This window comes from Chungangia koreensis, from assembly GCF_042651785.1.
Classification (GTDB): Bacteria; Bacillota; Bacilli; order Bacillales_A; family Planococcaceae; genus Chungangia; species Chungangia koreensis.
On the sequence record NZ_JBHSEC010000019.1, the window covers coordinates 173014 to 288356 of the forward strand.

115 protein-coding genes, 1 tRNA gene and 2 riboswitches (2 of these 118 only partly in view) are annotated in these 115343 nt (G+C 42.9%); of the genes, 35 read left to right on the top strand and 81 right to left on the bottom strand.

Annotated elements, in window-relative coordinates; all coding sequences use genetic code 11:
* The 5 genes from ACFOZY_RS09970 to ACFOZY_RS09990 all read right to left on the bottom strand — a co-directional run.
* A protein-coding gene (locus tag ACFOZY_RS09970; protein ID WP_378154921.1) for a hypothetical protein crosses the window boundary here: on the bottom strand, positions 1-482 show its start. Its footprint begins 1630 nt before the window's first position; the window shows 482 of its 2112 coding nt (coding positions 1-482); its start codon is at positions 480-482; its stop codon lies off the left edge, out of view.
* A 108-nt stretch (positions 483-590) separates the two neighbouring features.
* On the bottom strand, positions 591-1658 hold the full coding sequence (locus tag ACFOZY_RS09975) for a hypothetical protein (protein WP_378154924.1): 1068 nt from the start codon (positions 1656-1658) through the stop codon (positions 591-593).
* Between the two features lie 71 nt (positions 1659-1729).
* Complete coding sequence (locus ACFOZY_RS09980) at positions 1730-2365, bottom strand: YczE/YyaS/YitT family protein (RefSeq protein ID WP_378154926.1); 636 nt, start codon at positions 2363-2365, stop codon at positions 1730-1732.
* 74 nt (positions 2366-2439) lie between these two features.
* A complete protein-coding gene (gene ybaK, locus ACFOZY_RS09985; RefSeq protein WP_378154928.1) occupies positions 2440-2937 on the bottom strand; it encodes a Cys-tRNA(Pro) deacylase in 498 nt (165 codons plus the stop codon).
* A gap of 14 nt (positions 2938-2951) precedes the next feature.
* Positions 2952-3500: a hypothetical protein gene (locus ACFOZY_RS09990; RefSeq protein ID WP_378154930.1), complete on the bottom strand. Its 549-nt coding sequence runs from the start codon at positions 3498-3500 to the stop codon at positions 2952-2954.
* A gap of 152 nt (positions 3501-3652) precedes the next feature.
* On the opposite strand from ACFOZY_RS09990, the gene ACFOZY_RS09995 reads away from it, so the two are divergent.
* Entirely contained in the window at positions 3653-4042 is a 390-nt protein-coding gene (locus ACFOZY_RS09995; protein WP_378154932.1) for a DUF302 domain-containing protein, read from the top strand.
* A gap of 40 nt (positions 4043-4082) precedes the next feature.
* On the opposite strand, the gene ACFOZY_RS10000 is transcribed toward ACFOZY_RS09995, so the two are convergent.
* The 9 genes from ACFOZY_RS10000 to ACFOZY_RS10040 form a co-directional block, all read right to left on the bottom strand.
* A complete protein-coding gene (locus tag ACFOZY_RS10000) occupies positions 4083-4859 on the bottom strand; it encodes a sulfite exporter TauE/SafE family protein (protein WP_378154934.1) in 777 nt (258 codons plus the stop codon).
* Between the two features lie 69 nt (positions 4860-4928).
* Positions 4929-6056: an MBL fold metallo-hydrolase gene (locus tag ACFOZY_RS10005; RefSeq protein WP_378154936.1), complete on the bottom strand. Its 1128-nt coding sequence runs from the start codon at positions 6054-6056 to the stop codon at positions 4929-4931.
* A gap of 45 nt (positions 6057-6101) precedes the next feature.
* The gene (locus tag ACFOZY_RS10010) at positions 6102-6497 is read right to left on the bottom strand and encodes a DsrE/DsrF/DrsH-like family protein (protein WP_378154938.1); all 396 of its coding nucleotides are present in this window, start codon (positions 6495-6497) and stop codon (positions 6102-6104) included.
* A gap of 15 nt (positions 6498-6512) precedes the next feature.
* On the bottom strand, positions 6513-7094 hold the full coding sequence (locus ACFOZY_RS10015) for a sulfurtransferase TusA family protein (protein ID WP_378154940.1): 582 nt from the start codon (positions 7092-7094) through the stop codon (positions 6513-6515).
* A 54-nt stretch (positions 7095-7148) separates the two neighbouring features.
* Positions 7149-7445 carry a rhodanese-like domain-containing protein gene (locus tag ACFOZY_RS10020; protein ID WP_378154942.1) on the bottom strand — a complete coding sequence of 99 codons (297 nt, stop codon included), beginning with the start codon at positions 7443-7445 and terminating at the stop codon, positions 7149-7151.
* Between the two features lie 12 nt (positions 7446-7457).
* Complete coding sequence (locus ACFOZY_RS10025) at positions 7458-7760, bottom strand: rhodanese-like domain-containing protein (protein WP_378156127.1); 303 nt, start codon at positions 7758-7760, stop codon at positions 7458-7460.
* 102 nt (positions 7761-7862) lie between these two features.
* Positions 7863-8090 (bottom strand): sulfurtransferase TusA family protein, encoded by a 228-nt coding sequence (locus ACFOZY_RS10030; RefSeq protein WP_378154944.1) that lies wholly within the window; start codon positions 8088-8090, stop codon positions 7863-7865.
* Positions 8091-8173: 83 nt separating this feature from the next.
* Positions 8174-8434, bottom strand: coding sequence for a metal-sensitive transcriptional regulator (locus ACFOZY_RS10035; protein WP_378154946.1), 261 nt, complete (start codon positions 8432-8434; stop codon positions 8174-8176).
* Between the two features lie 127 nt (positions 8435-8561).
* Positions 8562-10442, bottom strand: a complete 1881-nt coding sequence (locus tag ACFOZY_RS10040; protein WP_378154948.1) for a M28 family metallopeptidase — start codon at positions 10440-10442, stop codon at positions 8562-8564.
* A 334-nt stretch (positions 10443-10776) separates the two neighbouring features.
* Between ACFOZY_RS10040 and ACFOZY_RS10045 the strand changes: the two genes are divergently transcribed.
* The 4 genes from ACFOZY_RS10045 (at position 10777) to ACFOZY_RS10060 (ending at position 16005) form a co-directional block, all read left to right on the top strand.
* Positions 10777-12963 (top strand): DNA topoisomerase III, encoded by a 2187-nt coding sequence (locus tag ACFOZY_RS10045; RefSeq protein ID WP_378154949.1) that lies wholly within the window; start codon positions 10777-10779, stop codon positions 12961-12963.
* A gap of 132 nt (positions 12964-13095) precedes the next feature.
* Positions 13096-14175: a PseG/SpsG family protein gene (locus tag ACFOZY_RS10050; RefSeq protein WP_378154951.1), complete on the top strand. Its 1080-nt coding sequence runs from the start codon at positions 13096-13098 to the stop codon at positions 14173-14175.
* A 50-nt stretch (positions 14176-14225) separates the two neighbouring features.
* Complete coding sequence (locus ACFOZY_RS10055) at positions 14226-14408, top strand: SE1832 family protein (RefSeq protein ID WP_378154953.1); 183 nt, start codon at positions 14226-14228, stop codon at positions 14406-14408.
* A 34-nt stretch (positions 14409-14442) separates the two neighbouring features.
* Entirely contained in the window at positions 14443-16005 is a 1563-nt protein-coding gene (locus tag ACFOZY_RS10060) for an ABC-F family ATP-binding cassette domain-containing protein (RefSeq protein WP_378154956.1), read from the top strand.
* Between the two features lie 58 nt (positions 16006-16063).
* Here ACFOZY_RS10060 and ACFOZY_RS10065 read toward each other — a convergent pair whose 3' ends face one another.
* Positions 16064-17515, bottom strand: a complete 1452-nt coding sequence (locus ACFOZY_RS10065) for a phospholipase D family protein (RefSeq protein ID WP_378154958.1) — start codon at positions 17513-17515, stop codon at positions 16064-16066.
* Positions 17516-17624: 109 nt separating this feature from the next.
* Here ACFOZY_RS10065 and ACFOZY_RS10070 point away from each other — a divergent pair, with 109 nt between their 5' ends.
* On the top strand, positions 17625-17816 hold the full coding sequence (locus ACFOZY_RS10070) for a hypothetical protein (protein ID WP_378154960.1): 192 nt from the start codon (positions 17625-17627) through the stop codon (positions 17814-17816).
* A 54-nt stretch (positions 17817-17870) separates the two neighbouring features.
* Here ACFOZY_RS10070 and ACFOZY_RS10075 read toward each other — a convergent pair whose 3' ends face one another.
* Entirely contained in the window at positions 17871-18419 is a 549-nt protein-coding gene (locus ACFOZY_RS10075) for an RNA polymerase sigma factor (RefSeq protein WP_378154962.1), read from the bottom strand.
* A gap of 195 nt (positions 18420-18614) precedes the next feature.
* Between ACFOZY_RS10075 and ACFOZY_RS10080 the strand changes: the two genes are divergently transcribed.
* The gene (locus ACFOZY_RS10080) at positions 18615-19235 is read left to right on the top strand and encodes a Type 1 glutamine amidotransferase-like domain-containing protein (RefSeq protein WP_378154965.1); all 621 of its coding nucleotides are present in this window, start codon (positions 18615-18617) and stop codon (positions 19233-19235) included.
* A gap of 39 nt (positions 19236-19274) precedes the next feature.
* Here ACFOZY_RS10080 and ACFOZY_RS10085 read toward each other — a convergent pair whose 3' ends face one another.
* Positions 19275-20534, bottom strand: a complete 1260-nt coding sequence (locus tag ACFOZY_RS10085; RefSeq protein WP_378154967.1) for a hemolysin family protein — start codon at positions 20532-20534, stop codon at positions 19275-19277.
* A 168-nt stretch (positions 20535-20702) separates the two neighbouring features.
* On the opposite strand from ACFOZY_RS10085, the gene ACFOZY_RS10090 reads away from it, so the two are divergent.
* The gene (locus ACFOZY_RS10090; protein ID WP_378154969.1) at positions 20703-22103 is read left to right on the top strand and encodes a dipeptidase; all 1401 of its coding nucleotides are present in this window, start codon (positions 20703-20705) and stop codon (positions 22101-22103) included.
* Positions 22104-22153: 50 nt separating this feature from the next.
* Here the strand turns inward: ACFOZY_RS10090 and ACFOZY_RS10095 are convergent, their stop codons facing one another.
* On the bottom strand, positions 22154-22729 hold the full coding sequence (locus tag ACFOZY_RS10095) for a nitroreductase family protein (RefSeq protein ID WP_378154972.1): 576 nt from the start codon (positions 22727-22729) through the stop codon (positions 22154-22156).
* Positions 22730-22887: 158 nt separating this feature from the next.
* Here ACFOZY_RS10095 and ACFOZY_RS10100 point away from each other — a divergent pair, with 158 nt between their 5' ends.
* Together ACFOZY_RS10100 and ACFOZY_RS10105 are read left to right on the top strand one after the other, a co-directional pair.
* Positions 22888-23448 carry a glycerol-3-phosphate acyltransferase gene (locus ACFOZY_RS10100; protein ID WP_378154974.1) on the top strand — a complete coding sequence of 187 codons (561 nt, stop codon included), beginning with the start codon at positions 22888-22890 and terminating at the stop codon, positions 23446-23448.
* A 108-nt stretch (positions 23449-23556) separates the two neighbouring features.
* Complete coding sequence (locus tag ACFOZY_RS10105; protein WP_378154976.1) at positions 23557-24414, top strand: DegV family protein; 858 nt, start codon at positions 23557-23559, stop codon at positions 24412-24414.
* Positions 24415-24507: 93 nt separating this feature from the next.
* Here ACFOZY_RS10105 and ACFOZY_RS10110 read toward each other — a convergent pair.
* Positions 24508-24580 (bottom strand) — tRNA-Ala (locus ACFOZY_RS10110).
* Positions 24581-24685: 105 nt separating this feature from the next.
* On the opposite strand from ACFOZY_RS10110, the gene ACFOZY_RS10115 reads away from it, so the two are divergent.
* On the top strand, positions 24686-25705 hold the full coding sequence (locus ACFOZY_RS10115) for a DUF2804 domain-containing protein (protein WP_378154978.1): 1020 nt from the start codon (positions 24686-24688) through the stop codon (positions 25703-25705).
* A 48-nt stretch (positions 25706-25753) separates the two neighbouring features.
* On the opposite strand, the gene ACFOZY_RS10120 is transcribed toward ACFOZY_RS10115, so the two are convergent.
* Positions 25754-26479 carry a glycerophosphodiester phosphodiesterase gene (locus ACFOZY_RS10120; RefSeq protein WP_378154980.1) on the bottom strand — a complete coding sequence of 242 codons (726 nt, stop codon included), beginning with the start codon at positions 26477-26479 and terminating at the stop codon, positions 25754-25756.
* Between the two features lie 161 nt (positions 26480-26640).
* Between ACFOZY_RS10120 and helD the strand changes: the two genes are divergently transcribed.
* Both helD and ACFOZY_RS10130 read left to right on the top strand, forming a co-directional pair.
* Positions 26641-28857 carry an RNA polymerase recycling motor HelD gene (helD, locus tag ACFOZY_RS10125; RefSeq protein ID WP_378154983.1) on the top strand — a complete coding sequence of 739 codons (2217 nt, stop codon included), beginning with the start codon at positions 26641-26643 and terminating at the stop codon, positions 28855-28857.
* Between the two features lie 67 nt (positions 28858-28924).
* Positions 28925-29368, top strand: a complete 444-nt coding sequence (locus tag ACFOZY_RS10130; protein WP_378154985.1) for a YusW family protein — start codon at positions 28925-28927, stop codon at positions 29366-29368.
* Positions 29369-29419: 51 nt separating this feature from the next.
* On the opposite strand, the gene ACFOZY_RS10135 is transcribed toward ACFOZY_RS10130, so the two are convergent.
* Complete coding sequence (locus ACFOZY_RS10135; protein WP_378154987.1) at positions 29420-30295, bottom strand: GNAT family N-acetyltransferase; 876 nt, start codon at positions 30293-30295, stop codon at positions 29420-29422.
* 94 nt (positions 30296-30389) lie between these two features.
* Between ACFOZY_RS10135 and ACFOZY_RS10140 the strand changes: the two genes are divergently transcribed.
* Entirely contained in the window at positions 30390-31460 is a 1071-nt protein-coding gene (locus tag ACFOZY_RS10140) for an acyltransferase family protein (protein WP_378154990.1), read from the top strand.
* 92 nt (positions 31461-31552) lie between these two features.
* On the opposite strand, the gene ACFOZY_RS10145 is transcribed toward ACFOZY_RS10140, so the two are convergent.
* The 3 genes from ACFOZY_RS10145 to ACFOZY_RS10155 all read right to left on the bottom strand — a co-directional run bounded on the left by ACFOZY_RS10145 (position 31553) and on the right by ACFOZY_RS10155 (position 36244).
* A complete protein-coding gene (locus ACFOZY_RS10145) occupies positions 31553-33376 on the bottom strand; it encodes an ABC transporter ATP-binding protein (protein ID WP_378154992.1) in 1824 nt (607 codons plus the stop codon).
* Positions 33357-35093 (bottom strand): ABC transporter ATP-binding protein, encoded by a 1737-nt coding sequence (locus ACFOZY_RS10150; protein ID WP_378154994.1) that lies wholly within the window; start codon positions 35091-35093, stop codon positions 33357-33359. Before ACFOZY_RS10150 ends, ACFOZY_RS10145 begins: the two co-directional genes overlap by 20 nt.
* A 200-nt stretch (positions 35094-35293) precedes the next feature.
* The gene (locus ACFOZY_RS10155; RefSeq protein ID WP_378154996.1) at positions 35294-36244 is read right to left on the bottom strand and encodes a DMT family transporter; all 951 of its coding nucleotides are present in this window, start codon (positions 36242-36244) and stop codon (positions 35294-35296) included.
* A gap of 185 nt (positions 36245-36429) precedes the next feature.
* Between ACFOZY_RS10155 and ACFOZY_RS10160 the strand changes: the two genes are divergently transcribed.
* Entirely contained in the window at positions 36430-38457 is a 2028-nt protein-coding gene (locus ACFOZY_RS10160) for an EAL domain-containing protein (protein ID WP_378154998.1), read from the top strand.
* 446 nt (positions 38458-38903) lie between these two features.
* Here the strand turns inward: ACFOZY_RS10160 and ACFOZY_RS10165 are convergent, their stop codons facing one another.
* From ACFOZY_RS10165 to ACFOZY_RS10175, 3 genes are all read right to left on the bottom strand, one after another.
* The gene (locus ACFOZY_RS10165; RefSeq protein ID WP_378155000.1) at positions 38904-39362 is read right to left on the bottom strand and encodes a threonine/serine exporter family protein; all 459 of its coding nucleotides are present in this window, start codon (positions 39360-39362) and stop codon (positions 38904-38906) included.
* 12 nt (positions 39363-39374) lie between these two features.
* Positions 39375-40124 (bottom strand): threonine/serine exporter family protein, encoded by a 750-nt coding sequence (locus tag ACFOZY_RS10170; protein WP_378155002.1) that lies wholly within the window; start codon positions 40122-40124, stop codon positions 39375-39377.
* A gap of 131 nt (positions 40125-40255) precedes the next feature.
* Positions 40256-42184 (bottom strand): beta-propeller domain-containing protein, encoded by a 1929-nt coding sequence (locus tag ACFOZY_RS10175; protein ID WP_378155004.1) that lies wholly within the window; start codon positions 42182-42184, stop codon positions 40256-40258.
* Positions 42185-42382: 198 nt separating this feature from the next.
* Between ACFOZY_RS10175 and ACFOZY_RS10180 the strand changes: the two genes are divergently transcribed.
* Positions 42383-43705, top strand: a complete 1323-nt coding sequence (locus ACFOZY_RS10180) for a short-chain fatty acid transporter (protein WP_378155006.1) — start codon at positions 42383-42385, stop codon at positions 43703-43705.
* A gap of 148 nt (positions 43706-43853) precedes the next feature.
* On the opposite strand, the gene ACFOZY_RS10185 is transcribed toward ACFOZY_RS10180, so the two are convergent.
* From ACFOZY_RS10185 to ACFOZY_RS10200, 4 genes are all read right to left on the bottom strand, one after another.
* Complete coding sequence (locus ACFOZY_RS10185) at positions 43854-44420, bottom strand: hypothetical protein (protein ID WP_378155009.1); 567 nt, start codon at positions 44418-44420, stop codon at positions 43854-43856.
* Entirely contained in the window at positions 44417-46279 is a 1863-nt protein-coding gene (gene abc-f, locus ACFOZY_RS10190) for a ribosomal protection-like ABC-F family protein (protein ID WP_378155011.1), read from the bottom strand. Before abc-f ends, ACFOZY_RS10185 begins: the two co-directional genes overlap by 4 nt.
* A 97-nt stretch (positions 46280-46376) precedes the next feature.
* Positions 46377-46517 (bottom strand): RAxF-45 family protein, encoded by a 141-nt coding sequence (locus ACFOZY_RS10195; RefSeq protein WP_378155013.1) that lies wholly within the window; start codon positions 46515-46517, stop codon positions 46377-46379.
* A gap of 60 nt (positions 46518-46577) precedes the next feature.
* A complete protein-coding gene (locus ACFOZY_RS10200) occupies positions 46578-47327 on the bottom strand; it encodes a hypothetical protein (protein ID WP_378155016.1) in 750 nt (249 codons plus the stop codon).
* Positions 47328-47397: 70 nt separating this feature from the next.
* On the opposite strand from ACFOZY_RS10200, the gene ACFOZY_RS10205 reads away from it, so the two are divergent.
* Positions 47398-47574, top strand: coding sequence for a nitric oxide synthase oxygenase (locus tag ACFOZY_RS10205; RefSeq protein ID WP_378155018.1), 177 nt, complete (start codon positions 47398-47400; stop codon positions 47572-47574).
* 108 nt (positions 47575-47682) lie between these two features.
* Here ACFOZY_RS10205 and ACFOZY_RS10210 read toward each other — a convergent pair whose 3' ends face one another.
* From ACFOZY_RS10210 to ACFOZY_RS10220, 3 genes are read right to left on the bottom strand one after another with little or no spacing between them, the layout of a single operon-like run.
* Positions 47683-48876: an acyl-CoA dehydrogenase family protein gene (locus tag ACFOZY_RS10210; RefSeq protein ID WP_378155021.1), complete on the bottom strand. Its 1194-nt coding sequence runs from the start codon at positions 48874-48876 to the stop codon at positions 47683-47685.
* Between the two features lie 23 nt (positions 48877-48899).
* Positions 48900-50066 (bottom strand): saccharopine dehydrogenase family protein, encoded by a 1167-nt coding sequence (locus tag ACFOZY_RS10215; RefSeq protein WP_378155024.1) that lies wholly within the window; start codon positions 50064-50066, stop codon positions 48900-48902.
* A 24-nt stretch (positions 50067-50090) separates the two neighbouring features.
* Positions 50091-51566: an aldehyde dehydrogenase family protein gene (locus tag ACFOZY_RS10220; protein WP_378155027.1), complete on the bottom strand. Its 1476-nt coding sequence runs from the start codon at positions 51564-51566 to the stop codon at positions 50091-50093.
* 172 nt (positions 51567-51738) lie between these two features.
* Between ACFOZY_RS10220 and ACFOZY_RS10225 the strand changes: the two genes are divergently transcribed.
* A complete protein-coding gene (locus tag ACFOZY_RS10225) occupies positions 51739-52539 on the top strand; it encodes a TIGR00266 family protein (protein ID WP_378155029.1) in 801 nt (266 codons plus the stop codon).
* Positions 52540-53028: 489 nt separating this feature from the next.
* On the opposite strand, the gene ACFOZY_RS10230 is transcribed toward ACFOZY_RS10225, so the two are convergent.
* Positions 53029-54213 (bottom strand): MFS transporter, encoded by a 1185-nt coding sequence (locus ACFOZY_RS10230; RefSeq protein WP_378155031.1) that lies wholly within the window; start codon positions 54211-54213, stop codon positions 53029-53031.
* Between the two features lie 245 nt (positions 54214-54458).
* On the opposite strand from ACFOZY_RS10230, the gene ACFOZY_RS10235 reads away from it, so the two are divergent.
* From ACFOZY_RS10235 to ACFOZY_RS10255, 5 genes are all read left to right on the top strand, one after another.
* Positions 54459-56057, top strand: a complete 1599-nt coding sequence (locus ACFOZY_RS10235) for an ATP-binding protein (protein WP_378155033.1) — start codon at positions 54459-54461, stop codon at positions 56055-56057.
* Positions 56041-56736, top strand: coding sequence for a response regulator (locus tag ACFOZY_RS10240; protein ID WP_378155035.1), 696 nt, complete (start codon positions 56041-56043; stop codon positions 56734-56736). The genes ACFOZY_RS10235 and ACFOZY_RS10240 overlap by 17 nt, the downstream gene beginning before the upstream one ends.
* Positions 56737-56876: 140 nt before the next feature.
* On the top strand, positions 56877-57890 hold the full coding sequence (locus tag ACFOZY_RS10245) for a Bug family tripartite tricarboxylate transporter substrate binding protein (protein WP_378155037.1): 1014 nt from the start codon (positions 56877-56879) through the stop codon (positions 57888-57890).
* Between the two features lie 54 nt (positions 57891-57944).
* Positions 57945-58394 carry a tripartite tricarboxylate transporter TctB family protein gene (locus tag ACFOZY_RS10250; RefSeq protein ID WP_378155039.1) on the top strand — a complete coding sequence of 150 codons (450 nt, stop codon included), beginning with the start codon at positions 57945-57947 and terminating at the stop codon, positions 58392-58394.
* Positions 58395-58412: 18 nt separating this feature from the next.
* Entirely contained in the window at positions 58413-59939 is a 1527-nt protein-coding gene (locus ACFOZY_RS10255) for a tripartite tricarboxylate transporter permease (protein ID WP_378155042.1), read from the top strand.
* Between the two features lie 418 nt (positions 59940-60357).
* Here the strand turns inward: ACFOZY_RS10255 and ACFOZY_RS10260 are convergent, their stop codons facing one another.
* From ACFOZY_RS10260 to ACFOZY_RS10275, 4 genes are all read right to left on the bottom strand, one after another.
* Positions 60358-61314, bottom strand: coding sequence for an NAD(P)-dependent alcohol dehydrogenase (locus ACFOZY_RS10260; protein ID WP_378155044.1), 957 nt, complete (start codon positions 61312-61314; stop codon positions 60358-60360).
* 245 nt (positions 61315-61559) lie between these two features.
* Entirely contained in the window at positions 61560-61739 is a 180-nt protein-coding gene (locus ACFOZY_RS10265) for a DUF3934 family protein (protein ID WP_378155047.1), read from the bottom strand.
* A gap of 131 nt (positions 61740-61870) precedes the next feature.
* Positions 61871-62281 carry a VOC family protein gene (locus ACFOZY_RS10270; protein ID WP_378155050.1) on the bottom strand — a complete coding sequence of 137 codons (411 nt, stop codon included), beginning with the start codon at positions 62279-62281 and terminating at the stop codon, positions 61871-61873.
* A 17-nt stretch (positions 62282-62298) separates the two neighbouring features.
* Positions 62299-63264 carry a 2-hydroxyacid dehydrogenase gene (locus ACFOZY_RS10275; RefSeq protein ID WP_378155052.1) on the bottom strand — a complete coding sequence of 322 codons (966 nt, stop codon included), beginning with the start codon at positions 63262-63264 and terminating at the stop codon, positions 62299-62301.
* 182 nt (positions 63265-63446) lie between these two features.
* Between ACFOZY_RS10275 and ACFOZY_RS10280 the strand changes: the two genes are divergently transcribed.
* Positions 63447-63977, top strand: a complete 531-nt coding sequence (locus tag ACFOZY_RS10280; RefSeq protein ID WP_378155055.1) for a dihydrofolate reductase family protein — start codon at positions 63447-63449, stop codon at positions 63975-63977.
* A 107-nt stretch (positions 63978-64084) separates the two neighbouring features.
* Here ACFOZY_RS10280 and ACFOZY_RS10285 read toward each other — a convergent pair whose 3' ends face one another.
* The 9 genes from ACFOZY_RS10285 to ACFOZY_RS10325 all read right to left on the bottom strand — a co-directional run bounded on the left by ACFOZY_RS10285 (position 64085) and on the right by ACFOZY_RS10325 (position 75640).
* A complete protein-coding gene (locus tag ACFOZY_RS10285; RefSeq protein WP_378155057.1) occupies positions 64085-65125 on the bottom strand; it encodes a ribonucleotide-diphosphate reductase subunit beta in 1041 nt (346 codons plus the stop codon).
* A 12-nt stretch (positions 65126-65137) separates the two neighbouring features.
* Positions 65138-67432 carry a ribonucleoside-diphosphate reductase subunit alpha gene (locus ACFOZY_RS10290; RefSeq protein ID WP_378155059.1) on the bottom strand — a complete coding sequence of 765 codons (2295 nt, stop codon included), beginning with the start codon at positions 67430-67432 and terminating at the stop codon, positions 65138-65140.
* 102 nt (positions 67433-67534) lie between these two features.
* Positions 67535-67713: riboswitch (cobalamin riboswitch) on the bottom strand.
* A 116-nt stretch (positions 67714-67829) separates the two neighbouring features.
* Positions 67830-68654: an undecaprenyl-diphosphate phosphatase gene (locus ACFOZY_RS10295; RefSeq protein ID WP_378155061.1), complete on the bottom strand. Its 825-nt coding sequence runs from the start codon at positions 68652-68654 to the stop codon at positions 67830-67832.
* 13 nt (positions 68655-68667) lie between these two features.
* Entirely contained in the window at positions 68668-69279 is a 612-nt protein-coding gene (locus tag ACFOZY_RS10300) for a DedA family protein (protein WP_378155063.1), read from the bottom strand.
* A gap of 147 nt (positions 69280-69426) precedes the next feature.
* Positions 69427-70680, bottom strand: coding sequence for a DUF4139 domain-containing protein (locus ACFOZY_RS10305; protein WP_378155065.1), 1254 nt, complete (start codon positions 70678-70680; stop codon positions 69427-69429).
* Positions 70681-70809: 129 nt separating this feature from the next.
* Positions 70810-72432: a long-chain fatty acid--CoA ligase gene (locus tag ACFOZY_RS10310; protein WP_378155067.1), complete on the bottom strand. Its 1623-nt coding sequence runs from the start codon at positions 72430-72432 to the stop codon at positions 70810-70812.
* Between the two features lie 124 nt (positions 72433-72556).
* Positions 72557-73699 (bottom strand): acyl-CoA dehydrogenase family protein, encoded by a 1143-nt coding sequence (locus ACFOZY_RS10315; protein WP_378155070.1) that lies wholly within the window; start codon positions 73697-73699, stop codon positions 72557-72559.
* Between the two features lie 11 nt (positions 73700-73710).
* The gene (locus ACFOZY_RS10320) at positions 73711-74481 is read right to left on the bottom strand and encodes an SDR family NAD(P)-dependent oxidoreductase (RefSeq protein ID WP_378155072.1); all 771 of its coding nucleotides are present in this window, start codon (positions 74479-74481) and stop codon (positions 73711-73713) included.
* A gap of 13 nt (positions 74482-74494) precedes the next feature.
* Positions 74495-75640: a thiolase family protein gene (locus ACFOZY_RS10325; protein WP_378155074.1), complete on the bottom strand. Its 1146-nt coding sequence runs from the start codon at positions 75638-75640 to the stop codon at positions 74495-74497.
* Between the two features lie 232 nt (positions 75641-75872).
* On the opposite strand from ACFOZY_RS10325, the gene ACFOZY_RS10330 reads away from it, so the two are divergent.
* The 5 genes from ACFOZY_RS10330 (at position 75873) to ACFOZY_RS10350 (ending at position 79300) form a co-directional block, all read left to right on the top strand.
* Positions 75873-76220 carry a lmo0954 family membrane protein gene (locus ACFOZY_RS10330; RefSeq protein WP_378155076.1) on the top strand — a complete coding sequence of 116 codons (348 nt, stop codon included), beginning with the start codon at positions 75873-75875 and terminating at the stop codon, positions 76218-76220.
* A gap of 12 nt (positions 76221-76232) precedes the next feature.
* Positions 76233-76880 carry a PspA/IM30 family protein gene (locus ACFOZY_RS10335; RefSeq protein ID WP_378155078.1) on the top strand — a complete coding sequence of 216 codons (648 nt, stop codon included), beginning with the start codon at positions 76233-76235 and terminating at the stop codon, positions 76878-76880.
* Between the two features lie 65 nt (positions 76881-76945).
* Entirely contained in the window at positions 76946-77644 is a 699-nt protein-coding gene (gene liaF / locus ACFOZY_RS10340; protein WP_378155080.1) for a cell wall-active antibiotics response protein LiaF, read from the top strand.
* Positions 77641-78693, top strand: coding sequence for a sensor histidine kinase (locus ACFOZY_RS10345; protein WP_378155083.1), 1053 nt, complete (start codon positions 77641-77643; stop codon positions 78691-78693). The genes liaF and ACFOZY_RS10345 overlap by 4 nt, the downstream gene beginning before the upstream one ends.
* A complete protein-coding gene (locus tag ACFOZY_RS10350; protein ID WP_378155085.1) occupies positions 78668-79300 on the top strand; it encodes a response regulator transcription factor in 633 nt (210 codons plus the stop codon). The genes ACFOZY_RS10345 and ACFOZY_RS10350 overlap by 26 nt, the downstream gene beginning before the upstream one ends.
* A 246-nt stretch (positions 79301-79546) precedes the next feature.
* Here the strand turns inward: ACFOZY_RS10350 and ACFOZY_RS10355 are convergent, their stop codons facing one another.
* The 3 genes from ACFOZY_RS10355 to ACFOZY_RS10365 all read right to left on the bottom strand — a co-directional run bounded on the left by ACFOZY_RS10355 (position 79547) and on the right by ACFOZY_RS10365 (position 83104).
* Positions 79547-80014: a DinB family protein gene (locus tag ACFOZY_RS10355; protein ID WP_378155087.1), complete on the bottom strand. Its 468-nt coding sequence runs from the start codon at positions 80012-80014 to the stop codon at positions 79547-79549.
* Between the two features lie 91 nt (positions 80015-80105).
* Positions 80106-82019, bottom strand: a complete 1914-nt coding sequence (locus ACFOZY_RS10360) for a mechanosensitive ion channel (protein ID WP_378155089.1) — start codon at positions 82017-82019, stop codon at positions 80106-80108.
* 74 nt (positions 82020-82093) lie between these two features.
* Positions 82094-83104: a potassium channel family protein gene (locus ACFOZY_RS10365; protein ID WP_378155092.1), complete on the bottom strand. Its 1011-nt coding sequence runs from the start codon at positions 83102-83104 to the stop codon at positions 82094-82096.
* Between the two features lie 129 nt (positions 83105-83233).
* On the opposite strand from ACFOZY_RS10365, the gene ACFOZY_RS10370 reads away from it, so the two are divergent.
* On the top strand, positions 83234-83881 hold the full coding sequence (locus tag ACFOZY_RS10370) for a CPBP family intramembrane glutamic endopeptidase (RefSeq protein ID WP_378155094.1): 648 nt from the start codon (positions 83234-83236) through the stop codon (positions 83879-83881).
* A 45-nt stretch (positions 83882-83926) separates the two neighbouring features.
* On the opposite strand, the gene ACFOZY_RS10375 is transcribed toward ACFOZY_RS10370, so the two are convergent.
* From ACFOZY_RS10375 to ACFOZY_RS10460, 18 genes are all read right to left on the bottom strand, one after another.
* On the bottom strand, positions 83927-86086 hold the full coding sequence (locus ACFOZY_RS10375) for a histidine kinase dimerization/phospho-acceptor domain-containing protein (RefSeq protein ID WP_378155096.1): 2160 nt from the start codon (positions 86084-86086) through the stop codon (positions 83927-83929).
* Between the two features lie 2 nt (positions 86087-86088).
* Positions 86089-86259 carry a hypothetical protein gene (locus ACFOZY_RS10380; protein ID WP_378155098.1) on the bottom strand — a complete coding sequence of 57 codons (171 nt, stop codon included), beginning with the start codon at positions 86257-86259 and terminating at the stop codon, positions 86089-86091.
* Positions 86237-86950 carry a response regulator transcription factor gene (locus ACFOZY_RS10385; protein WP_378155100.1) on the bottom strand — a complete coding sequence of 238 codons (714 nt, stop codon included), beginning with the start codon at positions 86948-86950 and terminating at the stop codon, positions 86237-86239. Before ACFOZY_RS10385 ends, ACFOZY_RS10380 begins: the two co-directional genes overlap by 23 nt.
* 298 nt (positions 86951-87248) lie before the next feature.
* Positions 87249-87920, bottom strand: coding sequence for a pilus assembly protein TadG-related protein (locus ACFOZY_RS10390; RefSeq protein WP_378155102.1), 672 nt, complete (start codon positions 87918-87920; stop codon positions 87249-87251).
* The gene (locus tag ACFOZY_RS10395) at positions 87917-88315 is read right to left on the bottom strand and encodes a hypothetical protein (protein WP_378155104.1); all 399 of its coding nucleotides are present in this window, start codon (positions 88313-88315) and stop codon (positions 87917-87919) included. The genes ACFOZY_RS10390 and ACFOZY_RS10395 overlap by 4 nt, the downstream gene beginning before the upstream one ends.
* Positions 88266-88736: a DUF4234 domain-containing protein gene (locus ACFOZY_RS10400; protein ID WP_378155106.1), complete on the bottom strand. Its 471-nt coding sequence runs from the start codon at positions 88734-88736 to the stop codon at positions 88266-88268. Before ACFOZY_RS10400 ends, ACFOZY_RS10395 begins: the two co-directional genes overlap by 50 nt.
* Positions 88717-89391, bottom strand: a complete 675-nt coding sequence (locus ACFOZY_RS10405; RefSeq protein WP_378155108.1) for a hypothetical protein — start codon at positions 89389-89391, stop codon at positions 88717-88719. Before ACFOZY_RS10405 ends, ACFOZY_RS10400 begins: the two co-directional genes overlap by 20 nt.
* Positions 89388-89735 carry a hypothetical protein gene (locus ACFOZY_RS10410; protein ID WP_378155113.1) on the bottom strand — a complete coding sequence of 116 codons (348 nt, stop codon included), beginning with the start codon at positions 89733-89735 and terminating at the stop codon, positions 89388-89390. The genes ACFOZY_RS10405 and ACFOZY_RS10410 overlap by 4 nt, the downstream gene beginning before the upstream one ends.
* Positions 89732-90331 (bottom strand): hypothetical protein, encoded by a 600-nt coding sequence (locus ACFOZY_RS10415; protein WP_378155115.1) that lies wholly within the window; start codon positions 90329-90331, stop codon positions 89732-89734. The genes ACFOZY_RS10410 and ACFOZY_RS10415 overlap by 4 nt, the downstream gene beginning before the upstream one ends.
* Positions 90332-90379: 48 nt before the next feature.
* On the bottom strand, positions 90380-92092 hold the full coding sequence (locus ACFOZY_RS10420) for an ICP22 family protein (protein ID WP_378155117.1): 1713 nt from the start codon (positions 92090-92092) through the stop codon (positions 90380-90382).
* A gap of 168 nt (positions 92093-92260) precedes the next feature.
* Positions 92261-93667 (bottom strand): vWA domain-containing protein, encoded by a 1407-nt coding sequence (locus tag ACFOZY_RS10425; RefSeq protein ID WP_378155119.1) that lies wholly within the window; start codon positions 93665-93667, stop codon positions 92261-92263.
* A 30-nt stretch (positions 93668-93697) separates the two neighbouring features.
* Positions 93698-93904 carry a hypothetical protein gene (locus tag ACFOZY_RS10430; RefSeq protein ID WP_378155121.1) on the bottom strand — a complete coding sequence of 69 codons (207 nt, stop codon included), beginning with the start codon at positions 93902-93904 and terminating at the stop codon, positions 93698-93700.
* A gap of 25 nt (positions 93905-93929) precedes the next feature.
* Entirely contained in the window at positions 93930-94862 is a 933-nt protein-coding gene (locus ACFOZY_RS10435) for a type II secretion system F family protein (protein ID WP_378155123.1), read from the bottom strand.
* Between the two features lie 4 nt (positions 94863-94866).
* Positions 94867-95793, bottom strand: a complete 927-nt coding sequence (locus tag ACFOZY_RS10440) for a type II secretion system F family protein (RefSeq protein WP_378155125.1) — start codon at positions 95791-95793, stop codon at positions 94867-94869.
* Positions 95790-97139 (bottom strand): CpaF family protein, encoded by a 1350-nt coding sequence (locus ACFOZY_RS10445; RefSeq protein WP_378155127.1) that lies wholly within the window; start codon positions 97137-97139, stop codon positions 95790-95792. The genes ACFOZY_RS10440 and ACFOZY_RS10445 overlap by 4 nt, the downstream gene beginning before the upstream one ends.
* A 12-nt stretch (positions 97140-97151) precedes the next feature.
* Complete coding sequence (locus tag ACFOZY_RS10450) at positions 97152-98312, bottom strand: AAA family ATPase (protein ID WP_378155129.1); 1161 nt, start codon at positions 98310-98312, stop codon at positions 97152-97154.
* Positions 98313-98314: 2 nt separating this feature from the next.
* On the bottom strand, positions 98315-99142 hold the full coding sequence (gene cpaB / locus ACFOZY_RS10455; RefSeq protein ID WP_378155131.1) for a Flp pilus assembly protein CpaB: 828 nt from the start codon (positions 99140-99142) through the stop codon (positions 98315-98317).
* 390 nt (positions 99143-99532) lie between these two features.
* Positions 99533-100399 carry a DMT family transporter gene (locus tag ACFOZY_RS10460; RefSeq protein ID WP_378155133.1) on the bottom strand — a complete coding sequence of 289 codons (867 nt, stop codon included), beginning with the start codon at positions 100397-100399 and terminating at the stop codon, positions 99533-99535.
* A 98-nt stretch (positions 100400-100497) separates the two neighbouring features.
* Here ACFOZY_RS10460 and ACFOZY_RS10465 point away from each other — a divergent pair, with 98 nt between their 5' ends.
* Entirely contained in the window at positions 100498-100728 is a 231-nt protein-coding gene (locus ACFOZY_RS10465) for an excisionase family DNA-binding protein (RefSeq protein WP_378155135.1), read from the top strand.
* 56 nt (positions 100729-100784) lie between these two features.
* Here ACFOZY_RS10465 and ACFOZY_RS10470 read toward each other — a convergent pair whose 3' ends face one another.
* From ACFOZY_RS10470 to ACFOZY_RS10480, 3 genes are read right to left on the bottom strand one after another with little or no spacing between them, the layout of a single operon-like run.
* Positions 100785-101771 carry a homoserine dehydrogenase gene (locus tag ACFOZY_RS10470; RefSeq protein ID WP_378155137.1) on the bottom strand — a complete coding sequence of 329 codons (987 nt, stop codon included), beginning with the start codon at positions 101769-101771 and terminating at the stop codon, positions 100785-100787.
* A complete protein-coding gene (gene metX, locus ACFOZY_RS10475; protein WP_378155139.1) occupies positions 101744-102799 on the bottom strand; it encodes a homoserine O-acetyltransferase MetX in 1056 nt (351 codons plus the stop codon). The genes ACFOZY_RS10470 and metX overlap by 28 nt, the downstream gene beginning before the upstream one ends.
* A gap of 18 nt (positions 102800-102817) precedes the next feature.
* On the bottom strand, positions 102818-104107 hold the full coding sequence (locus ACFOZY_RS10480) for an O-acetylhomoserine aminocarboxypropyltransferase/cysteine synthase family protein (protein WP_378155141.1): 1290 nt from the start codon (positions 104105-104107) through the stop codon (positions 102818-102820).
* 107 nt (positions 104108-104214) lie between these two features.
* Positions 104215-104321: riboswitch (SAM riboswitch) on the bottom strand.
* 143 nt (positions 104322-104464) lie between these two features.
* Here ACFOZY_RS10480 and ACFOZY_RS10485 point away from each other — a divergent pair.
* From ACFOZY_RS10485 to ACFOZY_RS10500, 4 genes are all read left to right on the top strand, one after another.
* Positions 104465-105088: a glycerol-3-phosphate acyltransferase gene (locus ACFOZY_RS10485; protein ID WP_378155145.1), complete on the top strand. Its 624-nt coding sequence runs from the start codon at positions 104465-104467 to the stop codon at positions 105086-105088.
* 100 nt (positions 105089-105188) lie between these two features.
* Complete coding sequence (locus ACFOZY_RS10490) at positions 105189-105416, top strand: DUF2187 family protein (RefSeq protein ID WP_378155148.1); 228 nt, start codon at positions 105189-105191, stop codon at positions 105414-105416.
* A 102-nt stretch (positions 105417-105518) separates the two neighbouring features.
* The gene (gene pepT, locus ACFOZY_RS10495; RefSeq protein WP_378155150.1) at positions 105519-106745 is read left to right on the top strand and encodes a peptidase T; all 1227 of its coding nucleotides are present in this window, start codon (positions 105519-105521) and stop codon (positions 106743-106745) included.
* 15 nt (positions 106746-106760) lie between these two features.
* A complete protein-coding gene (locus ACFOZY_RS10500; RefSeq protein WP_378155152.1) occupies positions 106761-107726 on the top strand; it encodes a DMT family transporter in 966 nt (321 codons plus the stop codon).
* 18 nt (positions 107727-107744) lie between these two features.
* On the opposite strand, the gene ACFOZY_RS10505 is transcribed toward ACFOZY_RS10500, so the two are convergent.
* From ACFOZY_RS10505 to ACFOZY_RS10545, 9 genes are all read right to left on the bottom strand, one after another.
* Positions 107745-108308: a hypothetical protein gene (locus ACFOZY_RS10505; protein ID WP_378155154.1), complete on the bottom strand. Its 564-nt coding sequence runs from the start codon at positions 108306-108308 to the stop codon at positions 107745-107747.
* 107 nt (positions 108309-108415) lie between these two features.
* Complete coding sequence (locus tag ACFOZY_RS10510) at positions 108416-109252, bottom strand: squalene/phytoene synthase family protein (protein ID WP_378155156.1); 837 nt, start codon at positions 109250-109252, stop codon at positions 108416-108418.
* Positions 109253-109388: 136 nt separating this feature from the next.
* Positions 109389-110834 carry a GntP family permease gene (locus ACFOZY_RS10515; protein ID WP_378155158.1) on the bottom strand — a complete coding sequence of 482 codons (1446 nt, stop codon included), beginning with the start codon at positions 110832-110834 and terminating at the stop codon, positions 109389-109391.
* 164 nt (positions 110835-110998) lie between these two features.
* The gene (locus ACFOZY_RS10520) at positions 110999-112081 is read right to left on the bottom strand and encodes an ABC transporter substrate-binding protein (RefSeq protein ID WP_378155160.1); all 1083 of its coding nucleotides are present in this window, start codon (positions 112079-112081) and stop codon (positions 110999-111001) included.
* A gap of 20 nt (positions 112082-112101) precedes the next feature.
* Positions 112102-112878, bottom strand: a complete 777-nt coding sequence (locus ACFOZY_RS10525; RefSeq protein WP_378155162.1) for an ABC transporter ATP-binding protein — start codon at positions 112876-112878, stop codon at positions 112102-112104.
* A 4-nt stretch (positions 112879-112882) separates the two neighbouring features.
* Positions 112883-113704: an ABC transporter permease gene (locus ACFOZY_RS10530; protein WP_378155164.1), complete on the bottom strand. Its 822-nt coding sequence runs from the start codon at positions 113702-113704 to the stop codon at positions 112883-112885.
* A 568-nt stretch (positions 113705-114272) separates the two neighbouring features.
* Positions 114273-114425: a YpzG family protein gene (locus ACFOZY_RS10535; protein WP_378155166.1), complete on the bottom strand. Its 153-nt coding sequence runs from the start codon at positions 114423-114425 to the stop codon at positions 114273-114275.
* 64 nt (positions 114426-114489) lie between these two features.
* Entirely contained in the window at positions 114490-114951 is a 462-nt protein-coding gene (locus ACFOZY_RS10540; RefSeq protein WP_378155169.1) for a YaiI/YqxD family protein, read from the bottom strand.
* A 66-nt stretch (positions 114952-115017) separates the two neighbouring features.
* Positions 115018-115343, bottom strand: partial view of a cation:proton antiporter gene (locus ACFOZY_RS10545; protein ID WP_378155172.1) — the 3' portion only. It continues 952 nt past the right edge of the window; only the last 326 of its 1278 coding nucleotides appear in the window; its start codon lies off the right edge, out of view; its stop codon occupies positions 115018-115020.

A 115343-nucleotide genomic window follows, 5' to 3' on the forward strand; every position in this document is an offset into this window, starting at 1 on the left:
GGATATATGTTGGAATCAAATTCATCACGGAGTTTATCAACTTGTTCTTGTGTTACTACATCAGCCGGTTTCGGGTTATTTGGGCCGTACGCTAAGTCTTTCGCAACCCAAATTTCAACGTTGTCACCTACTGAACGAAGTGTGAAATCTTTGAACTCAAGATTGCGGTTCAAAAATTTCTTTGTGCCGCCATCATAAGTGAAGTTCGGATCAGCAGTTGTTTCATCGCCTGCTTCTTCCTCCCCATCAAACAAGCCTTCTGCCTGCTCCTTCAATTTCTGTTCTGCTTGCTTCAAATACGAATCATCTTGAGAAAGCTGATTCAGGTAACCGTCAATGTCAACACGATCCCCGTATTTTTGTACATCCCAGTTAGCATATGGGGATGCCGCTTCAACTTGAGGTGCTGCTGCGCCAGGTGCAAATAGAGATGCCGACAATGCGCCGACTGACAAAATGGATAACCATTTACTCTTTTTCAATGTTGTGACCCCTCTCATTTCTTTAATTTTTCAGAAAGTAGTTTAATTCTATCATTCTGAAAATTATAGAAAATACGATGAAATCACTATTTTTGGGACTATCGGATTCTATATCTCAAGTAATAGATTATTGACAGTGTCTTGCATTTTTCGTTGTGAAATAGATGAATCCACCCACTTCCTTACCAAATTATAGGAGTCTCCATAGCTATGCATATACCCGCGTGCGTCTAACATTTTTTCGGTGTAGGTATATTTTACCTCTTCGATTTTCTTTTCTGCTTCTTCATCTTTTGCACACAATGACGCAATATCTATAATCTCATCTCCAGTACGTTCAATCTCATATTCATGAGGAGGAGTACTATCGAAAATGGATACCATCAGTTCGGGAATGACAACCAAATCTACACTTCTCGGGTCCAAACCGCACCAGCCGTAAAGAACGTCCAGTCCGCGTCTTTCCGCTTCCTGACCAATTGCTTTCATCATAGTTGACTTACCTGTTCCAGGCAGACCTTTGATGAGAAGTCTTCTATGTGAACCTCTTGTAATGGATGGGACAAAGTCTTTAGCACCACCAACGGTCAGCGAGCCGATCAACCGATTAGAGATCTTCGCTTTTTTATTCAGTCGAAGCGTTCCCATTAAATCTTTTATAATGTCTTCTGTCATTTCTATGTGTTTGTCCCAATTCATTCGGTTAATATTTAATACTTCCCAGTCATCATGAATCTTTTTCGCCTCATTTAATGCGGTTAAAGCTCTTTCTAATGTCTGTTCCGACTTTAATACGTATTCACGAATCAGACCTCCTTGCTCACTCAGTTTCTCTCCTTCATACATATCGTATAATGGAATGACTTTATGGTTGGAGCCGAAATTCGTCGGTTCAATTGACAACGGATGGGAAGCTTGAAGATAAAATACATTGGCCTCTTTTACGTACACAGCGTCAATTGAATCCGGTACAAGGGGGTCCGCGAAACATTCAATGTCGAACCCTTTTTTCACCCATTGAAGTCCGATTTCCTTTAAACCGGATGACAATTCCTTTGTTGGCGGAGTTTTGAAGAAGTACACTTTGGATGCGTCTTTTATCAAATCCTCATATTTATGACGGACACCGCCGCCTGTGTAAGCCATGCCCATGAAATGTGTTATTGTTCCAGTCAACCTAACCACCCCTTCTATTCAATGGTTCAGTTTATGCTTGGAAAATAAAAAAAAGCACGCAAATGCGTACTCTATTCAGCCTTCAATTGGCTATCACCGATATTCTGGCACTTTTCTAATAAGAAACGGAACCGGCTGATTGAATAGTGGACAACCTGCCCTAACAGAATGGCCATGATGATGGTTCCGATTCCCACTGGCCCCCCTAAAACCCACCCTACTATAGCGGCGGCAGCTTCCAACAATGTCCGTACCTTTCGCAATCCCCAGCCCGTTCGCTTCCCTATATAGAGCATGAGGCTGTCACGAGGGCCGGCACCGATTTCAGGTGCGACGTAAAGTCCGATGCCGATTCCCATGATGAGAATCCCGGACACGAACATCACGATATTCCCGGTGATTGAAGAAACGGACGGGAGAATATAAAGATAAATATCAATGAATATCCCGATGACAAATATATTAAGCCACGTCGGTAGTGAGGGCATTTTCTTGGAAAGGAAATAGATGATCACCAATAAACTGGCACTCACGATGATATTCCATGTTCCAATCGTCAAACCGTAGTTCATATATAAGCCAACATGAAGCACATCCCACGGAGCAATCCCTAGTCGATCACCTTTTATTGTCATAGCGATCCCTAAAGCTAAAATTATCATTCCAATACAATAGAATCCCCAACGCCACAGCTGTTCCCTATTCATCCCGCCAGTTCCCTCCTTCCACACGAAAACCCACACCTCTTGAACAGGAATGGGTTCGTCAATAATGTATAGTATCAATCGTTCGATGATTGTGTGAGTTCCGAGTATGTAGCTCTCGTTATTTTCATCAATTCAGCAGGTTGCAACTTCATTTGCAGTCCCTGCTTTCCAGCGCTTACAACGATTGTTTGCAGCTCTTGTGCAGCCGAATGAATGAACGTAGGATATAACTTCTTCATTCCGACAGGGGAACAGCCTCCCCGAATATAACCCGTAGTCGGCAGAAGATCCTTCACATGGAGCATCTCTAACTTTTTTTCTTTTACTGCTTTGGCAGCCTCTTTCAAGTTTAACTCTTCCGCAACGGGAATAACGAATACATACAACTTCCCAGGTCCCGCTGTCGTAACGAGTGTCTTATACACAGTCTCAACAGGCTGACCTGTTTTTTGTGCAACCGTCACCCCATCGATCTGACCGTCGTCCACATTGTATTCCATCAGTTCGTAAGGAATTCCGTTTTGGTCCAATTGACGCACTGCATTCGTTTTTGAAACCTTCTGCTTTGCCATAACTTGTGTACTCCTTATGCAATCCTGAAAAAGCTTGGTTGTTCCGGCTCGAATCCTCGTTTCTTAAACTCTGCCTGATAGGCATATTTACTAACAGCCAATTCATATTGTCGCCGCCTAACCAGCTTCCCGTATTCAGGTTCTGTTGCTGCTTCTCTCGATTGAATTTCAATCTTATTTAAATGATCTACTTCAAGCTCAATTTGCCTCTCCGCTGCACGATCGACTGCTTGCTGAGCCCGAACTTCATTGATCTTAGCTGAGGCACTTGCCGCTGTTCTCAACTCTAAAGCAGTTGGTGGCACGGAAGATAACGACTCTCTCCGGACGTTTTCCAATTCCTGTATCGTTTCTTCATGAGAAGCACCGGGTTTTGCAATCATCAACGGAACCTGGCCAGCCCTGAAAAGCTCACGTTCTTTCTTTCCGGTTAACAAATCTTCCAAATCCGTCAGGGAAGGTTTCCGTGTATTCATATATTCCGTATGTTTGCGATAAGATTGTTCAGCGTTTCGCATTTGGAAGTGTCTTGTATTCCCATAACTAATCTGACTTGATAACACACGTACCGCCTCCCCCTCAATTCTTTCTTTTATTATAATTGTTCTTTTTGAAAATTGGAAACTAATCATTATTAGTCAAACTTGTTAACCTCATTTTTAATGTTTCCTCTTCCGCATATAAGTGAATACTACTTTTGAAAGGGAGTGTGATTATGGATTTTCACTACACAGTTAAAACTTCTAAAACAATCTCAGAAGCAATTTCATCAGTAGAGGAAAATTTAAAGAATAACAAATTCGGCGTTCTATGGCATTTGGACCTTACAGCTAAACTACAGGAAAAAGGCGTAAACAGTTACACAACACCTTATCATATTCTCGAAGTCTGCAATCCCGTTGAAGCTGCCAAGGTGTTGAATGTGAATCCTTTAGTCGGCTATTTCCTGCCATGTAAAATTGCAGTATATGAAGACGAAGGTGAAACAGCCATCGGTTTACCAAAGCCTTCCTCACTTGTCAGCATGTTAGAAAATGAGGAACTAAAACAAATTGCTACTCAAATTGAACAGACATTGATCGGTGTTTTAGATCAAAGTAAATAAGCAAAGACTCCAGTTCAACAAACAAACTGGAGTCTTATTTTTATAGAATGTCTATCCACGTTTTGATCGCAGTACCTAATATAAGTAACGCCAAAATACCTTGAAGGACTTTCGTATTTATTTTACTTCCCGCTTTAGCACCAAGAGGGGCAGCTATAATACTCGCAATAATCATAATGACCGCCGGACCGTAGTCAACTTGTCCCGTCATTATTTTACCCGCAGTACTACCAATTGAAGAAATGAATGTGACAGCTAAGCTTGTAGCAATTGTCATACGTGTCGGGATTTTTAAGACAGTCAGCATAATCGGAACTAAAAGGAATCCTCCGGCAGCTCCTACAATCCCAGAACCAATCCCTACAATTAGTGCAAGAATTGAGGCAAGTGGTTTATTGAAAGCTACCTCATCTAACGGTTGTTCATCGATATTCTTTTTAGGGATGAACATCATAATTGCAGCAATCAAAGCCAATACCCCATAAACAAAGTTCACGGCATCTTCCGGCAACGCTTTAGACCCAAAACTGCCGATGAAGCTTCCGACCAAGATGGCAGCACCCATATAGATGATTAATGATTTATTCAAGTATCCGCCTTTACGATAAGCCCATACTCCAGCAATGGATGCAAAGAGCACTTGAATTGCGCTTATTCCAGATACTTCATGGGCAGTAAATGCAGCAATTCCGAATAGTGGCGGAATATATAACAACATTGGATACTTGATAATGGAACCGCCTACACCAACCATTCCGGAAACGAAGGATCCGATAAAACCAATCAAGAAGATGACCACAATGAAAGCTAAATCCATACCAACTCCCCCTTCTATTATTTTTTTAAAAGTAAATGGGACCATAAGTGGTCCCATTCCAAAGATGCCTTATCTTACCGCACAACGGTTAGGTCCGATTTCCATCTCGCGTTGCTTCTCTTCATCCGGAGAAATTTTCCCCATATTCGTTTGACGGATTTCTTGATACGCATTTGGCTGTGGTGGTAAGTTTTCCGTTACCAACTGTCGGAATTCGGATTCGTCTTCAATTTGTAGACCGTGGTTACGTTTAAATAGGTCACCTAATTTTGCAGCCACACTGCCATCCTCGTTCAATTCTTCCGTAATCATGAAATGGGCTGGGAGAACAACCAACTCTTCAGACAGCTCACGGTATTTGTTGTATAGGCTCTCGCGAAGATCACCTACCCAATCTTCTGCCATTCCTGCCAAGTCTGGACGTCCGATGGAATCGATGAACAAGATGTCGCCAGTCATTAAATATTGATCATCCACAAGGAATGATGTGGACCCAATTGTATGTCCAGGCGTATACAGCGCGTTAATATCAATTTTACTTGCACCGATTTCTACAGAAGTACCATCAACCAACGGGCTGTATTCAAACGTTACTTCTTCCGCATCTTTCGGAGGAAGCCAGTAAGTTGCCCCTGTTTGTTCTGCGATTGTTCTTCCGCCTGAAATATGGTCAGCATGAAGATGCGTATCAAAGACATGCACAATCTTTGCATTCAATGTATTTGCGAAATCTACATATACGTCTGTCATACGTGTTGTATCGATCAAAGCCGCTTCTCCACCTGAAACAACCATATATGATAGGCATCCTTTTCCAATACGAACGAATTGGTACAGTTCTCCTCCGTCTTTTAAATCACTAATCTTCACAGGCTCCAAATGTTCGCTCCAGGCTTTCATACCGCCTTCCAAGTACGCAACATCCAACCCCGCTTCTGAAAGCATTTCTGCCACCATTACGGATGAACCTTCCTTCGCACAAACTACTAATACTTCTTTGTCAGAAGGAAGCTGATCCATAATCTCCTCTACTCCATCAAGCAAGTCAAAGTAAGGGACATTCAAATGGACAATATTCTCTCCTTCAATTTTCCAGTCGGAAAAGTCGCTTTCATTCCGCACATCCAAAATGAACAAGGTTTCTTTATTAAAAACTTTACGAGCCACTTTCTCAGGGCTCCATGGTGTAATTGCCATTCTTACATACCCCCTTAGGTATTAAAATTATTAAAAAAATATAGATTAAAACGTTAGTGCCACATCTGCATCTTTAGCGAAATCAAGGAATGTAACAGCCCCGCCGACTTCAACTCCATCTACAAATGCCTCTTTTTCGAGACCCATAACATCCATTGTCATTTGGCAGCCGATGAATGTAACACCCAAGTCCTGTGCCATTTCAATCAATTCAGGGATAGCAGGCACATTCGCTTTAGAGAATCCTTCTGCAAAATGCTCTTTACCAGCCGGCATCGGAAGTTGTTGACTTGCTTGTTTATGAATCAAATTCAGTCCTTCAAACGTGAAGAATATTTTCACTTCCATATCTGTTGCTGCTGCTGCAGTCGCAATATTAAACACCTTATATGCATCAAACATCTCACCGTTACTTGCAATAATCGCTACTTTTTTACCCATTTTAAATTCCTCCTATTAGTTGTTTTCATTTAGACTTATTGTTTGCCCTGTCCATTTGGACATACCCGGCACAACATTATAAACTTGAGCAAACCCTTTTTCGGCTAACTTTTGTGCGGCCATATCGCTTCGGTTGCCTGTTCGGCAAACGACATAGATGTCCTGATCTTTCTTCAATTCATCCATTCGATCCTCTAATTCTCCAAATGGAATCGAGATGGCATTCGGAATATGGTTAAAGGCATACTCTGCTTCTTCCCGAACGTCAAGGATTGTATATTGGTCAGCACCTTCCACCTTGGAGAGCAACTCTTCGTTACTGACAACTCGTTCGTGCTTTTTCTCACTACCCTCTTCATTGGAAGATTTACGAATGTAATGCTTTAACTGACCGCCTTCTTCAATCGTTCCAATATATTGATGTCCTGAATTTTCAGCCCATGCTTTCAAGTCGGCTTTTGAGCCTTTATCCGTAGCTTGCACTTCCAATACATGACCTTCAGGCATGTTTGTTATTGCCTTTTTTGTCTTCACAATCGGCATAGGACAAGTAAGTCCTTTTGCATCTAATACGTCATTCGCTTTAATCGAATCCATGTATTCTCCTCCTTTTCATTTCAATATCGGGGAGTATGGGAAGAACTGAATAAATTATTCAGTCTTCCCTTCCCACTCCAACATTCCGTCTGTCATGTTGGTAACATTGTAGCCTTGTCCTTCAAGGAACTGTGTAGCACGTCCGCTGCGTCCGCCGGAACGACATACCATAACGTATTCTTTGGACTTATCGAGTTCATTCATACGGAATTCGACAAGACCTAAAGGGATGTTTACCGCTCCAGGAATTTTTCCGGCAGCTACTTCATCCACTTCACGAACATCGATGATATTCAATTCTTTTCCATCATTCAATAAGTTTTCTACTTCTTGTGGTGTAATTTCTTTCATACCAATTCCTCCTTATGATCTCCAGGCGCTCATTCCGCCACGGACATTAGTAACTGATTTAAAACCTGACTTCTTAAGAAGCTTGCTCGCTTGGCTGCTTCTCATACCACTTTGACAAATCACGACCACTTCTTGTTCCTTCGAAAGAGTTTCCGTCTTCTGTGGTAACTGGTTGAGTGGAATATTTTTAAATTCACGGATATGATTCGCTTTATATTCACCTGGTGTCCGGACATCTATGAATTGTTTGTTGTTGTTCTTTAACTCTTTTTTCAAATCTTCTGTTGAGATTTGTTTAATCCCTTTTGCTGGCATGAAGCGTAATGCAACCAGTACAACAATAATCGCAATGATGATATATTCCATCGAAATCTCCATCCCTCTAAACCCCTGGGGGTATTGTTTTGGTTAAAAAAATTATGCTTTTTTAATACGGAACTTTAACACACCATCATTATCCTCGTGGCTCAATAACTCGTGTCCTCCAGATTTAGCCCAGGCAGTCAAATCATTAAGAGCACCTTTATCAGTTGCAAGAACTTCGAGTACCTCTCCAGAGTCCATAAGATCCATCGCTTTTTTCGTTTTAACGATTGGCATCGGACATGTTAAACCTTTAGCATCCAACGTTTTGTTTATTTCCACTTTTATTTCCTCCTTTAGCATTAATTTAATACCCTAAGGGGTATATTAAAGGATAAAAAAAGGAATGTCAACATCCCTGTTTTTTATCTGCTTTTAACTAATAAATTGACTGCTTCTTTTATGATTTCATCTTTATCTGAACCTGTATTCTCGGCTTCTATAACACATTCCACCAAGTTGGAACTAACAATGACACCGACAGTCCGGTCTACGGCAGAGCGAACCGCAGACAACTGAGTTACTACATCTCTGCAATCTTTGCCTTCTTCCATCATCTTCAAAACTCCACGCAGTTGACCTTCCATACGTTTGATGCGATTTTTCATTTGGTCGTTATATTCCATTACTCTACCTCCTGTCCACTGACACTTTATACCCTCATGGGTATTTTGTCAAGTAAGGTCATTTCTACTGTTAATCCACCGAAGAAAAAAGTCCGGAAACCATAAACGGAATCCGGACGCATCTATTTTATTGTTCAATAATCTTTATTGCTTGTTGAAGGTCAAATGTATTTACTAATTTCTCTACCATCTCTCTCTCCATCGGCTTCCTACTTCTATTCTCTGAATCATTATAGCTTTGGGCCATTACAGAATAGGCGTTACTTTCCGATGAAATATTCCGGATGATCCAGTTATACGTATCTTTCTTTTTCCAGTCTTCGAAAAGCAGCCAATCATTATACACATCTTTGTGTTCCGGCAATTCATCAAACTCTTCTGTAACTGTGACTAAGATGTTGTAGTCATTATAAAGGATTCCTAAACTTACCGTGTCTGGCTTCATTTTCTCTTCATCTAATCTAAAGACTTGATTAACTTCATCCTTATTCTTAAAAACCTCTTCATCAAGTTTATAAGTGATTGAAGCCTTATTAATAGAGAAACCATTTTCTGATAAGGAATCTTTCATGTCCTTAATTTCCTCATCAGTCAAATCTTTATTTACTTTAAAGGCAATTTCATTGTTTCCGGTTACCTCAGATTTGAAAAATTTATACTCTCCGAACTTCAGCCCTTCCATTTGCTTGGCAGTTTCTTCAGCCAACAATTGCATCGTCAGTTCCGGATCAATCTTTGGAAAATCAGTTGAATGGTTTTTCAGCACGAATCCCTTAACTATATCAATTGTATGAACAATCGGCTTTACATCAACAACATCCAGTTGATCCGCCTCGCTATAGGCCAGGTCAAAATTCTCTTGTGTGATATTTACTGCCTGATATTGCTCCTCTATGAAGGATTCAAATGATTGGGTCATCGGCTGAAATTGGTCGAACTGTTGGGTTGTAGCTATGTTTAGTTCCTCAGCAAATTTGCTGAGTTCATCTGCTGCTTTCCGACTATTTGTCCCTTTGCCTATAAGTTGAATTTTCCCGCCGTCCTTATAGCCGATGCTATCTAAGTTGATGTCGAGAACCGATTCATAGTTGGACGAAATTTCACTTACAAAAGCTTTGCTTCCAAACAATCCACTTTCTTCTCCGTTAAAAGCAGCAAAAATAATATCCGCATCAAATCCTTGGTTTTCAGACTCTTTTTTCAGTACTTCTGCAAGTTCCAGCATTGCAGCCACACCCGAAGCATTTTGGACACTTCCCCTGAAAATTCGGTTACCCGCTTTTCCCACATGATCAAAGTTGGATGAGATGACAATCGCCTTCTTGCTTTCCTTGCCTGAAATTTTTCCTACAACATTATCAGGATTGAGCGGGCTTTGTTTTCCTGCAAAAATCAGTTGAACCTGTTCAACATTTTGCTCTTCTTCTTTCAAATAGTCATATAACGTTCCTGAAATTTGGAATGTATCGTCACTCATATAATTCAATAAGTATTTTTTAAAGATTTCTGTTTTAATGAACTTAACACGTGGTTTTCCAGTTGGCTTTCCTTCTCCATCGGTCACATAGATCTTTCCTTCACCGTCGCTGAAACTGATTGGTAACTCTACATATTTGTCGGCAATCGGGTTTATTTCCAACCAGTCATCTCCATAAGGAAATTCTTTTTGGGTACCATCTTTCAACATGACAACTAAGCTCTTCTCGACTTCATCCATATTCAGAGTATGCATATTGAAAGGCAACGAATACGTCTCGCCCTTCACCGGCTCCAGACCGATTTTTTTGAACCGTTTTTTAAGTTCCTCACTCGCAAGTCCATTTCCCTTTGTACCTGGAGCTCTTCCTTCTTTTTCATCTGAGGACAACGATGCGATATCTTTTAATATTTTTTCCTCAGTTGACAGTTCTGCTCTTTCTTTCTCATCTGAACTTTCATGATCAGAACAAGCAGCAACTAAAAATAATAGTGAAAACAAAACTAAGATGAACGATAATTTCCCCTTCATAATTCGACCCCCGTGCTCTTTTCTCTTTTTACACGTTCAAACATCACGTTCAGAAGAAAATGCTGTAAGTAAGGTTTTTCTGATCGTTATTAACTCTCCTCCCTGATCCCCTTTGCTTACTTACTGCTTCCCCTGACGCCTAAATTAGACCATCGTTCTTAAAAAAAGTTTCAAATGTGCAGAGGATTTAGAGTCTTTTTCGCTCCAAAATACTTTGTTAAAAGTTGAAATAACTCTCTGTAAACGAATACTACTAATGTTCTTGAATTGATAAAAGATGAACAGGGTGTAATAATTAGGAGATACCCATTTATTTTTGAAAGGCTGATACATTTTGAAAAAAAGCGTTGTAATTGCTGAAAAACCTTCAGTTGCCCGTGATATCGCTCGTGTCTTACATTGCAATAAAAAAGGCAACGGGTTCTTAGAAGGTGAAAAATATATCGTAACTTGGGCTTTAGGACATTTAGTCACTTTGGCTGATCCTGAAAACTATGATCATAAATACAAAACATGGAATCTTGAAGACCTCCCGATGCTTCCCGACCACTTAAAACTGGTCGTCATTAAGCAGACAGGCAAGCAGTTTAATGCAGTGAAAAGCCAGCTTACACGTTCAGATGTCGGAGAAATCATCATCGCTACTGACTCCGCACGTGAAGGTGAACTGGTTGCAAGATGGATCATTGAAAAAGCGAAGGTCAATAAACCGGTCAAACGGCTTTGGATTTCTTCCGTAACGGACAAAGCGATTAAAGAAGGCTTTCAAAATTTAAAGCCCGGAAAAGAATACGAAAATCTGTATCATTCCGCAGTTGCCCGATCGGAAGCTGACTGGTATGTCGGACTGAATGCTACAAGAGCCTTAACGACCCGCTTTAATGCACAGCTTTCAGCCGGCCGTGTCCAAACGCCAACTTTAGCGATCATTGCCCAACGAGATGAAGAGATTAAAAACTTCAAACCGAAAACGTTTTACGGCATAGAGGCGTTAACCGATCAGAATTTGAAGCTGACTTGGCGCGATCGTAAAACAAATGATGTCAGAAGCTTCTCTAAAGAGAAGATTGAACAAATCTTATTGAAATTGGATCAAAAGACTGCCGTCGTCGAATCCGTTGAAAAGAAGCATAAGAAGAATTTCGCACCACAATTATATGACTTAACTGAACTACAGCGTGATGCAAACAAGATGTTCGGCTACTCTGCTAAAGAAACGCTGTCCATCATGCAAAAGCTATATGAGCAGCACAAAGTACTGACGTATCCACGGACTGACTCCAGATATTTATCAAGCGACATTGTCGGGACCCTTCAGGAACGGTTAAAGTCTGTTGCGGTAGGTCCATATCGTCAATCAGCAAATAAGATATTGAATAAACCAATAAAAGCGAATAAAGCATTTGTAGACGACACAAAAGTCTCTGATCACCATGCCATCATTCCGACAGAAGAGATTGTCCTATTAGATAAGTTTTCAGATAAGGAACGTAAAATCTATGATTTAGTCGTGAAACGTTTCTTGGCCGTTCTTTATCCTCCATTTGAGTTTGAGCAGATGACGATTCAAGCTTCTCTTGCAGACGAATTATTTGTTGCAAGAGGAAAAACGATTCTATCTTCAGGCTGGAAAGAGGTCTATGAGAACCGCTTTGAAGAGGATGATGACCAGGAAGATGTGAAGGAGCAAATTCTGCCCCGGATTGAAAAGGGTGACAAACTCTCCATTAAATTGTTAACAGAGACGTCCGGACAAACGAAACCGCCGGCTCGTTTTAATGAAGCCTCTCTTCTGACAGCGATGGAAAACCCGGCAAAGTATATGGAAACAACTGATAAAAAATTAGCGAGTGCCCTAAGTAAAACTGGCGGATTAGGAACAGTAGCGACCCGCGCTGATATTATCGAAAAGCTATTCAATACCTTCTTACTCGAAAAAAGAGGAAAAGACATTCATCTGACGTCAAAAGGTAAACAACTTCTTGAACTTGTTCCGGAAGAGCTTAAATCCCCAGCACTCACTGCAGAATGGGAATTAAAGCTTGAAGAAATCGCAAAGGGCAAACTGAATAAAAACGTCTTTATCGGCGAAATGAAGAATTACGCAAAGTCTATTGTTCTTGAAATTAAAAACAGTGACAAGAAATTCAAACACGACAACATTTCAACGAAAAGCTGCCCCGACTGTGGCAAGCCGATGCTTGAAGTGAATGGCAAAAAGGGTAAAATGCTTGTCTGCCAGGATCGTGAGTGCGGCCACCGGAAGAATGTTGCGAGAGTGACCAATGCACGATGCCCGAATTGCCACAAGAAAATGGAACTGCGCGGTGAAGGGGAAGGACAAATTTTCACATGCAAATGCGGCCACCGTGAGAAGCTTTCCTCCTTCAATGAACGAAAGAAAAAAGGCAATAAAAACGTCTCTAAACGCGACGTCAATAAGTATTTAAAACAGCAGGAAAAGCAAGAAGAGCCTATTAATAATGCATTAGCTGAAGCATTGAAAAACTTAAAATTGTAGTTTCCACCCCCGTTCTTTTAGAATGGGGGCTTTTCAATGCTCACTTCACAATCATGTCCTTCAATATGGCATAGTTCGGCTTCCGAAACCATACGTATTAAAAGAGATGGTTTAGAAAGGAAGCGATAATAAATGAATCGAAACTCCGTTCCCCAACAGGTTGGAAAGAAAAAAGTGGTGTTTTCATGTAAGTATTCAGCTACATCAGGTCTTTACCATGCAGAGCGATCTTTGGCTGCTGCGGACATGCTTTCCGAATGGGATATTCTTTTTTTAATAGACGAGTCATCGAAAGAGATAAAAAATTTAATAGAAGGTAAAGGGTATAAAACGAGATTCGTATCCGGGTCCTCTTCTTTCATTTCCGTCTTAAGGGAAGAATGCCCTGATCTTCTTGTTCGTGACGGTGACCAGACTGATTTGGATGAGGCGAAACTTGTTAGAGAGATTGTCTCAGCCATTATCCATTTGGATGATTTCGGAACTGGTGGGCAAGAAGCGGATTTAGTCCTCCATTCACTGTACCAGGAAAACCGTGAACCATATCCCTCACATTATGTTTCCGGACCTGATAGTTACATAGTTCCTGAAGACTTTGTTGCGTTTAAGCATCAGGGGAAGGAAAAGGAGCTGAGCCCGGTACCACATTTGGTCGTCTATCATGGCTACGAAGATCCTGAAAACTTGACGTACCGTACGCTTCGCCATATCCTGCAGCTACAGATTCCGCTCCGTGTCACGATCCTCTTAGGAGAAGGCTATAAACATTCTAAAGACGATATCCAGATGATGGCGCTCGGCAGAAGGAATACTACGATTGTGAAACCTCCTTATTCCCTTCCAGAGGAATTGGCAAAGGCGGATATTGTCGTCTGTTCCGCCGGATATACACCTTATGAAGTAGCTGTGATTGGGTTGCCGTGCATTGTCATTGCACAAAACGAACAGGAATTGCAGAATGCCTTTCCGAAAGAGGAAAATGGTTTTATTCATTTAGGACTTGGCCGAAAGGTAAAGCAATCACTTCTTCTTAACGCCATCATGGAGATGCTTTTACATGATGCACGTCGTGAACGGGCAGTGAAAAGACAGCTGGCCCTTAATCTATTTAACGGAAAAGAAAAAATTGCTGAAACGATACTATACTATCTCGATTATCCTCCGAGACAATCGAAAGATGCTCTTCAAAAAGTGAAAAATATGCTACAATAAGTGGAAACATATACAGGTGGTTACCTGTTCAACATTAAGGAGTGCACATCATGACAAAAAGTGAACTCGAAGCACAAATCGCAGAACTGAAAAATGATTATATCCGTCTCCAGGGTGATGTAGAGAAATTGGAATCGACTGGACACGAGGCAATGGTGGAAAAAGCTGAGCAGCGCCTTGCCGACATGGAAGAACGGTTATCAGAATTGAACAAGCAGCTCGCGGCGCTGTAAGTGTCGTGAGCTTTCTTTTTGGAGGAAAACAGCAATGAGCATATTAACAGTCGAGAAATTAGGTCACTCCTTCGGTGATCGGACACTATTCAAAGATGTATCATTCCGTCTTGTAGAGGGTGAACATGTTGGGTTGGTCGGTGCAAATGGAGTCGGAAAATCAACAATGATGAATATTTTGACCGGTCAAATCATCCATGATACCGGTAAAGTGGAATGGCTGCCGAACACACATTATGGCTATTTAGATCAGCACACGCAGTTAGCTGCTGGGCGCACGATGCGCGATACTTTGCGTGACGCCTTCTTACCGCTTTATAAGAAAGAAGAAGAATTGAATGAAATTACGGCCAAGATGGCCGAGGCAACACCGGAAGAATTGGAAGATCTTTTAGAGCAAATGGCGGATATCCAAGATGCCCTTGATGCAGGGGATTTCTACACACTCGATATTAAAGTCGAGGAAGTGGCTCGTGGACTTGGTTTGGACGCAATCGGTCTGGAACGGGACGTATCTGCCCTTTCCGGTGGTCAGCGGACTAAGGTTTTATTGGCTAAGCTGTTGCTGGAAAAGCCGAAGGTTCTCCTTTTGGATGAGCCGACGAACTATTTGGATGAAGAACATATTAACTGGCTGTCCAACTATTTAAAGAACTATCCGTATGCATTCCTACTCATTTCCCATGATACGGAATTCATGAACGGTGTTGTAGATGTCATTTTCCATTTGGAATTTTCGAAGCTGTCTCGTTATACAGCTTCCTATGATAAATTCTTGGAGCTTGCTGAGATCAATAAGCGCCAGCACATCGATGCATACGAGAAGCAGCAGGAATTCATTAAAAAACAGGAAGATTTCATAGCGAAGAACAAGGCCCGTTATTCAACGACCGGGCGTGCGAAATCCCGTCAAAAGCAACTTGAACGGATGGACCGGATCGATCGTCCTGAAACAGCGGCGAAACCGCAATTCGGTTTTAAAGAATCACGAGGTTCCAGCCGATTTGTTGTGGAGGCTGAAAACTTGTTAATCGGATATGACAAGCCATTATTGCCTCCGTTGACATTCGAAATTGAACGCGGTGAAAAAATTGCACTTGTCGGCATGAATGGTGTAGGGAAATCGACGTTACTCAAGACCATGTTAGGGAAAATTGACCCTCTTGGCGGTAAAGTGATTCGTGGGGACTTCCTCCACCCTTCCTACTTTGAACAAGAAGTTAAGCCCGGGAACACGACACCAATCGATGAAATCTGGAATTCTTATCCTTCCATGGACCAGCACCAAGTACGAGCTGCCCTTGCCCGCGTCGGCTTGAAGAATGAACATATCTCACGGCCGATGAACCAGTTGAGCGGTGGCGAACAAGCCAAAGTCCGGCTATGTAAGCTTATGATGGAAGAAAGCAACTGGCTCCTCTTTGACGAACCGACGAACCACTTGGACGTTGATGCGAAAGAAGAGTTGAAACGCGCCATGAAAGAATATAAAGGAACGATTGTCCTTGTCAGCCACGAACCTGATTTTTATGATGGTCTTGTGTCTAAAGTTTGGAATGTTGAACAATGGTTCTCGACCGGAGTTGTAGAGGAATAAACGAATCCCCCTGCTGGGCAACTTACCCAGCAAGGGGATTTTTATTTTATCCTAATAATTAAAAGGTTGTGAGCTTTAGCAAAACCTGCATTCCATAAATCCCTCGCTGTATGAATGACATCTCATCTTGATACACTTCGGTATCTAACGTGTACATCGCTCCGTCATTCGTCCACAACCGTTTGAAATAGCCCTCAAGCTCCACGTCAAGATCACTACTATTTGGAGCGATTACTTTCAATTCGGATTCTAAATTGTAATCATCCAGTGAACGCTCTGTTAGATTTGTCGCTCCATTATAGATGACTGATTGCTCCTCGCTTTTTATATAGACGAGTTTCGTATGATATTGCCCGGCAACGGTATTGTACCATCTCACTTGAATGCGGTTCTCTGAGTCTTCCAACAGTTCATTGACGACCGGACGATTCGGCAGCCCGGTTTTTTCATTTCCAAATGCATTGGCATTCGGATCAAGGATCAACTTCACTTCTACTCCCCGCTCCGCAGCCTCAACCAATGCAGACAATATGTCTCTCTTTGCGAGATAAAACATCCCCATCCAAATGGTGTCCCCTTTTTCCGTAGACTCCAAATCAGACAAAAGTGAATTTAATATTTTGCTCTCGGTCAAATATTGAATTTGGTATTCTCCGTCCGCTTCTGGCACATCCACTCTCGGCAAGTCACCGCCTCCAGAAAACTTCATAACAGCCTCTTCTGCTTCTAACATGTCATTTAAAATAGGCCCAGTCACTTTTAAGGCAGCATTGCCATGAAGGCCACTTGCATTATGCGGGTTTGCAGAGGAGATTAAGCCTGCTTTCTCCGTAATGACGACCTTTCGATGATTCGCTTTGATATTAAATAACTTCAAATACGAAGACAGTTTCATATCATCCATTTGACTCGCCATTGCATTTGGAAGCCAGCCATCTTGTTCAAAATCTGTCCATTGGAAGAAAATACGATAAAAACCTGAGTAAATCGGAGTGGAATCCCGTAATCGATCCAGATCTGTGTAAACGACTTGAATTCCTGCGTCCTCCATTTCTTCAAGCCATTCATTTGTATAAGAACCATACCCGGTATTATAAGGATCGGTGATAAATATGATCGGCATATCAGGGTGCTGTTGTTTTTTTAACAGTAAGTGTGCAGTTAACGATTGTACAATATCTGGAAAGTCTATATTTTCATCAGAGTATGGATCGAAGAGAAAAAAATCGAGGACAACAAATTCTTCAGCTTCATCAATCATGGTGTACACTTCATCGAAGATTTCCAGTTCACTCTTCATTCCCGTACCTTTTCGGTCTTCCGCAAAGGTCAAATCGGTGAATAGTTGAACATCATCCGTCCTATGGATTTCACCAGCATAGGAAACTCCCGCCGGCAAAGGTTTATATGTGTGCCATAAAATGACCCCAATATAGAGAAGCATAAATGCACAGAGTGATCCAATCACTATCCTTTTCCTTGTACTCCATTGCTTCATTTTCTTTTTCATGGCGGCTCCTCCAGTCTACTGAATATTTCCCGGATTTTTTCCGTTGCAAACTTTAAGGGAACCTCTCTTCCTATTATTCGTTCCATTCAGTAAGGACGGAGGGATCAACATGGGGTTCTATTATTTCATGCTGTTGTTCATTGGAATCATCATGACGATGGGAGGATTTCTTCTTAAAAGAAGAAACTGGATTGGAAGAGTACTGATTTCTTTCTTTGGTCTCTTAGCAATCGGATTGTCCATCTTTCTATTCCAGCCTGAAAGTTCAGATGTCATTGCTGAATTAATTGGATGGGAATAAAAACGTCAAAAAACCCACTTCCGGTTAAACGAAAGTAGGTTTTCATCATTGTTCTTATGCAGTATGCACATATTCTTCGAGCATGTTGTCGCTTGTCAGTAATTCCTTTAAACGTTGTTTTGCACGGAATAGACGAGATTTAACAGTGCCAATCGATACTTTCATAATTTCAGCGATTTCTACGAGTGAGTACTGGTGAACATAGAAATACAAAACCGTCTTTTGATAGATGGCATCCAACTGACTGATTTTCTCCTGTACGATTTGGGACATATCCTCGAGCTCTAAAATCTGCTCTGCAGACATTGTATCAGCAGGTATCAAATCTAAGATTGGAACTTCCAAAGTATCCGGTTGGATGACTACATGCTTACTGCGACGGACGTTTTTACGGTACCGGTCACGGAATGTGTTCATGCAGATCGTAGTCAGCCATGCTTTTACATGATCTACTTCTTTTACATAGGACTCATAACGGACGACTTTCACCCATACTTCCTGCATGAGATCTTCCGCTTCCACCTGGTTACGTGTCAATTTTAAGCAAAGATGATAGATATATTTATGATATTCGTTATAAATCGTTTCTAATGTTTCATTCATTTTTATACCCTCCAATTTCAACCTCTTGACCTTAGTTTCGCAAATTCCTATCTTTCACTCCATCGCATTCTCTTTCAGATTTCTTACAATGATGTAAGAGTCAAATAGGAGATTTGGTTCACTTTTGGTGCTTTAGAAGGAGAAAAGTTTAATCCGGGCGAATAAAAGAATTAAACGTTTTTGGAGGTTCATATCATGGGAGGAATTATTCTAACATCCACCGGATTCCTTACAGATGAAATTCGTACTGCGTTTTTAAAGACGGCAGGCGCATTCTCCTCAGCCGCCATCATCACATCTGCATCACCTGAAAAAGAACACAACCGTTTTGCGCGTAAAGCCCATTACGATCTTCTCGAGTTAGGTGCTACCTCTGTAACTTTCCTTGATGTCGAATTTGATGATCCATCCTGTCTTTCCGATTGCGATGTGATCTATATAAATGGCGGGAATCCTTTCCGTTTGCTCCATCATTTACGAAAAAGTGGAGCCGAACGTTTACTGAAAGAAGCAGAACCACATCAATCGATTGTTGGCGTTAGTGCAGGTTCAATAGTACTTGGTCCATCACTTGGTATCGTCCAACATTTCACTCCAGAAATGAACACAATTCCATTACATGATTTAACGGGATTGAACATGACAAAAACTACCGTATTTCCTCATTATGACCGTGAAGATCTCTATAGGCATCCGACGGGAGACTCAATCGAGAAACGAATCACACAGTACGAAAGAATTAGTGACTTCCAGGTACATCGGCTTAAGGACTGCGAATACCTCCTTCAAGACCATACAAGGAATACACAAAAATAGAGGCAGTTCCAAAAGCTTCATGCTTTCGGAACGCCTCTATTATTCTTCCACAATTTCAGGTTCTTCTTCACGTATTGTAATTGACACTTTTTTAATACGATTGTGATCCATTTCGTTAACTTCAAAGTATAAATTTTCATGTGTGAACTTCTCGCCCGCCATCGGTACGTGTCCAAGCTGTTCAAAGACAAAACCGCCAATTGTATCGTGCTCGCTGTCGATATGGATTTTCATCATTTCATTTGCCTCTTCGATCCCCATCCGACCACTACACACTAATTTGCCTTCTCTCATTTCAAATACTAACAAATCCTCTTCGATATCTGTTTCGTCTTCAATGTCTTGTCCGATCATTTCTTCAATAATGTCCTCGTTCGTCACAAGTCCAAGTGTTCCGCCGTATTCGTCCAGGACGATCGCCATATGCTTTTTCTTTGCAAGCATTTTCTTGAACACTTTTTCGACACTGACAGACTGGACAACGTATAATGGCTCACGGTCCATCATTTCTTCCAATGTTCGTTTCGGACTCATCGACCACTCGATCAGTTTTTTCGAATAAAAGATTCCGACGATATTATCCATACTTTCTACGTAGACTGGATATCGTGTATAAAAATTATCTAAAATGATATCTCGGACTTCTTCATAGGATGAATCCAGCGGAACACCAATAATCTCGGTCCGATGGGTTTCCAATACATCTGCAACGTCCTTATCTGGAAAATCTAAAATTCCCTTCAACCGAAGCGATTCATCCGCTTCAAACGTTCCCTCAGTAGAAGCGATATCAACGATTGACCGCACGTCCTCTTTTGTAAGAGAAGCAGTCTTCACCTGTCCCTTCGATATAATGCGAATGAAAATATTCGTGAACTGTGCAATCAAGAACGTTAATGGCCTTAGAATTTGGACAATGAGATTAATAGCCGGATAGACGATAAAAGAAATCCGCTCTGCAAATGTAGCAGCAATCGTCTTAGGCAAAACCTCGCCAAAGAGAATAAGGACAATAGTTAAGATAGTCGTCGCTACTCCCACTTCCCATCCTTGTTCGATGGCGATCATCGTCAGGATAGTAGGTAACATAATGTTGACGATATTGTTTCCGATTAATATAGACGTAATCATACGATCAGGTTTATCTACCAGTTTAAGAACTTTGGCAGCCTTTGCATCCCCCTGATCTGCCCGCAGCTGAAGTTTCATTTTGTTTGACGCGGTAAGTGCAGTTTCACTTCCGGAAAAGAACAATGAAAGAGCTAATAATAGGGCTAATAACGCAAATTGTATCAACAATGTACAATTCCCCCAGTTAAATTTCGGTTTGTTACCATTTCCCGTACAAAAAGATAATATAACTATACCATACCATTTTCTTAGCTGTCATAATTGCCACACTACCACTTCATACTCGCTGTGCTATACTATTTCTATTAGCGAACTAATTTGAAAAGAGGGATTCGTTTGAGTGATCTTCATGCATTGGATACGTACTTTTCCGAAAAACGCGAGACACATTTAGAAGAATTAAAAGAATTCTTGAGAATTCCAAGTATCAGCGCACTTTCCGACCATAAATCGGATATGTTGAATGCAGCCAACTGGCTTGCAGATTCGATGAAAAAAGCTGGGCTTGAAAACATCTCAATTGATGAGACAAAGGGGCATCCTGTCGTGTATGCTGACTGGCTGCACGCCGAAGGAAAACCTACGATGCTCATTTATGGGCATTATGATGTCCAACCTGTTGATCCATTACATCTATGGGAGAGCGAGCCTTTTGACCCTCAAGTCCGAAACAACAAACTCTATGCACGCGGAGCGAGTGATGATAAGGGACAAGTGTATATGCATGTAAAAGCGATTGAAGCGTTGTTTGCTACTGAAGGCGAACTCCCGGTCAACGTCAAGTTCTGTATCGAGGGAGAAGAGGAGATAGGCAGCCCTAACCTTCCAGCTTATGTTGAGGATAATAAGGAAAAGTTAGCTGCAGATATCATTGTGATTTCCGATACGGGAATGCAGGGCCCTGGTCAGCCAGCAGTCTGCTACGGTCTTCGTGGATTATGCGGTGTACAAATTGATGTGAAAGGTGCCAAGGGCGACTTGCACTCCGGTTTATACGGCGGCGGGGTCCAAAATGCTATTCACGCTCTTGTGAATTTGCTTGACTCCTTCCGTGACGAAGAAGGGTCGATTACTGTCGAAGGTTTCTATGAAAACGTCCGACCTGTAACAGACGAGGAACGAGAAGCCTACCGTGCATTAGGCTTTGATGAAGAAGCTCTAAAAGAAGAAATTGGCGTGGGTGAATTATTCGGTGAAAAAGGATACTCTCACTTAGAACGCACATGGGTCCGTCCTACTCTTGAAGTAAATGGCGTATTCGGAGGCTTCTCCGGTGAAGGAATTAAAACGGTCCTTCCAGCTGAAGCAGGAGCAAAAATCACATGCCGTCTTGTACCTGACCAAGACCCAGAGGAAATCGTCGAGAAATTAAAATCTCATATTGAAAAACATAAACCAGTTGGCGTTGAAGTGACAGTCACTGAATTTGATAAAGGAAAACCGTTCATTACACCTTTCGATCATCCGGCCATCCAAGCAGCTGGGCGTTCCTATGAAAAGGTCTATAACGTTCCTACCGCTTATACGCGAGGCGGCGGGTCAATTCCGATCGTAGCAGCTTTTGATGAAATTTTGGGTTTGCCTGTCGTATTGATGGGATTCGGTTTATCATCCGAAAACTTCCACGCGCCAAATGAACACTTCCATTTGGAGAATTTCGACAAAGGATTGCGCGTCATCGGTGACTATTTCCATGAAATCGCTGAGTTCCCTGCTGGTGGATTAAAAAAATCATGACTATGAAAAAGAAAAAATCCCGGAGCCTCGTGATGCTTCCGGGATTTTCTTTATTCTTCGCCGAAGAAAGTTGTTTTTTCTTCAATCGGTGTCCGTTCTCTACCTTTTGGTACTACATCGAAGTAACCGAACTGAAGCATACTGATGATCCGTTCACCGGGTTGAACACCCAGCACTTCTCTAATTTTAGGATCCTCAATATAAGCGGGAGTTTTCCAGCAAGAACCGATACCGCGATCCCATGCCAGTAATTGAGCATTCTGGATGAACGCACTTGCCGCAGCATAATCCTCCAGGCGCTCTTTCTGACGAATATCTTCTGGAACGATGACAAAAACGACTGCCCCAGGTCCGAGGAGTTTCTTCATCTGTGTTTCCAAAGCTTGAGGGGACAAATCTTTCCACTTTGACATATTGAAATCCTTAATGACTTCCTGCCATTTAGTCAGACCTTCGCCAACAGCAACAACGAAACGCCACGGTTCCCTATTTTTATGGTTTGGCGCCCAAGCTGCTTCATTAAGAATTTCCATCAAGTCATCTCTGTCAACTGGTTGGCGGTTGAATAACTTGATGGAACGGCGTTGAACAATGGCCTCTCTTACAGATAATGCTTGTTCAATCATCTTTCGACTTCCTTTCATTCTCTCTATGAGTATACAAGAACTTGGAAGTTTGGGCGAGTGATACTATCCCACTAATGTATGTAAAACACTGTATTACCGTGCCTAATCTATTCAAATAATCCAATTTCCTTCATAATACAAATAAAGGAGGCGTGCATATGATTCTTTACTGGTTAATCAGTTATTTAGCCGGAAACTTGATGACCGCCTGGTGGATCGGGAAATGGAAAAAGGTAAACCTCCAACAAGAGAATAGCGGCAATTTAGGGGCAAGAAATGCTGGTGCTGTATTGGGAAAACCTGCGTTTTTCCTAACTTTCTTTGGCGATGCATTAAAAGGGGCTATCATTATTGCAGTCGGCGATGGTATGCATTTTTCAGATTGGATAATCGCAATAGGCGGATTCTTAGTCATTTTTGGCCACCTGTTTCCGTTCTGGCTAAAAGGAAAAGGGGGAAAAGGTATTTCCACGTTCATCGGAGCTGGATTAATTTACGACCCTCTTCTTTTTTCGTTATTTGTAATTGGGGTTGCTGCGACCATTCCATTTTTAAAGAGTGCCACTCTTAGTATGGTTGCCGGCTATATTGTATATAGTGGAGGCATTATAGGTTTCGGCCACTATCCTGCCCTACCTTTCATTGCAGCTATTATATGTATCCTTCTTCTTCACAAGGAGAATCTAAAAGAATCATTGGAAACGTTACGCTCGACCTAAAACTATTCAATTGATAATAATAATTGAACAAATAATAAGAAAAATATTACCAGGTCCTACTACTTCATAGTATAATATAAGAAACTATACAAATAAGGATGTTATGCATTGGAAAAGAAACCATTAGCTTGGGTAGTCGACAGTACTGCTTTTATTACCGACGAATTGAAAAATCACCCGGATGTTTATGTCATTCCACTAAATATTCACTTTGGTGATCAACAGTACCAAGATGGAATTGATCTTACGCCAGAAGAACTGTATCAAAAAATTGAAACAGCAGAAGAGTTCCCGAAAACTTCGCAGCCGGCTGCCGGAGAATTTGCAAAAGTGTTTGAATCCATTAGTGAACGATACGATGCAGCCATTGCCGTCCATTTAACTGCCAAGCTAAGCGGAACACTGGCATCATCCATGGCTGGTGCGGAAATGACCGACTTCCCGGTCCATTTCGTGGACTCCAATTCCCTTTCAGTTGGGATTACGCGTCTTGTAGAGCGTGGGATGGAACTCGCGGAAACCGGTAAATCTCCTGAAGAGATTGCTGAAACTTTAAAAACATACACTTCTAATTTCCGGAACTACATTCTAATCGGTGAACTGGACCAACTTTACAAAGGCGGCCGAATGAGCGGTGTGCAATTCTTCCTTGGCAGCATGTTAAAAATTAAACCGATAGTTCAAATTACTCCGGAAGGCGAGCTCCAGGCCATCGACAAAGTCCGGTCAGAGAAAAAAGCTATGCAGTACTTAGTAGATCGAATTTCGGAGTCATATCAAAATGATGGAATTTCGAAAGTGTATCTCATGCATGGCGGCAGCCAGGATAAAGCCGATGAATTACAAGCATCATTGAAAGAGCAAGTACCATCTTTAGAAGTTGTGACAGGTGACATCAGTTCAACGTTAGGCGTGCACGCGGGACGTGGAACAGTAGCAGCTTTGTGGTTTGTAGAGAAAGATTAATATAGTAATGACTGAATTCCTCTTAGGAACGGTCTTGCCTTTAAAACTTAAAAAACCTTGCCCATCATCAATTGATGGACAAGGTTTTTCTTATGGAGACTATCGGGATCGAACCGACGACCTTCACACTGCCAGCGTGACGCTCTCCCAGCTGAGCTAAGCCCCCAAGCTTTTGTCGAAGCAATCCTATTTTAGGTTGCTCCATTATTTGCTACAATTGAATTATAGCAAGAGAAAGTATTGTTTTCAAGACGGGAAAGGATGTCAATCAATGCAGCATGCTGAACGCGAAATCTTGACGCCTGTGCAGCTTTGCGACCGGAAAGGACAGCTGAATCCAGCTGCCATCGGGTTTGCAAGGAAGCCGATGATCGAGAGTAATCTGTCGGGTAACTTCATGAGGAAAAAGAAGTGGAATTATTGGTGTATATTCGGTGAGGAAATCTTGTTTTCAGTTACGGTCAGCCATTTCGATTATGCAGCTCATTGTTCTGTTTACTTTTTGCACTATGAGACGCAGCGTTTCTTTGAAAAGACGGTCATCGTCCCTGTGGGCCGGAAACTCCATATGCCGGACCAAGTGCACGGGAGTTTACAATTCCATCATGCAGATCTGAACATCCAACTCCTACATATACAAAACGAAACACACATCACCGTATCGGTGCCTAATTTTGACAATGAAATCTTATTAGCTGATTTACATGTCATGCATCCTGAAGAGGATGATACGTTAAATGTTGTCGTCCCTTGGAGTCGTCAATTATTCCAACATACAGCCAAGCACCATTCCATGCCGGTAAAAGGGTTCGTTAAAATCGGTGATAAACGATACGATTTAAAAGAGGACGAAAGCTTTGCTGTACTTGACTTCGGTCGAGGCGTTTGGCCTCGAGAAACAATTTGGAATTGGGGTATGGCCTCCCAAATGGCAGGAAATCATCGCATTGGATTGAATTTAGGCGGAAAATGGACGGATGGCACCGGCATGACTGAAAACGCTGTATTCGTTGACGGGAAGATGACTAAAATTAGTGAAGATGTCATTTTCAACTACGACCGATCAGATTATAAAAAACGATGGACGATCCATACGAAATTCTCGGATACAGTTCAACTAACGTTCTCTCCCTTCTTTGAGCGGGAATCACTCACAAATATCAAACTCGTGAAATCTGAAATGCATCAGCTTGTCGGGTATTTTAACGGCCGGATCCGTTTGGAAGATGGATCCATCCTTCCAATCCAACAGTTGTTAGGTACGATTGAAGACCATCAAGCTAAATGGTAATTTTGCTATTAAAAAGGCACTTCTAAATAAAAGCTGAGCGCAGAACGCTCAGCTTTTTCTATTGATATAGTTATACATTCTTTCTGGATAATCAGTAAATATGGCTTCCACTTTAGTCTTAAGAAGAAGATCCACGTATTGTTCTTCATTGACCGTGAACACCCTTACCACCGCTCCTTTAGCCATTGCTTCTGCTGAAGCAGGTCTTAGTGAAGCGGGTAACGCCATATGGAGAGCATTTGCTGGAATTCGTTGGCCATACTCAAAAGCATCCACGAGCACCTCTACAAACAAGGCACCTGTTTCGATCTGAGGAACAGTCCGTTTAATTGAACGAATGGATACATGATCAAACGATGAAATCACAACTCGATCAGTAAGTCCCATTCTTTCCACTAATGCGACCACCTTGTCCCCCATTCCTTCATACGGAAACACATCTGATTTCAACTCGATATTGATATGATGATGACGTGGCTTAAACACTTCGAGCACTTCTTCAAGAGTCGGTATGAGCTGACCCACAAAATCGGCAGAAAACCAGGAACCCGCATCAAATTGTCTTAACTCACCTAATGTCATATCCTTTACGAATCCACTTCCAGTTGTCGTCCGATCGATCCGTTCATCATGTATTACGACCAATTCCCCGTCCTTTGTCATATGAACATCAAACTCCACTCCGTGTATAGGTAGCGAGGCAGCCTCACGGAATGCAGCGATTGTATTTTCTGGAGCTGTTCCAGAAGAGCCGCGATGCGCATAAATCTTCATTCCATCACCTCTATATAAAATAGTTCAAACTTTTCTATTATTATGACACAACCCTATTGCACCCGTCTCATAGTAATGGTAGAATTCAATTCTGTTTCCATTTCACCGTAACTACATATCACCCTACGCAGGACGCAAATAACCAAATGGAGGAACTGTTCATGCAAAAACATCCTGATTTTGAGTTTGAAATTGAGCGCCTGACCTACACAAAAGACTACATGCAACAATTATTAGAGGAATCCAGACGGGATGTAAAATCCTCGCAGGAAAATATCCGCCAGTCCATGGCCGACTTAGATTACCTCGACTCCAGTTTAAGTTACATCAACATTTTGACGAATGCCCGTTTTTTTGAAATGGCACGATCCCAGAAGGAAGGTCTTGAAGCGATTCAGCAGAAACCTTACTTCGCACGAATCCATTTCCAAAAGGATGGCGAGACTGACGAACTTCTGTATATCGGCAAAACCTCCCTCTTCCATCGGGAAACTCAAGAACCGATCATCGTCGACTGGCGCTCCCCAGTCGCTAACGTCTACTACGATGGACGCTTAGGGGATCTCACCTATCAAGTACGGGAAGAAGAGCATAAAGGCCACCTCTTTTCCAAACGTCAATACAAAATTGAGCACGGCGAGCTGAAAGATATCCGGGATATCGACATGACGACGAATGACGAACTTCTTCAAGAAGCGTTGGCCGGTAAGGCGGATGTAAGGCTTACCGAAATTGTCTCCACTATTCAAGCCGAGCAAAACGCAATTATCCGTGCACACCTCAAACAGCCGATCATCGTTCAAGGTGCTGCAGGGAGCGGAAAAACAACCATTGCTCTGCACCGTATTTCCTACTTCCTTTACACAATGGGTGAACACTTCCCTGCCGAAAAATTAATGATATTAGCACCGAGCAAGCTGTTCATGGATTATATTGCAGATGTTCTCCCTGAGTTAGGGGTCGGTAAGATTTGTCAAACCACATTCGCTGAATATGTCTTGAATGCGACCGGCATTAAGTTGAAACTCGCCGATTCGAATGCCAAACTGTCCATGCTCACTGAAACAAAAATAGATGACCACATAATATGGATTTCACGAATGAAAGGTTCCCTCTCCTATCGCACTATTATGGATCACTATATTCAAAAGATTGAACACCAAATTGCTGATCTGTTTGAGGATGTCTACATTGAGAAGTACCGGGTCATGAAAGGGACGGGTTTGAAAAAACTGTTCCTAGAAGATTTTGCATATATGCCTGTCGAGAAGAGGATTGAACGAATTAAATCAGTCCTTCAAACTCATGTACGCCGCAAAGGGAAAGAACTTACTTTCACCCTCTCCAGAAAATATGAGGAAGCGTTGGACCAAGCCTTGAGCATACGGGATGATGCGAAGAGAAAAGAGTCAGTAACAAAATTCCTGGATGAGCGGGACCGGCGCATGCCGATCATTGAAAAGGCAGCGAAAACCGTTGCCTCTTCCTATATGAAGCGATTTACTAAATCGAATATTAAAAAACTGTACAGACAATGGTTGACTGACCCAAGTTTAGTCTCAGAACTTACACCGAACTGGTCGAAAGAAGAACAACAGACTTTTCTTTCTGCCCACGTAAAAGAGAAATGGGAGATCGAGGATTTGGCAGCTCTTTATTATCTCCACGCAAAACTAAAAGGTGTAAATGATGAGTGGAAAATGCGGGTTGTTTTCATTGATGAAGTACAAGATTATAGTGAGTTCCAACTTGCAGCTTTGAAAGACGGGTTAGAAACAGATATGTTTACGATGGTCGGAGACTTAGCGCAAGGAATCCATAGTTACCGTTCCCTCACATCATGGGAACCAGTAAAGGATTTATTTCCAAGGGCCACTTATACGACACTACAAAAAAGTTATCGGACAACGATTGAGATTATGGAACTGGCCAACCAAGTCCTTGCCCAGATGGAAGAGGAGCTTCCTCTTGTAGAACCGGTTGTCAGACATGGCTTAGAACCACAATTTCATCAAAGCAGTTCATTGGATGCGGATATAATCGGCAGAATCCATTCCGATATTTTAGGAAGGGGCCACCGCTCGGTAGCATTAGTGTGCAAAACTGGAAAAGAGGCAGAACAAATCCACAAGGAACTCAAATCTGCTGGGATTCGTGTCCAGTTGTTAGGTGAGGAATCCGATATCGACCAAGAGTCCTTATTGGTTGTTCCTAGCCATCTTGCCAAAGGGCTTGAATTTGATGCAGTGCTACTAACTGCCTTTGAAGAACCATTCCGAGATCATCCAATTGAACGGAAATTACTATACGTGGCGATGACCCGTCCGATGCACGAACTTCATCTGATCGGACCTTCAAAACAAATGTTTCTGTTATAGCTTGTTTGTTTAAGTCGATACACCCCGGGAAATACTATTCCTATATATCATTAAAGGGGTGACATCTATGAAATACAAACGGGTATCATTAATAGCGCTAATTTTCTTAAGCATCATCCTTTTCGCTGCATGCGGAGGTGGCAACGCAACGAATGTAGATTCCACTACTAACGCAAGCCAAAGTTCTACTTTCAACTATAATTTCCGATCCTTCGATTTGGATATAGATACAGTCGATCAGCGAGACGCTGTAGAAGTATCGTATGAAGAGGAAAAGAATGGCTATGAAGCAGAATATAAAAATAAGATGGCGAATCTGAATTTGAGGAATGAAAAAGCTATGGAGCAATTGGATTCTATATTTTCTTCCTTGAAAATTGATCCTAATAGTACTGATGAAGAAGTAATCCAACGTGTAAGTGAAGCGTTTGGAGGAGTCAATTTCACTGAATTCGAACTTGAAGTAGAATACAAAGACGGCGGTGAAAGAGAATATATCAGCCGTAAATGATCAAAGGGGCTGCTTCCATGAATGAAGCGCCCCTTTTTATGCTTCCGTCTATTATGAGACGGGTAAGCCGGTTTTGTAATAGTCTACTTGAAGTACATTAGAAAACCCAGCTCGTTTATAGATGGATAATGCTTCTTTGTTGTCTATTTCAACATCCAACATTACCTTCTCCTTTTCCTTTCGTCCTGCCTCAAAGCGGCAATGTTTTAATAGAGTTGAGCCGATTCCCTTCCCAGTTTGAGATGGATGAACAGCGAGTGCAGTGATCCAAAGAGAATCTTCTGCCTCTACCGTTGTGACAGTTCCTACAGCCTCTCCCTCCTCAAACACTAACCAAATTGTACGGGAAGCGTCATGACTATTAAAATCTATTAGTGCCATAACTTCTTCCTCTGTATCTCCGAAAGCAGCCATTAAGATTGGCGCTAACTCTTCATACTCCCCATCGTACATGTTAATCTTAAGCCGTTCTGCGGTTTCCTCTCCGTTAAACGCTTCCGCTTCCAAGGTCGTTTCAGAGAATTCATAATGGTAATCCATCTTTTGCATAAATGCCTTTCCGCTTTCTGAATCACTGATCGCTAATCCAAGATTTCCTTCTGCCCCACGCAGTTCCATATTTTCCTTTAGCGTATTAAACAGTTCCATCCCAACCCCCTGCCTTCTGTCAGATGGGGATACTACACAACTCCATTCATACACATGGACTCCAATCATATCGACAGCTGAAATCACGCCCACCAATCGCTCTTCATCATAAGCAACAACGGTAAACCCTTTTGTTTCCGCGGACGTCCATGCCCACTCATTCAGAATCTGACGATATGAGCGGCCATCCGAATGCTCACATTCCTCTATTAATTCCTTCAATTCCTCTAACGTTTCCTGGTCTATCGGAAATGAGATTGCAAAGGTAGAAAGTTCCATGATTATTACACACTCCTTTCATTTAGAATACAAAACTGTTTAAACTACAGCAATTCTGGCAATAAAGAGATAGACTATCAACGGAGGGGTTACTATGACGAAAAAAAGACTTACTTGGGTCGATGCTTTAAAAGGCTTCTTGATGATCCTAGTCGTCGTCGGACATTACCCTGGTGACTTAAGTTTTCCATTAGCCCAATATATATATTGGTTTCATATGCCCGCCTTTTTCCTTCTAAGCGGATTATTCTTTAAACCGGTCTTGGAGAAGGGGCAATTAAAAGGAGCGATTCATAAGCGGTTCATGCAGCTGCTCGTACCCTATCTCTTCTTTGTACTTCTCATAACCGTCATCCGTTACGGTATGGAGATTGGTTCCGGGAATTTCGATTTGTCCTGGTACCTACAGGACTTTTGGACACTTATAGTCGGCGGTCGTTTTGCACGCGGTGCCTATGGGGTCATCTGGTTTGTAACGACACTATTCTTCACATATATTATTTTCCTATTCATGACCAGGTATTTGAACCAGACAAAACAGTTTATCTTACTCGCAGTATTTTATATCCTTGCCCAAGCAGAAGGGTATCTTGCCATGAATATTATTGGCGGTGCACCGGATGAAGCTTCTCAGGTCATTCCGATGTTATGGAATGCGGATGTAGCATTAGTAGCCGTTGTCTATTTTGCAATTGGGTATTACTTAAAAGATTTCTGGATGAGCATTTCCTGGAAATGGCTATCCATCGCATTATCTGTTACGGTCGCGGCGTTTTTCTTGGATTATTACGGGCTCATCGACTATCACTTAAGCTTAAAATTTTTGCGTTATGAACATCCGTTGTTGGATTTAGGGATTCCTGTAGCTATTACGACTGTTTTTGTCGGCTTATTCCAACGAGTTGCAGATTGGAAGGCATTTGCATGGTTATCAAAAGTAGAAAATCATTCGATTTCTATCATGTATTTGCATTTACTCGTCAATATCATGATTTCAGAGTATATGGAATACGGAATTTTCGGTTACTCACTATTCGGGATTTTGGTTCCAATCATTGCATCTATCGCCATTCGGGATGCAGTACCGTACGGGAAACTGCTACTTGGCGGATTCCGTCCGCGTAAGCGCCCGAAGGAACATGGAGATCCTATTACACAATCGTGATAATTGCGGAAATATAATAAGCAGAAACAGGGTTCCCGCGAACCCTGTTTCTTTTTGTAAGGAAGTATTTTGTAGAGCTACGGGAACTCACATCATGAAACTGACTCTTCCACCATTTTGTAATACGTCCCTTTGCGTTTGATAAGCTCTTCCTGGCTGCCGGATTCGATCAATTCTCCTTGCTCCATTACGAAGACGATGTCTGCCTTCCTCACCGTATTAAGACGGTGTGCTATGACGAAGCTTGTTCTGCCTTCCATCAGGCGGTCGAGAGCTTCCTGGATTTTGAGCTCAGTCACGGTGTCGATACTGCTCGTCGCTTCATCCAGCAATAGTAACACTGGATCCGCTACTAAAGCCCGCGCTATTGATAACAGCTGCTTTTGTCCCTGACTGATTTCTCCGCCATCTGCGTTCAGAATCGTATCATATCCTTCCGGGAGCTTCACGATAAAGTCATGAGCATTTGCCCGCTTGGCTGCCTCGACGACTTCTTCATCCGTTGCATCCAGTCGTCCGTAACGGATATTTTCCATCACGGAAACCTCAAACAAGAAAGGATCCTGAAGGACAAACGCCATCTGGCTTCTCAGCGTCTTTCTCGGAAGCTCCTCAATCGGGATTCCGTCTAAGAGGATCTGTCCTTCATTGGCATCATAGAATCTGGCCAGCAACTGCATGATTGTCGTTTTCCCTGCTCCTGTTGCACCAACTAACGCCGCTGTCTGCCCTACTCCGACATGGAAGCTGACGTCACGGATCGTGTACTCTTCGTCTGACTGCTCGTAGTTAAAGGAAACTGAGTCGAAAACGACATCTCCTTTCAACACGGCTTCCCCATTGTTTTTCGCCTCGTCCTTCTCCCCGTCTTCGTCCATGATCTGGAACACTCGCTCGGCTCCTGCAATAGCCGACAGGATGGTATTGAACTGATTCGCCAAATCGTTCAGTGGACGAGTGAATTGCCGGGCATACTCAGAAAAAATCACGATCGTACCAATGGAAAGGTCATAATGTAGAGACAACAATCCGCCGATCCCTGCTACAACCGCAAAACTTCCGTTATTCATCAAGTTCATGACTTTCGGAATAAAACCTGCATACGTCCAAGCCCAGAAACCGACTCGTCGAAGGCGTCCACTTCGTTCCTCGAACTCCTCCATCATCCGATCTTCCTGGGAATAGGCTTTTACGATCCGCTGTCCTGAAACGGTTTCTTCAATCATCCCGTTCAGTTCACCTAATGCCTTTTGCTGTTCTTTGTATAATTTACCTGTCCGCTTTGTAATCCAGCGTATAGCGGTAAACATGATCGGAATCGTTATCATGGTAATTAGTGTCAAAAGCGGGCTAAGAATCAGCATAACAATTACTGTACCGGTCAATGTCAATATACTCGAGAACACTTGGATGAATGATGTATTTAATGTTGAACTCACGTTTTCCATATCGTTCGTCAACCGGCTCATCAGCTCACCGTGCTGTCGCTTATCAAAGAACGTTACGGGCAGTCTTTGAAGATGGCTGAACAAACCAGTCCTCATGCGATAAATCGTTTGTTGAGCAATTCCGACCATCCAGAAGTTCTGGAAGTAGGTTGCAATCGATAATCCAGCGTATATCGCTATTAGCCAAAGTACCGTAGTCCCCATTCCCCCGAAGTCCTTTGGCACCACATGCACATCAATAATCTTGCCGATCATGTAAGGACCTAGTAGAGTTAGGACGGAACTGATGAACACTAAAATCAGAACTGTAATGAGCAGAGCCCGCTGTTCATCGACGAGTTTCCAAATTCGGAGAAGTACCGACTGCCAATCCCGTGCCCGTTCTTTCTTCTGCTCATCCTTGCCGTTCAAGTCTTCTTTTTTTAATACAGGTTCATATCCAAATGGTTTACGAATTGCGCGAAGCATGTCGGTCCACCTCCTCTTCGTTCTGCGATTCGGCGATCTGACGGTAAAGTTCAGAACCCTTCAACAGTGTCTCATGAGTTCCATAGGCGGAAACATGACCGTCCTGAAGCAACAGAATCCGGTCTGCTTCCTTGGCAGTCCTTATTTTCTGTGTAACTACAAGCATCGTCGATTCCTCGTCACCTAATGCATCCCATAACGCAGCTTCGGTTTTCACGTCAAGCGCACTCGTACTGTCATCTAATAATAAGATCGCTGGTTTTCGTACCAGTGCCCGCGCGATGGAGAGCCGCTGTTTTTGTCCCCCTGATAGGTTGACGCCTTTCTGGCCGACTCTTGTCTCATAACCTTTCGGGAAGTTCATAATGGAGTGGTGAATCTGCGCTTTTTTCGCTGATTCAATTAACTCTTCCTCCGTAGCGTCCTTCTTCCCCCAAGCCAAGTTATTTAAAATCGTTCCCGTAAAGAGGACTGATTGTTGTGGAACCAAACCAATCTTTTCACGCAATTGCTTAAGCGGCCATTCCTTTACATCCTTGCCATCCACTAAAACCCTTCCCTCGACCGCTTCAAAGAATCGGGGGATCAGGTTAAGCAGCGTTGACTTCCCTGATCCGGTTGCTCCCATGATCGCGAGCTTCTCTCCGGGCTTCAGACGGAAGGAAATGTCCTTAAGTACATGAGCTTCTGTATTCGGATACGTGAAAGAAACTTGTTCGAACTCTATTTCGCCTGTTCCATGATCTGATAAATTTCGGTTCCACGTATCTTCTATTCCTTTAGCCTTCAAAACCTCTTCCATCCGCTCTGCAGAAGCCTTGGAACGGGAGAATGCCATGATGATAAACGCAAACATGGAAAATGAACCCGTCATACGCATAGCATAGTTGACAATTGCGACAAGCTCACCCACTTGAGCATTACCTGTTTCTATTTGTCCTGCACCAAACCAAAGTACAACTAACAGACTGACGTTGAGCACGAACAGTAGGATCGGCAGAATGGTTTCCATCAAACGCATTGCAGAAACTGTATCAACCTTTAAATTACCTGCAATTTTTCCAAATCGCTTCGACTCATATGTACCACGCAAATAAGCCTTCACGAGCCGTACTGCTTGAAGATTTTCCTGAATGACCCGGTTCAATCGGTCAAGTCTTGCCTGAACTGTAGAGAAGGAGTTGATACCCTTTTTTACCGTAAAGTAAAGAAAGATAAGCAAGAACGGTGCACCGACTGTAAGCCAGATCGCAAGCTTCGCATTGACGATAAATGACATGATGATACTTCCGAATACTAATAACGGAGCTCGCATCATGATACGCAAACACATATATACTGTTTGTTGAACAACTGTTATGTCGCTTGTCATCCGTGTAATTAAGCCTGCAGTCGGGAACTTCGTAAAGGTTTCCATTGTGAAAGACTGCACTTTACGGAATAATGCTTGCCGCAGATCAAAGGAGAAACTATGAGCGACATGGGAAGCGAAGTATGAATTAATCACACCTGACAAAAATGCAAAGATGGCAAGTGCCATCATGACACAGCCCCATACTATTACAACTTGTTGGTTTTGCTGCATGATCCCTTCATCAATGATTTTTGCTATGAGAAGCGGCTGGATTAATTCAACCGCCAGTTCCGTCAGCATGAAGAAAAACGCGATAATGAATGCCCATTTATATGGCTTGATAAATGAAAAGACTGTCTTCATCTTAGATGCCCCCTACAAATCTTTCGTAATCCGAACCTTCTCTGATAGTTCACTATTATTACACATTCAGAAGAAAAGCGGTATCCGTTTGAAACAGAATTGTGGAAATTTTTTGTTTCCAACGGAGGAATACCGTTTCCACCAATATAAAAAGCCCGCCCTCATTAGGCGGACTAAATTTTTTACAAATCAACTAAGAGTTATTTTTGTAAGGAAGAGTCAACTCTGACCTCCGTTGAATCTTCTTCGATAACTTTCTCCTTTTCCCCTCCAGCAATCGACAAATAGGTCACACCAATAAGCATAATCAGGGAGCCTGCCAATTGCCATCCTCCCAATAATTGTCCCAGCCAGACGACGGAAATGATCATCGCTGTCAAGGGCTCGATACTCGACAAAATACTCGTTTCCACTGGCGTAATATATTTCATACTGCTTAAGAATAGAACGAAAGCGAGTGTGCCACACAGGATAATTAGGCAGAAAATCAGAATATCCAGACCCGTGCCGAACGCTTGGAATTCTTCTTTCCAATTGTATGGCCGGACCACTCCCATAAATAACCCGCCTATAACCATTCCCCACGCCACCACTTGGAGCACTCCCCATTCTGCCATCAGGGTTCCAGGGTAAAGCGTATAAAAGGCAAAGGTAAATCCGATGGCCATTCCCCAAACGACTGCTTCAGGACTCACAGCGAGCTGAGACAACACTCCATTCGTCAGTAATAGGAATAATCCGATTAGCGTAACACCAATTCCAAGAACTTGGACGACCGGCGGCCATTTTCTTTTGGCCAGTGAAACATAGAGGATAATGAAGATTGGCGCAAAGAACTGAAAGAGAGTCGCAATCACCGCATTACTAACTTCGATGGAAGCCACAAACGTAAATTGAACGCCCAACATCCCGACAATTGAGAAGATCAGAAGACGTTTTGACCAAAAAGGCTGCTTCCAAATGGCCATTACTCTTTTCCCAGTGATTTTTAAAAATAGTAATAATAACAGTCCGGCAAATAATAGTCGTATAGTAATGAAAAACGGGACAGGAATGGATATTTCCTCCAGCAACCATTCCATCATAGGACCTGTGGCCCCCCAAAGCATAGAACCAACTACAATCATCACAATCCCTTTCACCCGTTTCATTCCAGCACCTCCTACACATATACAAAGTATTATCCTATACTGTAGGCAGAAATTTCTATAAAACTCTCATATTTAATTGACAAATAGGGAAAAGAACTGAAACAGTGAAAAGGAAGGATGAAGTTTGAGAGAGTCTTCTCTATAATGAAACTAAACTTAAAAAGATAAATGGGGTTTGATATCGAATGGACGAATTAAACCGATTATTGGAATCATGTAATTTTACAATGAAATATATACCTCTTCCACTCGTCGTTACAGATAAAAATGGTTCAGTGCTCTTTTGGAGCCGTCAAGCAGAAAAAGCGTTTGGGCATCGTTCCGAGGATATCGTCGGTCAACCTATTCCCATCCAATGGGATGAGTACAGCGGTACATTGAAAATCACTTGGGAAAAAGTGCTTCACAGTGTAGATCCAATCCGTTTCAACCAAACTTCCATCCCTCTAAAAGACGGGACAGTGAAACAGTTCGATCTTATATTGAAGTCTTTTACTATTGAAAATGAACGGTGTGTCATTATCTTACTCGAATCGGCTGAGAAGACTGGAACTCCGGTATCAAGCAACGATGAGCTTTCAAGTCTGACCAAAGGATTGGAACAGCAATTCATGATGGTCTATTTAGATTTAGACGGTCTCATTACATATGCTAATGATTCATTCCTTCAACTAAGCAAATGGACTCCGAAAAGAATCGTAGGGAAAAGTTTCTGGCAGTTGTTTCCGGAAGATGAGGGATCACGTGATACCGCCGATAAAATTTGGAATGTCTTAAGATCGGGTAAAACATGGAATGGCATCATTGAAAAAGCAAAGCGAAAGAGCGGAACATATTGGGCAGAACTTACGGCGATTCCCATTCGGTCCTCATCTGGAGAAAGCTTATATTATATCTTGCTGGAGCAGGATATTACTGAAAAAATGACACTTCAACAAAACTTGGAGGAAATCGCATTCGTTGATCCGATCACAGGATTGATGAATAGTCATCATCTCGAAAAGATTGTAGATGAAATGATTGATGAGCAGCGTCACTTTTCATTTGTGTACCTGTCCATTGACCAGTTTTACACCCTCAAAGATCTCAAGGAAGAAGACTTGGAAAAAGAGCTTTTAGTAGAGTTCAAAAAGCGTCTCAAAATGTTCTTCCAAGATAGTGTCATTGCGAAAGTAAACGTCAATGAATTTGTCATCATTACTCCACTTGGCGATTGGTTTGTTCAAGGGTTCCTAAGTTTCCTGAAACAACATCCGATCTATTTGGACAATGTAGCCCTTCCGATTACAGTCAGTGGAAGTATTTCTAAATTTCCGGATGATCAAAACAGCTTTATCCACCTGATGAAAGCTTCCCATTCAATCGTCCGACAGGTACAGTCAAATGGAGGAGGAGCCATTGCATCCTTATCCAAATCTTCTCATGAATCTTTAAATCGGAAGATTATGATTGAGAAACAATTGATGAAAGCATTGGATCGAAAGGATTTACAGGTTGTCTATCAACCGCAGGTCGATTTGAATACGAATCGCATCGTTTCGGTCGAGGCTTTTGTGCGTTGGCAAGATGAGGTGTTAGGGGTTGTTAGTCCGGAAGAATTGATTCCCGTTGCGGAAGAGAGCGGATTGATCCAAGACATCGGGGCTTTCATGCTGGAACAATCTTGCCAACAGGCAGCCGCTTGGGCGAAGCTGGGCTACGATTTAAAAGTGAGCATCAATTCTTCTGTTCGTGAATTCCGTAATCCGAACATGGTGAAAACGGTAATGGAAACTTTAGATAAATCCAAATGCAAAGCCAACAAGCTAAAGATTGAAATCACCGAAAAGTTTGCGCTGGAAGCTGAAGCCGAGCAATCCATAACAAAACAAATGAACCAACTGAAGAAATTAGGGATTGAATTTGTTCTTGATGACTTTGGTACGGGCTATGCTTCGTTCCGTTACATGCAGTTACTCCCGATCACAGAAGTCAAAATCGATCAAACTTATATCCAATCTTTGACGGGCCAAGTAAAAGTGAAACAGTTAGTCGATGGCATGATCCAGTTTGGCAAATCTATGAATATGCGCATGCTGGCAGAGGGCGTGGAAACAGAGGAACAATACGATATGCTTAAGGGGATGGGCTGTGATGTCATCCAGGGTTATTTAATCAGCAAGCCGATGCTTGCCGAAGAGTTGGAAAAATTGCTTATTACTCATAATAAATAAAGTATTCATGAATAAAAAACACTACAGCACACACTTCAGGCGGTCGACTTCTTCTATGGTGTCGCCGCCTTCCGCTTCATTCCTCTACTAATATTCAAAAATAAACACAAGTTGAATTAGATAGTAGTATCTTTTCAATCCATGCAATAAAGCGAGCTACCTATTTCGTTCTAAATTTTAAGAGTATAAACCAAAGCAGTGCCTGCCACGTAGACTCCTGTGGGAATAGCTTGAGCTGAAGACCCCGCAGGAACGTCAGTGACGTTAGTTATTGAACAAAGGCTAAGTGCGCCGCGTCCTGCGGCAACGCCTTTGTGACCAACTTCCTGTTGGCCTAAGCCCACGGAAAGCGAAGTGGCAGGCACTGCTGACTGTTTTATACATCTTTATTCATTAGAGAATGAATTTGTCTACAGTCTGAAATCTGCCGGCAGAGGCAGATTTTTTTATTGTGATAATTTGGTTCTTCTACTTTTGATTGTCCGGATAATTGACTGGAAAATAACTTCTCCAAATACCAGTCCCATCGCTATGGCCCCAGAGATCATCATTGTTTTAGAGCCGTACGCAATCCCCAGCAAATAGTCGCCCTCTACAAACTTCCTCATCGTATTGTATGCCATTCCTCCTGGAACAAGGGGAATAATTCCAGCAACACTAAAGATAATCATCGGCATTCTAAATCGCTTTGCCTGCCAATGCGCAACTAATGAAACGGCAAAACTGCCTGCAAAAGAAGCTATGACTACGTCTATATGTTCAAAGGACGTGAGTAAGTAGTAAACAAGCCAGCCTGTAGCTCCGACCAGCCCACAGTGGAAGAGCGTCCCTCTGGGTGAATTGAAAATGACACCGAAGGCAGCGGCGGCTAAAAAGCTAAGTATTCCTTGAATGATCCAATCCATTTCAGGGACCTCCTATAATGATAAGATGAGTCCAATGCCAGCTCCGATCGCAAAAGCGGTTAATAACGCTTCTGCCCCTTTTGAAAGGCCAGCGATAAAATTACCGGCCATCAAATCACGAACAGCATTCGTCAGTAATAATCCTGGTACAAGCGGCATGACAGATCCTATAATAATTACATCCAAGTCGGTTCCAAAACCAAGCCCGACACTGAGCATCGCTAAAACCCCAATGAGCATAGATGCTATAAATTCCGAAAAGAATTTCACTTGAGTCTTCTCATGAATGAGGAGTTGTATGGCCAGCCCAGCCCCACCGGCTATAAAAGCCGACGGGAGATCGCCCCATCCCCCGCCGAAAAGGATGAGGAAGCATGCGCTTGCTACAGCTGCAGCAAGTACCTGGACCGATACAGGGAACATATAATTTGTTTTGCTGATGGTTTGCAACTCGGCAAATACTTCATCTAACGTAAGCTCACCGGCAGATAACTTTCTGGATAACAGATTCATAAGAGCAATCTTCTCCAAATCCGTTGTGCGGGAATTAATGCGGATCACCCGCGTCTGTTTTTCATTGCCGGCTGAAAAGAAGATGCCCGTCGGTGTAACATAGCTATTTACGTGCGCCATATTCCGAGTGGAAGCCATCCTTGACATCGTATCTTCAACACGGTACGTCTCTGCCCCACTTTCGATCATCAGTTTCCCCGCAAGCAAACAGCAGTCGATCATTAACTCGTCTTTTTCTTTCTCGGACAATCCATACACCGTCCTTCATTCCGTTCGCAAATATTTTGTACACATCATTATACAGGTAGAGTAAGTCTTTATGGTAATAATTCTAGATGCAAAAATGCCCTAAAGCTTTTATAGCTTCAGGGCATCAGTTCTTATTGAATCGATAATGTATCTAATTGTTTGAAATCACTAAGGTCATAACTATTGATTTCATTCATGGAAATGGAATACAGCACATCTTTTACGTAGATCATCCGTTGAATTTGTTTTTCCCACTCTTCGTATTGTTGGCCTGATTGTTTCTTATTAATGAGATCGCCTTTTAGTTGGATGCCCTTTTCTGGTGTAATTTCATAAATAAGCGCACCTTCTGCCTCAAACTGACCATATGTGAGATTTTCGGTCTCTTCATAAACAATTACTGGGAACCCGTAAAGATTTTTTCCCTTATGCTGGAATAGAGCTTTGTGGTCATGTTGGATTGGTGAATATGTGCCCATACCGCCGATGATTTCGGTATCCTTTTCTTTCGGATTGTTGAAATCAGATACTTCAAATAAGGAAATCTTCATCCCTTTTGTTACAATTCGGGGTTGGCTTACCCCTTTTTCTTTAATCGCTTCTGTCTCATATCCAAAACCGATTAGATGATTTTCATCCAATGGATGTAAGTAGTTACTGAAACCAGGAATTTTTAACTCACCTAATACTTTTGGCTCCGTTGGTTCTGCTACGTCGATTACAAATAGCGGATCCGTTTCCCGGAAGGTCACCATATACGCCTTGTCTCCCATGAATCTGGCAGAATAAATGCGCTCGCCCTGTGCCAGATCTCCAACTGAACCTACTTGTTTCATATTAGCGTCTAAGATGAACAAATGATTCTTGGATGGGTTCTTGTCATCCCACATATTCCCCTCTGTCGTAACAAGGCGGAAATGCCCTTCGTATTCATCCATCGAGAATTGATTCAACAAATACCCTGGAACGATGGCAGACGCTTGATACTCAACGTTTGAGTCATTCAATGCAAACTTGAAGATTTCCGTATCGTTGCTGCCTGGATTCCAGATAGCGATTCTTGCGTCCCCGCCTTCCTTATTTTTCTCATCTTGGCGGAAAACGTTAGCTGTTAAATATAAATTATCCTTCGACATATATATTTGTTGGCTTCCTCCTAAATACCCCTTTGTCTCAACTGTCGCATTTTCTAAATTGTTTAAGTCCACTGTTGTTATTATGCTATAGCTACCTTCGTTCGTATGAGGCAAGATCGATAGAGAATTGTAAGGCATTGGTTCTGGGTTCTCGCCTTTTTTGGAATCATAGACATGTGGCCGAAGTTCTATGTCCGGATGGTCTTCCATAATCCAGAAATTCGGATGCACAGTTGTGATGAAGTATAAAATACCATCTGTCATGCGTGCTCCAATTCGATATCCTTCCGTTCCGATTTCTCTGATCAGTTCAGGTTTTGCTGCATTTGAAATATCGTAAATCTTTGCTTTTGTCATCCCTGAAACAGGCATCATTTTGGCCGTTGCACTATCCGGTGAATAATCAATGGGCGTATAATGATCTCCCAATACGATCAAGCGGTCTTTGAACAAGAAAAGTTCGGTCGGATAAAATTCTTCTTTAAAGCTGATGCTCGCGATTTTTGTCAGCGCCTCAGGATTCTCTACATCAGTGATCGTAACTTTATGGTTGTTAATGAAATACACATACTTACCGTCTGTCTTAACGATATCGGCCTCATCGACGCCTTCCACTTGGTTATTAGTTGTGGAATGGTCTCCGCCCCCATCAGATTTTGCAGACATATCATTTGCTCCGGCGAATGATTCACTTTCTGCAGCTGAATCCTCGGTGGTCACCGCTCTCATTTGTGTGTCCATCCACTTTTTTAAATCCTTGAAGTAAGCTCTTAACTCTGCATCGGACTTAACAGTTTTCAATTCTGTTTTAGCGGCTGTAAATTCCCCCGCCGTTCGAACCTCGACACCTTCCGTCATGAACGAGTAACCGATTACGGTAATTACCACAACTACTGCACCAATTAACCAGACCCATTTTTTCAATCTTCCCATCCTCTCACGTACCTTTTAACGATTAGACATCCCTCGTGCCATTTTAGTTACAAAATTTCAAAAAGTTCTAAATGGTATGTGTAAAATAATATTTTTGTAAAATATTTATGAAACCCCTTACAACTAATATTTGAATATTGTAAACTGATATGGAAGGGTGATGTAAGAGACAGAACGTAAGGGGGAGTAATGTTGAAAACAGTAACACGCTGGTCAAATGCGTTAATGGAACGGTACTTACCGGATCCATATATCTTCGTAGCTATTTTGACTTTCATAGTATTTTTACTCGGGATTGGCTTAACTGAGTCCAGTCCACTTGATATGGTCGTCTATTGGGGTGACGGTTTCTGGGGCTTACTTGCATTCACGATGCAGATGGTAATTGTTCTGGTTGCTGGTCACGTTTTAGCTATCAGCCCATTATTTAAACGCGGGTTGACAGCAATGGCCAAAACAGCAAAAACACCAGTACAGGCAATCGTCTTGGTTTCGGTTGTAGCGCTTATCGCTTGCTGGATCAACTGGGGTTTCGGTTTGGTCATTGGAGCTCTATTTGCGAAAGAAATTGCGAAGCATGTACAAGGTGTCGACTATCGCCTTCTAATTGCTAGTGCTTATTCTGGATTTATCGTATGGCATGGTGGCCTTGGAGGATCGATTCCACTTTCAGTAGCTACTGAAGGGCATCCTTTTGCAGACATAATGGGAGTAGTTCCTACTTCAGATACTATTTTCACTTTTTATAACTTGTTTATCGTCATTGCACTTATTATTACAGTTCCAATTTTGAATGCTTGGATGATGCCGAAAAAAGAGGATCGTGTCGTGATCGACCCTGCTCTTTTAGAAGATGAAGTCGCAGTCACTGCAGATGCTGGACGCGAACTTACTCCAGCAGATAAATTAGAAAACAGCCGAATCCTTACATACTTGGTGAGCGCTCTCGGATTAGGCTATCTGGTTTATCATTTCGCAACAAAAGGATTCGACCTGAACTTGAATATCGTCAACTTGATTTTTGTTGTATTGGGTATTTTATTCCATGGAACGCCAAAAAATTATTTGGCAGCCATCGCTACAGCTGTTAAAGGAGCAGGAGGAATCATCTTCCAATTCCCATTCTATGCGGGAATCATGGGTATGATGGTCACTTCCGGACTTGCAGGTGTCGTGTCTAACTGGTTTGTTACCATTTCAAATGAGCATACGTTCCCACTATTCACATTCTTCGCAGCGGGAATTGTTAACTTCTTCGTTCCTTCCGGCGGTGGTCAATGGGCTGTACAAGCACCAATCATGCTTGAAGCTGCACAATCGCTTGGCGTGGATTATGCAAAAACAGCGATGGCTATTGCTTGGGGTGACGCTTGGACGAATATGATCCAGCCATTCTGGGCATTGCCTGCACTTGCAATTGCAGGACTTCGTGCGAAGGATATCATGGGATACTGTGTATTCGTCTTACTATTAAGTGGAGTAATCATCAGTATTGGATTGTTCTTCTTTTAATTAGAAATATATTGAATCACCCTTCGACGGCCGGATCTGTTCCGGCCGTTTTTATATGGAAATGAAAAGACGAACCCGTTTAGATGGACTAACGGGTTCGCCTTTGAAGTGGATATCTGTTTATGGGCGGATAGCCAAATTGAGGAAATCACACACTAACATTCGCTCCGGTCGTACTACGTATAAAGTGCCTCTTCAACTTTTCATAATCGATTTGCCAAACTGTAGTAGCAAGCTTACACTTAACTTGCTTCATACCAATCCGTTGTGCAAATTGAGCGCCATCTTCTGTGACTGTTTCCATCCAAACACCGCGAATTTCTTTTCCCCAGCTGTCAATCTCCTCAAAGTACGAATTCATCAACAATGACACAACACCTGTATGCCTATTGCTGCTTCTTACTACAATGCACGAAAGAAATAATTGCAACGGCCAATTGGCTTGATCTGGGGATTGGATGTCTTCCGCTTTTAAATCATGGTCATTGAATCCCCCGTGCGATACCGCTTTCGCGACTGATGGTACAACGGGGAATAGATTCATGAATCCAGCAATGTCCCCAGCGGCTTCAACCACTTTAACAGAAAACGGATGCGCTTCATACCAGCGCATCGCCTCTTCTGCCGGCGCGATAAATTCCTCACTGTAAAACATCCGTTCCATCTGTTCCATTTCCAAAAAGTCCTGGAATGTAAGATCTGTTTTCAATCTCATTGTGCTAACCACATTTCATAATACTCATCCAGTTTTTCTTGAAGTGATGAAATTTCCACTAAAATCGTTTCATATCTTTCCCATTCTTTTTCAAGTTCAGCTTCCACTTTTAAGGACGCGATTCGTGATTCAAGCTTAGCGATTTCGGATTCAGATACTGTTGATATCGGATCATCTTTTTCTTTGCTGTCCGATACTTTTTTCTCTTGAACTGTTTCAATCACAGGCAGATGACCGTACAATTCATTCCACTTATTGCGCGCCCAGTCATATGGTCCTTCAAAGGTTGTAAGCGTACCGTTCTCCAGCCAAACCGTCCTTGTAAACAACTTGTTCAAGAAGTAGCGGTCATGCGATACGGCAATAATCGTACCTGAAAAGTCTTCGAGTGCATCCTCCAATACTTCACGCGACTCGATATCCAAGTGGTTGGTCGGTTCGTCCAGCATTAATAGGTTCACGTCCTGGTGCATAAGTTGGGCCAATCGCAAACGCATCCGCTCTCCTCCACTCAAATCGGAAATCCTTTTGAAAACATCAGGGCCGTAGAACATGAATTTCGCCAGGATATGCCGGGCTTCCCCTTCTGCCACACTTACTTCATCCCGAAATACATCAATGAGGCGCGCCTTCGGATTCGTAATAGTAAAGTGTTGTGAGAGGAAACCGATTTTCACACTGCTCCCCAACTTACATTTACCAGAGTCGATCGGCATTTCTCCCAATAACATTTTTAGAATCGTCGACTTACCAGTCCCGTTACGACCGACAATTGCCGCCCGGTCTTTCCACGTAATGAGTAAATCGGCATCTGATAATAGACGTTTTTCTCCGAATGATTTACTCACACCCTCCAAAACAGCGACCTCTTTGCCGCTCCGTGGTGCAGCTTCAAAGGACAATGCCATCTTTTGAGGGTCGATGAGTGGTTTCCGGATTTTCTCCATCCGCTCCAACGCTTTTTCCATACTGCTTGCACGTCGATGTAGTCCTGCATTCGGTGGATTTGCTTCATTCGCCCATTGGCGCAAGCGTTTGATCGTCTCACGCATCTTCTTGATTTTCTTCTGCTGTTCCTCATAGTCCTGGAATTCCCGCATGAGGCGTTCTTCCTTCTCAATCAGGAACTTACTGTAGTTCCCATGATAGAGGTGGAGTTCCCCTTCTTCTAAATCAGCAATCTTCGTAACGACACGGTCAAGGAAATAGCGATCATGCGAGACGATTACGACTGTCCCCGGATAGTCCGTTAAATACGCTTCCAGCCATTCAACAGCAAACAAATCCAAATGGTTCGTCGGCTCATCAAGCAATAGCAAATCCGGTTTCGTTAAAAGCAACTTGCCGAGCATAATTTTCGTCTGCTCGCCGCCGCTTAATGAATTGAAACTTTGTTGAACAAAACTATTCAGTTGCAAGCCGTTAATCACTTTGTCAATCTCAGAGTCCATAATATAGCCATCACGGTTTACGAAATCTTCTTGTAAATCACCGTACTGCCGCAGCAGTTTCTCCATCTCATCGGGACCAGCTGAAGCCATTTTCCCTTCAAGCTCAACCATTCTCTCTTGAATTTTCTTTAACTCGTCAAAGGCGCTCTCCAAGACATCCATTCCGGTCTTCTCCGCATCCATGGAAGGAATCTGAGCTAAGTACCCGATTTTTGTTCCTTTTTTAAAGTGAATCGAACCTACATCCGGTTGTTCAATCCCCGCTATTAAAGTAAATAGTGTCGTCTTCCCGCTTCCGTTCCGTCCGACGACCCCTAATTTGTCACCCGTTTTTATTTCCAATGAAAGATCTTCAAAAATGGTGTTGCCACCAAGCATTTTACTTATATGTTGTATTGTGCAAATCATCAACTTTTCCTCCTGATCGGTTTGCACAGCTCGTTTTAGCATATAAAAAAAGAGACCGCCTTAGCGATCTCCTCCTTTTAAATGTAAGGAATGAATGCTAAACAGCTGTGATTTTCTCATGAAATTGCTTAAAAAAGGACAGACCTATCCCGTTAGTAGAAATTTCATGAGTAATCGCACATGAAATGGAAAGAAAATCCAATAGTGTTTCACGCGCATTCACAGTGTCCAACATCATTCCTCACCTCCGTTCGTTTTATGTAAGATTATTCTAACACGTGTAAAAAGTTTGGGCAATTTAATTATTTGATTGTTTCAATCTAAAATATTCAGTAAGTGGGAGCTTCCTGCCTTCTCGATTCCACTTATGATATTCCGCAAAAACCTTGTTTATATCGTGATTTGCCCAATCTTCCACCAATTCCTTTACCTTCAAATAACTCCGCCAGTAATCGAACATGATGCTCGACAAACTGCCAAAATAAGACTCGCTGCCAAAGTCATCGAGTGAGTGGTTTCCGTATTGATCGTAGAATTCTTGAACTAATGCCGTTTCCACCTGTGTAATTTCATCGAATTCACTTTCATTCAACAACAGCTTACGAGGTAGATAAAAACACATCCCTTCTTCAAACCAGATGCTATTGTTCCGTTCATCCCCGAACTCATCAATAAACCAATCTGAGTGATGCGTAAGCTCGTGAGCAAGGATGACCAGTAATTCACTCTCTAAGTTCTTCTCATAGAATTTGTCGATCTCCGGAAGATCCTTTCCATCCAACTGTTTACTGAAAATACGTTTCCACGCCTCCAAGTCTGGCGTGATATATATGAAATTTTCGTTTGTATAGGCAGGAATCGGAATCTCTGAAAAGACCGAAGTGGCCAATTCCTCCGACGTCCAAATTACGCCTTTCGGCAATTCGGTCAGTGCATAATTTTCTATCAATAATTGCTGATATTCCGTCAATCGATCGGATAGCCGACTAATCAGTTCTTCATGTAGAGCAAATTCCTCCTTCGTTTCAAAAGCCAAGATTTTCCTCATTCTCTTCCACAACTCCATTCTTTTTTCTTTCAAGCTTAGCAGATTTTTTCTTCCCTAACGTCAAACACACTTGCAGTATTCGTACGATAAGTTAATCAAAAATCACCAAAACGAGGCACAGCGTGAAGTCACCGGAAACTGGACTTGGCTCATTCCGCCAATGGCCCCAGCTACCACACTAATCTCCCACAAACCCTATCCGAATAAGAAATTAAAACCATGCTTTAGCCATCAATCAGAACCTTAGAACTTTACATCAATAATCAATCAATCAGAACCTTACACTTTACTTGAATAATCAATAAAACAGCAACAGGAAAATGCCCCGGTAATCTTTATACCGGGGCATTTCAAGTTACTCTTCAAACGGCCATTTCGGCAGCATGTTGTTGAGCGGTTTATCTTCACGATAACCCAATGCATATTCAGCTTGCATAATTGTATGGATCTCACGTGTTCCTTCGTAAATGACCGGTGCTTTGGAATTCCGCAAGAAACGTGCTACTGGATACTCATCGGAATATCCATAAGCGCCATGGATTTGGACGGCATCATCCGCCGCTTGGTTCGCGAAGTCGCAAGCTTGCCATTTGGCAAGGGAGGTTTCACGCGTATTGCGGACTCCTTTATTTTTCAATTCACCCACGCGGTAAACTAAGAGGCGGCTCATTTGAAGACCTGCTTCCATTTTGGCTATCATCTGCTGGACAAGCTGATGACGGCCGATCGGTTGGCCGAATGTCTGGCGTTCATTCGCATATTTGACGCTTTCCTCCAAACAAGCCATTATGAGTCCAGCTGCTCCTGCCGCTACTGTAAAACGACCGTTGTCGAGTGCTGACATGGCAATCTTAAAGCCTTCCCCTTCTTCTCCAAGGCGGTTAGCGGCCGGAACACGCATATTATCAAAGAACAATTCACCTGTGTTCCCTGCACGAATCCCGTATTTTCCTTTGATCGCTTTGGAAGAAAAACCTGGCATTGTCCGTTCCACGATGAAGGCACTGATTCCGTGATGCTTTTTGGATTTATCCGTATAAGCGAAAACGATGAAATGGTCCGCTACATCACAAAGTGATATCCACGTTTTTTGCCCATTCAGGATATAGTCATCGCCGTCTCGGACAGCAGTTGTCGCCATTGCCGCTACATCCGAACCAGCTCCCGGTTCCGTCAAGCCGAATGCCCCTATTTTTTCTCCTAACGCTTGAGGAGTTAAATATTTTTGTTTCTGTTCTTCCGTTCCCCATTGCATCAACGTCATGGAGTTGAGCCCGATATGAACCGAAACGGCTGTACGGAAGGCTGTATCTCCTCGTTCTAATTCCTCACAAACGATGGCCAATGAGTTGTAATCCATTCCGCTGCCACCATATTTTTCAGGAACACAGACACCCATGAGGCCAAGATCTGCAAGCCTCTTCCAAATAATCGGGTCGAATCCGCCTTTTGCATCCCACTCCCCGATATGAGGCAGAATTTCATCGTTCACGAATTGGCGGACCGTTTTCCGGAGAAGTTGCTGCTCTTCGGTAAAATCGAAATTCATTTTCCTATCTCCCTTTAACTCGGTCAAGCCATGACCGAATCCTCAATGATCTTTTCTTTAATTTCTACTCCGCGTGCAGCCATTTCCTTAATATATAAGTCACCTGGAACAATCGTTTCAGGAACGTGTACCCCACGTTTTTGAATAACGCCGTTTCCAATCATCTGCGCAACAACCGAAATCGTATTAGCAGTAGCACGCGCCATAGCTGTTACATTTGTATCCATGTCTTTCAAAGTAATCAAATCGTATTCATACGTCTCTTCTTTTCCGGCTTTCAATCCGGAAACGATGACGCGAAGAACGACTGCGTCCTGTTTATCGCCCAACAACAGTTGAGGAGTCAATACCTCTTTCATCACATCACGGACACGCACTTCTGTTCCGTTCACTGTCACTTTGTTGTCACGCTGAAGCAGGCCCAAGTCGACGAGAAGCTGGAATTTCTCAGCATGCCCTTGGTAACGGACTGTCTTGTACTCAAGCGTTTCAATGTTCGGGAATGTTTTGGTCAGAGTGGATGTACCGCCTGACGTATGGAACGCCTCCAATTCACCGAATCCATCGAAATCAATAGCCTCGATTTCAGATAACGATTCCACTTCTTCCAGTTTTCCATTCCGTAGTACATGGGACGGATCTGTGTAATGATCGAATACCCCTTCAAGGGAGAACACGATATTGTAATTAAACGGTGGTTCTGGTTTGACCGGAATTCCTCCTACGTAAAGTCGAATCGCCTTTACTTCATCAAGCTTGCTTGCTCCGTATCCGGAAAGAATATTAATCATTCCCGGTGCAACGCCCAAGTCCGGAATTAAGGTTACGCCTTTAGCTACCGCTTCATCATGAAGACCTAACACGGCGTCAGTCGCACCGCCGATATGTCCTCCTAAGTCTACGGAATGCACGCCGATCTCGACCGCAGTACGCGCGACCTTCTCATTGAACGTATAGAATAATGCATTGATCACGACGTCCCCTTTGCCCATCACTTCCTTAAGTTGGGCATCGTCGTTTGCATCCAATTTTAGAACTTCAATCTTATCGGAACCCAACCGGTCGACAAATGCGTTAGCCTGGCCGGTATTCATATCACATAGAAAAACCTTTTCCACCTTTTCGCTTTTCACTAAATCCCGAGCAGCTTCTTTCCCCATAAGGCCTGCGCCTAATACTGTCACTTTCATATGAAAATCCCCTTTGTGAGTAGATTATTCCGTGTCGATTTGCGCCCGTTGCAATTTACCGCTGAAGTCTACGTAAACGCTCTTCCATTCTGTGTATACGTCAAGTGCCGCTACGCCAGAGTCACGGTGTCCGTTTCCAGTCCCCTTCGTTCCGCCGAACGGTAAGTGAATCTCTGCTCCTGTTGTACCAGCGTTTACGTATACGATCCCTGTATCAAGGTCACGTTGGGCTTTAAATACCCGATTGACATCACGTGTAAAGATCGAGCTGGATAGGCCATATTTAACACTGTTATTCACTTCGATCGCTTCTTCCAAGCTGCCCACTTCAATTAGTGAGACGACCGGTCCGAAAATCTCCTCTTGTGCGATTCGAGCATTTGCGGGCACATCCGTGAATAACGTCGGCTCGTAATAGCAACCTTTGTCATAAGGAGAATCAGTCATGATCTGCCCACCAGTGAGCAACTTTGCTTCCCCTTGTCCGATTTCCACATAGCTATGGATTTTTTCCAAAGCGGCTTTATTGATGACCGGACCAACTTTAACGGATTCGTCCAAGCCATCCCCGATCGTCAACTGTTTCATCGCTTCTAATAGGCGGGTTTCCAGTTCTGCTTTCACGTCCTTATGAACAATAACCCGGCTGCATGCCGTACATCTTTGACCTGCAGTTCCGAATGCGCTCCAAAGAATTCCTTCTACCGCCAAATTTAAATCTGCATCATCCATGACGATAACTGCGTTCTTCCCACCCATTTCAAGCGAAACTTTCTTTAGGTGGCGGCCGCCCAACTCAGCTACTTTGCTTCCAGTGTCCGTTGAACCTGTAAACGAGATGACTTTAACATCCGGATGTTCAATCATGGCAGTTCCAACTTCTGAACCGGAACCGAATACGATATTCGCAACCCCTGCCGGGAAACCAACCTCATCAAAGATCTTTGCCATTTCATAGGCCAGCATCGGCGTTTCAGTTGCAGGCTTCCAGATGAACGTATTTCCCGCAACGATCGCCGGGAAAGACTTCCACGTTGCGATTGCTACCGGGAAGTTCCAAGGGGTAATTAATCCGACTACCCCAATCGGCGCACGCACACTCATTGCAAATTTATCAGCCAGTTCGGATGGCGTCGTTTCCCCAAATAGGCGGCGGCCTTCCCCTGCCATGTAATACGCCATGTCAATCCCTTCTTGCACTTCACCGCGCGCTTCCTCGATCACTTTTCCCATTTCCTTTGTGAGCACCTGAGCCAAATGCTCTTTTCGTTCTTTCATCACACGTCCAATTTCATATAAGTAGTCCGCCCGTTTCGGTGCAGGAACGAGCGCCCATTTCTTTTGGGCTTCCTTCGCTGCTTTAACAGCAGCTTCCACATCTTCCTTAGTTGATAACTGTACCTGCGCCAGCTCTTCGCCATTTGCAGGATTCAGGACCGCTGCATAGTTAGCGTTTGAAGGCTCTTGCCATGAACCTCCGTAGTAGTTATGTAGTTTCATGCAAACATTCCCCTTTCTGTAATGAAACCGTTTTCACTCTTCTAATTCGACACAGACCTGTTTATTCCTCTAGGAATACGGAAAATTCTGCAAATCTATTAATGAAACTTTCCTGCCCAATTATCGTATGCTTAAGAGGTTAAAAACTTTTCTATTAGGAGGAAAATTTACAATGAACAATCATGAAATTGACTTCAAACTGCATGGAGACGATATGCAATTCGTAGAGGTGGAACTGGATCCAGATGAAACCGTCATCGCAGAAGCGGGAAGTTTAATGATGATGGAGGAAGGAATTTCAATGGAAACCATTTTCGGCGATGGTTCCAGTTCTTCAGGCGGCGGTGGACTGATGGGGAAATTGATGGGTGCTGGTAAACGGTTAATTACAGGTGAAAGTTTGTTCATGACGACCTTTACAAACACAAGCTATGGCAAAAAGCACGTATCGTTCGCCTCCCCTTACCCAGGCAAAATCATTCCAATGGATTTAAGTGAGTATGGCGGCAAAATTGTCTGCCAGAAAGACGCATTTCTTGCTGCAGCGAAAGGTGTTTCAGTAGGTGTTGAATTCCAGCGGAAAATCGGTGCCGGTTTCTTCGGTGGTGAAGGATTCATCATGCAGAAGCTCGAAGGAGACGGTATGGCATTCGTTCACGCTGGCGGTACGATCATTAAGAAAGACCTACAACCAGGTGAAGTGCTTCGTGTAGATACGGGTTGTTTAGTAGCTATGACAAAAGAAGTGGATTACAACATCGAAATGGTAAAGGGTGTGAAGACTGCTCTATTTGGCGGTGAAGGACTGTTCTTCGCAACACTTCGTGGACCTGGATCAGTCTGGATCCAATCATTGCCGTTCAGCCGTTTAGCAAGCCGTGTCTTTGCCGCTGCACCACAAACTCCAGGTGGCGGTTCTCAAGGTGAAGGCAGCATTGCCGGTGGATTATTTGATTTGTTAGGTGGAAAATAAAGTGAATGGGCTGTTTCCAGGGATGTTTCCTTGGAAACAGCTTTTTTGTTGTAATCAGCAAAGGTTTTGCTTCCTTGCCAAAAATGGTTGGAAACTTTGACCGTTTGGTTGGAATCTTTCGCTGTTTGGTTGGAATCTAAACGATTTCGTTGGAAACTTTCACTGTTTGGTTGGAAACTAATCCATTTTCATTGGAAACCTACCAAATTCCTCAAAATAAATAAACGATTCCGTATTGTAAAAGGAATCACATCATTTACCCTGAAAATAACAATAGTTTTTTCTCCAACTCAAAATGGTTGGAAACTTTGACTGTTTGGTTGGAATCTTTCGCTGTTTGGTTGGAAAGTTTCGCTGTTTGGTTGGAATCTAAACGATTTCGTTGGAAACTTTCACTATTTCGTTGGAAACTAATCCATTTTCATTGGAAACCGACCAAATTCCTCAAAATAAAATCCCGATTCCAAATTGGAACCGGGATTTTCCCATTCAAACTAGTTTCCTCATTCTCCATAAGAAGAACAATGTCGGCAAAATTAAAACAGCTGATGTAGCAATGCCCCCGCTGATTGAAGTGTACAATGCAATCAAACCAACTAACGGTCCACCCGCTACTTGCCCTAATGCATCTAATTGTCCGAACATCGACAATGCGGTTGCTCGCCCTTTCGATTCCAATCGTTCATTCGTCATGACGCTCATAAGTGGATAATTGACATTACGCATGGCAGCAATTACCCAGTATAAAAGTACGGCTACGATGAATTGGCCGGTAAAGGCGAAGATTAACATCGAGACCGTCAACACCCCGTTCGTGATAAACAATACAGTAGCATACCGCTTTTTCACACGAAGCTCTACGATTTTCAACACCACTATATTCAGCAAAAATGCCACTGCGTAAAACGCACCGAACCAATAGATCGACTGTTCTTCAGGTAGGTTAAATCCTTCGATAAACTGGGCGCCCCATAACCGGTCGAACCCCTCGCTCGCAAGACCCCATAGAAGTGTGATGAAAGCAATGCTTACTAACACCGTATTCCCTTTTATGTGGGTTACGCCGCCTTTAATCGCCGTCATCATTTGTGTGAGACCAGATACCCCCTCACTTGAAGACGAAACGAACTTTGTTTCCGGCATAATAACAAACGCAATAATTGCTAACAAAATCAGTAATCCGCCGGCAATTAAGATCGTTGCCTGAACCGAAAAGACTGTAGCAAGAAGGACACTCACAAGGATGCCCGTAAATCTACCGAATGAACTGAACTGTGCTCCCTTCAGAAACACTCTGTCCAATCCCTTCCCTTCCAACTCATCAGCAATCCATGCCTGTTCAGCTCCGCTGATAAACGTCCAGCCGAGCCCCCATAGTGCAGATCCAGCGGCAATCGCCCAAAATACAGGGAAGCTTCCTTCCAACAAATGAGCAAAGCCTAATATAGTCATCCCGATGATCAGAGACCGTTTCCGACCGAAGAAGTCAGCGACCAATCCTGTCGGCATTTCAAAAAGCAGGACCGAGACTTCCATGATTGTTCCGATGAGTACCAATTCCAAAGGATTTAAGCCTGCGTTGGAGACATAGTAAATGGCATTCAGTGTAAACACCATTTGAATGATGAATGAGCGTGAGCTTGTTACCAAATAATAAATATTTCTAATAGACAATGTTGTTTCCTCCGATTTAAAAGATTCTTATGAATCAAATCGGAGAATAAGTGAATTATGCCAACATACCCTCCGATTTGAACGTGAGTACCAATGTTGTGCTTTTCATATTCATCTCTCCCTTAAGTAAACTGAATTAAGTATAAGTTTTAACGACTTTGCTGTCACTACATATTTTGTACTGTTGCAAACGTTTTCTATTAAGCGCAAAATATGAAGTAAGATTTATAGAAAGAGTGAAAATTATGCCACTTCAACGAAGAATTTTCATATATGGAGCTGTTTTTGTCTCGATGGTCTCTATCATTATCGGCATTTCCTTTTACTTCACCATGTCAGATGCCATCGAGCAGCAGATCGGAAATCGGGCACTGAATATCGCAGTGACGACTGCCAACCGTCCCGATATTAAAGCAGGTTTTGAAGCAGAAGATCCGCATCAGGCGCTCCAACCGATCGCTGAATCGATACGTAAGGAAGTAGATGCCGAATATGTGGTGATCGGAAACCATGAAGGGATCCGTTATGCACACCCCATACTCGACCGAATCGGCCAAAAAATGGTTGGGGATGACAATGAACGTGCACTTTTAAAAGGAGAGGCCTATGTTTCAAAGGCGGTCGGTTCCTTAGGTCCTGCCCTCCGGGGTAAGTCACCGGTTTTTAATGACGATGGGGAAATTATTGGCGTCATTTCTGTCGGGTTTTTGATGGAGGATATTTCTACAATCTTTTATGAATACACAGACAATATTGCTTTCATCGTTCTGTTGGCCATCGGCTTAGGTATAATCGGTTCCACCATCCTCTCCCGGAATATAAAAAAAGTCATGTTCGGATTGGAACCGAAGGAAATCGCGAATCTCTTTACGGAGCGAAGTGCCTTAATCGAATCAGTTCGTGAAGGAATTATAATGGTGAACGCAGAAGGCACGATTACTATGTTAAACCCTGCGGCTTATGAGGCTCTTTCGTTTCCGGAAAGTAAAACGCTTGTCGGCCGTTCCATTTTAGAGGTTCTGCCGAATTCGCAACTTCCACAAGTGTTGCAAACTGGTGAACGCCATCACGATAGACCAATGATCATACGAGGCAAGAAAACAATCGTTAACCGAATCCCTATTATGGTGAACGATAAAATTGCCGGGGCTGTCTCGAGTTTTCGACTTCAGTCAGATATTGATCAGGTAGCGATGGAGCTTTCGCAGGTAAAAAAATACACGGAAGCTCTTCGCGCTCAAACTCACGAGTATAAAAACTTTCTGTATACGATTTCCGGTTTAATCCAGCTACAGTCTTATGATGAAGCATTGCAGCTCATCCATAGTGAAACAGCAGCACACCAATCGTTGATTCAATTCATCACTAAACGTCTGCAGGACCCTTATTTAGGCGGTATAGTTGTTGGGTTATTTAATCGGGCAAATGAGTTGAATGTACAATTCATCTTAGATGAGGATAGTCACCTGATGAATTTGCCTTCACATTTAGAGAAGAACTTATTTGTCTCGATTATCGGAAATTTAGTCACCAATGCATTTGAAGCAGTTGAAAGCTTACCGGAAGAAGACCGAAAAGTACGGGTGTTCATCTTGGATAACGGAGAAGAAATCTTATTGGAAGTTGAAGATTCAGGTCCTGGTATAGCAGCAGAATCACTTCCTCATTTATTCAAACGAAAATTCTCGACAAAAGAAAAAGGCAGAGGGTTCGGTCTTACAAAAATACATGAAAATGTTCAGGATTTGTCAGGGACTATCTATCTTGAGAAGGGGGATTTAGGCGGCGCCTTATTCATCATCTCGATTCCGAAAGGGGGAATCTTCCATGGAACAGACAATTGAAGTACTAATTGTAGAAGATGATAAACGAATTGCGGAAATCCACAAACGATTCATCGAGAAATTGGACGGTTTCAAAGTGGCGGGAACCGCTCACACTGGGGACGAAGCAAAACTTTGGATTTCGTCACTCAAGCCGGACTTAGTTTTACTCGACGTCTATTTGCCGGATATGCTCGGTACGGATGTTTTAAAGAACATTATGACTGAAAGTCCTGAAACAGATGTGATTTTCATTACTGCAGCGGCTGAAGCCGAGATCGTCAAGAAAGCATTCAAGAGCGGTGTAGCCGATTATATTCTGAAACCTTTGACCTTCGATAAGTTTAAGGAAAGCCTACTTTCTTATAAAAGAAAATGGGATGCTTTAAATAATTCTGACGTTTTAGAGGAGGAATCGATTCAATTCTTGTGGAATAAAGGAAAGACATCCTCTTTTCTACAAGAGGATTCCCTACCGAAAGGTATTGATCCGATTACGACCGATAAAGTATTAAGAAGTCTCCAGTCCGCAGCAAAAGGAGTTACAGCTGAAAAGTTAGGTAGTACTATCGGTGTCAGCCGCTCCACAGCACGGCGTTACTTGGAATACTTAGTAACTGAAAAGAAGGCTCACGCAGAATTGATTTACGGTACAATCGGCCGGCCCGAGCGAAGATACTTTCCAAAAGGAACATCGTGAACAATATGAACAAAATGATTTAAATGGTTTTTAATGAACTTATGATTTAAAACATTGAATCTAAAAAACTTTCTGATAGATTAAAGACAGCGTTATGAAAGCGCTGTCTTTTTAATTATTTCAAAGGGGATGAAAAAATTATGTGGAGAAAGTTAGCAACGATTGCACTTGCAGGGTCTTTGACTTTGGGGTTAGCTGCATGTTCTTCTGATACAGAAAAGGGAGAGGCATCTACAACGTATCCTGAGCGCAATTTGACGATCATCGCTCCATCGGGGGCTGGTGGCGGCTGGGATTTAACAGCTCGTGCAATTGCAAAAACAATGAATGATACAAAATTGATTGAAAAACCGATTCAGGTTGAAAACAAGCCGGGTGGCGGCGGTGCCGTGTTCATGGCTGAATTCGCAACAAAAGAAGCAAAAAATGATTATATGCTTATGGTCAAATCTCCTCCGATTTTGATCAATAACCAAAAGGCGGAAGGAAATAGCCCTTACGGCTACAAAGATACTCGTCCTCTTGCCCAATTAACACGTGATTATGGAGCAATCGTCGTTCAAAAGGATTCCCCATATGAGACTTTAAAAGATGTATTGGACGCTATTAAAGCGGATCCTACAAAAGTGACATTGGCTGGCGGCTCTGCTCCTGGTTCAATGGATCACCTTGTCGGTGTACTTCCGGCATTCGAATATGGAATCGATCCTAAAGCAGTTAAATACGTTTCGTATGATGGCGGCGGTGAAGCAGTTGCTGCACTTTTAGGCGGTAATGCTGACGTTATTGCAACAGACGCTTCTACCATTGCAACGTATGTAAAATCCGGAGATGTCCGAGTGTTGGCCGTTAGCTCCTCTGAACGTCTTGAAGGTGAATTAAGTGAGGTTCCAACCTTCAAAGAAGAAGGAATCGATGCTGAGTTCACAATTTGGCGCGGTTTGTTCGGACCGAAAGACATGTCCGATGCAGCATACAAGTACTGGGATGAAAAGTTGGCTGAAATGGTTGAAACTGACGAATGGAAAGCTGAACTTGAGAAAAACGGCTGGGCAAGTGAATACCGTAGTGGTGATGACTTCACGAAATACTTAGAAGAGCAGGACAAAGTGATTGCTGAATTGCTTGATGCTCTTGGCATGTTAAAGAAATAATTTGGGGCGGGCGGCTCAACAGGGCTGCCCTTTCCATATTGAGGAGGTATAACGATGAGTAAGACGTTTGACCGCTTTGCGGGAATCGCCTTTTTATTGGTTGGTCTTTTATTCGTCATCGAAAGTCAGAAAATCTCTGAAAGTGCTTATGGATCGAATGTGGGACCGAGTATTTTCCCTACTGGATTAGGCATTTTACTAATCTTGCTTAGTGCCCGGCTTATTTATGAAACATTCAAGTACAAAACAGAAGAAGGCATAACAGAAAAAATTCAATACAAAAAATTCCTGATCATCTTTGTCAGTGCAGTCCTTTATGCTTTCTTTTTGGAGAAAATCGGCTATGTCATCACAACATTCGCTTTCCTTCTCATATCGTTTCAGACGATGGAACGTGGGAAGTGGATTAGTTCCTTTGTGATAGCAGCGGCATTTTCATTCGGTATTTATTATTTATTCTCTGAAGTTCTTGGCGGCTCTTTGCCAAGTTTCCCGCTACTCTAAAAAGAAAGGAGTATCCATATGAGTACATTACAATTTTTAGCGGACGGTTTTTCTATCGCTTTCCAATGGCATAATCTATTATTTGCATTTGTCGGTGTCCTAATCGGTACCGCTGTCGGCGTCCTTCCAGGAATTGGCCCGATGAGCGGAGTCGCTTTACTGATTCCCGTTACTGCTACACTTACATCTGGAATGGCTTCAGGTGATGCAGCAGCAAGCTCTATTATCCTCTTAGCAGGAGTTTACTACGGAGCGATGTACGGTGGTTCAACGACCTCTATCCTACTGAATACCCCTGGTGAATCCTCCTCGGTTGTTACTACGCTGGACGGTTATCAAATGGCCCAGCAAGGCCGTGCCGGAGCAGCCTTATCCATTGCTGCAATCGGATCGTTCGTGGCAGGAATCATTGCCCTGATCGGACTTGTCCTTTTAGCCGAGCCACTCTCGAATGTGGCTTTAAAATTCGGTCCTGCCGAGTATTTCTCGCTTATGCTGTTAGGTTTGGCAGCAGTCAGCGGTCTTGCAGGGAACTCGATCACAAAAGCCTTGATCATGACGGTTGTCGGATTGATGCTTGGCACAATTGGTATTGATGCAGTATCAGGTATCGCGCGCTTTACATACGATCAGCCTATCCTATTCGGGGGGCTTGAGTTTTTAACCATTGCTGTCGGTTTGTTTGCTTTAGGTGAAGTATTTAAAACCATTTTCGAGAAAGACGGCGAAGACGGCCACATCGCTAAAATTAACCGTATCCTGCCCACGAAGCAGGATATGAAAGACAGTACGGCACCAATTGTCCGAGGCTCTTTACTTGGATTCTTCATCGGGGTCCTACCAGGTGCAGGTGCAACGCTTGCTTCTTTCTTCTCCTACATTACGGAGAAAAAGATTAATAAAAACGGCAATAAGTTCGGAACTGGCCGTATTGAAGGGGTTGCCGCCCCAGAAGCTGCAAACAATGCCGCTTCCGGCGGTGCGATGATTCCGCTCTTAACACTCGGAATTCCCGGTTCAGGAACGACGGCGATTTTGATGGGTGCCTTAATCATGTACAATATCCAGCCAGGCCCTTTGTTGTTCGATGAGCACCCAGAGGTAGCGTGGGGACTAATCGCCAGTATGTTCATCGGGAACTTGATGCTATTAATCTTGAACATGCCGCTTGTTAGAGTATTTGCGAAAATCATTGATACTCCAAAGAAATATTTGATTCCTATTATTGTCGCGATTTCATTCTTCGGGGTTTACGCGGTTCAATATACAACGTTCGATTTGTACTTACTTCTTGGCTGCGGGATTGCGGGCTACTTCTTGACGAAAAACGATTTCCCGGTTGCGCCGCTCGTACTTGCATTAGTGCTTGGTCCAATGATCGAGAACAATATGCGACGTGCGTTGACGATTTCAAATGGAGATTTCATGATTTTTGCAGAAAGAGGACTTTCCTTGACGTTCTTGATTGCCGCTGCTGCTTGGCTTCTCATTCCACTGTTGTTAAAATTACGCGGTAAAAAAGTAATCATCAACGAAGAAGGTTAATTTTAAAAAACACAAATAGACATTCAATGATCCTTTTCATTGAATGTCTATTTTCGTTTTAAATAAAAAGAAAAAGAGCAGAGTACCCCTCTGCTCAACTAACAACATCTGTAACATGCTACTTTGAAATTATTTTTGCGTGCTGTATCTACTAAATTAGCGATTGCCTGATCCTGACAGGATGAATAAGCGTATTCCTTTTCCAACCTTCTATTTCTAAATTCCGTAAGAAACTCTATTAAATATGCTCCAAATACGATTCCTGCAAGTGTAACCCAAAAGATTAACGCTAATACGTGCATCTCTTTCACCTCCCGGCTGTGGAATTAAATGTTAATTACTATACGTATTATTGTATTCAACAAATCAGACTAAAATCCTTCAGCCCAATTGAGGAAATATAACTCAACGATTTTTTCTAAGAATTAATTCGAAGAATTACCTTTCCCTTTGTGCGTCCACTTTCCACATGTCTATGAGCCTCTACGATTTGCTCCAAAGGATAACACATCTCTATTACTGGTTTTAATTTCTCTTCCTCTATAAGCCTGCTTAAGAAGTCCAAATCCTTAACGTTCGGCTTTGCCAAGTGCAACTTTGCTTTCTTTTGGCCGAATAATGATCCTAATATTAACTGAACAGGGTGATATATGGGGGTAATAGGGTTTTCCGTTATATAGATTCCCTTCTCGGTTAAAGAACCTAAACAGCTAAAAAATGTCCGCTTTGCCACAGCATCCAGTATGATATCGTATTTTTTTCCGTTTTTTGTGAAGTCTTCCTTCATATAGTCAATTACGTAATCTGCCCCTAAGTCTTTTACCCACTGCAAATTAGGAGTGCTACAAACTGCAGTAACTTCAGCTCCGAAATACTTAGCAAGCTGTACTGCAAAATGCCCGACCCCACCGGAAGCTCCATAAATCAAAACCTTTTGTCCTGACTTTATCTGCGCAACATCCCGTAATGCTTGAAGAGCTGTTTGAGCTGCACATGGTATAGCTGCTGCCTGCTCAAAATTCACGTTTTTCGGCATATGAATTAGTCCGTTCTGAGGTGGGCAAACATATTCTGCATGGGACCCAAAGCAACTTCCGAAGACATGATCGCCAACTTTAAATCTTTGTACATTGTTACCAACAGCTTCAACGGTACCAGCCACGTCAATTCCCAATATAGTAGATTTAGGCTTGGTAAGGCCGTTTTCAAATCTCGTAGGTAAATAACCCCTTCTGTAAAGGGTGTCAAATTTATTAATCGAGGCATTATGCACTCTGATTAATACCCTTTCGTCATCCTTCATAGTTGGAATTTCGACCTCTCTCACCATCATAATATCCGGTGAACCATAAGAACTGTAAACAGCTGCTTTCATCTCTCTAACCCCCAAGATTCACATTGATATTCAAAACCTCATTAAAACCCATTCTTTACATCTGTGAATTATAGGTGTTAGATGAGTAAATCTCTTTATCTATATACTTATGGATTTTGTCTTAGATTAATTCTTCAAAATGTCTGAAACTCCTTCCCGTTCTTTAACAGAACTCTTTATCCTTAATCCATATAAAAAAGCGCTAATCCTTTAAGATTAACGCTCTTGTCCGCTTTTTTTCGAATCTACTTCTCCGAAGATTCCTCATTAGTTTGATCATTAGGCTTTGTTCCGGAAGGATGTTTTACGCCTTTACTTTTATAAGGTTTTGCACTCTTGGCCTTTTTTGCTCCGGCTTGCCAACGTGTCCAACCTTTTTTACCTGTCCCTCTTCCGGTTCCGCCCTTTCCTTTAGCTTTACTCATAGCAAAATCTCCAGTCTATGTTCTTTAGTTCTTTTCTTATTATGATCCATTTCTTTCAATTGACACTACCATTCTGACCCGCTTGGTGCAAGCAAAAGAAAAGGCACCTATTAAGATGCCTCTTCAATCTGTTATTCTTTTACGTAATTCAAATCCCAGACGAAACCATATTTGTCCCGGACCTTGCCATATTTTGCTCCCCAGAATGTATCCTGTAATTCCATGAGAACAGTTCCATCCTCGGTCAATCCATTATAGAATTGCTCCGCCTCTTCCCCGCTTTCACATTCGATGACGAGCGAAATTCCATTTTGGCTCATTAAGGTTTTATTCTCCGAAGAATCTGCCATCATGAATTCCATTTGCCCTTTCTTTAAATGGCCATGGATGATCAGGTCATCGGCATTAGGCGGTGTGGGGAAATTACTATCCCCGTATGTATTCAGCTCGACAATTTCCATACCGAAGACGCGAGAGTAAAATTCTGCAGCTTCCCTGGCCTGGCCGTAAAAAGTTAAATAAGGTGTAACTGGACCTTTCATCTGGCATCCTCCTTTACTTAAGGCGTCACCGTGTTTTCCGGCTGTCCACCTTCCAATACAGCTTTGATGTCTGCAGCATTCATCGACATCATTTTAAGCCTTGTCCGAATGCTTGCACTTCCGATGTGCGGAAGTACCGTTACATTTGGCAAAGTCAATAATGGATGATCGAGCGGCACCGGTTCTTGTTCAAAAACATCAAGGCCAGCTGCCCAAATCTTCTTATGCACTAAAGCTTCGTAAAGCGCTTGCTCATCTACAATGCCACCGCGTGCTACGTTAATCAGCACAGCTGTTTCTTTCATCAGCGATAGCTCACGTGCACCGATCATGTTTTTCGTCTCTTCCGTAAGCGGTGTTAAAAGAACAACAAAATCGGAATTAGACAAGAGATCATCTAAATCGGAGTACACAAAACCATGCATCTCCTCCGCTTCCGGTTTACGTGTACGATTATGGTAGTAAACATCCATTCCGAATCCCTTTGCACGTCTTGCCACGGCTTCACCGATCCGGCCCATACCGACGATACCAAGTGTTGCTCCATACACGTCCATACCCGTAAGTTGCATCGCTGACCAGGCTTTCCATTTCCCTTCTCTCAGCTCACGTTCCGCTTCCGTTATCCTACGGGCTGAAGCCAATAAAAGAGAAAACGCTAAGTCTGCAGTCGTTTCAGTTAAAACACCTGGCGTATTCGTCACAACAATGCCACGCTCAGCAGCGGCTTGGACATCAATATTATTATACCCGACCGCCAAGTTACTAATCACTTTCAACTTTGGTGCGTTCGTAATCAGATTGCGATCCACCTGGTCCGACAACATGGTCCAAAGTGCATCTGCTTCGGCCGCTTCCTTTACAAGCTCTTCATAAGTCATCGGAACTTCCTCGTGCGGCCACATTTTCACTTCGTACTTTTCTTTTAACGGAGCTACTGCCTCATCCGGCAGTTTCCGGGTAATATACACAGTTTGCTTCATCTTTAGATCCCCCTTATCCTTTTATTAAAGTTTAGCACAATTTACAGAAAAGTTTAAAATCACCGGAAAGATAGGTTAGCAATCAACTTTCATATGTCTTTTATATTTAATTTTATAAATTGTTGTTAAAGTGGTGGTAAGGGAATAACGTTCTGACAAATGACTAAGGAGGTTTATTAAAAATGAGCTCACGTAAAATCGTTTTGTTTATTGCTCAAAGTTTAGATGGATATATTGCGACGAAGGATGATTCGTTAGACTGGTTATTTAAAGTGGAAGGAGAAGGAGATAACGGGATTTCGGAGTTTTATGAAACGGTCGACACAATCTTGTTAGGGAAAAGAACCTATGATTGGATCATGAAATTCGAAAATGAACAATTTCCCTATAAAGATAAAGATTGTTATGTATTTACCAGGTCGTCTATAGCTCCGACGGATAATGTTAAATTTGTTAATGGAAATATCGTAGAATTTACGCGAAATCTAAAAAAAGAAAAAGGTGAAAATATTTGGATCGTCGGTGGTGGCGACATATTGTACACGTTTTTTAAAGAAAAATTAGTCGATGAAATAATTACTACGATTTCACCTACTATTTTAGGTGATGGAATTCCATTATTTAAAACTGGTGATTATCATTATGAACTGGAGTTGAAGGGTACACGAACTTTCAACCAGTTTGTTGAATTACATTATACAGTTAAAAATTAGTTCAACATTTTTAAACGCAGTTTCAAGAAAGAGAAGTCACCCATTCAGAAGAAAAATGGGTGGCTTCTTATGCAACAATAGACCACGCTTTGGGAATTCAATTATTCCTATAACTCATCAAAACCATTATCTTGAACATTCACTTTCACATACTGCCGCGAACGCTGTTCGAAGAAATCCGTCTTTCCTAAATCCACTTCCTCATAAGCCTTGATCCACTTAAGAGGATTTGTCCGGTATTCTGGGAAGGGCCGTTCATACCCGAGCTGGTTGCAGCGGACGTTCGTGTAAAAGTACACATAAGATTCAACATCTTCCAATTCCAGTCCTTCAATTTTATTACCGATGACCTCCCTTGCCCATTCGACTTCAAGCTTTGCAGCTTCACGGAAAATCGCTTCAACTTCCTTCGCCCGCTCTTCAGTATCCAATTCCGGATATTCTTTTAACAGCTCTTTGTATATTTTCACGAATAAATCGACGTGGAGCTGCTCGTCCCGATTGATATAATTGATCATCGTACTTGACGCCACCATTTTCTGTTGGCGGGCAAGATGATAAAAGTATGCGAAACCGGAATAGAAGAATAGTCCTTCCAAAATTACGTCATACACAATCGATCGGAGAAGTTCATCAACATTCTGATCCTCTGTGAAATTCTCATAGCCGGAAATTACAAAATCATTGCGTTTCACCAAAACCGGTTCGCTTCGCCAATAGTCGAAAACACGGTCCTGTTCTTCCTTTGTCACGATGCTCGACAAAATATAAGAGTATGAATGATTGTGAACGACCTCCTGCTGAGCAAGAATGATCATAAGTGCGTTCAAACTTGAATCGGTCAAATAGTCCGCGACTTTTCCTGCATAATCCGTCTGGATACTATCAAGCATGGCAAGCAGACCAATAATCTTCAAGAATGCCTCTTGCTCGTCATTGCTTAATAAAGGAAATTGTTTAACATCCTTGCTCATATTGATTTCAAAAGGTGTCCAAAAATTCCCCAACATCTTTTTATACTTTGGATATGCCCAGCTGAAACGAACGTCGTCCCAGTTTAATATGTTGGAAGACCGTCCATTTACGATACCAGTTGAGCGGTTTGGCGCTTCCTTATCCATCAATTTTCTTTTCTCGATTTTGACCATGTCAGTTCCTCCTTAGCTCGAGCAAGACTCGCATTCCAATAATTCAACAGAAGTCGAACGTAAATAATACGTCGTCTTCAGCCCGCTTCTCCATGCATTCAGATGCATATCCAGCAATTCTTTCGCTTTAATCGTGTTTTGCACATACAAATTCAGTGATATGCCTTGATCGATATGGCGCTGTCTCGCTGCATTCTGCCGGATAGTCCAATGTTGATCGATAAAATATGCAGATTTGTAATACCATGTTGTTTCTGAGCTTAAATCAGGAGCCGTAACTGGAATCTTATAATCCTTCTTCTCTTCCGAGTAACTTTTCTGGAAAATCGGATCAATGCTTGCTGTACTCCCTGCAATGATCGACGTAGAGGAGTTCGGCGCCACAGCCATCAAGTATCCGTTTCGTATACCATGTCCTGCTACATCGGAACGGAGTTTGTCCCACCCCTCTCCTCTATAGCCTCTCGTATCAAAATACACCCCTGTTTGCCAATCAGAGCCTTCAAATAATGGATATGCACCCTTCTCTTTTGCGAGTTCAGAAGAAGCTGCGATTGTCCTATATGCGATTTCCTCATACAGACGATCCGCGTAATTTACCGCATCTTCCGACTCCCAAACAATCCCTTTCAATGCCAATAAATGATGCCAGCCGAATGTCCCTAAACCGATTCCCCGATATCGTTTATTAGTATAATCCGCCTGGACAACCGGGATTTGGTTCAGTTCGATTACGTTGTCCAGCATCCGAACTTGGATGGGAATCAATCGTTCCAACACCCCAGCAGGGACCGCTCGCCCTAAATTGATCGATGAAAGATTGCATACGACAAAATCCCCGGGCTTCCTACGTGTAACAATCGCATCATCTTGCATCTGGATTGATTCGAATTGTGTCTCGCTCATGTTCTGGGTAATTTCTGTACATAGATTACTACTATAAATCATGCCCGTATGCCTATTCGCATTCTGTCTATTCACCTCATCGCGGTAAAACATGAACGGAACCCCGGTCTCGAGCTGACTGCGCATGATTCGCTTCATCAAGTCGATTGCGGGAACCACTTCTTTCGTTAACTGTTCTTCCTTGACACATAATTCATACATTCTGCGAAATTGACCATCTCCACGTTTCTCGTCGTATGTATCCTCAAGTGAGAAGCCCATTACTTCCCGAACTTCATGTGGATCGAATAGCACCCAGTCCTCACGTGCCTCCACCTTTTCCATAAACAGATCCGGAATGCAGATTCCTGTAAAGATGTCATGTGCCCTCATACGCTCATCCCCGTTGTTCAATTTCAAGTCGAGGAATGTCCGGATGTCCTTATGCCAAATATCAAGATAAACTGCTATTGCACCTTGCCGCTGACCTAACTGGTCCACGCTGACAGCAGTATTGTTTAATTGTTTGATCCACGGAAGGACACCGCTTGATGCACCTTTGAACCCACGGATGGCCGACCCCCTACTACGAACCTTGCCCAAATAGACACCGATACCTCCACCATATTTAGACAAAGTGGCTATGTCTGTATTGCTATCATAGATCCCTTGGAGGCTATCGCCGACCGTATCGATGAAACAACTGGACAGCTGTCCGTGCGGCTTCCCGGCATTTGCCAGTGTCGGTGTGGCTACGGTCATGTAGAGATTGCTGAGTGCCCAATACGCTTCCTTTATTTTCCCGAGTCGGTCCACTTTCTCTTCACTCATCAGAGTCATCGCAATGACAAGCCATCTTTCCTGTGGAAGCTCGATTGGCTTTCCGTTGAAGTCCCTCGCTACATACCGGTCCATTAACGTTTTAAGACCGATGTAGTTGAAGAAATGATCACGATCCGGTGATACCATTTCTCCGATGATTTCAAGCTCTTCCTTTGAATAGATTTCAATAAGGGAATTCGTATAATATCCAGATTTACAGAGAGACATAACACGCTTTCCAAAGTTTTCATACAACTCTCCTTTCGAACAGCCGCGTTCTATTGCCATTTCCCGGTATAAATCATTCAGATAGAGACGCGATGCGACGAATGTCCAAAATGGTTCTTCTTCACTTATGCGACCAAGAGATTCCAAAATCATTACCTTGGACCATTCGGAAATATTTCCTTCTTCATGATTTTCCATCCACTTCCGACTTGTCTTAACGAGTGGCATGATCTTCTCCTTGCTGAACTCACTCTCCAATTGATCGAGCATTTCTTCTGCAAAATCCATTTCCAATTGAACCATTCGCTCTCCTCCTTTAATTTGAACACAAAAAAGCGATGATCCAGCCTCTTCGGCTGAGTCATCGCTCATGATTGAAATCGGAAACAAACAGGTCCAACAGCTAACTTCGGTAAGATGCCAGAAGTGCAGCGGTCCACGCTCGCTCCAACCTCTCAACCCCCGAAGAAAGTGTCGCTCTACGACAGAAAGGCAGGTCTCCTGACTCGTGCATCCACCTTCCGCCTGCCTTCCCATGCGAATGCACAGTGGCTGTTTGGCGGTCGTCTGCACTTACAGTTGCGGGGACAGTTCCGGATTTTAACCGGATTCCCTTTTAAACCATATATGGTACCTTTCAGTCGTTAAACTACTATATATTGTGTTCTTACTACTATACCAATTTAGCACATTCAGTTAAACTCGTAAAGCACAAATTATTGAAAGCATGACAAAACCCGGATCCGAGTTTCCTCGATCCGGGTTTTCATTACATAATAATAAATAAAAGGATAACCGCAACAATGATCCTATATATTGCAAATGGAGTCAACTTAATGCGGTCAATCAGTTTCAAGAAGAATTTGATCGATACCATTGCAAACACGAACGCACTGATGAATCCGACAATATAGAAAGAAAGATGCGATGAGTTTAACTCATCCCAGTTTTTTAATAAGGAAATAAAGCTCGCGCCTGCCATGATTGGAACAGACATGATAAACGTAAAGTCTGCAGCGACTCGGTGACTCATACCGGTCAAAACTCCACCAGAAATGGTTGCCCCTGATCGGGAGAAACCTGGCCAAAGTGAAATACATTGGTATAGACCTACAGTGAACGCCTGTTTATACGTAATCTTATCTAATGAATTCGTTTTTGGATTCTTCGGTCCGAATTTATCCGCAACTATCATCAAAATGGCTCCGACGATCAACGCGTATACCACCGTATTAACAGTGAAAAGGTGTTCATCGATATAGTCTTCAAATAAGACACCTAACACACCGGCAGGAAGTAGCCCGACAATGACATGTGTTAGTTTCAGCTGACCGCCTGTTTTAACGCCTTCAATTTTGTAAAGGCCCACTAAGCTCAAGAACCTTTTCCAGAATACGACGACGACAGCCAAAATCGAACCGAGCTGGATAACGATTTTAAACGTATTCGCAGAACCCTGTCCTAAAAATTCAGTTGTCTTTAGCCACATATCATCGACGATAATCATGTGGCCCGTGGATGAAACCGGTGCGAACTCCGTCATTCCTTCCACAAAACCTAAGATTAATGCTTTCAATAATTCTAAGAACTCCATAATATCTCCTTACCTATGCTCTCTTTTTCCGGAATCGCAAATACCAAATGATTACTGCCACTCCTAAAATCGCTAAAATTGCATATGTGATGTTCGAATACACGTCCATATAACCGACAATCGACTCCCAATTATCGCCCACTGCCGCTCCGACTGAAACTAAAACAGTGTTCCAAAGGAGAGTTCCTAATGTAGTCAATAATAGGAATAACCAGAATTTCATATTCGACATACCTGCCGGAATCGAAATAAGACTCCTGATCAGTGGTACGAGTCGGCAGAAGAATACCGTCCAAATTCCGTATTTGTCAAACCAGGCATCTGCCCGGTGTACATCTTTTTTTGTCAGACGTAAAACATGTCCCCAACGATCCACAATCTTTTCAAGCCGTGCTACGTCCAATAACCGACCGATTCCGTAAAGGATGACAGCACCTGCGACAGATCCTGCAGTGGAAGCAATAATGACTCCCATTCTTGTCATGTCGGAGTACGTCGTCATGAATCCTCCGAATGTTAAGATGACTTCAGAAGGGATCGGCGGAAAAATATTTTCTAACATGATTAATAAAAAAACGCCAAGATAGCCAAATTGGCTCATAATTTCGGTAATCCAGTTTTCCATAATTCCTCCGTTGTCATTTTTTGTTTAAATTGAACTTTTATCTATACTCTAAGTCATTATACAGGATAGCAGTTTTTGGGAGCTTTTTCTATCCAATTTTTCACCTACATCGCCATAGACGTTTCTACAACCATTGAGGTTGCCCTTTTATCTTCTGTTCTCGACGGAACGGTCATATTTAATCGTGAATTTTACATCCTGATTTGTGTTGGCTGGTATTGTTAACCGTATTTGAATTTCATTTCCCTTCCTTTCCCACGGATGGCTGGACTCTTCAACTGTCCAGAGGACTTTGTCCGGAATATGACGAATAAGGATTTCTACAGCTTCATCTTTCTGATTGCGTATTTCGTACAGCATAACCTCATACTCAAATCCATCCCTGACATACCGATCGACGTCCCCGCTGTATACAGTTATATCGAACGCTTCTCCAGTAGTCAGCTTTACCGTTTCATTCACAGCCGTGTGGCCAATCGAATCTTCGCCAATGAACGCCGACACACCATTCTCTTCCTTGTAAACCTTCACTTGTCCCGCAGGCAATGGAATACCGAGCCCATTTTTTTCTGTATTCTTAAACACTATGGTTATTGAAGGATGCCGCTGCCCCTCCCTTACTTCGTAAATCGTTTCAAAACCTGAATGATCTGTAGAGATTAATTGAAAATGCTTTTGCTGCTGGTCCAGAATCGACACTCTCATCGGGTATGTATATAAGTGGAAGTCAGCAAAGGACTGTTCTGTCGGCAATTTGGCCGCGCTGAATTCCATCGTTCTTAGAGACACCGCCCGATTAACCGTGCCAGCCATCAGCCGTAATTCTGTATTCATCACATCCATCCCGGAATCATTCCGGATGGTTGCCCAGCTTCTCATCGCAAATTGATTTCCCTTTATCATGACGACATAATCCGCTTCCCACGAAAATCCGCCCGTTAAATAGGTAAGTTGAAGAGTTGGGGACGTTTGCCGCTCAACCTGCCAAATGAGGGTAGGTGAAAAAGGAAGACCGATAGAATTTGACAATTGCACTTCCCCTTTCGGATCGACTATCACCTTTCCTTCAGTGTCCCCCACGATCAGCCCGCCATTGGCATTTAGTAAAATGAACACTCGCTCCTCACCGGTTTCAGGGGTATAAACCATAATCTCTCTTCCTTCAATCCGATTTAATAAAGCTTGTTTATCCGGAATAAAGGCAAAGCTTTGTTCTGAAATATCGAGCCCTATAACAATGGTTGAGTCTGCTTCTATGAGTTTAGGGATGTCATGGTAGTGCACGATCAAATCTTCTGTAAGCGGGGGGATAAACCGTGTTTCACTAATATGGGCAAATCCACCTTGGTATAAGGTCAACTGCAATTTCGTCTTCTCTGCAGCGGTCACGTTTGTGGGCATGAAAGTCCTCCTATCATTTGGGGTAATTCATTGTATGCGAGATTGTCCGAGTACATAGATTGATTGACTCCTATTTCTTAACTTAAAAAACCTCCCTGCTGCCACGAACGGCTAAGGGAGGTTGTCTGATTATACTTCTTGATAAAATTCGTTTACCTTATTGCGGAGAGCGGCTTTCAAGAATTTGCCGACTGATGTTTTCGGGATTTCGTCCAAGAACACGACATCATCTGGAACCCACCATTTAGCAAATTGGCCTTCCAAGTATGTGAGCAACTCCTGCTTTGTTTCATCGCTTCTCTCTGTACCCTCTTTTAAAACGACACAAGCAAGCGGTCGTTCCAACCATTTTTCATTTGGTATGGCGATGACCGCTGCTTCAAATACCGCGGGATGCGTCATAAGAGAGTTTTCCAAATCCACGGATGATATCCATTCGCCGCCACTCTTAATAAGGTCCTTCGTTCGGTCGGTAATCTTAATATAACCTTTTTCGTCAATGGTGGCGATATCTCCGGTATGGAGCCAGCCGTCCTTGAACGACTCTTCCGTCCGTTCATCCTTGTAGTACTCATGGGCAATCCACGGACCACGAACTGTGAGTTCGCCCATCGTTTTACCATCCCATGGGACTTCCCCGTTCTCATTGACCAGACGCACTTCCAATCCTGCAATCGGCAGACCTTGTAGGGCACGGACATCTACAAGCTCATCCATCGTTAAATCATCCATATCGGAATTCAGTGTAGCAAGGCTGACTAACGGTGTCGTTTCTGTCATACCGTACCCCGTGATGAATGGAATACCGTATTTCTCTTCAAATGCACGAATAAGACCTTTTGGAGAAGCTGAGCCGCCGCATACTACAGCGCGGAGCGAAGACAAATCGCGCGGGTTCGATTCCTGTTCCTTCAATACGCCCAGCCAAATCGTCGGAACTCCTGCCGTGAGTGTCACCTTTTCCTGCTCGATCAAATCTAATAGAAGTTGCGGCGTGAACATCGGTCCTGGCAATACTTGCGTTGTCCCGTACCATACTCCTGCAAACGGGATTCCCCATGCATTCACATGGAACATCGGGACAACGGAAAGTGCTATATCGCGTTCAGTCAGACCCATGGCATCTGCAAGTCCTAAAGCGAAACTGTGTAAGACTAATCCTCGATGAGAGTACACAACACCTTTTGGTTGGCCTGTTGTTGCAGATGTATAACACATTGCAGCAGGTGTGTTTTCATCCAGGTCTTCAGGAAACTCGTAGTCATCGGACGCATCTTCCAACAATTTCTCATAAGAATGGACATTTTGAAGACTCGTCTCCGGAAGATCATGACTGTCTGACATGTAAATGAAGTGTTTCACTGTTTTAAAGTATGGAGCCAGCTTCTCGACGTGCGGGAACAGATTGTCATCAACAAGCAAAATTTCATCTTCTGCATGGTTCACGACATAAATAAGATGTTCTGGCGAAAGCCGGATATTGACCATATGAAGAATGGCTCCAGCCCCAGGAACTGCGAAATAAGCTTCTAAGTGACGATGATGGTTCCATGCGAAGGTTCCAACTTTCGTCCCCTTCTTCATACCCAATTTCTCTAATGCATGGGCAAGCTTTCTCGTTCGCTTCGCGTATTCTTTGTATGGAATACGATGAATATTTTCTCCTGTCCTTGAAATGATCAGTTTCTCCGGAAAGTATCGTTCAGCGCGTTTGACAAAGGATGATAATAATAGAGGGGTTTGCATCATCATAGTTCATCATTCTCCTTTATAGGTAATGGCTTCTTCTGTCATACCCTTCGCCCGAATGAACCGGGCTGATGCACTGATTTTGTTCCCACTTGACCGTCTCACTCCCCCTTTCAAAACACTCAATCTATAGACCCAGCCGTTTCGCAATGATTGTTTTCATGATTTCATTGGTCCCGGCGTAGATGGAGGAAACAGGGGTATCCCTGTAACGTCTTGCAATCTTATATTCTTCCATATATCCATAGCCACCGTGCAATTGCATACATTCGATCGAAATCTTACGGGCTGTTTCTGTCAGCCAATATTTTGCCATCGACACTTTCGTCACAATTTCCTTACCGGCGATATGTTCTTCAATAAGTGATTCCAAGAAACTTTTCCCCAATTCAATTTCAGTTGCCATTTCTGCAATTTTGAACTGTGTGTTTTGGAAGGAACTGACCGGTTTGCCGAAAGCTTGCCGAGATTTCACGTAGTCAATGGTCATATTCAACATGTCCTCGGATGCGGTTTGAGCTGCTATGGCTACGACAAGCCTCTCCTGCTGCAGCTTATCCATTAAGTAACTAAAACCATCGCCCTCTTGGCCAATTAAGTTCGTCACTGGTACACGGCAGTCCTCAAAATAGAGCTCCGCTGTATCTTGTGCATGCATACCGACCTTATCCAATTTTCCGCCGCGCTTGAATCCAGGCATCCCCTCCTCCACCACGAGAAGACTAATGCCTTTATGCCTCGCATCCGGGTCAGTCTTTACGACCACTAAGATTAAGTCAGCATGGATCCCATTCGTAATAAATGTCTTCTGTCCATTTACGATGTAGTAGTCCCCTGTTTTCACAGCCGTTGTTTTAATATTGGCTAAGTCCGACCCAGCCCCGGGCTCTGTCATGGCAACTGCCGTAATCAGGTCCCCAGTCACACAGCCTGGGAGCCACTTCTCCTTCTGTTCCTGTGTTCCGTACGCTTCAATATATGGAACGACAATATCATTGTGAAGTGTGATACCTGTTGTTGAAGCGCCGACCCTTTCCAATTCTTCGCCAATAATGACCGAATAGCTGAAATCGAGCCCTAAACCGCCATACTGTTCCTCCACTTGTGGGCAAAGGAAACCCATTTCACCAAGACGTTTCCAAAAAGATTTCGGAATGATCCTGTCCTTTTCCCACTGGTCATACTTCGGAGCTGCCTCTTTCTCCAAGAACTTCCGTAGCGTCGAGCGGAACATTTCATGTTCCTCCCCCTCAAATCTGTAACGCGCCATGTTCTCCCTCCTTACTTCGGCTGCATTCTGAGTGCACCATCGAGACGGATCACTTCACCGTTCAACAGTGGATTCCGAATGATACTTTCCACGAGCAAGGCATATTCTGTCGGTCTTCCTAATCGATTCGGGAACGGAGGCATTGCAGCCAGTGCCTGTTTCGCCGGTTCCGGAAGCGTTTCGAACATGGGTGTTTCCACAAGCCCAGGTGCAATGGCCATCACGCGAATCCCATGTGTTGCCAATTCGCGGGCAATCGGCAGCGTCATTCCAACAACTCCGCCTTTGGAAGCACTATAGGCTGCCTGTCCGATCTGCCCTTCAAATGCAGCGACGGATGCTGTATTAATGATTATGCCCCGTTCCCCTTCACCATTCGGTTCGTTCGATTGCATATAATTCGCACCAATCCGAAGCATATTGAACGTGCCAATCAAATTAATTTGAATGACTTTCTCGAATTGTCCAAGAGGCAATACCCCTTTCTTAGATAACACTTTTCCAGGAGTAGCCACGCCTGCGCAGTTAATGACTGAATTGACTTTTCCGAGTTTCTCGTAAGCGCTTGCAAAACTCTGTTCAACCATCTCTTCATCCGTTACATCAGTCTTATAGAAGAAAACCATTTCATGTCCAAGCTCATTAACAAGTGAAGCAGCCCTGTCTTCGTTCAAGTCGAAGATTGCAGCCTTTCCCCCATTCTCTACAATATGACGGACCGTCGCCTCACCAAGTCCTGATGCACCTCCTGACACAACCGCCCGTACATCTTGCATTTGCATGTTCAATTCCCCCTTATAGCCTTTCTATAATTGTTGCGTTTGCCATGCCCATTCCTTCGCAAATGGCCAAGAGTCCGTATCTACCACCATTCCTTTTTAATTCATGCATCAAAGAAACGAGCAATTTCGTCCCTGTTGCCCCTAACGGATGTCCTAAAGCGATAGCCCCGCCATTCGGGTTAAGCTTCTCGGGATCAGCTCCAGTCTCCTTTAACCAAGCAAGCGGCACAGGTGCAAACGCTTCGTTCACTTCGTATGTATCCATGTCTTCGATGGTCAGGCCAGCTTTCTCCAAAACCTTCTGTGTAGCAGCAATCGGTCCGGTCAGCATTAGAGTTGGATCAGATCCAACTACCACCCGCGCTATAATCCTGGCCATCGGTTGTAAGCCTAATTCATCCGCTTTTTCCCGTGACATGAGCAGTACTGCAGAGGCGCCGTCACTCATTTGGCTTGCATTCCCAGCGGTAATCATCCCTTCAGGGTCAAATACCGGCTTTAATGAGGAAAGAGCTTCAATTGAAGAATCGGGACGCGGTCCTTCATCTACCGAAAAATCCACCGATCCATTTTCACTTTCTATCTTGACCGGAACCATCTCTTCCTCATATCGGCCTTCCTCAATCGCTTGTAACGCTCGTTGATGGCTCTTCAACGCATAACGGTCCAATTCTTCCCTCGTCATTTTCCACTTCTTCGCAATCCGCTCAGCAGAAAGCCCTTGGTTGATAATTTCATATTGACTTGTCAGTCGTTCACTCGGGTTTACACCTGCCATATTGGAGAACATAGGGACCCTCGTCATGCTTTCCACTCCACCTGCGATGACAATATCCATATCTCCAGAGGCGATTGCCTGTGCACCGAAATGAACAGCCTGCTGACTTGAACCACATTGGCGGTCAATTGTCACACCTGGCACCTCTACTGGAAATCCAGCAATCAATGCTGCGGTCCGCGCAATATTTCCCCCTTGCTCCCCGCTCTGCGTCACACAACCTAAAATGACATCCTCTACCAGATCTTTTTGAATCTCTGCCCGTTTTACGAGCTCGTCCAACACGACGGCCGCCAATTCATCAGGTCTATAAGTTGAAAAGGTCCCTTTCCTTCTGCCAACTGCCGTTCTTACTCCCCCAACAATTACGACTTCTCTCATGCCCATCCACCTTATCCTAATATTCTAATAATTTAAATAATACAGGAGTTTCTTCTTCATTTCTATTAATGGGAGTGCTCATTTCATATTTATTCTGTTGATCTCCCTTTAATTCCCCTCGGACTGAAAGGAATTCAGCCTTAAGTCTTAGATGCAAATCAACTTCAGGACCGTTATAGAAAAAGCGGTGCGTTGGTAACATGAAGATACAAACGAAAGGAGGAATACCCATATGAAGAAATTTGGTTTATTCATCATTGGAGTCATCGCAGGAATTATCGCATTAGCGAATTTAGGATCTTTACTCGGATTGGCCATTTCAGCGCTAATCGTCTATGCAGGTGTCAGTCAATATGTTAAATCGGTCACGACAGGGCCGAAAATTCTTTGGGCTTCTATTGCATTGATCGGTCTTCTCTCAGCTGCAGCTAACGTTCCAGCGTTCTTCGCCGTACTTGCCATCGCAGCGATCTACTTTGTCGTGAAGAAATGGAAAGAAGAACCCATCGTCTTAGAAGCAACGAAAACAGATGACCCTTTCATGAATTTTGAAAAGCAATGGAATGAATTGAGTAAATAAGGAGGAATTAAAATGACAACATTATGGAATCGTTTCAAGTACTCGGTGGAGGCTGATCTTCACTCCCTATTCGACAAAAAGGAAAAGAAAAACCCGATTGCGATGTTGAACCAATACATCCGTGAAGCTGAAAAACAAACAGGGGAAACAGGAAAGCTTTTGGAACGACAAGGTCAATTGAAAAAAGAACTTGAGAAAGAATACACAGCCGCCAATGAGATGTTGGCTAAGCGCCTGAAGCAGCTTGAATTAGCACAAGCTTCAGGGGAAAATGACTTAGTATTTTTTGCTGAACAAGAAGTGACGGCATATAGCCAGCGAACAGAAGTGCTTTCGGAAAGCATCAGAAATGCTGGTGAAGAACTGTTCCAGTTGGAGCGGAAGTTCGAGGAAATGAAACACAAGGTGAAAGATATGAAAGTTCGCCAGCTTCAGCTAATGGGCAAGGAAAACGTGGTGCGTGCAAACCATCGTATGGATCGCGTTTTAACACCTGAAGCTTCTGAACAAGCTGAAAAGCGTTTGGGTACCTTCAATGAGATGGAAGAGTATATCGAAAAGCTCGGTAAACAAATTGACAAAGAGCACGAAATTTCCAATATGGAACGCCGCCTTGAATCTCTTGAAAAAGTGGAAGAAAAGAAATCTGAAATTGTGTAAGATGAATGTAGGGGAGAAGCATCTCCCCTTTTTTTGAAATTGCGGTGCGAAGAAGGAGGTAAAACATGAATCAGGTCAAGTCAAACCATATCGCATTCTTTCTCATAGCGTTCGTGCTGATCGTATTTATCGAGTCCACGATTTTCATGAACGGCAGCATTATTTTAGTCCTTCTTGGCATCGGAATGCTCTATTACAGTTTTCGCAAACGGTCCAAAGCAGTTTTCTGGATTGGAATTTTCTTTTTAATATTGTCATTGTTTAATATGTGGAGTTTGCGGTTTTTAATCATTGCATTTTTCATCTATGTATTAGTACGCCTTTGGAAAGGCGACCAAGTCGGGGATATCGTCAAACCGTTGTACGAACAACGGCCTCCTACGCAAAATGGCATTTGGCAGAATAAGCTATTCTCTGTCCAGAGTACTCCGTTCCACTCTTACGAATGGCAGGATTTACACGTACAAGGATTCTTCGGCAATTTAACCGTGGATGTCACTCAGACGATTTTGCCGAAAGGGACATCCCTAATTTCCATACGCCAAGGAATCGGGAAAGTGAAAATTATCCTTCCGTATGAAGTACCAGTCCGGATCCATTACACGACATTACTTGGGGATGCGAAGCTATTCGGAAAAATTCAACAGCGATTATGGAACCAATCCATTCAAATGAAAGACGGCTATGAAGGAGCCGAATATCCGACTGAACTTGTTATTGCATTATCGACATGGTTCGGAGATGTCGAGGTGATTCGGAAATGATGGGGTATTTCTCACGGGCAATTTTCCTTTTCATCGTCTTTACTGCGTTAACAGCAGGGCTTCTCTCAATCTTCTGGGGGTGGTCCAACCCGGATAACTGGTCTTACCTATTGATATCCGACTATGCAGAAGTACCGCTTGGCGGGTGGATCGGGATTATCCTGATGGCTATTAGCTTAGGGCTCGCTTTATGGTACCAGCAATTAGCTCGGGCGAAAGAAAAGGAAATCGAAAGGTTGCTCCTTCCGCTCATTGACGGTGACGATCTACCAGCGGTTAAAACTACTTTTTCCAAGCGTTTCTACAAAACGGTCGATTCACTCGGCCAATTGGTCAGTACCCAAAGAAAGAGTCTCCAAAGAATTTCAAATGAACGCGCAGAAGCACAAGATAAAATTATTGAAGAACGGATTGTCCAGGAACGTCAGCGACTTGCGCGGGAACTTCATGACTCCGTATCACAGCAATTATTTGCTGCTTCCATGCTTTTATCAGCCATGACAGAAACTGAGAAAAGCGCGAATGGAGAAGTATCAAAACCACTTAGTCAGGTAGAGCGGATTGTCCAGCAAGCACAACTTGAAATGAGAGCTCTTCTTCTCCATCTGCGCCCTGCCGTTCTCAACAATAAAACATTGGCAGAAGGTCTGGAAGAGCTCCTGATCGAGCTTGAGCAAAAGGTCTTCTTTACGATTAAGTACAGACTCGAAGACGTTCAGCTTTCTAAAGGTGCCGAGGATCATTTATTCCGGATTGCCCAAGAAACATTGTCTAACACCTTACGACATTCCAAAGCAAGTGAAGTGGAAGTACTTTTCGTAGAACGCGATGATTTGGCGATTTTCCGTGTACAGGACAATGGGGTTGGATTTGAACAAGGGGAAGGAAAAGCCGGTTCATATGGACTTCAAAATGTGATGGAGCGGGCCGTGGAAATCGGCGGCACTTGCCGAATCGTATCGATTCCCTCTCAAGGAACGATGGTCGAGGTGAAAATACCTGCTATAAGAGGAGATGAAAAAGATGATTCGAATACTGTTAGTGGATGACCATGAAATGGTCCGTATCGGGGTGTCCGCATACTTGCAAGCTCAGCCTGATATGGAGGTGGTCGGAGAAGCAGTAAATGGCAAGGAAGCTGTAGAACTTGCATTACAATTGAAACCTGACATTATACTGATGGATATGGTCATGCCTATCATGAACGGAGCAGAAGCTACCAAGGAAATCATCTCCAAGTGGCCGGAGGCAAAGGTGATGATCGTTACAAGCTTCTTGGAGGATGACAAAGTATATCCTGCCCTTGAAGCTGGAGCTGTCAGCTATTTGCTGAAAACCTCCAAAGCGTCACAAATTGCGGAAGCCATCAGAGGAACATTGGACGGCCGCCCGGTATTGGAACCCGAAGTGACTAATAAAATGATGCACCGCATGCGTTCAGGGAATGAGCACTCCCTACATGAAGACCTGACAGAACGCGAATTTGAAGTGCTACTTCTGATAGCGAAAGGGAAATCGAATCAGGAAATTGCAGATGAGCTTTTCATTGCCCTCAAAACGGTTAAAACCCATGTCAGTAACATCCTGTCCAAGTTGGATGTGCAAGACCGTACACAAGCAGTCATCTACGCGTTTCAGAATAACTTGGCAGAATGAAGGCCAACAGGACGTTGGTCACAAAGGCGTTGTCGCAGGACGCGACGTATTTAGCCTTTGTTCCCCAAACAGGACGTTGGTCACAAAGGCGTTGCCAAATCACTGCCTGAATCCGCTTCCCAGCAATTTTGCGACGAGCGAAGCGGTGGAGCAGCTTGGACGCGGCGTACTTAGCCTTTGCTCCCCAACTACAATCTTAAAGCCCCGTATCTTCTTTAAGAATACGGGGCTTTTACTTCTTTTCTATTAGTTGCAATTCACATTATTCAACACATGAATGACACCTGCATGAATTCCTTCATGCCAAATTGCAAATTGGAGAAGAGATTCGGCATCTACCATACTGTGAAAATCTCCAATTTCCATTGCCTTTGGAAGAAGTTGCTCCATCTTATCCTCGAGAAAATGAATGATTCGATCCGGCTGATTCTTCAATTCTTCTAAGATATCATCTTCAGACGGTGGTGCTTCCTCCCATGAAGCAGGACTGGTTCCGCTCATGAAAAACGGGAACCAATCAGGTCGTACAGGTTCGTAGGTTGGATCGATTTGAAGGACGAAATTCTCCATCGATACAAAAACATGGCCCGCATTCCATCGAACTGTGTTGTTTACTCCCTCAGGTTGAAGATCCCATTTTGGCCCTTCCGTATTGGCTAACTTGCCCAAAGTATAGATTCGTGTAAATTTCAGTTGATTCAATGTTGTATTCATATGGTTTCTCCTTCATGTATGTTTTCTCCATCAAAGACAAGCAGCTGTCCAAAATGACCAGCTGCTTTTATCCGTTCCTTGCTCATTAGGACTATTGATTGTCATCCCGGTTTTCAGTTTCATCGAATGCAGAAGTATTAGAATCTCTTTTATCGGTAAATCTTTCATTTGCGTTTTCGCGGAATTCCCCGACATTCCCTTCACCTGGATCTGTCAAAGGAAGTTCGTCCGAATGAGCACTTGTTCCATATAGATGGCTATCTGATGCTTCGTCTGTACGTGGGTTTGCATCCTTCCTTACAGTACCTGCAGGATTCATCGGATTAAAGTCCGGATCGCTTTTTTCAGGGCCGTTTGTATTTGGTCGATTAGTATTTTGTTTATCCATCGTTTCCTCCACCTTCTCAGCGGCTTGTTGTGCGCGCTGTTCGAAATCTTTTTCTTTCAGTTTCTCTTCATATTTTTTCTGTTCCCACGCGGATTTCGAGACGTTTGAAGAAGTTAAGCTCTTTTCCATTTTCGATAGATAGCGGGACGCATGATCTTTTCCGCCGAGACCGAATGCCAATCCGAACGCCAACGCCAGTCCACCTAATATGAGCATGAACGCTACGTTAATGATCATCGGCGCAATGCCTAATTGACTTAAAGCCATAAAGAAGGCAAAAGCCAATATCGCATATTTTGCTACATATCGTAAAACATGAGGTGAGCCGGATGGGTCTTTCATCACAGCACCAACGAATTTTTCTGCTAAGTTCGCCAGCCAGAATCCTACTGCTAAGATAACGACCGCTGCAATCACCATTGGCAAGTAAGCAAAGATGGCACCTGCAATGTTCATCATGAACTCAAGTTTCATTACTTGAAGAGCTTCTGAAACAAACAGCAAGATGACGATAATTTGAACTATCGTACCAATAATCTGTGCGAAGGAGAAAGGTGTTCCATCTTCGTCAGTCTGCTTTACACCCATCTTGCCGAATAACGAATCGATGCCTAAATTCTCAAGAAACAGTACTACTATACCTTTTACCCATTTTGCGACTGCTATACCCGCTAAAACTAAAAGAATAGCAACGATAATGTTTGGAATCATAGCTAAAACTTTGTTCAGCATGTCAATCGCAGGTTCAGAAATTCCGTTTAGATCAAGCACTTCCAATGCTGAAATCGTTACGGGTATGAGAATGAAGATAAAGGCGATCAGGCCGATGACTTTTGAAAGGCTCGTCCCTTTGAACATACCTTCTAAGTTGAATTTCTCCACTAAACGATCAGTTCCAATTGATTGGAGGAACTTTGTAAGGATTTCTCGGACAATTTTAGCTGCAAACCATCCAATCACAAATACTAAAACCGCCCCAACAAGTTTCGGTATGAAGTTCAGGAATGCTGTCAGCATGTCTTCGAATGGGCCACTGACTCCACTAAGTCCAAGGGCATTTAAGACAGCTGGTAGGAAAAGTAATAGAATAAGATAGAATGCAATATTTGCAAGGGTTTCAAACCATTTTGCCTTATTGACATCTGCGGGAGAGGTGCCAGTCTTGGTCAGGAAACGGTTGAGGTTTAGTTTCTTTCCAGCCATGAGGATCAGTTTTTTAACGACCGTTGCCAACACCCAAGCTAAGACCAAGATTAATGCGGCCTTTAAAATTCCGATAATCGCTCCGGATAGTGATGAGTACATGGATACGAATGGCGAAGCTACCATATCTAAATCCATGATATTGAAGAATAGGACCACTGCAAAAAACAGGATGATGAAGAAGACGACTTTTGAAATAATATCTGCTATATGGGTCCTCTTTTTCTCTGGTTGTTCTGATGGACTTGCTGTTTTTGCGCCAAACCTTTCATCTACTCGATTCTTTTTCAATAACCGGTAGACTGCATTTTCAACTACCTTCGCAACTATGAACCCCACAAGGAGAATTAAAAGTCCAAGCATGAGTTCCGGAAGCCAGTTCATGATTCGTGTATCGTAGTATTCATTAAACATCTACAAAGAACCTCCTTCTAAGCAACTTTCTAACCTATTCCTAAAAAGAGGAGATTCTAAACCTATTGCCTTCCTTATCGTACTGATTCTTTAAACTTCTCGTTGTGCTCCCCATCACCAAACGTTACAACAATATCCCCTGTCTTGAATTGTTCATCTGGCTTAGGATTATTAATCATGTTATCGCCTCTTTTGATCGCCACGATCGTCACTCCATATTTTCGACGGATCCCTAACTCGGAAATGGACTTCCCGACTACATGCGAATCTTCTCCCACTGTTGATTCCTCAATGGCGAAGTTCTTTTCATTTTCCTGTATCAAATAATTCACATAGTCGACACCTGCCGGCTTTAGCACGGATAACACCAGCTCACGTCCGCCGATTGTGGAAGGGTTCACGACTTTTGATACACCTGCTTTTTTTAATACATCAGTGGAGTCTTCTCTTTCAACTCTCGAGACGATTTCAATTTTTTCATTGATGCCTTTTGCTGTTAGGGTAATAAACACATTATCCGAATCGTTATGCATAGCTGCGATTAACCCGCGTGCTTTATCCACACTCGCTTTCTCCAATATGGAGCGTTGAGTTGGGTCACCGATAATGCGCAGCACCCCTCTGTCCAGTACATTAAGCAGCTCTTCTTCATTATCATGAATAAAAACAGCTTGTATATCTTGGTCTTTCAGTTGGTGATACACTTGTTGGCCGACCCGTCCAAAACCGCACACAATAATATGATCTTCCAAATTGTCAATTGTATGTTCCATCCGCTTATTCCACACCTTTTCTGATAATTGATGTTCAATAATATAAGAGGCGACCGCACCAAATGCGTAGGACACGATCGCAAAACCGATTGGAATAATGATGAGGGCAAAGGTTTTCCCTACCTCCGTTTCAGGCACAATATCTCCATAACCAACCGTCAATAATGAAATTATCGTCATCCAAAAGGCATCAAAAAAGCTAAGGTTCTCCAGGTACTTGAACCCCATCGTCGCAATTATGACCAGTAAGACAAGCCAGCTGACAGATAAAATAATATGTCTAAATTTGAGCCGTATTTCGCTCCAATCCATCCTATTCATCCCAACACCTTCTAACTAAGGTTTCTCTCCTCAAAATACCCTTTATCCGAAACAAATAATCTATCAAGAACCTCATCATTCATTCCTTCGTCATGATTAAAAACGGAAAGAGGGAAACTGTTGAAAAAATCAGCTTTAATCCTTTCAATCATATGTATTTTCTTCCTCCTTTGGATCGAGCAAGGGATCGGTGTAGCTTATATTGTGAAAACTGCTGCAAAAGTTGTGCTTTTTCTGTTCGTTCCATTGCTTTTATTCAAAAAACGAGGATTGGATTTCCTATCATTTAGAAAAACTGACCGAAAAGCAATTAGGATGGCGGTTGTTTCAGGATTTTCCATTATGCTTCTGATCATCGGTGCATTTATAATTGTGAAATCCTTCATCGATACGGACTCATTGTTACTGGATTTACAAACACGAGTAGGGGTGACGGGCGCGATTTACCCGTTCGTAGCTTTATACATATTGTTTGGGAATTCGTTCTTGGAGGAATTCTTCTTCCGAGGTTTTTTAACGGGGGCTTTTCAGGGATCTAAAATGAGGTGGATTCTCCCTCCTCTGTTTTTTGCGGTCTATCACATAGCGATTTTCCTTCCTTGGTTTACTCTCCCAGTGCTCTTGCTTGCCTTAGCGGGGTTATGGATTGGTGGATATATCTTCCAGTGGATCAATGAAAAAAGCGGTACGATTCTTCCATCATGGATTATTCACATGTTCGCAGATTTAGGAATTTTATTTGTCGGGGCTTACTTGTTTTATTTCTAATAAAAAAAGCGTATTCGAGGACTAACCCGAGTACGCTTTTTAGCATTAAACAACTGGAATCGTAACCGTTACTTTAAACAAGTCACCGTCTACATCGATCTTCATTCGCCCACCGTGGAGGTCGACAATAGACTGAGCAATCGCCAATCCAAGACCGGAGCCGTCGGTGTGCCGGGATGTATCTGCCCGTTTGAATCGTTCAAACAACTCATCCACGTTCTCTCCGAGTTCATATTTTGTGATGTTTTTAACAACGAACTCCGCTTCGCTTCCATTTTGACGCAATGTCACGTATACACGTGTTCCTTCGAGCGTGTATTTAATGGCGTTTACGATGAGATTATCGAGCACTCTCCACCACTTTTGACCATCGACATAAGCGACAACCGGGACGTCAGGTATATTATTTCTGAACTCTAATCCGGATTTCATGATTTCTTCCTCATGTTCACCTAAAGCTTGTTGAAGCAATTGGGTGAGATCGACGCGCTGCTTCTGAAGTTCGATGTTGCCGCTCGCCATCTTTGAAACATCGAAAAGGTCTTCAATCAACGTCTTCAAACGCTGTGATTTCCTGTCAAGAATTTCAATGTACTTCTCCCGCTCCTCCCCTGTCAGATCGGGATTTTTCAATAAGTCCGTATACGTAATGATGGATGTCAGCGGTGTACGGAGGTCATGGCTCACATTCGTAATGAGTTCAGTTTTCAAACGCTCGCTCTTCGCCTGTTCGCTGATTGAGGACTGTACACCCTCACGCAATTTATTTAAATTGGCTGCGTGCTGAGCAAGTGGAGATTTCCCACGGATTTCGATTTCTTGGTGCAGCTTCCCTTCTGCCATCTGTTCAGCCGTTTTCATAATCCGATTCAAGTAGCCCGCCCGGTTAAGTAAAATAAGAATGGCTGGCAGTGCAATGAACAAGAATAGCGGCAAGTAAATAATTATTGCAGGTGGCATCATGAACACGACGAGCAATCCGAAACCTGCAGCAAATGCGATGGCATACAAGAACAATGTTTGGACTCCGATGCTCCGGTTTAGGAACAGATCTTGGATTCCGATTGTTAGCTTAAACGTAAAGCTATTACGAAGGTCATTTTTCAATACTTCCGTATTTTTATATTGTCCAATGATATTGACCGCCTGGAAGATCAATATCCCAACAAATGCGATTGAAAATAAGAAGTGTAGGATCCGGTTCATCCAATCCATTGAATAGTGGTTGTATAAAAAAACACCCATTGTATTGATCAGAATAGCATAGGCGACCATTGCATTGACGAAGATGAGCACAGCTTTCCAATCAATCCGAATGGAATTGTACCAGTCACTGAATTTATTGCCAGTGAACCAATTTCGGTTAAATTTCAATTTGAATAGAATAGTGGCAAGAGCAAGGATTCCGAGCAAGATAAATGCATAAATCGTATATTTCGTTTTCTTGAATTCGTAGTACTGATGTGAATAATCCATGGAGTCTATTGCAGCTTTAGGAATAGCAATCGTTCCAGAAAACTGCTGGACTTGGTTTCCGATGATTCCCGCCACTTCATTGCCAGCATTCGTACTATAGGAAACGGCTTCTACTCTCAACAAGCCATGATTATTATCGTATTCTTTCTTATAGATGGCATTTGAAAGCTCTCCTCTTTTAAAAGTTTCCCCCGTGTTTACGTTCTCTAAAGAATAAGCAAAGTATCCATATTCGCCAGAAACTTGTTCACGTATATTCTTGAGCTCATTCATATAGGTATCGATCAGTGCCTCTTTTTCTTTTCTAATTTTTGCTTCCACATGTTTATCATCACTAAAGTTTTTCCGGATGTCTTCAATTTTGGCATCGCGTTCCTCAATCAAAGCAGATTTAAACGGTTCATTTCCCTCCGCACTGGCAATTCGGTCTTCGTATTGCATTTGAATATTTTCAATCTGATCGGCTAACGAACCATATTGGTTTCTATGTTCTTCAATTTCTTGTTGTGAAACTGTAATCTGTTCCTTTGCTTCTTTTGGATTCAGAGGATTTAATACAGTCGGTCCAGCCTTTTCAATGAATTCATCAAGTTCCATCCGGAATTGATCGGAGATGAAATATTGTTTGCCGATATAGTCCCGACCTCTTTCCAACACCATAAGCGATGCCAACAGGACGATTGTTAATAATGAAACCCAGATAAGAGGAAGCCATTTTGTTTTCCCCATGATTAAACTCCCCCTCTGATATACCGGCTAAGCTGCGCGAAGAATTTGGAAGATTCAACTTGGCTAAGCGGTTCCACTATATGAGTGGAGCAATATAAAATGCTTAACAGTCCAATGACGATGGCAACGATGGAAAATAGAAGACTCCAATCACTTTTCGATTTTGTATCCAATTCCCCACACCACCTTTAAAAATCTTGGATTTTTCGGATCTGCCTCAATCTTCTCACGGATCTTCCGGATATGGACTGCCACAATGTTTTCAGCGTTGTAAGCCGGTTCGTTCCACACTCGCTCATATATATCCCGGATGGAGAAGACCCTTCCCGCATTCGAAAGCAGTAATTCCATAATCTTATACTCAATGGGCGTTAGTTTTATCGGCTCACCGTCCAATGATAATTCCTTAGCATCCATATCCAATGCCAATCCATTTACTTCTACTTTTTTCTGCTCATTGTATGTACCTAACGTGACATACCGACGAAGCTGGGATTTCACACGAGCCATCAATTCTAAGGGATGAAAAGGTTTCGTTACATAATCATCTGCCCCTACTGACAATCCGTGTATTTTATCCGAATCCTCCGCCTTTGCACTTAGCATGATAATCGGGATATTCCGCTCCTCCCGAATTTTGAAAGTTGCCGAGATCCCGTCCATCTTCGGCATCATAATATCGAGTATTAATAGATGAACTTCATTATGTTTAAGGAGGTCCAGCGCCTCTTGGCCATCCGACGCCTTCAACACCCGATATCCTTCATTTTTCAAATAAATCTCAATCCCATCACGGATATCTTGATCATCATCCGTCACCAAAACAGTAAATTGTGTCACCGTCCGCACCTCTCTTTCCTTCATGATACAATTGTATCCGCAAAATCTTAAGGTTCTATGAGGATAAAAATGAAGAAATTCTTAAGATTGTTTGATAAGAGGCCATTATTTTGAATTTCGTGTCCTAATTTATGGGCATCCGAGCATTGAACGGAGCTATGCGAGCATTGGCAAGCGTTATCCGAGCATAGACGGGGGATATCCGAGCATAGGAGGGAGATATCCGAGCATAGACAGTATTTATCCGCCCATTTCACCCACTTATCCGCCCATATAATAAAATCTCTTCATAAAAAATCCGCCCGGCGGTTTGCCAGACGGTTTAGTTTAATATCTTCTCTAAGTATTTTAATGGAGGCCCGTACCCTTTTTGTGGAATATCTTCAGAAAATGAAGCTAATAAGCTACCGTCAGTAATTGTATCGTACGTTGCATCTGTTTTTACTTCTACACGGCTCTTGTCCGGCGAGATCACAATCTCCACGTGACCAGGCTCATCATTACCTTCATTTTCCCTAATGATTTGCCTTACTGTCGTATCCATTCTCGATGCAAGATACGTGTCAAATCTAGACTTTACGATATCCTTTAAATTTGGTGGAGCATCAGGAACTACTGCTGGCACATCGAATAGAAGACTCGGCAACTTCTCATTAAACACTTTTGTATATGCCTCATGTTTTGTTTTACCACTCGCTACTAATCCATCAAGCTCCAGCTCAATTTCTTCCCAAAGAGGATCATCGTAACTCAAACCATCTGCAGCCATCCAAGATGCCATGGCATTATCGTATTCTTTAATACCTTCCTCTGTTACTGACAATATATCACCCGTAGCTGCCAATGCCGCCAGTTCCGCTGCAGCTGAAGCTTGTTGCTTCACTATGTAGATTCGAGCGATATTTGTGAGAATCAGGAAGAGCACGATGGTAGCAGTTAAGATCCACAATAGGTAGACAAGTGAGCTGCCTTTTTCATCTGCCAATTGCTTCATGGCACTAACTCCTTGCCCGTGGCTGTTGATTCCAAAGAAATCATTGTACTTTTTTTCCAACTGTCAGGAAGAAACACTAAGGGATGGCTTGCGTTTATCTTAACTTCAAATAGGTCTGAACTTCCCGGTACCATATTCACCGTAACCTTATGATTCTGAATTAGGCTACCACCGCCAATTGACTTATTCACCGCTTCAAGGGTTTCATCATAATCACCCGTCACCGAATATACTTGAGCTCCATCGTTCGCTGCAGCTTTCAAACTCAATACTGCATATCCCGAGGCAACCACTTGCCATAACAATAGGAAGAATAAGAAATAGAACGGTAGAATACCTAAAAACTCAATTGAAAGAGAGCCTCTTTCGTCCTTTAATACTCTTTTCATTTTCATAGGTTCCGTCCTCCTTCGGCAATTGGTTCAATTTGAATTGGATATACCAAATGTGGAATAGCACCAACAACATTCGTTTGAAGTGAACATCTGGAAATTCTCGCTCAATTTCTTCGGCTAACCGAAACACGCTATAATATGTAATCCCCAAGCCTGTGAACGTAATCCACAGGTTGATTGTTTCAATGAAACTTCTCCCCATCTCCGTGAAAACAGCTGCTCCGATCACATAATAGATGGCTAAGAACAGATAACAAAAGAACAAGATTTTCAGAAGTGGAAACTTTACGTTTGAGTCCCCTAACCGATGGATGGAATCTTTTCTTGAAAGAAACCAATAGGGTACATAGACACCAAGCGTTACATTCGTCAAAAGGAATGAAAGAAACGGATTCACTTTTTTAAATGTATGAGTTTTCATGCGTAGCTCCCTCCTTCGCTAACTCGAGTAATCGATCGGAGATTCCAAAGACGATGAACGGAAAAACAAATAGACAGAAGATCATTCGAGCGATGGCGAAGGCCAGCACCGTCATTTCAAATAGTGATAGTAAATAGAGAAATCCCGCCCAAACCAAAAAAGCGAAACAGCCCCATAGTAATAGTTGAACCCAAATGGAAATTAAATGATCATTATGGAATCTGATTGTCTTTTTGACCCACTCTTTCACGGTCATCTCTCGTTCGTACATAAAGGGCATGAGGAACAAAAATGGAAAAAGAATGATTCCTGGTATCATCATCAGCATCATTCCGATATAGACCAAGCCCATCATGACGAAGGTCATGATTAAAATCGGACCGATCGATGACAAAAAGTGACGAATGATTTCTTTCATTGTGACTTCCTCGTCCTGGTCGGACCGCTCAAATAGGAATCGTAACGGTTGAATGAATAAGATAAACATCAGCAGATTTGAAAATATCAATAAGAAGTTTTCTTGACCCTCCAAGTCTGTATTGGCGAAGACAAAGCTGGCATTCATGATTAAAAATAAAACTGGAATGCCGATTACTCCGGAAAAACCGATGATCTTTAATAATTGCTGATTATAATGATACGCTGCTTCCTTCATGCAACTTCCCCCCTATATTCAATCTTTCGGGCAATGAAGATACTCGCCAATGTCAAGGAAGTCGCAAATATGAAGCTCCAAAACCCGATGTCAGGTGTGAACATCAACGGAATTCCAATGACAAATTCTCCAAAAAGCGTATTGGCGATTGCAAGGGAACATGCAATCATATAACCCGAGAAATAGGGATATTTCCACTTCCTCACTAAAAATCCGACAACACCATATGTAATGAAGAAGAGAATGAGAGAGTGAACGAAGTAATTTGGGATAATGATCACTAATAGAAAACTAAGAGCGGTCATCATTAGAAAGACAATGCCGATTACTTTTAAATAATTCATTTCACCAACCTCCCATTCAGCACAAGACCTTTATAGGACAGGGAAGACATGAAGAACCCTAACCAGCAGCCCAGTATGTAAAGCAGCACACTTCCGTAGACCGACATAAGTCCTTCCCCGAACGTTAAATGCATTTCCCTTACGACTATAAAGTTACCGCCTCCACCAACAAAGATGACAATTACGGGAATTGCATAAAAAACATAGGTCCATATCCCTTTCTTATCTTGATTGTCCGAAAGTACTAAAGGTGTTTTGCTTCGTTGATCAATGGTCGCTAACCACACACAAATAAAGAAGACTATGCCTAATAGGATGGGGATGAAGACATTTTCGGGCCAAACCTTCATTAACGGGAATGTAAAGAAGAGGCAAAACAACAGCAAGTTAAGGGCGTTAATGATTCGAGGTGCATTTTTCTTTCTTTTCTTTTTGTAACCGATTAACATCCCGATATAGAGTGTGATTGAAATGAAATACAGTCCAATTGTTATTTTCAAAAACAGCTCATCGTATACCGGCATAAATAATCCTATTAATGCAGATACAAGCGGAAGGAAAAAAGAAATGATAGCCGCCTTATAATCACTCATCATGTTGATCACCCCTTATAAAAAATGTCTATAGAATTTATCCGGAGGGGATCACCCTCCGAATAACCCTTTCAATCCATTAACGATTCCTTTTCCGAAGTCTTTGGCTTTATTAATCCCAGCCTTTACGACTCCTTCAACTCTTCTACTAATTCCCTTACCGGTCTCTGTACTCATAAACCATGCCAGTCCAAAGCCGACTGCCGCTCCAACTACAGTTCCTACACCAGGAACTACACTTCCTACTGCCGCGGCCGTAGCTACAGATGCACCCCAACCTGCTGCTGCACTAACTGCTGTTTGGCCTGCTCCGAGCAAGACATCTGTCGTGATTCCAGCTGCCAGGTCGGTTCCAGTTCTGGATGGATCCGCTGCATTTTCAGCTAAACGACTTCCTACACTAAGGAAAATATTCGCAATCCCATTACCTTTTGCTAAAGCTGTTTTCCCAAAGAAGTCCTTATTCGTTGGGATCCAGTTTTTCTTCATATAATCTTTCGATTTATTCCAAATCGATTTCGGACCGATTTCATCCAGGAATCCTTGAATACGCTTTTGTTTTAAATCCTGACCATCCCTGGGAGCGAAAATGGACCAGTTACGCGTTGTCTTCTTACCGTCTTTTCCGATTTCTGCAACTCCGCCGCCCTTACCTTTTACGACAGCTTTCGAGTTTTCGAAGGAATTCAGGTAATCCGAGTAACGCATATTCAGCCAAGTGGACAGCTTCCCGCTTCCTTTCACAGCTGTCGGATCACCCGAAATACGCCACAGATTTTTCTTGCCAGAAGCGGTATTTAAATCTGTCAGTTTAAATCCTGCCATTATTGACAAGGTGCCATCTAACATGTTGGCTAAGTGATTTTTGTAGGTAACAAAATATCTTTTTCCATCCTTTAACGTCTTAAAAAAGCCTTGTAACGGTGTTTGGTCAGTAGATGGGTTAGTGGCATCGCCTCCCCCACCATTACCGGTAGGTCCGCTGCTATCTTGCCCACTTCCACCCGGAGCTCCATCGTTGGGGTTTAACGGATTCACGCCATCTGGACTATTGCCTTCAGGAGAAGTCCCTCCTTCACCCGGGGTTCCTCCATCCAACGCATTTCCGTCTCCGGCTTCCCCTGGTGTAATCTCTCCATTGTTAGAACCATCGCCGCCTGAAATCGTATTACCGTTTGTCGTGTTTCCCGCGGAGACTGCATCACCACTGGATGATGGATCACCACCATCCAGTGCACTACCGCCTTCGGCAGGGTCACCGCCGTTTGCTGTGTTACCACCACCGGATGCATCGCCGCCATTTAGCGCCTCTCCATTTTGAGCAGGATTACCGCCTTCACCAGCATTTCCATTAGAGGATGCATCTCCGGCATTTACTGCATCTCCACCACCGGAAACCTCGCCAGGTGTCATAACATTACCTGGATCCATGGCATTTCCAGTAATCAAGAAATTATATTTAGGCGAGTTAATAATGTTCGGTAATATGAACTGTCCATTTGCAGAAGGGTTTTGCGGAATAATAATTTGTCCGGTACTTCCAGGTTGTCCGCCACTTACAGGATTCCCATAATCATATACATTCCCGGGAACCATGAATTCTCCGCCAGTCATCGGTTTAACGCCGGTAATTGGCGTACCATACTGAATCGGGGTGCCATACGTCATAAAGGCTGCCATACCAAGGGAGGGCATAGCTGTCCAAAATAGCATAAAACCGATCATGATTATGGCAAAAAACCTTCGGGTTACTCTCTTTTTCATCACGTCACCTCAATTCATGAATAATCTAATTGGTTGAATGAAGAATCTAAGATGACATCATCGCTTTATTCTTTTCTAAGCTCAAATTCTCTTGCCCGTTCTGGTTTGACTAACATTGCAGGTGACACCATGCAAAAGAGGAGGCTGAGTAGCTGGCACTTTTTTCCACTAAGGAGTTGTCGTATTTTCCAAGTACTTACTCTCAAGCGCTTTTACCGCTTCTGTATAGTTCTTTTCATTGAGAGCTTCTAAGTCTTTCTTCAATTGGGCATATTCTTGCTCAATCCAATCATGGTATTCAGAATTTTTTTGCCTTAAATAATCATGGGATTCACGGGACATCAGATCTTTGTGCTGATATAGATACTGAAGTGTAAAGCCCACTTGCTGGCCTTCGTCGACCCATTTTCTAAATTCCTGTGAATGGTACGAAAAGATATCTAAATTATTACTAACTTGATAATATCCAAGCCAACCTTCTTGCTCGGTCTTCCATTGCTCCCACTTTTCCGCAACCTTACCCGCTTCGTTCAACTGATCTTGTAACCCTTGAGCGTCTTTAACATTTTGGTAAGAACCTTCCACAGCTTCAGCAACTTCTTTCAGTTGTTTCTGTCCTTCGTTGTCTACATTGAATCCGATGACGTTTACAATCGGAGTAATATCCGAATTGAAAAGTGCTTTTGCTGCACCGACCGGATCATCGTCACAAGTGGAAATTCCATCACTAACTAAATAAATAATATTTGTGTTTAAATCCCCTTTGAATGAAGCCAAGTCTTTTTGCGCTTCGTTAAGCGCTAACCCTATTGGAGTCCAACCTGCAGGTTTTGCTTTAGTTAGTGCTTTGTCAAAATTCCCGGCATTGTATTGGCTAATCGGATAGACTAATTCACTGCTGCTGCAGGAACGGGCTTTATCCTCCTTATTGCCAGTACCTTCATGTCCGTAAATTCTTAACCCGACATTTGTTCCTTCAGGCAAGCCTTTGACGAAGTTATTAATGGCCTGTTTGGCTGCTTCCATTCTCGTTTGATTTCCTTCATAATTTGCCATACTTCCTGACGCATCCAAAATGACCATGACATTTAAATTTTCCTTGAACTGATAGCGGGAATCTTCTATGTCGGGACTGCCGATAGCCTGGAACTTCATGCTATTGATTAAGTCTTCCGGTCCTTTAAAGTCTTGCTGGAACACTGCTAAAAGTGCTTCATAGTATCGATCTAATTCCTCTTTGGAAGGCTCACCAGATATGTCTGGCAAGTCCGCAGTCAATTCATCGATTTTCTTTTGGTCTTCCTCTTCAAGAATAGCTAAGTATTCTGTATATCCCGGTGTCAACTGATCCAGTTCCTCTAACGTCGTAGGAAGCGGAGGAGCCGTATTATCTTCTGCTACTCCCTGTTCATCCTCTTCAGGAGTCTTATCTCCCTCATTTGCTTCAGGTGTTTGCTGTACATCCTCTTGTTGTTCTAACTCGTCTATTGGGGCGGCATCGGTATCTTTATCCTTATTGCAGCCCGCAAGAATCAAAAATAGGAGAATCAAGAGATAGCTTAGTTTTTTCTTCACGGTTCTTCCCCCCGTCCTTAAAGATTTCGATTAACCGACCATTCCGCTGATCTTCGTAATGATCTTTCCGATCAAAGTGCCAATCGCTCCGGATTGTCCATTCACTGCTTGAGAAATAATCCCCAATACCAATATCAAAAGTGCTGCAAGTCCTAACCATTCAAGAGACTGTGCCCCTTTTTCGTTTTTCACCGGCGCCATTACATTCATCCAAGCATTCATTAACATGTTTTTCATTTCAATTTCTCTCCTTTTATTTGGTTTATTGAAAAATATTAAAAATCCCTTTGTTTTCGTTGAACATATTTATGATCATCAAGCCTCCGATTAGGATGAGGGAGGACGGTAAGATTAAGAACGTTGTCACTAACGTAACTTTAGGTGAAGCCTTAGCCGCCTTTTCCTTAATCATTTCTTTTTTGAGCTTCCTCATCTCTTCGGCTTGTTGTTTAAATGAATCGGCAATCGGTACACCGAGACGCTCTCCTTGTATTAAAGATTTGATCAGAATCTGGAATTCTTTCGAGTCATTCCGTTCCAACAACGAACGATACGCTTCTGTACGTGGTACACCTACACTAAGTTCCTGGATAAATCGACCGAATTCTTCTTGAATTGGACCCTCAAAATAGGGCACAATGTCACGGATTGCTTGGTCCATAGCAACACCAGCCTGTAAGGTCACACTCATCGTGTCGAGAAAATCGGGAAGCTGATAGGAGATTTCTGTCTGTCTTGCAGATGCTTTGGATTGAATCCATAAAATGGCTCCACCAAAGCCAGCGACAGGTAACAGGATGACCATATATTGTGAAAATGGGAATCCTAAAACCAACAGAATACCACCAACAAAAAGTCCTAATACGGTTAAGAAAATCTTCAAACCTTGGAATCTCTCAATAGTTAAACCATATGGATAGCCAGCTTGGATCAACCATTTTCTGACATCCCCGTTTTCACTGAAGAAGTTAATCCGTTGGCCTAAATCTGAGAAGTCATCTGCAAAGTGAAACATTCTTTTTAGTAATTTCTCTTTACGGGTCTCTTTCCGATTAAAGGCATCGTATACATAGAGTGTTTCAGAGAGCGTTTCTTTCAGCTCCTTACTTTTTAACCAATAGACATACATATAACGGAGTGCAATCCCGATAAAAAGGATTGTTACGATTATGGTTATGGCAATCATTCCGTCCATTTCATCACACCCTGATATTCGTAATTTTTCTGACGACTACAAACGTAAGCACTGTTCCCACCACAAAGATAGCAAATAAGATAATTCCGATTCCGGAGAACAGTGGATCGAGGAAGCCGTCAATAACATTGTTCATCATGAGTACTAAGAAAATCGGAATGACTGGAACAATATAGGAAACGTATCGTTGTTCAGCCGTCATCGTTTTGACTTCCTGCTTTAGCAACTTTCTTTCATCGAGAGTTTGGCTCATTTCATCCAGCACGGCATAGAGGTTACCCCCAGCTTTTTTCTGGATCAGCATCGTCGCCGCAAACAACTGGAATTCCTTATTATCCACTCGTTTTTCCATTGCCCGGATGGCGGCACCGAAGTCTATGCCGAGGGATAATTCATGAGCTAAGTTCTTAAATTCACTCTTAGCCGGTTCTGCCATTTCTTTCGCCACTAACTGAATCCCTTGATTTAGCGTCATTCCGGAGCGTGTGGAGTTCGCAAGCAGTCGACAGATCTCCGGTAGCTGTTCCACAAGCATCTGCCTTTTTTTGTTTTTGCGGACAAGGAACAGCATCCGTCTACCACCCTCAAGAAGAAGGAAGGAAACAATTAGTGCAATCCCAGTTGGTACATTGAAGAAGTTCATCAACACAATCATAAAGCCCATATACGAGACAATTAGGGCACCGATAAATTCTGAAGGGGTAAATGGTATATTGGCATCAACCAATTTCTCATCCATTTCCTTAGCCGTTTCCGTTTTATCGAACTTAGCACCCAATAGCACGATGGCACTCTTGCGTTTTTCCCCTTCTCGATATATTTGGTTACTCTTTTTCCGCCAATCCCTTTTTTCCATCCGATAGTCCAAGAAGAAGTACAAACCGATCAGAAATAGTAAAGCGGCTATGGCGGCTATGGAAGCTTCCATCATCGGTGCACCACCTCCCTTGAAGGAGCAAAGAGATTTTCAGGGACTTTTATTCCGAACATCTTCAACCTTTCCAGACAATGCGGAATCTCACCGGTCGCCGTGAAGTAACCTAATACGCCTCCATCCTCAGTCATTCCTGTTCGTTGGAATTTAAAGACTTCCACGATTTTGGACGACCCATCGTCCTTTTTCTGTACTTCTGATATGGAGACAATTTTCCGTGTGCCATCTGTCAGTCTCGTCTGTTGGATTACGATGTCGAGTGCACCGACAATATACTCTCTAATTACGGAAGAAGGAAGATCCATCCCCGCCATAATAACCATGGACTCAACCCTACGCAGTGCATCATCAGGTGAATTGGCGTGGACCGTCGTCAAAGATCCTTCGTGACCGGTGTTCATCGCTTGAAGCATGTCGAATGCTTCCCCTGAACGCACCTCACCGACCACGATTCGGTCAGGTCTCATCCGCAAGGCATTCCGTACCAGATTCCGGATAGTGACTTCCCCTCTGCCTTCCACGTTTGCCGGCCGGGCTTCCATTCCTACGACGTTAGGACGGTCTAAGCGAAGCTCTGCGGAGTCCTCTATGGTGATGACCCGTTCATGATGTGGAATGGATATTGCCGCTACGTTGAGAAGGGTCGTTTTACCGGAACCCGTACCACCCGAGATTAATGTGTTCATCTTTGCTTTAACGACGCTATCAATGAAAAACGCCATTTCTTCACTCAATGAGTTGAAGGATAATAAGTCTTCCATATGGAACGGCTCCGCCCTGAATTTCCGGATTGAAACGAGCGTTCCGTTTAAGCTGATCGGTGCAATAACTGCATTGACACGGCTTCCGTCTGGAAGTCGGGCATCAACCATTGGAGAACTTTCATCTATCCGACGACCGAGTGGTGCAACGATCCGGTCTACAATATGCCGGACGTGCTCATCATCTCGGAACTTCACTTCTGCTTCTTCGAGCTTCCCCTTCCGCTCGATATACACCTCGTTGTAACCGTTGATCAAAATCTCCGTTATATCCGGATCATTAATGAGTGGTTCCAACGGTCCAAACCCAACTGATTCATCTAAAATTCGCGTGATGAGAAGTTCTTTGTCATGGCGGGAAATGATCACCCGCTCCTCCGACATGAAATGCGACACATATTGCTCGATTTTCAGTCTCATCTCGCCTTGTGAAAGCTGTGTTAACGCCTCAAGGTTCGTATCCCGCAATAGACGTGCTTTATAGTGTTCGACTAATTCATCTACAAGATGGTTTTCATACTTATAGGAAACAGGTTTCTTTTGTACGGCCATTTCCTTCCGTCTTTCGAAAATCGATGCCATGCCAACACCTCCCTATCGTTTCATCAACTCACGTGAAAATTTCCGAATATCTTTTGCAAATGGAATCAGCTTACGATCTTTCGGAGTTTTCCGAACAGGTTCCCCTTTATTCACGAACGTTTGCAGTCCTTTTACATCTCTTCGCAGTATCGCGGCAAGTGGATACCTGAGCACATTTTTCAAATCACTTTCTTTTACTTCATTTTCTTTTGAGGAGTGATTTAAGACGATTTCCATCCGGTCAGCCAAATGAATACCAAGTCGGATGGACAGGTCCTCGAATTGTTTCAATACTTTTAAAGATGGTGTATCTGGTGTTAGGACGTAGAAGATTTTGTCCGATTCCTCCATTGCTGTGACGACTGGGCCATTAATCGAAGATGGTAAGTCCACAATTGTATAGTCGAATGCACGTCTGCACGTCCGTAAGAGTTTGGCTACAAAATCCTCTCCAAGCGATTCAGCAACCTCGGCATCATTAGGGCTTATTAGGATTTCGAGTTTAGAATTTTCTTCTGTTTTTGAAACATTCCGAATATGACTTTCGTTCAACTCCTCGATTACTGGCAGCAAATCCGCAAGTGAACGGTTCGATTCAATTGAAAAGAGCGTTTCGATTCCACCGTATTGACCATTCAAGTCAATCAGAATCACTTCAGCTGTCGAATCCAGTTTCAATGTTTGTGCAAAGGAAGAAGCAATCGTCGTTTTACCTGTTCCTCCTTTGCCGCTATAGAAGGAGAGGATTTGCCCTCTACCTCGCCCGAAGGTAATGGTATTCGTTTGTTCTCTTGAGTTCTTCTGAATAGAATAGTTTTTTACTGCAGTTGGGAAACGGCTTGTAAAGAGAGAAGTTTCATCTGGGAACACGTAAAATTCATCAACACCGGCCCTCATTAAGTTCCGCAAAAGTACAAAATCTGATTCCAATGCAATGAAAGTAATCATTACCGCCGGATTGATCTGCCGCAGTGTTTGAACGATATCAATCGCCAAGTCATTTTCCGGTTGGGCAAACAACACAATATCCCGGGTTACCCTATTCATTTCACGGACAGCATCTGCAGTCGTCGCTGCAAGGACGGCTTCACCAGTATTCTCGGCAATTGTGGCCAGTTGCTGGCGAAGGCTGTCCTCATCACTGATGACTAAAATGTTTAACTTTTGATCCATTCTCACTTACCCCCTGACCCTTGAGTATTCGTCTTTGTGCCAGTCTTTGTATTGCTCCCGGCTGGCTGTTTAGCAGGAGGTGTAGTTGTTGGTGTTGCAGAAGGAGTTTCTGAGGCTGAAGGGTTTTCTCCAGCTGGTTTTGCCGCTGGTGTTTCAACAGGCTTTGTTTCTTTTGGTGATGTATCTTCTTTAGCTTCATTACTTTCAGCTTCCGTTAGCAGTTCTACTTTGTTATTAGATTTAATAATTCTTATGTGTTCTGCGTAGTTTTGCATATGTATAAGATTTGGAACATCTTCAACTGGAACAATTACGGCTACTCCTTTGAAGTCTTTTTCATCAGCAAATGTAACTAATACATCCTTCATAAACACTTCCGTTTTCTTTTTACCGTCTACTTCATGAGAGACAATAATATCCACTCGATCCAACGGTACAAGCTCTTGGTCAAAAACAATTTTTTCGGTATACGGAATTGCAACAGTACGATTTGACTCATTCACTAAATTGGAGTAGCCTTTCAACATGTTTTGTGTGATGATATCCCCTTTTTTCAATGCAACCATCGTCACTTTATTTTCAAGATCTGCTTTGTCAGTGATGTGTGATTTTTCATTTAAAAACTTTTTGGGGATTTCGGTTGTCGTGTACATATGAGAGCTCAATTTTGCTCCGGTAGGAACATCTTTGAGAGCAACGTAAATCTCTTCCATCCCGCCCAATTCGGAATTCAATTGTTCTACCTTTTGTAAAATAAGATAACCGGCAACTGCTGCCAGTACGAAAGCAAGAATTAGAAAGATCGCTGCACGCCTTTTTGCTTCTAACATGTGATTCCCTCTTTCTTCCAGATGTAACAAGTCTGAAAAACCCATAATCTAAATGTAATAGTTTATATTTTCAATATAACTACTGAAAAAACATTGTCAAAGTTGGGATATTTCTCGTTGCTTCCTTAGTAGATAAAAGGACACAAGGCAAAAAGTCCCCTCTGCATAAGAATGCAAAGGGGACTTAATAGATTATTTCAAAATATTGTATACTTAGCTGTACCTTTTACATATCAATTTCTTCCAACAATAGTTCCAAGGAATCATTTTCATAAAAATCCACAATATACCATATGATTAGAAATCAAGATATTTGACCTCCAAATGTTATAGCACTATTATTTCCATAGTCCTACTTTTAAATTCCATTTTATTGTAATGAACGCTCAATTATACAGATTTTTTACTGCTTAATGTTAAGACTAAAATCCCACATAATAAGAGCGCAACTCCTGCCCATGACCAAGATGATAACCTTTCTCCAACAAAGAAAACACCTAACATAGCTGCAGTTAATGGCTCAGCCAATGAGAGTGTCACTGCCGAGGAAGAAGGAATCCGTTTTAATCCCGAAGAAAAGAAAATATAGGAAAGGCTCGTTGCTGCTAAACCTAAGTAGACAATAACCGAAATGCCTTGCGGAGTATATAAACCGGACGTATTAAATAGTAAAAGAGAAGGCAACAAGATGGTCGCACTGATTGAGAAGATCATGGCGACAGCTGGGATTGCATCAACTTCATCGAGAACTCTTTTACTGACGATCGTATAAATGGCGAACGCCAGCCCTGCTCCGAGAGACATCAGAATTCCAACCGGATTAACCACAACATCGCCTTGTGTAAGGAATAATAACAACACCCCGATGATTGCTAAAATAGTTGCATTTAACCAAACACGGTCTGGCTTTCTTTTTTGGAATATCCATTCAAGGAGACCCGAGAATACTGGGGCACTACCAATTGCGACCACCGTACCGATTGCAATACCCGTCAGCCGTACGGAAGTGAAGAAAAATGGTTGGAAGATAGCCATAGCGATGGCCGAGTAAACGGTCGCCTTCCATGGCCAACTCTTAAAATCGATTTTCTTCATTAGGAGCATCAATAAAAGCAACACATACCCACCGACGGCAAGCCTTGATGCACCAATTGCAAGCGGATGTACGCTCGCCGGCAGAATAGATTGTGCAGTTCCGGTTGTTCCCCAAAGAACCGCTCCAAGTAGTACATATATGTATGGCAAACGATTATTCAATCACTATCACCCCAATATCATCTTACTCCGACAGTATCATAGTTCTCTCTATTGTTTAAGAGAATTTTGGAATACAATAAATTTAAGGAGGCGTTCCGATGTTTGTATCAATCGAGGAAGCGGCGGAGTACATCAGTATGCCGGTGGAGCTTGTCCAAAAGTATGTGTTGGAAGGCCGGATTAAAGCCATTCATGACGGAGAAAATTTTTTGGTGAACACAGCACAATTCGATACTCATCTAAAACAAATGGAAATTGTGAAACAGATGATAGATGAATGGCGTAGCGAACCGATCCCTGAAGATATTGATGTGAAAGACGAGGATTAAGATCGCTAACCAACATAAAGGAGGCTGCCCATTGGATACTTGGGACAGCCTCTCATTCATTGAGGAATGATTACTTTTGGTTTACTACTGATCACTTGTACGAAATCCTCCACCATGGCACTTCCAGTTGGGAACCTGCCGGCACCTGGTCCTATCAATGTCAGTTTCCCTAAATACTCGGAGTCTATAACAATCGCATTATCTACTCCATCGACTGTATATAAAGGATGTGATGGACCAACTAATAAGGGACGCACGACTGCCTGGAGATTTCCTGAACCTGTAATGTTCACTTCTGCCACATGACGATACCGCATTCCTGACTCCTCTGCCTCTTCAATATCCCTTAAAGTGAGAGTTTGAATACCACGAACCTCGACATCCTCCCATGATGGCTGTCTTCCGAATGCCAATTGACTTAAAATCATTAACTTCCTGAATGCATCCTTGCCAGAAACATCATCTGTAGGGTCCGCCTCTGCGTAACCGAAGTCCTGCGCGTTCTGCAGTGCTTCCTCAAATGTACACTTGGCTGTACGCATTTCTGACAAGATGAAGTTTGACGTGCCATTTAAAATGCCGGCAATGTTTTCAACTTCATTAACTTGAAGCAAATTCTTTAATGTCTTAATAATTGGAACGCCGCCTGCTGTGGTTGCTTCATATCCAATAGTAGCATCATAATTTTCCGCCACCTTTTGCAAGGACAAACCATGCTTGGCAAACATCGCTTTATTTGCCGTAATAACATGGATTCCCCGCTCGAGGAAATATGTCAAATAGGAATAAGCGGGTTCTTCACCAACAATCGCTTCGAACACAACGTCTACATCCGGTATGGATGCTATATCTTCGAATCGATCTGTTACGAAAAGATGGGCTGGTAAGGGCCTCAACTTTTCGACATCACGAATTAACACGCCCACCACCTCTACATCGATTCCAAAGAAATTCCGGAACTCTTCCTTCTTCTCATTCAAGATTTGAAAAACTCCTTGACCAACAGTACCAAAGCCTAATAATGCAATTTTAATGGTTTGCATGCATTCGCCTCCAAGTTTGCCTGTATGATGAAACCCCATTTGCTATACTCCGTCAAGAAGCCGTCGTGCCCGAATTTCGTATGAACAAGATGGAAGTTTCCATTTGGCACTGAATGCGTGAATTCACGAATTCTTTCTGACGGATAAATTAAGTCATAGGTGAATCCGATCGCAGCCACTTTCGCTTTGTAACCCTTCACTGCCCCCCGGAATCCACCTCTTCCTTTGCCAATGTCATGGGAGTTCATTGCCCGTAGTAGGGTCAGATAACTATTCGGATCAAAACGGCCGGTGATTTTCCTACCCATATGTTTCATGTACGATTCCACTTCGTAAATGCCGTCAGATCGCTCCTCGCGATTGAAACGTTGCGAAAAGAGTTCCTGGCTCCGGTATGAAACCATACCTGCAATCCTTGCAGTTTCGAAGCCTTTTACATCTGTGGCACTTCTATAGTTTCCAGCTCTAAAATGAGGATCTTGCTCGATTGCATGGATCCCGATGTAGTTGAATGCAATTCCATAATCACTCAACTCGGGGGTGACAGCCAACGGGATGAGCAACTCCATATCATCCGGATACAATAGACCCCATTCAAGCACCTGCATCCCGCCCAATGAACCACCAATGACCGCAAAAACCCTCGAAATCCCTAAGTTCTCTAATCCCTTTTTTTCAGCGTGAACTATATCCCGGATTGTAATGGAGGGAAAATCTGCACGATATGGCTTACCTGTTTCGGGATTGATGTGTAGCGGTCCAGTCGAGCCATTGCAGCCTCCTATTACGTTAAACGTGATTACACGATATCGGTTTGTATCCAAAGGACATTGAGGTCCGACAAGCCCCGCCCACCAGCCGGGCAATGCAGAGGAGCCGACTGTAAGATGATTGCCAGTCAACGCATGACAGGCGAGGATGACCGGGGCATCTGCCGGTCCAGAGATTTCATAGGCGAGCTCCACATCCAAAAGAAGTGCTCCCGACTCTAAGACCAAATTCCCAATTCCAACAACACCAATTGTCATCCTGCGCCCTCCTCTTTGTTAAATAGATACGGGTACTGCTTCTTCGATTGCCTGACCGAGGTCTTGCACGATATCCTCTAACGCTTCTGTTCCTACAGAAAGACGGATTAATTCTTCTGACACACCAGACTTTTTCAAGTCATCCGTGTTCAACTGCTGGTGAGTAGTCGATGCAGGGTGGATAATTAGAGATTTTGAATCACCTACATTGGCGACATGCGACCAGATTTTCACGTGATCAATCACTTTACGCCCTGCATCTCTTCCTCCTTTGACTCCAAAGTTCAAGACCGATCCGAAACCGTTCTTCAAGTATTTTGTTGCCGCTTCATATGATGGGTGGCCTTCTAACCCTATATAATTCACCCATTCCACAGAAGAATTATTCGATAAGTATTCAGCTACAGCAAGCGCATTCTGGTTTTGTTTCTCCACGCGGAGGTGAAGAGTCTCCAGCCCTTGTAGGAAAGCAAATGCATGATCCGGACTCAAGCAAGGTCCGAAATCTCGAAGCAATTGTACACGCAGCTTAGTAGCGAATGCTGCATTCGGAACATCTACGCCATAGCGAATTCCATGATACGAAGCATCAGGTTCCGTAAAGTATGGGAATTTCGGAGAATTCCAATCGAAGTTACCGCCATCTACTACAATTCCTCCAATGGCTATTCCATGACCACCAATCCATTTTGTTGCAGAATGCACAACGATATTGGCACCGAACTCGATCGGATTGCAACCGTATGGACTTGGGAATGTATTGTCAATGATTAGCGGAACTCCGTTTTCTTTTGCAATCGCCGCAACAGCTTCAATATCTAAAACTAGTAAACTCGGATTTCCGATGGATTCAGCAAAAATCGCTTTCGTTTTTTCCGTAATGGCTGCTCGGAAGTTTTCCGGATCTGCAGCATCGACGAACTTTACTTTAATGCCATAGCGAGGAAGCGTGACCGCAAACAAATTGAAGGTCCCCCCGTACAGATTGCTTGCAGCTACAATCTCATCACCAGAACTTGCGATATTCAAAATAGCAAACGAGATGGCAGCCATCCCTGAAGATAGAGCAACCGCAGCAGTTCCCTTCTCGAGCAGTGCAATACGCTGCTCAAATACATCGACAGTCGGGTTCATAATCCGGGAGTAAATATTGCCACTTTCCTCTAAGGCAAATAATTTCTGAGCATGTTCTGTATCACGGAACACATAAGAAGTTGTACGGTAAAGCGGGACAGCTCTGGCTCCTGTTACAGGATCCGGCTGTTGTCCTCCATGAAGTAGCAGGGTTTCGGGTTGAAAATTAGTCATTGGTATTCCTCCTTTATGATGTGGGGTCGATGGAATGCGGAGGAGAGGATTTTCAGGAAATAAAAAACCCTCTTCCTAAGAAGAGGGTATGCATACGCGTATTCCTCCCCTTATCTTTCAGACCTTCCAGTCTGTAGGATTTAGCACCATAGCAATTGGATTGCCGGTTGCCGGGCATCGTCGGGCCTATTCCCTCCGCCGCTCTCGATAAGAGTGTATTCGATTCAATTTTTCCATCTGATGAAGAGTATGCAGCGAATTGATGAAAAAGTCAAACAAAAAAGATTATTTTATTTATGAATCTTTTTTAAAGGCTATCCGTTAAATAGTACAAATGAACTTTAGGGAAGTGGAAAGATGTTGGCTATATGGATCGTCGCCGTTCTGCTGACAGGCTATGTCATCGGATGTGCACATGGCTCAGTATTGGCACAAAGATTGTCTGGCGTTGACTTAAAAGAAACTGGGGTGAAAAACGCAGGCGCCTCAAATGCCACCATCGTATTAGGGAAAAAATATGGTGCCCTCGTGGCATTGGTCGATATAGGAAAAGGGGCATTAACAATAATCGTTCTACGAATGCTGTTAGGGAATGCTTTTTCCGAGGAAGTGGTCTGGACGTTGCTGTTCTTGGCGGGAGCCGCAGTTGTGATTGGTCATAACTTCCCATTCTACATGAAATTCAATGGAGGAAAAGGAACTGCTACAGTCATTGGAGTGTTACTAGCACTCGACTGGCGGATTGGCCTTGCCGGTCTGGCTCTTTTCATCGCAGCCTCTCTTCTATCAAATTACATCGTCGTCGGCGTTCTCATGTTATATGTTACCTTATTAGTTGTCGCTGTGTGGATGGCTGAAGGTGCTTGGCCGATTGTTACCGCTGCAGGTTTGTTCCTACTTGCACTTTGGAAGCATATCGAAAACTTCCAGCGTATAAAAGAGGGGACGGAAAAAAAGGTGCGAACTGTCATTAAACGGTGAAAAAAAAAGCAACTTACAGGAACCTCGTTTCAGTATGCTATAATAATAGTGTACGAAAATAAGTTTTATCCATTGGATAAAATGAAATGAGGGAATCGTGTTGACATTTGCAAGACAAGAGAAAGAATTAAGTCCTTTCGTGGCTGCGCGCTATGTCGGCGAGGAAATTGAATTTTCGCGTAATGGATTCGATGTAAAAGGCCGGATCCATAAAATCTTGGAACACTCAGTCATCGTAGAAATGTCAGATGAAGACGCTCTTAGCATTGGGGCAAAATCGAATTTGACAGTGGTATCTCATAAGAAGTATTCGGTTAAGTCATCATAATATGCAAAGCAATCGCATCTGCGATTGCTTTTTTATTATTCTGAATTCCTCTAAAGAGTTGAAAGTGCTAAAATGAAACCATTGAATAAGGAGGAGATAGAGATGAAAGAAATATTGATTGAACGGCTTGTCCGTTATGCCAAAATAGATACACAATCGGATGCGGAAAGTACGACTTGCCCTTCCACGCCGGGACAGTGGGATCTACTCCATTTATTAGAAAAAGAGCTCAGCGAAATCGGCTTAGAAGAAATCACTCTGGACGAAAACGGCTATTTATTTGCCACGTTGCCTGCTAATACCGATAAGGATGTTCCCGTAATCGGATTCCTTGCGCACGTGGATACAGCCACAGATTACTCTGGTAAAAATGTAAACCCTCAACGTGTAGACAACTACAAAGGTGGAGACATTCAATTAAACGCTAATACCGTACTCTCCCCTTCTGAATTTCCAGAGCTTCAAAACTATATCGGACACACCCTGCTAACAACCGATGGAACGACACTATTAGGTGCAGATGATAAAGCAGGTATTGCGGAAATCATGACAGCGATGGAATATCTGGTGAACCATCCGGAAATAAAACACGGAAAAATCCGTGTCGGCTTTAACCCAGATGAAGAAATTGGACGCGGCCCTCATAAATTCGACGTTCCGGTATTCGGTGCAAAATACGCGTATACAATGGACGGCGGTCCACTTGGGGAACTACAATACGAAAGCTTCAATGCAGCCGGCGTAAAATTGACGACACACGGGAAAAGTGTCCATCCTGGCTCCGCAAAGAATAAGATGGTCAATGCCATCACGATCGCCACTAAGTTCCAGTCATATATGCCGGAGGACGAGGTTCCTGAAAAAACAGACGGTTATGAAGGGTTCATACACCTCATGAACTTCAATGGCAATGTAGAAAAAGCTACCCTTGCTTACATTATCCGCGACCATGATCGTGAAAAATTCGAAGCGAAGAAACAATTGATGAAAGATGCCGCATCTAAACTTCAAGCGGAATACGGTGAAAAAGCCCTCAAGTTGGAAATCAACGACCAATATTACAATATGGGCGAAAAAATCCTGCCAGTTAAAGAGATTGTCGATATCGCTTATGAAGCTATGAAAGAATTGGATATCGAACCTGTCGTCGTTCCTGTTCGTGGCGGAACTGATGGTTCTCAGTTATCATTCATGGGAATGCCGACACCTAATATTTTTGGCGGTGGGGAAAACTTCCACGGCAAATATGAGTACGTATCTGCTGACAATATGGTGAAAGCAACTGAAGTGATCATTAAAGTAGCAGAGTTGTTCGAACAGCGCGGATAATACAGGGGTGGTCTTATGAGGGAAATATCACTGGGGCTTTTAGCGTCATTATTCTTTGCGGTCACTTTTGTATTGAACCGTTCCATGGAACTGTCAGGCGGAAGCTGGCTTTGGAGTTCGTCTCTCCGATTTCTATTCATGCTGCCCTTCCTCCTACTGATTGTCACTATCAGGAATGGAACCGGTCCGGTATTTCGAGAGATTAAGGAAAAGCCTCTTCCTTGGTTAAGTTGGAGCATCGTAGCATTCGTTCTTTTTTACGCTCCATTGACCTTTGCTTCTGGCTATAGTCCCGGTTGGTTAGTAGCGGGAACTTGGCAGCTGACGATCATTGCGGGGGTATTGCTCGCTCCGTTCTTCTTCGTGAAAAGGCAGACGATGTATGATGAACAACTAATCAGACAGCAAATTCCGGTGAAATCCCTTTTGACCTCGTTGATCATTTTAGTTGGAGTTGTTTTGATTCAGCTGCCGAATGCCCAGTCAACTGATGTACGGTCTTTTTGGCTTGGTGTATTGCCAGTAGTGGTTGCAGCATTCGCTTATCCACTTGGCAATCGAAAAATGATGGAAATTTGCGGAGGGAGACTGGATCCATTTCAGCGTGTGCTTGGCATGACACTTATGACAATTCCAATTTGGCTGATTTTTGCCTGTTATGCCTTGGTGACAGTGGGGGTTCCTTCTTCAGGACAAGTAATCCAGTCCCTTATTGTCGCTATCAGTTCCGGCGTAATTGCGACAACTCTATTCTTCATGGCGACTGACCGTGTAAAAGATTATCAAGGAAAACTGGCAGCGGTCGAAGCGACCCAGTCAACTGAACTTCTTTTTGCCATTATGGGTGAGATGATTCTTCTATCCCTCCCTTTGCCTGGACCTATAGCGTTAGTAGGAATTGTGGCGATTGTAATCGGTATGTCCATTCATAGTATGATCACCGCTAAAGAAGAACGCAAAAAAACGCCCGTTGCCGCATAGGCACGGGCATTTTTTATGTTAAGGAATATACAATTCCCGAACTTGGATGACGTGCCCATTTGAAATGTAAAACTCGAAAAAGAATTGACGGGATGGATTAAATTCTCCAATAGTCCTAACTTCCATATCAGTCCCGTTCAGAACGAATAGAGTTAATTCTTCTGCAATCGGAAAAGATTCAGCTTCTTCCTTATCATTGATGATTTCAAAACCATTCGGGGCATCTGGACTTTCTACTTTCTCAGCAAAATCTATCGATATGAAATCATTCTCCGCCTCTCGAATAAAACCTGTCCGGATTTCTATATCTGGCAAATGAACAATTAAGTCATCCAGCATTTGCTGTTGTCTTCTCAACTCACCGTAACCTAAGCCATCATGACTCATGATCATTTGCTCTAAAATCTCCATGTTCTTTTGGGTATCGTTCAACTGATCCTTTAGTAAACCGAGTTCCTCTTTAAGTTTCGAAATTTCTTTTGATTCCTCCGCTACTTGACTTTGCAGATTTTCCGGCTCTGACTCTGTACAACCCGTAAGAAATAAAAGGATACCACTAAATAAGATATACAACTTTTTCATCGTTCTCACCCTCTATAAGTTTGTATAGTTTATTCGGTGAGTGGATTAATAAACCCTGCAAAAACAAAAACACTGTAGGACATTTCACCTGCAGTGTTTCAATATACTTATTTAACGGATTCTTCTTCCAATATATCCTCGACCACGCTTTCCACTTCATAGCGAGTCATTTTCTCTTTCCCTACCTTCATCACTTTCAATGTGTTTTCGGCAAGTGCTAATGGTATCTTGCAGAATAACGTAATGCTTCGGTTTTTTCCTTTGATATCCCTCATATATTCTTTTGCCAAGTTCAGGTTTTCATCAGCATAGTGGAATAGGTCAGCCCTTGACCAACCATCAGGCAAATAACTTACTCCTCGTTCAGCATCCTCTTCCTGGTTTCGAAGGATGTTGACGATTTGCAGCCCTCGTCCATATCCAATCGCCAGCTCTCTGTCGGCCTCAATATTAGCATGCCATTTCCAAAGATCAGATAACATGACCCCTACAAGACCAGCTACATAATATGTATAGTCATCGAGATCTTCTTTCGTGTTAATTTTCCAATTCCGCTCAGTCCACTTCGCCATCCCGTCTGCCATCTCGGCAGTCGATTCTGCCACCTTCCGGACAATCTCAGCGGGACAAACCGCAATCCAATCACCAAGGCGAAGCGTTACTTCCGGCAATACATCGCGGTATGGAGTCATCAAATCCTCATATTCGTCAGCATCAAAGCCTTCACGTAATAAATCAGCGGTTCTGCGCAACAATAATTGTTTCGTTTCACTCTGCATTTCCGGATGATCTTCGATTTCATCGATGGCTCTCATACAGAGATATGCGGAGGAAACAGCTTGCTTTAAATTGCCTTCCAAAAAATTAATCGGTATATTAAACGTTCTGCTGGTCTTTTTAAGAATTGCTTTCGCATCTTTTTGTAATTCACTTAATTTACTCATAGCGTTCTCCCCATTTCTAAGAATGGTTATTCTTCATATTCCACTATATATTGTACCCCATAATCCCAAATCATTGAAAATTTTTGAACAAGCCCAAAACAAAAGATCCATCCCTCGAGGAAATGGATCTTTCAACTTATACGATACCAAAAAATGTGTATAGTGCAATGACAACAAACACAGCCAATGTTTTGATCAGCGTGATAGCAAAAATATCTTTATAGGATTGTCTATGAGTTAATCCGGTAACAGCCAACAGTGTAATAACCGCTCCGTTATGCGGAAGCGTATCCATACCACCGGAAGCCATGGAAATAACACGGTGCATGACTTCAGGATCGATATTTGCTGCGGCGATCATCGCATTGTATTTGTCTTCCATTACACCAAGGGCAATCATCATTCCACCTGATGCGGACCCTGTAACACCAGCGAGTGTACTTGTCGTAACAGCCCCGTTCACAAGAGGGTTTGTGAACAAGCCACTTAGTCCATCACTAATCTTGGAGAAGCCAGGTAATGCAGCAATAATTCCGCCGAAACCATATTCAGATGCAGTATTCATTACAGCCAACAATGATCCCGCGATACTTACATTCAAACCAGCTTTGAAATCCGTTTTTACACGTCCCCAACCATAGATCAACGCCGTAATAATACCTACGATTAATGCAATTTCGACAGACCAAATGGCCGCACTTGCTTTAACGTCAACTGAGTATGCATCAGCATTGTATCCCATTACGCTTAACGCTGTAAAATCGAATCCGCCTTCGTACCATTTTGGAATTGCTCTCGTTAAATACAAGTTTAGGAGAGCTACCGATAATAATGGTACAAACGCTAATACTTGTCTAAGTGCTGAAGGATTATACGTGCTCTGTTGAATGTCTTCCCCTTTGTCCTTTTCAGCTTTTAAAATCGTATCATCACCAGGCATGCCATAATAGCCTTCGCCTTTACGTTTAGCTTGTCTCTTACGCCATTCTAAGTATGCTAAACCAGTTACCAATACGACTAAACCGCCGATAATCCCCAATACTGGAGCAGCGTAAATCGTTGTTCCGAAGAATTGAGTCGGAATTACGTTCTGAATTTGCGGCGTCCCAGGAATCGCATCCATCGTAAAGGTGAATGCTCCAAGAGCAATCGTTGCAGGCATCAATCGTTTAGGAATATCTGCTTCTTTGAACAATTGAACCGCGAACGGATAGATTGCAAATACCGCAACGAATAAGCTAACCCCACTATATGTAAGAATTGCGCCAAGCAATACAATCGTTAGCATCGCTTGTTTCGGACCGATTAAACGAACAATCGTTTTAGCGATTGATTCGGCGATCCCGGACATCTCGATTACTTTCCCGAATATAGCACCTAATAAGAATACCGGGAAGTAGCTCTTAATGAAGCCGACCATCTTTTCCATGAAAATACCGGAGTAGAATGGCAAGATGTTAGATGGGTCGATTAATGCTACAGCTAACAGTGCACATAGAGGTGCGAATAAGATGACAGAAAAACCGCGGTATGCAGTGAACATTAACAGACCTAAAGCTAATAGTATAATAAATAAATCCATACTGTTCCTCCTATTTATTAAATAGAATAAATATGTTCGAATAGTAACAATATCTCATCTGTCACAATTTTGTCAATGAATGCCCTTACAGTTTAAAAATTATAATTATTCCAATAAAACAAAGAAACACTTAGGCTCAGAATATCCCAAGTGCTTCCTTACCTCTATTTATATTCTCCTAATATATCAAGCGCCTTTTCTGTTAATGAAGTATCAATCGCATCCTCAAAGTCGAATTCTCCTTGGATGGCACCGTATTCTTTATACATTTCATATTGTGCTTTAATATCATCAATGCGCATTTGTCCGTTCGGATCAAGACCGGTAACATTCACTTTTTCCCAAAGTGCAGGATCCTTCAATGCTGTATGCATCGTCATGATTTCGATAATTTCATCTTTGCCGTCACCCTTAACGAATGCATCATTATAATCACGAAGACCTTTTAAATAAGCCAACATGAAGCGCAACGACACATCTTCCTCTTCCTCCATGAATTTTGGAGAAGCGAGCACCATGGCAATTTGAGAATCAGGGGCAAAGTCTGTAGCATCTTTAAACCGTTCATGGATACCATTTGCTACACCTTGTGCTATAAGTGGTTCAATATTTAGAGCTAAATCGATTGAACCATTTTCAATCGCACCAAGCATGCTGCCGAAATCAGACATTAACACAAATTCAACATCATCGTCTGTCAGTCCGGCATGCTCTAACATTCGTTTATAAATATACCAATCCACCCCATATTCAGAGGAAACTGCAATTTTCTTCCCTTTTAGATCGGCGTAATCTTTCACTTCATCCTTTACGTGATTGCCAATGACAAATGTAAAATACGACTTTCCTGGGACATTATGTCCTTTGTCCGCTACAATTCGGACATCAATTCCTTGTGCAATCGCATTAAAGAAAGAAGCTGTTGATATTCCGCCAGCGATATCCACTTCTCCCGCGGCCAGAGCAGGAAGCATATCGTCACTGTTTGCGAATTGGGCAAATTCAATTTCTATGTTATAGTCGGCAAAATAGCCTTTTTCCTTTGCGATGTAAAAGCCCGCTCCCGATGCTGCCCCATCTTCTGCCACAACAACGGTTACCTTCTCCTTCAATGGCGCTAAATCGCCGGAAGGATTCTCTCCAGACTGATCAGTAGGCGTTGGTGTTGCCGTCTCCGAACAACCAGATGCGACTAACAGTAATGCCGCTAACGGGACCAACACACCTTTAGACAACCATTTCCTCACTATTTCCCCTCTATTCCTCATTATTTTCTCGATTTTTGTACTTCATCCTGAAGATGTTGCCAAATCTCTAAAAAAAGACCTGCCATTTTCTGATCTGCTCGTATTTGTTCCATCGTCCTCGGCCTTGGAAAGTCAATGCGTATTTCTTTCACGATTCTTCCAGGCTGAGAGCTCATTAATAAGATCCGATCACTTAACAGCAAGGCTTCATCGATACTATGAGTAATAAATAAAACCGTCTTTTTTGTTTCCTCCCAAATTGAAAGTAGTTCTTCCTGAAGGATGAATTTATTTTGTTCGTCTAAGGCTGCAAATGGCTCATCCATTAGTAAAATCTCTGGATCATTTGCAAAAGCTCGCGCAATGCTGACCCGTTGCTTCATTCCCCCTGAAAGTTCTTTCGGATAAAGGGAAGCGAACTTTTCCAATCCTACTTTTTTCAAATAGTAGGCGGTCCTTTCTTTCACTTCACTTTCCGGCACCTTTCTCATCTTGAGACCAAACGCTACGTTTTCTTCCACGGACAACCAGGGGATCACACCACGCTCCTGAAAGACCATCGACTGCAGCGGGCGGTCTTTCTCTCCAGATGCTATGTCGAAGGAACCGACACTGGGGGTTTCAAGATCAGCTAAAATACGGAGTAAAGTCGTTTTGCCACAACCACTGGGTCCTATCAAACACACAAATTCCCCATCTGTAATATCCAAGGTGATTCCCTCAAGAGCTGTTACACTGCTTCCCTTCTTATAGAAGGCTTTCGTTACATCGCGTATGGCAATCTTAGTTCCGCCCACTGCGTCACCTCCACGGTAATATTTTCTTTTGAAGTCCCCTTAGTCCAATAGAGAACAGATAGCCAAAGAAGGAGATCATGATGAGTCCCACGAACATTTCCTTCAACAAAAAGGCTTTATAGGAGGTCCAGATCAAGTAACCGATTCCTGACGTTGCACCCATCATTTCTGCGGCGACAATAGTGAGTAAAGCTATGGCCTGCCCCATTTGGATTCCCTCCATCATGACTGGCAAGGCTCCTGGAAAAGCAATTTTCATAAAATAGTCTTTTGAGCTTGCACCATAATTTTTCGCTACATCCAAATAGATCGAATCTATATTCATAACGCCAGCTGCAGTGTTGATTACAACAGGAAAGAATACACTTCCTGCAATAGTCACGACTTTAGAGACGTCACCGATTCCAAATAGAATAATGATAATCGGCATGAGTGCAAGGGTCGGGATCGGCATGAGCGCCATCACGATCGGGGAGAAGAAATGGCGAACAGGTGAGTAAAGGCCCATTAAAAGGCCAATCACAATTCCCGGAATCACGCCTAATAGGAAACCGGCAAAAATTCTGTATAGGGAAACACTAATATGTCCGAGCAATTCACCGCTGACCAGCAAGTCGTAAAACGTTTGGATGATCGCAGTCGGGGGTGGAAAGAAACGTGCATCGATTAGTCCGGTTCTCGATAAAAACTCCCATAGTAGTAAAAGGAAAATCGGCGAAGCGATCGTCAAGCCTTGTTTTAACCGTTCCGTTAACTGTCTTCGTTTCCACTCCTGCTCTTCAACTACTGCAGGGTGTGCAGCTTTTCTCATTTCTTTGCCGCTCATACTTCACCACCTCTTCCCTCGCATAATATGTAGGCTATGGGTGAAGTGTGTAGGCCCAGTAATCGAAAAAAGACCCGAAAATTCGGGTCCTTGTATTATGTATGGTTACAACCTAAGTTCGCCGCGTCCTGCGGCAACGGTTGCATGACCTGCCTCGTGCAGGACTAAGTTCGCCGCGTCCTGCTGCTCCACCGCTTCGCTCGTCGCAAAATTGCTGGGAAGCAAATTCAGGCAGCTATTTGGCAACGGTTGTCTGACCTGCCTCGTGCAGGCCTAAGTTCGCCGCGTCCTGTCTGCTCCACCGCTTCGCTCGTCGCAAAATTGCTGGGAAGCCAATTCAGGTAGCAATTTGGCAACGGTTGCATGATCTGCCTCCTGTAGAAGGTTATTTTACTGATTGAAAGCGCTTGTCATTCGAGAAACGAAGTCCGGCAGGTAAGAACGCCGCGTCCTGCGGCGTTACCTGCATTAGCACATCCTGTGCGTCATAACGAAGAATGCGAGCGCTTTTCAACAATAAAAGACCCGGATTTCTCCGGGTCCTGATTGCACTTAATCCTTCATGAAATTAGAACTGTCTGGCTTTCGCTTCACTTCTCAAGATTTTATTGTGCAGAGATATCTCTGTACGTCCATTTACTTGAGACTTCTGGTGCTTCTGCCTTGTCCAGTTGTGATGAATCTGCTGAGATTTCGGATCCAAGTGTTCCGGATTTCCCATCTGTATCACCCTCTGCTTCATGTTGGATTTCAAAAGTGAAATCTCTATTAATATGGGTTGATTCTTACTTTTCATCCGAGGAATTTTTTGTCAATTCCTCACACAGCTTTGTGAGACTTTTCATGAAGGCTAAGTCGTCTTCACGTTGTCTTTTTTTCGGTCCTTTCGTACGGCCACCAGCTTGACGGACTTTTTTTGAAACATGCCTCATCGACAGTAGCCGATCAATATTGTCATCGGTATAAAGGCGTCCGTTCTGATTAATTGCATAACCTTTTTTAGCAAGCACCATGGCGGCAAGTCCGTAGTCCTGGGTGACAACAATATCGCCTTTTCCCATCTTATTGACTAAGACAAAATCGACTGCGTCCATTCCTTTCGAGACCATCACCGTTTCTGCACCTTCCCGTTGCATCATATGGGACGTATCGCAGAATAATTGCACTTTCAGACCGAACTTGCCTGCCACCCGGATCGTTTCATCCACTACCGGACAGCCATCTGCATCGACCAAAATGTTTGGCATGACCTCGCCCCTCTTATCTGACGTGTATTTCTATCTATAATATATGCTTACGCACAACAGATTCCATCAGCTTTTGACCTCATCATTTTTAGGCTCATCCACTGTTGGAGTAGGTGGCGGCTGCATCCGAGGTTTTTTCTTCTTGTTTGGATCTATTTTCTGCCATTTGAAGATTTTGTTTAAGAAACGGAAAATTTTTCCTGATTCTTTTGCGGCAAGAGGACCTAAAATGGCCATAATCAGCACATACAGTGCCGAGAGAGGTTGCAACATCGGTGATAAGCCAGCTGCCAGTCCCAAATTGACGACAATGATGGTGAACTCTCCACGAGCCATGATGGTTAATCCGATATTAGAAGAAGCCCGATGAGATAGGTCTGCTATTCGGCCAG

Coding starts and splice junctions, on each gene's coding strand:
- ACFOZY_RS09980 (WP_378154926.1), bottom strand. CDS start 2,365: ATGAATAGGGAACAGCTGTGGCGTTGGGGATTCTATTGTATTGGAATG.
- ybaK (WP_378154928.1), bottom strand. CDS start 2,937: ATGGCAAAGCAGAAGGTTTCAAAAACGAATGCAGTGCGTCAATTGGAC.
- ACFOZY_RS09995 (WP_378154932.1), top strand. CDS start 3,653: ATGGATTTTCACTACACAGTTAAAACTTCTAAAACAATCTCAGAAGCA.
- ACFOZY_RS10000 (WP_378154934.1), bottom strand. CDS start 4,859: ATGGATTTAGCTTTCATTGTGGTCATCTTCTTGATTGGTTTTATCGGA.
- ACFOZY_RS10005 (WP_378154936.1), bottom strand. CDS start 6,056: ATGGCAATTACACCATGGAGCCCTGAGAAAGTGGCTCGTAAAGTTTTT.
- ACFOZY_RS10010 (WP_378154938.1), bottom strand. CDS start 6,497: ATGGGTAAAAAAGTAGCGATTATTGCAAGTAACGGTGAGATGTTTGAT.
- ACFOZY_RS10015 (WP_378154940.1), bottom strand. CDS start 7,094: ATGGATTCGATTAAAGCGAATGACGTATTAGATGCAAAAGGACTTACT.
- ACFOZY_RS10020 (WP_378154942.1), bottom strand. CDS start 7,445: ATGAAAGAAATTACACCACAAGAAGTAGAAAACTTATTGAATGATGGA.
- ACFOZY_RS10025 (WP_378156127.1), bottom strand. CDS start 7,760: ATGCCAGCAAAAGGGATTAAACAAATCTCAACAGAAGATTTGAAAAAA.
- ACFOZY_RS10035 (WP_378154946.1), bottom strand. CDS start 8,434: ATGGAATATAACGACCAAATGAAAAATCGCATCAAACGTATGGAAGGT.
- ACFOZY_RS10040 (WP_378154948.1), bottom strand. CDS start 10,442: ATGAAGGGGAAATTATCGTTCATCTTAGTTTTGTTTTCACTATTATTT.
- ACFOZY_RS10050 (WP_378154951.1), top strand. CDS start 13,096: ATGAATCGAAACTCCGTTCCCCAACAGGTTGGAAAGAAAAAAGTGGTG.
- ACFOZY_RS10055 (WP_378154953.1), top strand. CDS start 14,226: ATGACAAAAAGTGAACTCGAAGCACAAATCGCAGAACTGAAAAATGAT.
- ACFOZY_RS10060 (WP_378154956.1), top strand. CDS start 14,443: ATGAGCATATTAACAGTCGAGAAATTAGGTCACTCCTTCGGTGATCGG.
- ACFOZY_RS10065 (WP_378154958.1), bottom strand. CDS start 17,515: ATGAAAAAGAAAATGAAGCAATGGAGTACAAGGAAAAGGATAGTGATT.
- ACFOZY_RS10070 (WP_378154960.1), top strand. CDS start 17,625: ATGGGGTTCTATTATTTCATGCTGTTGTTCATTGGAATCATCATGACG.
- ACFOZY_RS10075 (WP_378154962.1), bottom strand. CDS start 18,419: ATGAATGAAACATTAGAAACGATTTATAACGAATATCATAAATATATC.
- ACFOZY_RS10080 (WP_378154965.1), top strand. CDS start 18,615: ATGGGAGGAATTATTCTAACATCCACCGGATTCCTTACAGATGAAATT.
- ACFOZY_RS10095 (WP_378154972.1), bottom strand. CDS start 22,729: ATGATTGAACAAGCATTATCTGTAAGAGAGGCCATTGTTCAACGCCGT.
- ACFOZY_RS10100 (WP_378154974.1), top strand. CDS start 22,888: ATGATTCTTTACTGGTTAATCAGTTATTTAGCCGGAAACTTGATGACC.
- ACFOZY_RS10115 (WP_378154978.1), top strand. CDS start 24,686: ATGCAGCATGCTGAACGCGAAATCTTGACGCCTGTGCAGCTTTGCGAC.
- ACFOZY_RS10120 (WP_378154980.1), bottom strand. CDS start 26,479: ATGAAGATTTATGCGCATCGCGGCTCTTCTGGAACAGCTCCAGAAAAT.
- helD (WP_378154983.1), top strand. CDS start 26,641: ATGCAAAAACATCCTGATTTTGAGTTTGAAATTGAGCGCCTGACCTAC.
- ACFOZY_RS10130 (WP_378154985.1), top strand. CDS start 28,925: ATGAAATACAAACGGGTATCATTAATAGCGCTAATTTTCTTAAGCATC.
- ACFOZY_RS10135 (WP_378154987.1), bottom strand. CDS start 30,295: ATGGAACTTTCTACCTTTGCAATCTCATTTCCGATAGACCAGGAAACG.
- ACFOZY_RS10140 (WP_378154990.1), top strand. CDS start 30,390: ATGACGAAAAAAAGACTTACTTGGGTCGATGCTTTAAAAGGCTTCTTG.
- ACFOZY_RS10145 (WP_378154992.1), bottom strand. CDS start 33,376: ATGCTTCGCGCAATTCGTAAACCATTTGGATATGAACCTGTATTAAAA.
- ACFOZY_RS10150 (WP_378154994.1), bottom strand. CDS start 35,093: ATGAAGACAGTCTTTTCATTTATCAAGCCATATAAATGGGCATTCATT.
- ACFOZY_RS10155 (WP_378154996.1), bottom strand. CDS start 36,244: ATGAAACGGGTGAAAGGGATTGTGATGATTGTAGTTGGTTCTATGCTT.
- ACFOZY_RS10160 (WP_378154998.1), top strand. CDS start 36,430: ATGGACGAATTAAACCGATTATTGGAATCATGTAATTTTACAATGAAA.
- ACFOZY_RS10165 (WP_378155000.1), bottom strand. CDS start 39,362: ATGGATTGGATCATTCAAGGAATACTTAGCTTTTTAGCCGCCGCTGCC.
- ACFOZY_RS10180 (WP_378155006.1), top strand. CDS start 42,383: ATGTTGAAAACAGTAACACGCTGGTCAAATGCGTTAATGGAACGGTAC.
- ACFOZY_RS10185 (WP_378155009.1), bottom strand. CDS start 44,420: ATGAGATTGAAAACAGATCTTACATTCCAGGACTTTTTGGAAATGGAA.
- abc-f (WP_378155011.1), bottom strand. CDS start 46,279: ATGATTTGCACAATACAACATATAAGTAAAATGCTTGGTGGCAACACC.
- ACFOZY_RS10195 (WP_378155013.1), bottom strand. CDS start 46,517: ATGATGTTGGACACTGTGAATGCGCGTGAAACACTATTGGATTTTCTT.
- ACFOZY_RS10200 (WP_378155016.1), bottom strand. CDS start 47,327: ATGAGGAAAATCTTGGCTTTTGAAACGAAGGAGGAATTTGCTCTACAT.
- ACFOZY_RS10210 (WP_378155021.1), bottom strand. CDS start 48,876: ATGAATTTCGATTTTACCGAAGAGCAGCAACTTCTCCGGAAAACGGTC.
- ACFOZY_RS10215 (WP_378155024.1), bottom strand. CDS start 50,066: ATGAAAGTGACAGTATTAGGCGCAGGCCTTATGGGGAAAGAAGCTGCT.
- ACFOZY_RS10220 (WP_378155027.1), bottom strand. CDS start 51,566: ATGAAACTACATAACTACTACGGAGGTTCATGGCAAGAGCCTTCAAAC.
- ACFOZY_RS10225 (WP_378155029.1), top strand. CDS start 51,739: ATGAACAATCATGAAATTGACTTCAAACTGCATGGAGACGATATGCAA.
- ACFOZY_RS10235 (WP_378155033.1), top strand. CDS start 54,459: ATGCCACTTCAACGAAGAATTTTCATATATGGAGCTGTTTTTGTCTCG.
- ACFOZY_RS10240 (WP_378155035.1), top strand. CDS start 56,041: ATGGAACAGACAATTGAAGTACTAATTGTAGAAGATGATAAACGAATT.
- ACFOZY_RS10245 (WP_378155037.1), top strand. CDS start 56,877: ATGTGGAGAAAGTTAGCAACGATTGCACTTGCAGGGTCTTTGACTTTG.
- ACFOZY_RS10250 (WP_378155039.1), top strand. CDS start 57,945: ATGAGTAAGACGTTTGACCGCTTTGCGGGAATCGCCTTTTTATTGGTT.
- ACFOZY_RS10255 (WP_378155042.1), top strand. CDS start 58,413: ATGAGTACATTACAATTTTTAGCGGACGGTTTTTCTATCGCTTTCCAA.
- ACFOZY_RS10260 (WP_378155044.1), bottom strand. CDS start 61,314: ATGAAAGCAGCTGTTTACAGTTCTTATGGTTCACCGGATATTATGATG.
- ACFOZY_RS10265 (WP_378155047.1), bottom strand. CDS start 61,739: ATGAGTAAAGCTAAAGGAAAGGGCGGAACCGGAAGAGGGACAGGTAAA.
- ACFOZY_RS10270 (WP_378155050.1), bottom strand. CDS start 62,281: ATGAAAGGTCCAGTTACACCTTATTTAACTTTTTACGGCCAGGCCAGG.
- ACFOZY_RS10275 (WP_378155052.1), bottom strand. CDS start 63,264: ATGAAGCAAACTGTGTATATTACCCGGAAACTGCCGGATGAGGCAGTA.
- ACFOZY_RS10280 (WP_378155055.1), top strand. CDS start 63,447: ATGAGCTCACGTAAAATCGTTTTGTTTATTGCTCAAAGTTTAGATGGA.
- ACFOZY_RS10285 (WP_378155057.1), bottom strand. CDS start 65,125: ATGGTCAAAATCGAGAAAAGAAAATTGATGGATAAGGAAGCGCCAAAC.
- ACFOZY_RS10290 (WP_378155059.1), bottom strand. CDS start 67,432: ATGAGCGATGACTCAGCCGAAGAGGCTGGATCATCGCTTTTTTGTGTT.
- ACFOZY_RS10295 (WP_378155061.1), bottom strand. CDS start 68,654: ATGGAGTTCTTAGAATTATTGAAAGCATTAATCTTAGGTTTTGTGGAA.
- ACFOZY_RS10300 (WP_378155063.1), bottom strand. CDS start 69,279: ATGGAAAACTGGATTACCGAAATTATGAGCCAATTTGGCTATCTTGGC.
- ACFOZY_RS10305 (WP_378155065.1), bottom strand. CDS start 70,680: ATGCCCACAAACGTGACCGCTGCAGAGAAGACGAAATTGCAGTTGACC.
- ACFOZY_RS10310 (WP_378155067.1), bottom strand. CDS start 72,432: ATGATGATGCAAACCCCTCTATTATTATCATCCTTTGTCAAACGCGCT.
- ACFOZY_RS10315 (WP_378155070.1), bottom strand. CDS start 73,699: ATGGCGCGTTACAGATTTGAGGGGGAGGAACATGAAATGTTCCGCTCG.
- ACFOZY_RS10320 (WP_378155072.1), bottom strand. CDS start 74,481: ATGCAAATGCAAGATGTACGGGCGGTTGTGTCAGGAGGTGCATCAGGA.
- ACFOZY_RS10325 (WP_378155074.1), bottom strand. CDS start 75,640: ATGAGAGAAGTCGTAATTGTTGGGGGAGTAAGAACGGCAGTTGGCAGA.
- ACFOZY_RS10330 (WP_378155076.1), top strand. CDS start 75,873: ATGAAGAAATTTGGTTTATTCATCATTGGAGTCATCGCAGGAATTATC.
- ACFOZY_RS10335 (WP_378155078.1), top strand. CDS start 76,233: ATGACAACATTATGGAATCGTTTCAAGTACTCGGTGGAGGCTGATCTT.
- liaF (WP_378155080.1), top strand. CDS start 76,946: ATGAATCAGGTCAAGTCAAACCATATCGCATTCTTTCTCATAGCGTTC.
- ACFOZY_RS10345 (WP_378155083.1), top strand. CDS start 77,641: ATGATGGGGTATTTCTCACGGGCAATTTTCCTTTTCATCGTCTTTACT.
- ACFOZY_RS10350 (WP_378155085.1), top strand. CDS start 78,668: ATGATTCGAATACTGTTAGTGGATGACCATGAAATGGTCCGTATCGGG.
- ACFOZY_RS10355 (WP_378155087.1), bottom strand. CDS start 80,014: ATGAATACAACATTGAATCAACTGAAATTTACACGAATCTATACTTTG.
- ACFOZY_RS10360 (WP_378155089.1), bottom strand. CDS start 82,019: ATGTTTAATGAATACTACGATACACGAATCATGAACTGGCTTCCGGAA.
- ACFOZY_RS10365 (WP_378155092.1), bottom strand. CDS start 83,104: ATGGATTGGAGCGAAATACGGCTCAAATTTAGACATATTATTTTATCT.
- ACFOZY_RS10375 (WP_378155096.1), bottom strand. CDS start 86,086: ATGGGGAAAACAAAATGGCTTCCTCTTATCTGGGTTTCATTATTAACA.
- ACFOZY_RS10385 (WP_378155100.1), bottom strand. CDS start 86,950: ATGAAGGAAAGAGAGGTGCGGACGGTGACACAATTTACTGTTTTGGTG.
- ACFOZY_RS10390 (WP_378155102.1), bottom strand. CDS start 87,920: ATGAAGCAATTGGCAGATGAAAAAGGCAGCTCACTTGTCTACCTATTG.
- ACFOZY_RS10395 (WP_378155104.1), bottom strand. CDS start 88,315: ATGAAAATGAAAAGAGTATTAAAGGACGAAAGAGGCTCTCTTTCAATT.
- ACFOZY_RS10400 (WP_378155106.1), bottom strand. CDS start 88,736: ATGAAAACTCATACATTTAAAAAAGTGAATCCGTTTCTTTCATTCCTT.
- ACFOZY_RS10405 (WP_378155108.1), bottom strand. CDS start 89,391: ATGAAGGAAGCAGCGTATCATTATAATCAGCAATTATTAAAGATCATC.
- ACFOZY_RS10410 (WP_378155113.1), bottom strand. CDS start 89,735: ATGAATTATTTAAAAGTAATCGGCATTGTCTTTCTAATGATGACCGCT.
- ACFOZY_RS10415 (WP_378155115.1), bottom strand. CDS start 90,331: ATGATGAGTGATTATAAGGCGGCTATCATTTCTTTTTTCCTTCCGCTT.
- ACFOZY_RS10420 (WP_378155117.1), bottom strand. CDS start 92,092: ATGAAAAAGAGAGTAACCCGAAGGTTTTTTGCCATAATCATGATCGGT.
- ACFOZY_RS10430 (WP_378155121.1), bottom strand. CDS start 93,904: ATGAAAAACATGTTAATGAATGCTTGGATGAATGTAATGGCGCCGGTG.
- ACFOZY_RS10435 (WP_378155123.1), bottom strand. CDS start 94,862: ATGGACGGAATGATTGCCATAACCATAATCGTAACAATCCTTTTTATC.
- ACFOZY_RS10440 (WP_378155125.1), bottom strand. CDS start 95,793: ATGATGGAAGCTTCCATAGCCGCCATAGCCGCTTTACTATTTCTGATC.
- ACFOZY_RS10445 (WP_378155127.1), bottom strand. CDS start 97,139: ATGGCATCGATTTTCGAAAGACGGAAGGAAATGGCCGTACAAAAGAAA.
- ACFOZY_RS10450 (WP_378155129.1), bottom strand. CDS start 98,312: ATGGATCAAAAGTTAAACATTTTAGTCATCAGTGATGAGGACAGCCTT.
- cpaB (WP_378155131.1), bottom strand. CDS start 99,142: ATGTTAGAAGCAAAAAGGCGTGCAGCGATCTTTCTAATTCTTGCTTTC.
- ACFOZY_RS10465 (WP_378155135.1), top strand. CDS start 100,498: ATGTTTGTATCAATCGAGGAAGCGGCGGAGTACATCAGTATGCCGGTG.
- ACFOZY_RS10470 (WP_378155137.1), bottom strand. CDS start 101,771: ATGCAAACCATTAAAATTGCATTATTAGGCTTTGGTACTGTTGGTCAA.
- metX (WP_378155139.1), bottom strand. CDS start 102,799: ATGACAATTGGTGTTGTTGGAATTGGGAATTTGGTCTTAGAGTCGGGA.
- ACFOZY_RS10480 (WP_378155141.1), bottom strand. CDS start 104,107: ATGACTAATTTTCAACCCGAAACCCTGCTACTTCATGGAGGACAACAG.
- ACFOZY_RS10485 (WP_378155145.1), top strand. CDS start 104,465: ATGTTGGCTATATGGATCGTCGCCGTTCTGCTGACAGGCTATGTCATC.
- pepT (WP_378155150.1), top strand. CDS start 105,519: ATGAAAGAAATATTGATTGAACGGCTTGTCCGTTATGCCAAAATAGAT.
- ACFOZY_RS10500 (WP_378155152.1), top strand. CDS start 106,761: ATGAGGGAAATATCACTGGGGCTTTTAGCGTCATTATTCTTTGCGGTC.
- ACFOZY_RS10505 (WP_378155154.1), bottom strand. CDS start 108,308: ATGAAAAAGTTGTATATCTTATTTAGTGGTATCCTTTTATTTCTTACG.
- ACFOZY_RS10510 (WP_378155156.1), bottom strand. CDS start 109,252: ATGAGTAAATTAAGTGAATTACAAAAAGATGCGAAAGCAATTCTTAAA.
- ACFOZY_RS10515 (WP_378155158.1), bottom strand. CDS start 110,834: ATGGATTTATTTATTATACTATTAGCTTTAGGTCTGTTAATGTTCACT.
- ACFOZY_RS10530 (WP_378155164.1), bottom strand. CDS start 113,704: ATGAGCGGCAAAGAAATGAGAAAAGCTGCACACCCTGCAGTAGTTGAA.
- ACFOZY_RS10535 (WP_378155166.1), bottom strand. CDS start 114,425: ATGGGAAATCCGGAACACTTGGATCCGAAATCTCAGCAGATTCATCAC.
- ACFOZY_RS10540 (WP_378155169.1), bottom strand. CDS start 114,951: ATGCCAAACATTTTGGTCGATGCAGATGGCTGTCCGGTAGTGGATGAA.